The organism is Agrobacterium sp. LY4, assembly GCF_001526585.1.
GTDB lineage: Bacteria > Pseudomonadota > Alphaproteobacteria > Rhizobiales > Rhizobiaceae > Agrobacterium > Agrobacterium leguminum.
Map to the genome: position 1 here is coordinate 57,672 of NZ_ASYA01000008.1, position 112,425 is coordinate 170,096.

Annotated in this window: 90 protein-coding genes, 5 pseudogenes and 1 riboswitch (1 of these 96 cut by a window edge); of the genes and pseudogenes, 50 read left to right on the forward strand and 45 right to left on the reverse strand. The window is 60.7% G+C overall.

Going from position 1 to position 112,425, the window contains the following annotated elements:
• The 4 genes in view from L904_RS09150 to L904_RS09165 are tightly spaced (at most 18 nt apart) and all read left to right on the forward strand, a layout consistent with a single transcriptional unit that may run on beyond the window.
• On the forward strand, positions 1–275 hold the final stretch of the coding sequence (locus L904_RS09150; RefSeq protein ID WP_020809450.1) for a sugar ABC transporter ATP-binding protein. The gene continues 1,249 nt to the left of window position 1, outside the view; the window shows 275 of its 1,524 coding nt (coding positions 1,250–1,524); its start codon lies beyond the left edge, outside the window; it ends in the stop codon at positions 273–275.
• On the forward strand, positions 275–1,318 hold the full coding sequence (locus L904_RS09155) for an ABC transporter permease (protein WP_031233613.1): 1,044 nt from the start codon (positions 275–277) through the stop codon (positions 1,316–1,318). Before L904_RS09150 ends, L904_RS09155 begins: the two co-directional genes overlap by 1 nt.
• A complete protein-coding gene (gene yjfF / locus L904_RS09160; protein WP_020809452.1) occupies positions 1,315–2,295 on the forward strand; it encodes a galactofuranose ABC transporter, permease protein YjfF in 981 nt (326 codons plus the stop codon). Before L904_RS09155 ends, yjfF begins: the two co-directional genes overlap by 4 nt.
• A gap of 18 nt (positions 2,296–2,313) precedes the next feature.
• The gene (locus L904_RS09165; RefSeq protein ID WP_003523755.1) at positions 2,314–3,048 is read left to right on the forward strand and encodes a FadR/GntR family transcriptional regulator; all 735 of its coding nucleotides are present in this window, start codon (positions 2,314–2,316) and stop codon (positions 3,046–3,048) included.
• A gap of 46 nt (positions 3,049–3,094) precedes the next feature.
• On the opposite strand, the gene L904_RS09170 is transcribed toward L904_RS09165, so the two are convergent.
• On the reverse strand, positions 3,095–4,312 hold the full coding sequence (locus tag L904_RS09170; RefSeq protein WP_031233615.1) for an MFS transporter: 1,218 nt from the start codon (positions 4,310–4,312) through the stop codon (positions 3,095–3,097).
• 182 nt (positions 4,313–4,494) lie between these two features.
• Here L904_RS09170 and L904_RS09175 point away from each other — a divergent pair, with 182 nt between their 5' ends.
• The gene (locus L904_RS09175) at positions 4,495–5,433 is read left to right on the forward strand and encodes an AraC family transcriptional regulator (RefSeq protein ID WP_020809454.1); all 939 of its coding nucleotides are present in this window, start codon (positions 4,495–4,497) and stop codon (positions 5,431–5,433) included.
• Between the two features lie 83 nt (positions 5,434–5,516).
• Complete coding sequence (locus L904_RS09180; protein ID WP_020809455.1) at positions 5,517–6,155, forward strand: bifunctional 2-polyprenyl-6-hydroxyphenol methylase/3-demethylubiquinol 3-O-methyltransferase UbiG; 639 nt, start codon at positions 5,517–5,519, stop codon at positions 6,153–6,155.
• Positions 6,156–6,169: 14 nt separating this feature from the next.
• Here the strand turns inward: L904_RS09180 and L904_RS28590 are convergent, their stop codons facing one another.
• On the reverse strand, positions 6,170–7,843 hold the full coding sequence (locus L904_RS28590; RefSeq protein ID WP_371259689.1) for an OB-fold nucleic acid binding domain-containing protein: 1,674 nt from the start codon (positions 7,841–7,843) through the stop codon (positions 6,170–6,172).
• On the reverse strand, positions 7,840–8,778 hold the full coding sequence (locus tag L904_RS28595) for a hypothetical protein (RefSeq protein ID WP_371259690.1): 939 nt from the start codon (positions 8,776–8,778) through the stop codon (positions 7,840–7,842). Before L904_RS28595 ends, L904_RS28590 begins: the two co-directional genes overlap by 4 nt.
• Between L904_RS28595 and L904_RS28600 the strand changes: the two genes are divergently transcribed.
• The gene (locus tag L904_RS28600; protein WP_371259429.1) at positions 8,755–8,928 is read left to right on the forward strand and encodes a hypothetical protein; all 174 of its coding nucleotides are present in this window, start codon (positions 8,755–8,757) and stop codon (positions 8,926–8,928) included. The two genes, L904_RS28595 and L904_RS28600, sit on opposite strands and share 24 nt — an antisense overlap.
• A 177-nt stretch (positions 8,929–9,105) precedes the next feature.
• Here L904_RS28600 and L904_RS28605 read toward each other — a convergent pair.
• The 3 genes and pseudogenes from L904_RS28605 to L904_RS09195 all read right to left on the reverse strand — a co-directional run.
• A pseudogene (locus L904_RS28605) lies at positions 9,106–9,444 on the reverse strand (PHP domain-containing protein); the annotation flags it as partial.
• Entirely contained in the window at positions 9,441–10,958 is a 1,518-nt protein-coding gene (locus tag L904_RS09190; RefSeq protein WP_020809457.1) for a DNA polymerase Y family protein, read from the reverse strand. The pseudogene L904_RS28605 and the gene L904_RS09190, both read right to left, overlap by 4 nt.
• Positions 10,873–11,637 carry an ImuA family protein gene (locus tag L904_RS09195; RefSeq protein ID WP_020809458.1) on the reverse strand — a complete coding sequence of 255 codons (765 nt, stop codon included), beginning with the start codon at positions 11,635–11,637 and terminating at the stop codon, positions 10,873–10,875. The genes L904_RS09190 and L904_RS09195 overlap by 86 nt, the downstream gene beginning before the upstream one ends.
• A gap of 233 nt (positions 11,638–11,870) precedes the next feature.
• Between L904_RS09195 and L904_RS09200 the strand changes: the two genes are divergently transcribed.
• The 3 genes from L904_RS09200 (at position 11,871) to L904_RS09210 (ending at position 13,867) form a co-directional block, all read left to right on the forward strand.
• The gene (locus L904_RS09200; protein WP_020809459.1) at positions 11,871–12,224 is read left to right on the forward strand and encodes a DUF1304 domain-containing protein; all 354 of its coding nucleotides are present in this window, start codon (positions 11,871–11,873) and stop codon (positions 12,222–12,224) included.
• A 4-nt stretch (positions 12,225–12,228) separates the two neighbouring features.
• Positions 12,229–13,500: a glycerate kinase gene (locus L904_RS09205; protein WP_020809460.1), complete on the forward strand. Its 1,272-nt coding sequence runs from the start codon at positions 12,229–12,231 to the stop codon at positions 13,498–13,500.
• Between the two features lie 118 nt (positions 13,501–13,618).
• Positions 13,619–13,867 carry a hypothetical protein gene (locus L904_RS09210; protein WP_020809461.1) on the forward strand — a complete coding sequence of 83 codons (249 nt, stop codon included), beginning with the start codon at positions 13,619–13,621 and terminating at the stop codon, positions 13,865–13,867.
• 264 nt (positions 13,868–14,131) lie between these two features.
• Here the strand turns inward: L904_RS09210 and L904_RS09215 are convergent, their stop codons facing one another.
• The 6 genes from L904_RS09215 to L904_RS09240 all read right to left on the reverse strand — a co-directional run bounded on the left by L904_RS09215 (position 14,132) and on the right by L904_RS09240 (position 20,778).
• The gene (locus tag L904_RS09215; RefSeq protein ID WP_020809462.1) at positions 14,132–15,319 is read right to left on the reverse strand and encodes a Gfo/Idh/MocA family protein; all 1,188 of its coding nucleotides are present in this window, start codon (positions 15,317–15,319) and stop codon (positions 14,132–14,134) included.
• 21 nt (positions 15,320–15,340) lie between these two features.
• Positions 15,341–16,393, reverse strand: a complete 1,053-nt coding sequence (locus L904_RS09220; RefSeq protein ID WP_031233616.1) for a sugar phosphate isomerase/epimerase — start codon at positions 16,391–16,393, stop codon at positions 15,341–15,343.
• 144 nt (positions 16,394–16,537) lie between these two features.
• On the reverse strand, positions 16,538–17,611 hold the full coding sequence (locus L904_RS09225; RefSeq protein ID WP_020809464.1) for an ABC transporter ATP-binding protein: 1,074 nt from the start codon (positions 17,609–17,611) through the stop codon (positions 16,538–16,540).
• Positions 17,612–17,628: 17 nt separating this feature from the next.
• Positions 17,629–18,477: a carbohydrate ABC transporter permease gene (locus tag L904_RS09230; protein ID WP_020809465.1), complete on the reverse strand. Its 849-nt coding sequence runs from the start codon at positions 18,475–18,477 to the stop codon at positions 17,629–17,631.
• Positions 18,470–19,408, reverse strand: coding sequence for a carbohydrate ABC transporter permease (locus L904_RS09235; RefSeq protein ID WP_020809466.1), 939 nt, complete (start codon positions 19,406–19,408; stop codon positions 18,470–18,472). The genes L904_RS09230 and L904_RS09235 overlap by 8 nt, the downstream gene beginning before the upstream one ends.
• 68 nt (positions 19,409–19,476) lie before the next feature.
• Positions 19,477–20,778, reverse strand: a complete 1,302-nt coding sequence (locus L904_RS09240; protein WP_020809467.1) for an ABC transporter substrate-binding protein — start codon at positions 20,776–20,778, stop codon at positions 19,477–19,479.
• 195 nt (positions 20,779–20,973) lie between these two features.
• Here L904_RS09240 and L904_RS09245 point away from each other — a divergent pair, with 195 nt between their 5' ends.
• Genes L904_RS09245 through L904_RS09255 form a run of 3 tightly spaced genes read left to right on the forward strand, consistent with a single transcriptional unit; the run spans position 20,974 to position 24,002 of the window.
• The gene (locus tag L904_RS09245; RefSeq protein WP_020809468.1) at positions 20,974–22,173 is read left to right on the forward strand and encodes an ROK family transcriptional regulator; all 1,200 of its coding nucleotides are present in this window, start codon (positions 20,974–20,976) and stop codon (positions 22,171–22,173) included.
• A 53-nt stretch (positions 22,174–22,226) separates the two neighbouring features.
• Entirely contained in the window at positions 22,227–23,327 is a 1,101-nt protein-coding gene (locus L904_RS09250; protein WP_020809469.1) for a Gfo/Idh/MocA family protein, read from the forward strand.
• Between the two features lie 33 nt (positions 23,328–23,360).
• Positions 23,361–24,002, forward strand: a complete 642-nt coding sequence (locus L904_RS09255) for a ThuA domain-containing protein (RefSeq protein ID WP_003500892.1) — start codon at positions 23,361–23,363, stop codon at positions 24,000–24,002.
• 173 nt (positions 24,003–24,175) lie between these two features.
• Here L904_RS09255 and L904_RS09260 read toward each other — a convergent pair whose 3' ends face one another.
• Positions 24,176–25,534 carry an amidase gene (locus L904_RS09260; protein ID WP_020809470.1) on the reverse strand — a complete coding sequence of 453 codons (1,359 nt, stop codon included), beginning with the start codon at positions 25,532–25,534 and terminating at the stop codon, positions 24,176–24,178.
• A gap of 343 nt (positions 25,535–25,877) precedes the next feature.
• Between L904_RS09260 and L904_RS09265 the strand changes: the two genes are divergently transcribed.
• The 3 genes from L904_RS09265 (at position 25,878) to L904_RS09275 (ending at position 30,094) form a co-directional block, all read left to right on the forward strand.
• Entirely contained in the window at positions 25,878–28,196 is a 2,319-nt protein-coding gene (locus L904_RS09265; RefSeq protein ID WP_020809471.1) for an EAL domain-containing protein, read from the forward strand.
• Between the two features lie 30 nt (positions 28,197–28,226).
• Positions 28,227–29,120, forward strand: a complete 894-nt coding sequence (locus L904_RS09270) for an amino acid ABC transporter substrate-binding protein (protein WP_020809472.1) — start codon at positions 28,227–28,229, stop codon at positions 29,118–29,120.
• A 71-nt stretch (positions 29,121–29,191) separates the two neighbouring features.
• Positions 29,192–30,094: an amino acid ABC transporter substrate-binding protein gene (locus L904_RS09275; protein WP_020809473.1), complete on the forward strand. Its 903-nt coding sequence runs from the start codon at positions 29,192–29,194 to the stop codon at positions 30,092–30,094.
• Between the two features lie 41 nt (positions 30,095–30,135).
• Here L904_RS09275 and minE read toward each other — a convergent pair whose 3' ends face one another.
• From minE to minC, 3 genes are read right to left on the reverse strand one after another with little or no spacing between them, the layout of a single operon-like run.
• A complete protein-coding gene (minE, locus tag L904_RS09280; protein ID WP_020809474.1) occupies positions 30,136–30,396 on the reverse strand; it encodes a cell division topological specificity factor MinE in 261 nt (86 codons plus the stop codon).
• Positions 30,393–31,208, reverse strand: coding sequence for a septum site-determining protein MinD (gene minD, locus L904_RS09285; protein WP_003506498.1), 816 nt, complete (start codon positions 31,206–31,208; stop codon positions 30,393–30,395). Before minD ends, minE begins: the two co-directional genes overlap by 4 nt.
• Before the next feature lie 34 nt (positions 31,209–31,242).
• Positions 31,243–31,971 carry a septum site-determining protein MinC gene (gene minC, locus L904_RS09290; protein ID WP_003506496.1) on the reverse strand — a complete coding sequence of 243 codons (729 nt, stop codon included), beginning with the start codon at positions 31,969–31,971 and terminating at the stop codon, positions 31,243–31,245.
• 407 nt (positions 31,972–32,378) lie between these two features.
• On the opposite strand from minC, the gene L904_RS09295 reads away from it, so the two are divergent.
• The 7 genes from L904_RS09295 (at position 32,379) to uxuA (ending at position 39,503) form a co-directional block, all read left to right on the forward strand.
• Positions 32,379–33,065 (forward strand): HAD-IA family hydrolase, encoded by a 687-nt coding sequence (locus L904_RS09295; RefSeq protein WP_031233618.1) that lies wholly within the window; start codon positions 32,379–32,381, stop codon positions 33,063–33,065.
• A gap of 298 nt (positions 33,066–33,363) precedes the next feature.
• Complete coding sequence (locus L904_RS09300; RefSeq protein WP_020809475.1) at positions 33,364–34,080, forward strand: FadR/GntR family transcriptional regulator; 717 nt, start codon at positions 33,364–33,366, stop codon at positions 34,078–34,080.
• 62 nt (positions 34,081–34,142) lie between these two features.
• Positions 34,143–35,117 carry a sialic acid TRAP transporter substrate-binding protein SiaP gene (locus L904_RS09305; RefSeq protein ID WP_003519848.1) on the forward strand — a complete coding sequence of 325 codons (975 nt, stop codon included), beginning with the start codon at positions 34,143–34,145 and terminating at the stop codon, positions 35,115–35,117.
• 60 nt (positions 35,118–35,177) lie between these two features.
• Positions 35,178–35,750: a TRAP transporter small permease gene (locus L904_RS09310; protein ID WP_020809476.1), complete on the forward strand. Its 573-nt coding sequence runs from the start codon at positions 35,178–35,180 to the stop codon at positions 35,748–35,750.
• Positions 35,751–35,754: 4 nt separating this feature from the next.
• Positions 35,755–37,161, forward strand: a complete 1,407-nt coding sequence (locus L904_RS09315) for a TRAP transporter large permease (RefSeq protein WP_020809477.1) — start codon at positions 35,755–35,757, stop codon at positions 37,159–37,161.
• 70 nt (positions 37,162–37,231) lie between these two features.
• Entirely contained in the window at positions 37,232–38,278 is a 1,047-nt protein-coding gene (locus tag L904_RS09320) for an L-idonate 5-dehydrogenase (RefSeq protein WP_020809478.1), read from the forward strand.
• Positions 38,279–38,294: 16 nt separating this feature from the next.
• Positions 38,295–39,503 carry a mannonate dehydratase gene (gene uxuA / locus L904_RS09325; RefSeq protein WP_020809479.1) on the forward strand — a complete coding sequence of 403 codons (1,209 nt, stop codon included), beginning with the start codon at positions 38,295–38,297 and terminating at the stop codon, positions 39,501–39,503.
• Between the two features lie 154 nt (positions 39,504–39,657).
• Here the strand turns inward: uxuA and L904_RS09330 are convergent.
• Positions 39,658–40,008, reverse strand: a pseudogene (locus L904_RS09330) (antibiotic resistance protein VanZ); the annotation flags it as partial.
• A 244-nt stretch (positions 40,009–40,252) separates the two neighbouring features.
• Here L904_RS09330 and L904_RS09335 point away from each other — a divergent pair.
• Positions 40,253–41,763 (forward strand): annotated as a pseudogene (locus L904_RS09335) (aldehyde dehydrogenase (NADP(+))).
• A gap of 278 nt (positions 41,764–42,041) precedes the next feature.
• Positions 42,042–43,292: a zinc metallochaperone AztD gene (gene aztD, locus L904_RS09340; protein WP_020808551.1), complete on the forward strand. Its 1,251-nt coding sequence runs from the start codon at positions 42,042–42,044 to the stop codon at positions 43,290–43,292.
• Between the two features lie 67 nt (positions 43,293–43,359).
• Here the strand turns inward: aztD and L904_RS09345 are convergent, their stop codons facing one another.
• From L904_RS09345 to L904_RS09360, 4 genes are read right to left on the reverse strand one after another with little or no spacing between them, the layout of a single operon-like run.
• Positions 43,360–44,358, reverse strand: a complete 999-nt coding sequence (locus L904_RS09345; protein ID WP_020808550.1) for a TRAP transporter substrate-binding protein — start codon at positions 44,356–44,358, stop codon at positions 43,360–43,362.
• A gap of 16 nt (positions 44,359–44,374) precedes the next feature.
• Entirely contained in the window at positions 44,375–46,207 is a 1,833-nt protein-coding gene (locus L904_RS09350; protein ID WP_020808549.1) for a TRAP transporter large permease subunit, read from the reverse strand.
• A gap of 28 nt (positions 46,208–46,235) precedes the next feature.
• Positions 46,236–47,363, reverse strand: coding sequence for an LLM class flavin-dependent oxidoreductase (locus L904_RS09355; protein ID WP_020808548.1), 1,128 nt, complete (start codon positions 47,361–47,363; stop codon positions 46,236–46,238).
• Positions 47,360–48,211 (reverse strand): ABC transporter substrate-binding protein, encoded by an 852-nt coding sequence (locus L904_RS09360; protein ID WP_020808547.1) that lies wholly within the window; start codon positions 48,209–48,211, stop codon positions 47,360–47,362. Before L904_RS09360 ends, L904_RS09355 begins: the two co-directional genes overlap by 4 nt.
• 211 nt (positions 48,212–48,422) lie before the next feature.
• On the opposite strand from L904_RS09360, the gene L904_RS09365 reads away from it, so the two are divergent.
• The gene (locus L904_RS09365) at positions 48,423–48,788 is read left to right on the forward strand and encodes a helix-turn-helix transcriptional regulator (protein ID WP_020808546.1); all 366 of its coding nucleotides are present in this window, start codon (positions 48,423–48,425) and stop codon (positions 48,786–48,788) included.
• A 1-nt stretch (position 48,789) separates the two neighbouring features.
• Positions 48,790–49,419: a glutathione S-transferase family protein gene (locus L904_RS09370; protein WP_031233348.1), complete on the forward strand. Its 630-nt coding sequence runs from the start codon at positions 48,790–48,792 to the stop codon at positions 49,417–49,419.
• Here the strand turns inward: L904_RS09370 and L904_RS09375 are convergent.
• Both L904_RS09375 and L904_RS09380 read right to left on the reverse strand, forming a co-directional pair.
• Positions 49,416–51,251 (reverse strand): ABC transporter ATP-binding protein, encoded by a 1,836-nt coding sequence (locus tag L904_RS09375; RefSeq protein ID WP_031233347.1) that lies wholly within the window; start codon positions 51,249–51,251, stop codon positions 49,416–49,418. The genes L904_RS09370 and L904_RS09375 overlap by 4 nt on opposite strands.
• Before the next feature lie 100 nt (positions 51,252–51,351).
• Positions 51,352–52,548 (reverse strand): aminotransferase class V-fold PLP-dependent enzyme, encoded by a 1,197-nt coding sequence (locus tag L904_RS09380; protein ID WP_020808543.1) that lies wholly within the window; start codon positions 52,546–52,548, stop codon positions 51,352–51,354.
• 88 nt (positions 52,549–52,636) lie between these two features.
• On the opposite strand from L904_RS09380, the gene L904_RS09385 reads away from it, so the two are divergent.
• The gene (locus L904_RS09385) at positions 52,637–53,473 is read left to right on the forward strand and encodes an IclR family transcriptional regulator (protein ID WP_020808542.1); all 837 of its coding nucleotides are present in this window, start codon (positions 52,637–52,639) and stop codon (positions 53,471–53,473) included.
• Between the two features lie 6 nt (positions 53,474–53,479).
• Here L904_RS09385 and L904_RS09390 read toward each other — a convergent pair whose 3' ends face one another.
• The 5 genes from L904_RS09390 to L904_RS09410 form a co-directional block, all read right to left on the reverse strand.
• Positions 53,480–53,974 carry a RidA family protein gene (locus tag L904_RS09390; RefSeq protein ID WP_003519868.1) on the reverse strand — a complete coding sequence of 165 codons (495 nt, stop codon included), beginning with the start codon at positions 53,972–53,974 and terminating at the stop codon, positions 53,480–53,482.
• A gap of 88 nt (positions 53,975–54,062) precedes the next feature.
• A complete protein-coding gene (locus L904_RS09395) occupies positions 54,063–55,286 on the reverse strand; it encodes an amidohydrolase/deacetylase family metallohydrolase (protein WP_020808541.1) in 1,224 nt (407 codons plus the stop codon).
• A 1-nt stretch (position 55,287) separates the two neighbouring features.
• Positions 55,288–56,163: an ABC transporter permease gene (locus tag L904_RS09400; RefSeq protein ID WP_020808540.1), complete on the reverse strand. Its 876-nt coding sequence runs from the start codon at positions 56,161–56,163 to the stop codon at positions 55,288–55,290.
• Complete coding sequence (locus L904_RS09405; protein ID WP_020808539.1) at positions 56,163–57,104, reverse strand: ABC transporter permease; 942 nt, start codon at positions 57,102–57,104, stop codon at positions 56,163–56,165. The genes L904_RS09400 and L904_RS09405 overlap by 1 nt, the downstream gene beginning before the upstream one ends.
• Before the next feature lie 208 nt (positions 57,105–57,312).
• Positions 57,313–58,839 carry an ABC transporter substrate-binding protein gene (locus L904_RS09410; RefSeq protein WP_020808538.1) on the reverse strand — a complete coding sequence of 509 codons (1,527 nt, stop codon included), beginning with the start codon at positions 58,837–58,839 and terminating at the stop codon, positions 57,313–57,315.
• 503 nt (positions 58,840–59,342) lie between these two features.
• Between L904_RS09410 and L904_RS09415 the strand changes: the two genes are divergently transcribed.
• The 4 genes from L904_RS09415 to L904_RS09430 all read left to right on the forward strand — a co-directional run bounded on the left by L904_RS09415 (position 59,343) and on the right by L904_RS09430 (position 66,782).
• Positions 59,343–60,467 carry a glycosyltransferase family 4 protein gene (locus L904_RS09415; RefSeq protein WP_003519874.1) on the forward strand — a complete coding sequence of 375 codons (1,125 nt, stop codon included), beginning with the start codon at positions 59,343–59,345 and terminating at the stop codon, positions 60,465–60,467.
• A gap of 414 nt (positions 60,468–60,881) precedes the next feature.
• The gene (locus tag L904_RS09420; protein ID WP_003519875.1) at positions 60,882–62,078 is read left to right on the forward strand and encodes a polysaccharide biosynthesis/export family protein; all 1,197 of its coding nucleotides are present in this window, start codon (positions 60,882–60,884) and stop codon (positions 62,076–62,078) included.
• Between the two features lie 289 nt (positions 62,079–62,367).
• Positions 62,368–63,645 carry an efflux RND transporter periplasmic adaptor subunit gene (locus L904_RS09425; protein ID WP_035263644.1) on the forward strand — a complete coding sequence of 426 codons (1,278 nt, stop codon included), beginning with the start codon at positions 62,368–62,370 and terminating at the stop codon, positions 63,643–63,645.
• Positions 63,642–66,782, forward strand: coding sequence for an efflux RND transporter permease subunit (locus L904_RS09430; protein WP_020810534.1), 3,141 nt, complete (start codon positions 63,642–63,644; stop codon positions 66,780–66,782). The genes L904_RS09425 and L904_RS09430 overlap by 4 nt, the downstream gene beginning before the upstream one ends.
• Here L904_RS09430 and L904_RS09435 read toward each other — a convergent pair.
• The 5 genes and pseudogenes from L904_RS09435 to L904_RS09455 form a co-directional block, all read right to left on the reverse strand.
• Positions 66,779–67,339: an invasion associated locus B family protein gene (locus L904_RS09435; RefSeq protein WP_020810533.1), complete on the reverse strand. Its 561-nt coding sequence runs from the start codon at positions 67,337–67,339 to the stop codon at positions 66,779–66,781. The genes L904_RS09430 and L904_RS09435 overlap by 4 nt on opposite strands.
• The gene (locus L904_RS09440) at positions 67,339–71,232 is read right to left on the reverse strand and encodes an autotransporter domain-containing protein (RefSeq protein ID WP_245267317.1); all 3,894 of its coding nucleotides are present in this window, start codon (positions 71,230–71,232) and stop codon (positions 67,339–67,341) included. Before L904_RS09440 ends, L904_RS09435 begins: the two co-directional genes overlap by 1 nt.
• Positions 71,233–71,707: 475 nt before the next feature.
• On the reverse strand, positions 71,708–72,232 hold the full coding sequence (locus L904_RS09445) for a flavin reductase family protein (RefSeq protein WP_020810531.1): 525 nt from the start codon (positions 72,230–72,232) through the stop codon (positions 71,708–71,710).
• The gene (locus L904_RS09450; RefSeq protein ID WP_020810530.1) at positions 72,232–73,125 is read right to left on the reverse strand and encodes an aldo/keto reductase family oxidoreductase; all 894 of its coding nucleotides are present in this window, start codon (positions 73,123–73,125) and stop codon (positions 72,232–72,234) included. Before L904_RS09450 ends, L904_RS09445 begins: the two co-directional genes overlap by 1 nt.
• Positions 73,125–74,281, reverse strand: a pseudogene (locus L904_RS09455) (LLM class flavin-dependent oxidoreductase). The gene L904_RS09450 and the pseudogene L904_RS09455 overlap by 1 nt, the downstream one beginning before the upstream one ends.
• A 100-nt stretch (positions 74,282–74,381) precedes the next feature.
• Here L904_RS09455 and L904_RS09460 point away from each other — a divergent pair.
• The 6 genes from L904_RS09460 to L904_RS09485 all read left to right on the forward strand — a co-directional run bounded on the left by L904_RS09460 (position 74,382) and on the right by L904_RS09485 (position 81,752).
• On the forward strand, positions 74,382–75,086 hold the full coding sequence (locus L904_RS09460) for a GntR family transcriptional regulator (protein WP_020810528.1): 705 nt from the start codon (positions 74,382–74,384) through the stop codon (positions 75,084–75,086).
• A gap of 335 nt (positions 75,087–75,421) precedes the next feature.
• Complete coding sequence (locus tag L904_RS09465) at positions 75,422–76,498, forward strand: ABC transporter ATP-binding protein (RefSeq protein WP_031233950.1); 1,077 nt, start codon at positions 75,422–75,424, stop codon at positions 76,496–76,498.
• Between the two features lie 52 nt (positions 76,499–76,550).
• Positions 76,551–77,801 (forward strand): ABC transporter substrate-binding protein, encoded by a 1,251-nt coding sequence (locus L904_RS09470; protein WP_020810526.1) that lies wholly within the window; start codon positions 76,551–76,553, stop codon positions 77,799–77,801.
• 174 nt (positions 77,802–77,975) lie between these two features.
• Positions 77,976–78,887 carry a carbohydrate ABC transporter permease gene (locus tag L904_RS09475; RefSeq protein ID WP_020810525.1) on the forward strand — a complete coding sequence of 304 codons (912 nt, stop codon included), beginning with the start codon at positions 77,976–77,978 and terminating at the stop codon, positions 78,885–78,887.
• Positions 78,888–78,891: 4 nt separating this feature from the next.
• Positions 78,892–79,746: a carbohydrate ABC transporter permease gene (locus L904_RS09480; RefSeq protein WP_003519886.1), complete on the forward strand. Its 855-nt coding sequence runs from the start codon at positions 78,892–78,894 to the stop codon at positions 79,744–79,746.
• An 11-nt stretch (positions 79,747–79,757) separates the two neighbouring features.
• Positions 79,758–81,752, forward strand: coding sequence for an alpha-glucosidase (locus tag L904_RS09485; protein ID WP_035263640.1), 1,995 nt, complete (start codon positions 79,758–79,760; stop codon positions 81,750–81,752).
• 22 nt (positions 81,753–81,774) lie between these two features.
• Here L904_RS09485 and L904_RS09490 read toward each other — a convergent pair whose 3' ends face one another.
• Positions 81,775–83,064 (reverse strand): pilus assembly protein TadG-related protein, encoded by a 1,290-nt coding sequence (locus tag L904_RS09490; protein WP_020810524.1) that lies wholly within the window; start codon positions 83,062–83,064, stop codon positions 81,775–81,777.
• A 219-nt stretch (positions 83,065–83,283) separates the two neighbouring features.
• A riboswitch (TPP riboswitch) is annotated at positions 83,284–83,386 on the forward strand.
• 124 nt (positions 83,387–83,510) lie between these two features.
• Between L904_RS09490 and L904_RS09495 the strand changes: the two genes are divergently transcribed.
• From L904_RS09495 to thiD, 5 genes are read left to right on the forward strand one after another with little or no spacing between them, the layout of a single operon-like run.
• Positions 83,511–84,296, forward strand: a complete 786-nt coding sequence (locus L904_RS09495) for an ABC transporter permease (protein WP_020810523.1) — start codon at positions 83,511–83,513, stop codon at positions 84,294–84,296.
• Positions 84,293–85,243, forward strand: a complete 951-nt coding sequence (locus L904_RS09500) for an ABC transporter substrate-binding protein (protein ID WP_020810522.1) — start codon at positions 84,293–84,295, stop codon at positions 85,241–85,243. Before L904_RS09495 ends, L904_RS09500 begins: the two co-directional genes overlap by 4 nt.
• A complete protein-coding gene (locus L904_RS09505) occupies positions 85,240–85,980 on the forward strand; it encodes a hydroxyethylthiazole kinase (RefSeq protein WP_020810521.1) in 741 nt (246 codons plus the stop codon). The genes L904_RS09500 and L904_RS09505 overlap by 4 nt, the downstream gene beginning before the upstream one ends.
• Entirely contained in the window at positions 85,967–86,629 is a 663-nt protein-coding gene (gene thiE / locus L904_RS09510; protein WP_020810520.1) for a thiamine phosphate synthase, read from the forward strand. The genes L904_RS09505 and thiE overlap by 14 nt, the downstream gene beginning before the upstream one ends.
• Positions 86,626–87,423 (forward strand): bifunctional hydroxymethylpyrimidine kinase/phosphomethylpyrimidine kinase, encoded by a 798-nt coding sequence (thiD, locus tag L904_RS09515; RefSeq protein ID WP_020810519.1) that lies wholly within the window; start codon positions 86,626–86,628, stop codon positions 87,421–87,423. Before thiE ends, thiD begins: the two co-directional genes overlap by 4 nt.
• A gap of 232 nt (positions 87,424–87,655) precedes the next feature.
• Here thiD and L904_RS09520 read toward each other — a convergent pair whose 3' ends face one another.
• Complete coding sequence (locus tag L904_RS09520; protein ID WP_003500727.1) at positions 87,656–88,114, reverse strand: Lrp/AsnC family transcriptional regulator; 459 nt, start codon at positions 88,112–88,114, stop codon at positions 87,656–87,658.
• 127 nt (positions 88,115–88,241) lie between these two features.
• Here L904_RS09520 and alr point away from each other — a divergent pair, with 127 nt between their 5' ends.
• Together alr and L904_RS09530 are read left to right on the forward strand one after the other, a co-directional pair.
• Entirely contained in the window at positions 88,242–89,408 is a 1,167-nt protein-coding gene (alr, locus tag L904_RS09525; protein ID WP_020810518.1) for an alanine racemase, read from the forward strand.
• 7 nt (positions 89,409–89,415) lie between these two features.
• Entirely contained in the window at positions 89,416–90,672 is a 1,257-nt protein-coding gene (locus L904_RS09530; RefSeq protein ID WP_020810517.1) for a D-amino acid dehydrogenase, read from the forward strand.
• A 47-nt stretch (positions 90,673–90,719) separates the two neighbouring features.
• Here L904_RS09530 and L904_RS09535 read toward each other — a convergent pair whose 3' ends face one another.
• Entirely contained in the window at positions 90,720–91,430 is a 711-nt protein-coding gene (locus L904_RS09535; protein WP_003519916.1) for a GntR family transcriptional regulator, read from the reverse strand.
• A 179-nt stretch (positions 91,431–91,609) separates the two neighbouring features.
• Here L904_RS09535 and L904_RS09540 point away from each other — a divergent pair, with 179 nt between their 5' ends.
• Positions 91,610–92,086, forward strand: a complete 477-nt coding sequence (locus L904_RS09540; protein WP_020810516.1) for a BA14K family protein — start codon at positions 91,610–91,612, stop codon at positions 92,084–92,086.
• Between the two features lie 89 nt (positions 92,087–92,175).
• Here L904_RS09540 and L904_RS09545 read toward each other — a convergent pair whose 3' ends face one another.
• Both L904_RS09545 and L904_RS09550 read right to left on the reverse strand, forming a co-directional pair.
• Positions 92,176–93,540: a sigma-54 dependent transcriptional regulator gene (locus tag L904_RS09545; protein WP_020810515.1), complete on the reverse strand. Its 1,365-nt coding sequence runs from the start codon at positions 93,538–93,540 to the stop codon at positions 92,176–92,178.
• A gap of 1 nt (position 93,541) precedes the next feature.
• A complete protein-coding gene (locus tag L904_RS09550) occupies positions 93,542–95,383 on the reverse strand; it encodes a sensor histidine kinase (RefSeq protein ID WP_031233949.1) in 1,842 nt (613 codons plus the stop codon).
• 236 nt (positions 95,384–95,619) lie between these two features.
• Here L904_RS09550 and L904_RS09555 point away from each other — a divergent pair, with 236 nt between their 5' ends.
• Positions 95,620–96,966: a dicarboxylate/amino acid:cation symporter gene (locus L904_RS09555; RefSeq protein WP_003519920.1), complete on the forward strand. Its 1,347-nt coding sequence runs from the start codon at positions 95,620–95,622 to the stop codon at positions 96,964–96,966.
• 182 nt (positions 96,967–97,148) lie between these two features.
• Complete coding sequence (locus tag L904_RS09560) at positions 97,149–97,586, forward strand: EamA family transporter (protein ID WP_031233948.1); 438 nt, start codon at positions 97,149–97,151, stop codon at positions 97,584–97,586.
• Positions 97,587–97,624: 38 nt separating this feature from the next.
• Here L904_RS09560 and L904_RS09565 read toward each other — a convergent pair whose 3' ends face one another.
• Together L904_RS09565 and L904_RS09570 are read right to left on the reverse strand one after the other, a co-directional pair.
• Positions 97,625–98,977 (reverse strand): aspartate aminotransferase family protein, encoded by a 1,353-nt coding sequence (locus tag L904_RS09565; RefSeq protein ID WP_020810512.1) that lies wholly within the window; start codon positions 98,975–98,977, stop codon positions 97,625–97,627.
• A gap of 36 nt (positions 98,978–99,013) precedes the next feature.
• Positions 99,014–99,748 (reverse strand): SDR family NAD(P)-dependent oxidoreductase, encoded by a 735-nt coding sequence (locus L904_RS09570; protein WP_003524050.1) that lies wholly within the window; start codon positions 99,746–99,748, stop codon positions 99,014–99,016.
• Between the two features lie 234 nt (positions 99,749–99,982).
• Here L904_RS09570 and L904_RS09575 point away from each other — a divergent pair, with 234 nt between their 5' ends.
• Positions 99,983–101,629: a GNAT family N-acetyltransferase gene (locus L904_RS09575; protein ID WP_020810511.1), complete on the forward strand. Its 1,647-nt coding sequence runs from the start codon at positions 99,983–99,985 to the stop codon at positions 101,627–101,629.
• A 59-nt stretch (positions 101,630–101,688) separates the two neighbouring features.
• A complete protein-coding gene (locus L904_RS09580) occupies positions 101,689–102,843 on the forward strand; it encodes an amidohydrolase (RefSeq protein WP_020810510.1) in 1,155 nt (384 codons plus the stop codon).
• Positions 102,844–102,880: 37 nt separating this feature from the next.
• Here the strand turns inward: L904_RS09580 and L904_RS09585 are convergent, their stop codons facing one another.
• From L904_RS09585 to bcsN, 5 genes and pseudogenes are all read right to left on the reverse strand, one after another.
• Complete coding sequence (locus tag L904_RS09585) at positions 102,881–105,214, reverse strand: cellulose synthesis protein (RefSeq protein ID WP_020810509.1); 2,334 nt, start codon at positions 105,212–105,214, stop codon at positions 102,881–102,883.
• Positions 105,205–106,259 (reverse strand): annotated as a pseudogene (locus tag L904_RS09590) (glycosyl hydrolase family 8). The gene L904_RS09585 and the pseudogene L904_RS09590 overlap by 10 nt, the downstream one beginning before the upstream one ends.
• The gene (locus L904_RS09595; protein ID WP_035261287.1) at positions 106,256–108,769 is read right to left on the reverse strand and encodes a cellulose biosynthesis cyclic di-GMP-binding regulatory protein BcsB; all 2,514 of its coding nucleotides are present in this window, start codon (positions 108,767–108,769) and stop codon (positions 106,256–106,258) included. The pseudogene L904_RS09590 and the gene L904_RS09595 overlap by 4 nt, the downstream one beginning before the upstream one ends.
• Positions 108,766–110,955 (reverse strand): UDP-forming cellulose synthase catalytic subunit, encoded by a 2,190-nt coding sequence (bcsA, locus tag L904_RS09600; RefSeq protein WP_020810506.1) that lies wholly within the window; start codon positions 110,953–110,955, stop codon positions 108,766–108,768. Before bcsA ends, L904_RS09595 begins: the two co-directional genes overlap by 4 nt.
• Positions 110,956–111,049: 94 nt before the next feature.
• Positions 111,050–111,952 carry a cellulose biosynthesis protein BcsN gene (bcsN, locus tag L904_RS09605; RefSeq protein ID WP_049832305.1) on the reverse strand — a complete coding sequence of 301 codons (903 nt, stop codon included), beginning with the start codon at positions 111,950–111,952 and terminating at the stop codon, positions 111,050–111,052.
• Positions 111,953–112,425 lie beyond the last annotated feature (473 nt).

Consider the following 112,425-nt stretch of genomic DNA (forward strand, 5'->3'; position numbering starts at 1 on the left):
TCGCCACCCAGCCCCGGCTGCTGATCCTCGACGAGCCGACACGCGGCATCGATATCGGCGCGCATGCGGAAATCCTGAAAATGATCGAAAAACTCTGCAGCGAGGGCATGTCGCTTGTCGTCATCTCCTCCGAACTGGAAGAGCTTACCGCCGTCGCCCATCGTGTCGTCGTGCTCTCCGACCGCCGCCATGTCAGCGAATTGAAGGGCGGCGAGGTGACCGCCGACAACATCATGCGGGCGATTGCCGATGCGGCGAAAACGGAGGCGGCGTGATGACAGCAATGACACGACGCTTCAAAAGGCTTGCTCCCCAGCTTGCCGCGCTCTTCATCATTCTGGCAGCGATTACAATCCTTTCGCCGGGTTTCCTGCATGTCTCGTTCCAGAACGGCCGGCTCTATGGCAGTCTGGTGGATATTCTCGTGCGCGCCGCACCGGTCGCGCTGTTGACCATCGGCATGACGCTGGTCATCGCCACCAAGGGCATTGATCTTTCCATCGGCGCGGTCATTGCCATCTGCGGCGCGGTCGCTGCCACGCTCATCAGCAACGGCCATTCCATTCCTTCGGTCATTGTCATCTCGCTTGCGGTGGGCATTGCCTGCGGTCTGTGGAACGGCGTGCTGGTCGCCCTGCTCGACATACAGCCGATCATCGCCACCTTGATCCTGATGGTGGCGGGGCGCGGCATCGCCCAGCTCATCACCGAAGGCGTCATTCTCACCTTCAACAATGACAGCTTTGCCGCCATCGGTTCCGGCGCATTCGCTGGCATTCCGCTGCCCGTCATCATCTGGGTGGCGGCCGCACTGCTGATCGGCCTTCTGGTGCGCAAGAGCGCGCTCGGTTTCCTGATCGAGGCGACCGGCATCAATCGCCGCGCCGCAGCGCTTGCCGGTGTGCGGGCGCGCTTCCTGCTGTTTTTCGTCTATGCCGTCTCCGGCCTCTGCGCGGCCATCGCCGGCATGATCGTGACCGCCGACATTCGCGGCGCGGATGCCAACAATGCCGGGCTTTGGCTGGAGCTGGACGCCATCCTCGCCGTTGTCATCGGCGGCACCTCGCTGAATGGCGGGCGCTTCTCCATCACCGCCTCGCTGATCGGCGCGCTCATCATCCAGACCATCAATACTGGCATTCTCGTCTCGGGCTTTCCGCCGGAATTCAACCTCATCATCAAGGCCGGCATCATCATGGTGGTGCTGACGCTGCAATCGCCGGCGATCATGACGGTGCTGGGCTTCGTGAAAGCGCCCAAGCCACACGCCAAACCGGCCGCCGCCAATGGCATGACCAAGGAAGGAACCGCGCGATGATCCACAGCCGCAACCTGCCCTTCCTCACCACGCTGACGATCTTCGTCATCGCCTATCTCCTCTGCGTGCTGCAATATCCGGCGATCTTTTCCACGCGGGTGATCGGCAATCTTCTCACCGACAACGCCTTTCTCGGCATTGCGGCGGTCGGCATGACCTTCGTCATCCTGTCTGGCGGCATCGATCTCTCCATCGGTTCGGTCATTGCGTTTACCAGCGTCTTCGTGGCCGTGATGGTCGGCACCTATAATGTGCATCCGCTGCTCGCCTTCGCCATCGTGCTGGTTGTCTCGACATTGTTCGGCTGCCTGATGGGGGCGATGATCCGCTTCCTCGCCATCCCGCCCTTCGTGGTAACGCTGGCGGGCATGTTTCTGGCGCGCGGCGCGGCTTACCTCATCTCCACCCAGTCCGTGCCGATCTCGCATCCCTTCATCGATGCGATACAGGGTTTTTATTACCGCTTCCCCGGTGGCGGCAGGCTGACGGCGCTCGCCATGCTGATGCTTCTCGTCTTTGCCGCAGGCATGCTGATCGCCAGCCGCACCCGCTTTGGCGCCAATGTCTATGCGCTCGGTGGCAACCCGCAATCGGCCGAGCTGATGGGCGTGCCGATCGGGGCGACGACCATCGGCATCTATGCGCTTTCCGGCTTTCTCTCCGGCCTCGCCGGCATCGTCTATACGCTCTACACTTCGTCAGGTTATTCGCTGGCGACGGTGGGCGTGGAACTCGACGCCATCGCCGCCGTCGTCATTGGCGGCACGCTTTTGACCGGCGGCACGGGGCTGGTGGCGGGAACCTTCATCGGCCTTCTGATACAGGGCTTGATCCAGACCTACATCGTTTTTGACGGGACGCTTTCCTCCTGGTGGACGAAAATCGTCATCGGTGTGCTGCTTTTCATCTTCATCGTGTTGCAGCGCGCAATCATCTGGTATTCAAACAGGAGACTGGCCGGACCGCATCCGGCATAATTGCCAAGGGAGGCTTGCTTGGGGCTGCTCGAAACGACGATAAGCGGGCGAAAACGCCGGAACAGCCACGCCCATGTGGTCTCCGAACTCGGCAGCGCCATCGTCTCGGGCAGAATTGCGGAAGGCTCCCTGCTGCCCAATGACGCGGAACTCTCCATGCGCTTCGGCGTCTCGCGCACCGTGCTGCGCGAAACCATGAAGACGCTGGCGGCCAAGCGGCTGGTGGAGCCCAAGGCGAAGGTCGGCACCCGCGTTCTCGACCGCTCAAGCTGGAACTTCTTCGATCCGGATGTGCTGGGCTGGCGCTGCGAGGCCGGCATAGACCAGGAATTCGTCACGCATCTGGCGGAGATCCGCCTGGCGCTGGAACCGGCGGCGGCGGCGGCAGCGGCCCTGCAGGCCTCCAATGACGATATCGTTTCGCTTTACGTCATCGCCGCCAAATTCGACAATCCGAAACATACGCCCGAAAGCATCGCCAAGGTCGATCTCGAATTCCACCTTGCCGTGGCGCATATGTCCGGCAATCCCTTCATGCGCTCGGCAAGCGGGCTGATCGAAGCAGCACTTGCCATTTCCTTCCAGCTCTCGTCGCCGGCCGCTTCGCCTGGCACCATCGCCGAAATCGCGTCCAATCATCTGCGTATCGTGCATGCGATTGCGGCGCGTGACGCGGATGCGGCGGTGAAAGCCATGCGCCACGTGATCGAGGTCGGTAAAGACCGGACGCAGAAGGCGATCAAGACGGTTTGAGGAGGAGTAGGACCCGCAGGAATGCGGGTCCGGTTTCTTCGACCAATTACCCCTGCGATGCCTCGACCTGCGGCACCACGCCACGGCGCGACGCCATCAGCGATGCGCCGAGAAGGGCGGCAATCGCCACGAAGACGAAAACCATCGTCGCCCCCTGAAGATCGATCAGCAGGCCGCCCAGAACCGCACCGCTGGAAATGGCGATCTGGAACGTGGTGAGCAGCAGCGCACCGGCGCTTTCCGCCTCATCGGAAGCGGCCCGCGTGATGAAGCTCTGCACACTGACCGGAAGCGCACCGAAGGCAAAGCCCCAGGAGGCAATGGCAAGGCCGGCAATCAGGGGCGACGCACCCGCAACGACCAGAACGGAAGCCGATGCCGCGATGAGAGTCGCGGCGAACGTCACTGCCCATGCCGTGTTTTTCTCGGAGAGGAAACCGCCGAAAAGATTACCGAAAAAACCGCCGACACCATAAACCAGAAGGACGAGGGAAATCGCCTCGACGCCAAGAAGCGTCACATCTTCCAGGAACGGACGGACATAGGTGAAGCCGGCAAAGTGACCCGCAACGATGAACAGCGTCGTCAGAAGGCCGATCCGGACCTGCGGCCGCTGCAACAGGCGGAACATGGTGGAAAGACCGGGTGCGCCAGCCGGCGGTAGCGACGGAACGGTGAGCAATTGCACGAGAAGTGCGATGACACCGAGCGCACCCGCAACGACAAAGGCCGAGCGCCAGCCAAGCGTCGCGCCGATCCACGCGCCCACCGGCGCTGCACAGACGGTGGCAACCGAAACCCCTGTCAGGATGATGGCCATGGCGCGCGGCATCTTTTCAAGCGGCACGAGCCTCAGCGCCAGCGCCGCCGACATGGCCCAGAAGCCGCCAAGGCCGATGCCGAGCAGGACACGCGAGGCGAACAGCATGAAAAGACCGTTGGCGAAGGCGGCCAGCGTGCTGGAAATGATCAGCAGCGTGGTCAGCCCAAGCAATGTCCAGCGACGGTCGATGCTGCGTGTGCCGATGACGACGCCGGGGCCGGCGACCGCCGCGACCAGCGCCGTAACGGTGATGGATTGACCGGCAATGCCGGAGCTGACGGCGAGATCGGCCGAAAGCGGCGTGAGAAGGCTGACCGGCAGGAATTCCGCCGTCACCAGCCCAAAAACGCCGAGCGAAAGCGAAACCACGGCCGCCCATTTCGCATCCGGCTCTGTCTTGCGCGGCACATATTCAAGCTCGTTTATGGTCCGGTTGTTCATGAAAATCTCCTGATGCGCATTCCCGGAATGCGTCCTGAAACGGAAAGGCGAAATGGTGAAACCGGTGGGAGTCCGGTTCAACAACCGCAAATCGATGCACATAAGCTATGCGTGACATCCCGGCGTTTCCATGCTAGAAAATCCATATTCCTTAACCAAACATCCGAATTTGCGAGAGCGCCATGAATGATGCCCTGACCGAAATGTTGCGTGGCCTGAGGCTCGATGGTGTCGAATACGGCCGGTGCCGCATGGCCACACCCTGGGCGACGGCCTTTCCCGAACAGGAAGCCGCGCGGTTTCATTTCATCGGCGTCGGTCAGGCGAAATTGCAGAAACCTTCCGGCGAATGGCTGACGCTGACCTGCGGTGACGCCGTGCTTCTGCCGCGAGGGCACGCCCATGTGCTGGGCAGCGGCGAGGATGTGAAACCCACCCTTTTCGACCGCTTCGGCAAGAAGGAAGTCTGCCAGGGCATCTTCGACATGGAATGCGCGAGCGCCGGCGGCGATACCGTCGCCTTTACCGCCTCGATGCGTTTCAACATGGACAATCTGCACCCGCTGCTGCAGCTGATGCCGGATGTGATGCTGACCAGCGATCTGGCCAAAAGCGACCCGGCTATCCCCCATCTGCTGGAAGCCATGACGCGCGAGGTGGAACTGAACCGCGTGGGCGCGGGCGGCATTCTGGCACGGCTTGCCGATGTGCTGACCGCGACGTTGATCCGCACATGGGTGGAATATGGCTGCGGCGATTCCAGCGGCTGGCTGGCCGCCGTGCGCAATCCCGAACTCGGGCGGGTATTGGCCGCCATCCACCTCAACCCCGAAAAGGACTGGAGCGTGGAGGAGCTTGCCTCGCTGATGGGCGCATCCCGCTCCAGTTTCGCGGAACGTTTCACCCGCATAGTGGGCGAAAGCCCGGCCCGTTATGTGGTGCGCGTGCGCATGCATCAGGCGCGGCTGTGGCTGCGCGAAGGCATGCGCGTAACGCTGGCGGCGGAAAAGCTCGGTTACGATTCCGAAGCCTCCTTCAGCCGCGCCTTCAAACGCGTGCTCGGCGCGCCGCCCAGCCAGTTCCGCAGGAAGGACACGGCCGGGCTGGAGGATGCGGCTTAAAAACTTCAAATAAAACGGATATGGATACGGGGTGAAATCAGATCCGCTTGACGCGAAAGCGTGAGGTTCGGGGAGCATCCACCATGAGCATTGCCGACGACGCCCGTTTCTGGAACCGGTCTGCCCGGAAATATGCCGGGGGCAAGATTTCGGACGAAACCGGATATGCGCGCACGCTGGAACGGACCCACGCCCTGCTGAAACCGGATGACAGGGTACTGGAACTGGGCTGCGGCACCGGGACAACGGCAATCCGGCTGGCAGGCGGGGTCAAAAACTATCTTGCGACGGATATTTCCGCCGACATGATTGCGATTGCCGAGGAAAGAAAACACGCCGCCGGCTCTCTCACCAACCTCGTTTTCAGCATGGCTACCGTGGAAACGCTTGTGCCCGACCCCGCGCAGTTTAACGCGGTTCTGGGTTTCAATTACCTTCATCTGGTCCGCGATCTGCCCGGCACATTGCGGCGCATCCATTCCCTGCTCACCGCGCAGGGGCTTCTCATTACCAAGACACCCTGCGTCGGCGATATGAACCCACTCATCCGCCTTGTGTTGCCAGCCATGCGCGCAATCGGCAAGGCGCCCTATGCCGGCATCTTCACCGCCACCGAGTTGAGCCGACATATAACAGCCGGAGGCTTCGACATTCTGGCCACGGAATTCCACGCGACAAAGGGCAATGACAAGCGGCCTTATATCGTGGCGCATAAAAGATAATCTGAACCGCCTTTTCAATGAAAATTGCGGGAAATGACCTTTATCCGCTCCACATCATCTTCATCATCGACTGTAGCCGGCGGGTGTTTCCTAATAGTGCGATGATCCTCCGGCGGCATGCCGTGGTGGAACTCATCGCCACGCCCATGCGGCAGGGGAAAGGCACGGTTGCGCTCGCCCACACTTGCCAGCGCTTCCGACAGATCGGCCAACCGGTGGGCGACCAGATGCACCACCTCGCCTTCCCGCTGGATCTTGCCGTAAATGCCGACCATGCCGGCAGACAGCACCACACGCCGGTATTTTTCGAAGGTATTGACCCAAAGGACAGCGTTGGCAATGCCCGTCTCATCCTCCAGCGTCATGAAAATCACGCCCTTGGCCGAGCCGGGGCGCTGGCGCACCAGCACCAGACCCGCCGTTTCCAGCCATGTGCCATCCCGCACACGCACCGCCTCCGCACAGGTAACGATGCGACGGCGGGAAAGATCGCGCCGCAGGAAGGTCATGGGATGTTCGCGCAGGGTGAGCCCCACATGACCGTAATCCTGCACCACCTCGCCGCCATCCGTCATGGGCCTGAGCGCGACGGCGGGTTCCTGAAGCTCGTCCACGACAGCATTTTCCCGGCTGGCGGCGGCGGCAAAAAGCGGCAGCGGCTCGTCCCGCAAAGCCTTGATGGCCCAGAGCGCTTCACGTCTGGCAAGCGAAAGCGACGGCAGAAAGGCATCGGCTTCGGCCAGACAGACGAGGGCAGCGGCAGGAGCGCCGGCCCTGCGCCAGAGATCATCCACCGAGGCAAAAGCCCGGTCCTGCCGGCCGGCGACGATATCGGCAGCGTGTTTGTTGGAAAGTCCCTTCACCAGACGCATACCTAGCCGCACGGCATAACGCTCTCTGCCATTGGTGTCCCTCTTGCCGGTCGGTTCCAGCGTGCAGTCGAAGCGGCTATTATTGACGCAGACCGGGCGCACCTCCACGCCATGATCACGCGCATCGCGCACGATCTGCGCCGGGGCGTAAAACCCCATGGGTTGCGAATTGAGAAGCGCCGTGCAGAAAATATCAGGATGGTGGCACTTCAGCCATGAGGAAGCATAAGCAATCAGCGCGAAGGAAGCCGCATGGCTTTCGGGGAAACCATAGCTGCCGAAACCTTCGAGCTGTTTGAAGATACGTTCGGCGAATTCCTGCTCATAACCGCGCGCGACCATGCCATCGATCAGGTCTTGCCTGAATTTGGAGATGGTGCCGACATTCTTGAAGGTTGCCATGGCACGGCGCAACTGATCCGCCTTGCCGGGGGAGAAACCCGCGCATTCGATGGCGACGCGCATGGCCTGCTCCTGAAACAGCGGAACGCCGAGCGTCTTGCCCAGCACTCCTCTCAATTCCTCCTTCGGATAATGTTCATCCTCTTTCTTGTCACGGCGTCGCAAATATGGGTGCACCATATCACCCTGAATGGGGCCAGGACGAACAATGGCGACCTGAATGACGAGGTCGTAGAATTTTGCCGGCTTCAGACGCGGCAGCATCGACATCTGCGCCCGGCTTTCAATCTGGAAGGTGCCGAGCGTATCGGCCTTCTGGATCATCTCATAGGTGGGATCGTCATCCTGCGGCACGGTAGCGAGATCGTACTTATCACCAGTACGTTCTTCCAGCATGTTGAAGCCGCGCTTCATGCAGAGAGCATGCCGAGCGCCAGACAGTCCATTTTCATGAACCTCATGATATCGACATCGTCCTTGTCCCATTCGATGATCTGCCGCTTGTCCATGGCAGCGGGTTCGATCGGGACCAGTTCATCCAGCCGGTCATGGGTCAAGACGAAGCCCCCCGGATGCTGGCTGTGGTGACGCGGCGTGCCTACAAGCTGGTTGGCCAGTTCAAGGGCAAGCTTCAGACGACGATCCTCCATATTGAGGTTCAGCTCCTTCACCTGCTTCTCGTCTACCTCTTCGCTCCAGCCCCAGACCTGTGAGGATAGAAGTTTCGTCAAATCTTCGGGCAGGCCCAGAACCTTGCCGACATCGCGCAAGGCCCCGCGCCCGCGATAACGGGTGACGACCGAGCACAGTGCGGCCTTGTCGCGACCATAGGTATCATAGACCCACTGGATGACCTCCTCGCGCCGCTGATGTTCGAAATCCACATCGATATCAGGCGGTTCGCGCCGCTCCTCAGAAACGAAACGTTCAAACAGGAGATCGACCTTGACGGGATCGATGGCGGTAATGCCAAGCACGTAACACACCACCGAATTGGCGGCCGAGCCACGTCCCTGACAGAGAATATCCAGCGAGCGTGCATGGCGAACGATAGCATTCACCGTCAGGAAATAGGGAGCGTATTCCAGTCTGCCGATCAGGCCAAGTTCGTGATGCAAAGCCTTTTCAACCTTCTCCGGCAAACCATGCGGATAACGCCCCGGCACCGCCTCCCAGACCAGCTTTTCCAGCGCCTGCTGCGCCGTTAGCCCTGGCAGGGTGCGCTCCTCGGGATATTGATAGACCAGTTCCTTCAGCGAAAATTTGCAGCGCTTCGCGATTTCAAGGCTGCGGGCCAGCGCTTCGGGATAGCGGGCAAACAGCCGGTGCATTTCTTCCGACGGCTTCATATAGCGGTCGGCATGGCGTTCGCGCCGGAAACCCGCCTCATCGATGGTGCAATTGTGCCTGATGCAGGTGACGACATCCTGCAGCATGCGCCGCTCGGGCACATGAAACAGCACGTCATTGGTCACCACGGTCGGGACATCTGCGGCTAGCGCCATGTTCGACAGTTCGAAAAGACGCATCTGGTCGTTGGGCCGTCTTCGGAGGCTAAGCGCCATATAGGCCCGGTCCGCAAAGGCTGTCTTCAGCCGGCGCAGGCGAAGCGCGCAGAGATCGTCTGCCAGATCGGCGAGCAGCACCACGATCAGGCCTTCGCCATAGGTAACGAGGTCATCCCATGTCAGCCGGCATTTGCCCTTGCCCCCCCTTTTCTTGCCAACGGAAAGCAGCCGGCAAAGCCGGCCATAAGCCGCGCGATCCATGGGATAGGCAAGCACGGAGATATCATCATCCAGATCGAGCCGGCAGCCGATGACGAGGCGGATGCCATGATTATTGGCGGCTTCGTAAGCGCGGGGAATGCCCGCAAGGCTGTTGCGATCCACGATGCCCAGCGTCTCGATGCCAAGATTTTTGGCCTGTTCGAACAGCTCCTCACAGGAGCTTGCACCGCGCAGGAAGGAGAAATGCGTGGTCACCTGAAGTTCGGCATAAAGCGGCGTATTCATGCGAAAACCCCGTGGATGAACCAGCCCTGCGAGCCGGTCTCGGCATGTTCGCCGTCACCGGAACGGAAAATCCAGAAGCGCTCGCCGCTTTCATTTTCCACCGTGAAATAATCGCGCACAGCGGCCTTTTCCCGGTCGCGTTTCCACCATTCGCCGAACACCCGCTCCGGCCCATCGGCGCGGCGCACATTGTGGCGAATGCCCTTCCAGAGGAAATAACGCGGCGGATGGTCCGGCAGCAGCGCCAGCGTCTCGATGGCTTCCGGCCTTGCAAAAAGCCTGACCGGACGCGGCCAGTGACCGGGCCAGCCGAGCGTATCCTCAGGCGCAAGCGCCGCAACGGGGGCAACGGAGCGCTCCGGCACATCGCTCGCCACCGCCGCATAACGATAGACCCTGTGACCGCGGTTGAGGATAACATCGACCGTATCGGCGATGTCCACGCGTCCCTCCTCCAGAAGCGAGGAACGGGCCTGCGCGGCGACAAGCGGCTCGGCATGGGTGGCGGTCAGCACCATCATCTCGATGCCGAAACCGGGATCGATGGTGTCGATACGGTCGGTCAGAAGCCGGACAAGCTGCTTGACATCGCGCACCGGTCTGGAGGTGCCGGCCCGCACCGCCTGCAGGCCGCTATCCACCCGGTGCAGCACCAGATCGACACGGCGGGCGCCGAGGCCGCGCTTTTCCAGTGCGACACAAAGCTCCGCAACCAGCTTTTGCGTGTAACGGGCAATCGTTTCCGCCGCCGCAATCGGCTCGGGAAAGGCGCGGCGCACCTCCACCAGCTCGGCCACGCGCACCGGTTCTATGGGTTCGCCGATCTCTCCGAAAGCCTGGGAAAGACGGCGCACGAGCTCGGGGCCGAAACGCAGGGTCAGCGGCGCGCGCGGGGCTTCGGCAAGCTCGCCGATGCTGCGGAAACCGAGCACCTTCAGCCCGGAAACGATACGCTCTTCCAGCCTGAGCGCAGAAAGCGGCAAGCCGCTGATCGCCACCCGCTGCCCGCCCGGCGGCACGATGCCGATCTCCTCGCGGCCAAAGCGCGCCAGCGCATGGGCAGCCCCCCAGCTATCGGCAATGGCGGCGCGGGCGGCAAAACCGGCGGCATGCAGGCGGTTGACCATGCCGCTCAGCATCAGCGCCTCATTGCCATGCAGATGGTCCGCACCCGCTGTGTCCAGCACCAGCCCGTCCGGCGGGTCGGCGGCGACAATGGGGGCATAGATGCGCAGGAAATGAAAGGCCAGCTGCTGCAGCGCGCGGGCATCACCAGCCGTATCCATATCTTCCACGATAAGGCCCGGCACCAGCGCCTGCGCCTTGCTGACCGGCGTGCTGGGCCGGATGCCGGCCGCCTTTGCCGCCTTGTCGAGCGCCAGCACCAGCCGGCGGCTGCCCTGGCGGCCGATCATGACCAGCGGCTTTTCAACCGGCGGCGCGTCCTTGCCCGAAAGACGCCGGAAACGATCCGTCGGCCATGTCGGCAGGTAGAGCGAGACGACCCTTTGCATCACAGGCTTCCACTTCAAATTCGGCACTTTCGCCGCCACGACATCGCAAAAGTTCCAGAAACCAGCGCGGTCTGCCCACCCCCGGCACCGGCAAGGGGGATGAGGGCCGGACGGAGATGCGCCAGCGGGTCACCGCCGCCGTCGGCTCTCCGAACAGCGCCGCATCGGCCGCACGCCGGAAACGGCGGATGGCAACGCCTGTAACACCGGAGGTTTCCGCCGCCAGTTGCAGCCGCCGCGAGGCGTTCATCGGCAGTTTTGCCACTTCGCCCATCACCGCGCCGAAGCCGTTGCAGCGCAAACCCTCCTCGAAACAGTCGAGCACACCTTTCTCATCACGGCATTCAACGATGATGACCCGGTTCTGCGACAGGCCCGCCTGCGTCAGCCCCGGCATGAACAGATCCCGGCGGGTGACACACCATAAAACCTTGCCGGAAAGCCGTGCTGCCACACCGGCCGCAAAAAGGGCGGCCGCCGCGCCATCGGCAGCGCCATTGCCGCCGCCGCTCACCTCATGCAGACAACCGAGCTTCAGCCCGCCTCCCGGCAGGTGGTGGTCGATGGCATCCACGCCGAAAGGCAAGGTCTCGTGCAGGCGCGGAGCGCCGTTACCGATCCTTTCCAGCCTTTCACGCAGCTCTTCCACAACGAGCAACTGATCCGCGCGCTTTTGCATGGCATGACAGGTTTCAATTCCGGATTTTCAATTCTATTGTTCCTGTTTTGTTCTTATTTCAGCAAAGAGTCAAGCAATGCAGTGCCGCTCTTCAACAGTTTGCACGGGAAGAGCGGGATTATGGCCTTGCGGCCATACGTGCCGCCGCTAAAACGGAATTGTCCGGCCGGCCGTCTGTTTTCGCATGAAGACGACCGAGGCAGGACCTCAAGGTTTTTGGAGGAAAGCCGCCCATGATCGCCAGCATTCTGATTGCCGTGGTTGCGGCCATCCACATCTACATCGTCATTCTGGAAATGCTGCTGTGGGAAAAGCCCGCTGGCCGCAAAGCCTTCGGCCTTTCTGCGGATTTTGCCCGGCAGACAAAAGTGCTGGCCGCCAATCAGGGCCTTTATAACGGGTTTCTGGCGGCGGGGCTGATCTATGGGCTGATGCAGGGCGATGAAGGGCTGAGTTTCAAGGTGTTCTTCCTCGCCTGCGTTCTGGTGGCCGGTATTTTCGGCGCCATGACAGCCAATATGAAGATCCTGTTCATTCAGGCATTGCCGGCATTGTTCGCGCTCGGCTTCCTCTGGATCGGAGTATGAACCGATGAGCGCATGGAACGACACGTCCGCAAGAGACGCTCTCAACCGCATATTCATGGCCGCCGTCGCGAGCGCCGATCCCGCAAAGGTGCTGCAACACCATCTTCCTTCCCCGCCCAAGGGCAGATGTGTGGTGGTGGGCGCTGGCAAGGCTTCGGCCGCCATGGCCGCTGCGCTTGAAGCGGCATGGCCGCATGTCGATCTCTCCGGTGTGGTGGTGACACGTTACGGCCATGCCGCCCCGACCACACGCATCGAGATCATCGAGGCCTCGCACCCCGTGCCCGACGATAAAAGCGCGGAAGCGGCAAAACGCATTCTTGCCGCCGTTGAGGGGCTGACGGCGGACGACATGGTGATCGCGCTGATTTCCGGCGGCGGTTCGGCGCTGATGGTGGCGCCTGCCGAAGGCATGACGCTTGCCGACAAGATGGCCGTCAATCGTGCCCTTTTGGCCAGCGGTGCGACGATTTCCGAAATGAACGCGGTGCGCAAACATCTCTCCCGCATCAAGGGCGGACGGCTGGCGCTGGCCGCCAAGCCGGCCAAGGTTGTTTCTCTGCTGATTTCGGATGTGCCGGGTGACGATCCGTCCGAAATCGCCTCCGGCCCGACGGTTGCAGATCCGAGCGATATTGAAACCGTGCGGGAAATCGTCTCCCGTTATGCGCTCGATCTTCCCGAAACGGTGCGCAGGGTGCTGGAAAAGGGTGAGGAAACACCGAAAGCGGGCGATATTGAAGAGGATATCCGGCTGATCGCAGCCCCCTCGCTCGCCCTGCAGGCAGCGGCGGATGAGGCCGTAAAGCTCGGGCTTACGCCGCTTATCCTCGGGGATTCGCTGGAGGGCGAGTCAAAAGATGTCGGCGCTGTCATGGCCGGTATCGCTCTTTCCGCCAGCCGCAAGGGCCTGCCGGTCAAGGGCCCGGCCGTACTGCTTTCCGGCGGCGAAACCACAGTGACGATCGGCAAGGGGCCGGCCGGCAAGGGCGGCCGCAACACGGAATTCCTGCTGAGCCTTGCGCTGACGCTCAAAGGTGCGGAAGGCATCTGGGCCATTGCCGGCGATAGCGACGGCATAGACGGCGTGGAGGATGCGGCGGGTGCGGTGGTGACACCGGACACGCTTGCCCGCATGCGCAAAGCCGGTGTCGATCCGCGTCAGTCGCTCATGAGCCACGACAGCTACACCGCTTTCAAGGCAGCAGGAGACCTTGTCGTGACGGGGCCGACGCTGACGAATGTGAATGATATCCGCGCGATCTTGATCGGATGATAGCGGAGAAGTTAGCAGCGATTACGGGCTTTCCCGCGCGTGGATCGCGGAGGGAAGACGTTTTGACTATGCCCTCGGACAGGAGTAATCTGGCAGGATATCCTTTGGAGCCTCAGCCATGCGTCCTGGAGTGCTCATACTTGGCCTGATCATGGCCCTTATTCCGACTTTGGCGGATGCCCACAATTGCAAATGCCGAAATCGCGGCGTCATGTTCCAGCTCGGCCAGACATCCTGCCTGAAGGTCGATGGCGGCTCTTATCTCGCGCGCTGCGAGATGAAGCTCAACGTTTCGTCCTGGACCAAGCTTCAGGACGGTTGCCCCATAACGGAAAGGGTGCAGACGCAGACGACACGCGTTAATTGATAACGTCGTCAGATGGGGCAGACCAAGCTCCACATCCCGGCCACCCTACAGCCGTCAACTTCTGCCGTTAACCGATAGTCCTGAGCCCAAAGAGCTGCGCGATGACGCAAGCGCGCGCCGCTTGTTTCTTCTCCCCGTCGGGGAGAAGGTCGCGGCAGCGGGATGAGGGGGCACCGGTAGAGATAAACCGAGAGCTTGCCCCCTCATCCGACCCTTCGGGCCACCTTCTCCCCGGCGGGGAGAAGAAATACGCCGCGCACAATCTTACAGCTTCACCCAGCCGCCATTCTTCTTGGCGGACTCGATGCAGGCCGTGACGAAAGCGACACCTTTAACCCCGTCATCCACGGTCGGGTAAATCACCGCCTTGTCGAGCGCCGAGCCGGTGCGGCGGGCTTCGATGGCATGCGCCGCCTCGGTGTAGATGGTGGCGAAGGCTTCGAGATAACCTTCAGGGTGGCCGGACGGAATGCGGGTGACGCGCGCTGCGGCAGCCCCTGCCCCGGCGCCGCCACGGGTGATCAACTGCTTGGGCTCGCCAAGCTTCGTGAACCAGAGATAGTTCGGGTCGGCCTGCGTCCACTCGATGCCGGCCTTGTCGCCATAAACACGAACCTTCAGCCCGTTTTCGTGGCCGACCGCAACCTGGCTGCACCAGAGCAGCCCCTTGGCCGCCTGCTTGCCGCCCTTCGGCTTGAAGCGCAGCATCACATGCGCATTGTCGTCAAGCCGGCGGCCTTCGACAAAGGTGTGCACATCCGCCGCCAGCTCATCCGCTTCCAGACCGGAAATGAAGCAGCCGAGATTATAGGCGTGGGTGCCGATATCGCCGGTGGAGCCGCCGACGCCCGATTGCGCCGGATCGGTACGCCAGACAGCCTGTTTCGCACCGGTCTGTTCCACCGCCTCCGTCAGCCAGTCCTGCGGATATTCCATCTGCACCAGACGGATATTGCCGAGTTCACCGGCCTCCACGATTTCCCGCGCGTGCCGCACCATGGGATAGCCGGTATAATTATGCGTCAGGATGAACAGCGCATCGGCCTTGTCGGCCACCTGCTTCAGCTTTTTGGCGTCCTCCAGATTGGAGGTCAGCGGCTTGTCGCAGATGACATGGATGCCGCGCTCCAGAAACGCCTTGGCGGCCGGATAATGCACATGGTTGGGCGTGACGATCGCCACCGCCTCTATGCCATCCTCGCGCAGCGCTTCCTTTTCGGCCATTTCCTCGAACGAACCGTAGCAGCGCTCGGGATCGAGCCCCAGCTCACGGCCGGAAGCGAGGGATTTTTCCGGCGTCGAGGACAGGGCCCCCGCCACGAGATCGAAGCGATTGTCGAGCCGCGCGGCCATGCGGTGAACGCCGCCGATAAATGCACCCGAACCGCCCCCCACCATGCCAAGGCGAATCCGCCTGTTCGCCTTGTCGGTTGTCTTTCCTTCAATAGCCATAATATCTCCCCTGAAATGCTCTCAAAGCCCAAGCATACGGCGGTTGGCCGCGTCGTCCGTGCCGCTCGATGCGAAATCGTCAAAGGCTTTTTCCGTGACACGGATGATATGCGCCTTGACGAATTCGGCTCCTTCCCGAGCACCGTCTTCAGGGTGCTTCAGCGCGCATTCCCATTCGACTACGGCCCAGCCATCGAAATCATTGGCCGCCATTTTCGAGAAAACCGCACCGAAATCCACCTGCCCGTCGCCCAGCGAACGGAACCGGCCAGCCCGCTCCACCCAGCCCTGATAACCGCCATAAACGCCTTGCCGCCCGGTCGGATTGAACTCCGCATCCTTGACGTGGAACATCTTGATACGGTCTTTGTAGATGTCGATATTGTCGAGATAATCGAGGCATTGCAGAATGTAATGCGAGGGATCGTAGAGCATGTTGGCGCGCTTGTGGTTCTTCACCCGCTCCAGGAACATCTCAAACGTCACGCCATCATGCAGGTCTTCGCCCGGATGGATTTCGTAGCAGACATCCACACCCTGCTCATCGGCGTAATCGAGGATCGGCGTCCAGCGTTTCGCCAGTTCGTCGAAGGCCGTTTCCACCAGACCAGCCGGGCGCTGCGGCCACGGGTAGACGAAGGGCCAGGCAAGCGCTCCGGAGAATGTGGCGTGGGCCTTGATGCCAAGGTTTTTCGACGCCTTCAGCGCCAGCTTCACCTGCTCCACCGCCCATTGCTGACGCGCCTTGGGGTTGCCGCGCACTTCCGGTGCGGCAAAACCGTCAAAGGCCTCGTCATAGGCGGGATGAACGGCGACAAGCTGGCCCTGCAGATGGGTGGAAAGCTCGGTCACTTCCACGCCGTTCTGGCGTGCGACACCGGCGAACTCGTCGCAATAATCTTTCGATTCCGCTGCTTTTTTGAGATCGATCAGCTGCCCGGCCCAGGTCGGCACCTGCACGCCGAGGTAGCCTTTTTCCGCCGCCCATTTGGTAATGCCGTCCCAGCTGTTGAAGGGTGCGGCATCGCCGGCAAACTGGCCGAGAAAAAGACCCGGCCCCTTGATCGTTCTCATAAAAATCTCCTCCTGCATCGATACAGTTTCGCGGTAATCCGCTTTTTTCCCAAGCGCCAAGCTAACCGCTCGTGATTTTCAAACAAGCCCCAAAAGCGGAGGGACGAGAGAATTTCCGCATTTCGTTGAAAATGCGGAAGGCGCTTAAAGCGCCAGTCCGCTCGCCCTGTCGAAGACATGCACACGCTCATGGTGCACGGTGGCGGCAAAGGGAGTGTTGACCTTGACCGGCTGCTCGCCATCCACCACCGCCGTCACATGATCGCCCGCCAGTTCGAAGATCACATGGGTCTGCGCACCTGTCGGCTCCACCAGCAGCGTCCGGCCGGAGAGCGACACATCGCCGCCGATGGCTGAGCCGATATGTTCCGGCCTCAAGCCAATCGTCACCGGCTGGCCGCGTTTGACCTTTCGGGAGGCGGCAATGCGGATCGCGGTTCCGTCCTTCAGCCGGGCCGCCGGCTGGTCTCCCTCGCCATCGACCACGCATTCGATGAGGTTCATGGCCGGCGAGCCGATGAAGGCCGCGACGAAGAGATTGGCGGGCGTCTTGTAGAGCTCGAGCGGCGTGCCCTGCTGTTCGATACGACCGTGATTGAGCACCACGACCCGGTCCGCCAATGTCATCGCCTCGATCTGGTCGTGGGTGACATAGATGGAGGTGGTGCCGACTTTCTGATGAAGCGCCTTGATTTCGCTGCGCATCTGCACGCGAAGCTTGGCGTCCAGATTGGAGAGCGGCTCATCGAACAGGAACACGGCCGGATTGCGCACGACGGCGCGGCCCATGGCGACGCGCTGGCGCTGGCCACCGGAAAGCTGCGAGGGCTTGCGATCCAGAAGCTTGCCAAGATCGAGCATGCGGGCGGCCTCCGCCACGCGCTCCTCGATGACGTTTTTCGGCTGGCCGGCAAGCTTCAGGTTGAAGCCCATGTTTTCGGCCACCGTCATATGCGGATAAAGCGCATAGGACTGGAACACCATGGCGATGTTGCGCTCGCGCGGGGTCATGCCGTTGACGACGGTGCCGCCGATGAGGATATCCCCATCGGTGATTTCCTCCAGCCCGGCGATCATGCGCAGAAGCGTGGACTTGCCGCAGCCGGAAGGGCCGACCAGCGCGATGAATTCGCCATCCGTAATATCAAGCGAGATGCCGTGAATGACATCGAGCGCGGCGTAGGACTTGGCGATATCCCTGAGTTCGACGGAAGCCATGTTTTGCTCCTTTCAAGTCACGATTTGACGGCACCGGCCGTCAGGCCCGCGATGATGTGTTTCTGTGCAAGGAAGAAGACGATGACGGTCGGCAGAATCGTCAGCGTGATGAAGGCGAGAACGAGTTGCCATTCCGTGCCGAATTCGCCGCGATACACCATGATGCCGAGCGGCCAGGGATATTTCGATTCCGAATTCAGCATGATCAGCGGCAGGATATAGCTGTTCCAGCTGCCGACGAAGGAAACGATGCCGACGGTCGCCACGATCGGCCGCGAAAGCGGCATGGAAATGTGCCAGAAGAACCGCAGATAGCCGCAGCCATCCACGAAGGCGGCCTGAAACAGCTCCTCCGGCAGATTGCGGAAATAATTGCGGAACAGGAGAATGCTCATGCCCAGCCCGAAGGCCACCTGCGGCAACACCACACCCCAATAGGTATCGAGGAGGCCCAGATCGCGAATACGGATGAACAGCGGCAGGATGGCGGTGGCCGCCGGGAACATCAGCCCCAGCAGGAAATAATTCAGCAGGAAGGACGAGCCGAAGAACTTCACATGCGCGAAGGTGAAGGCGGCCATGGCCGAGACGGTCAGCGTCAGGAACACCGTCAACAGCGCGATGACAAGCGAGTTGAAGATTTGCAGCCAGTAGCGTTTGCCGAAAAGGATATCGCCATAATTGGCCCATTGCCATTCGGCCGGAATGCCGAACGGGTTGACGCGCAGGTCTCCCAGCGTCTTGAAGCCGCCAAGCGCGGTGGTGAGCAACGGGATGAGCACGATGGCCGCGATCAGGCTCAGCGATATGTAAAGATAAAGCTTGGTTTGCAGCGGCATACGGACGGAGGTGGATGTGTCAGTCATGGCGCATGAAAATCCTTTTGTAACCGAAGGCGAGCGTCACGCAGATGATGAAGAGAACGACGCCGACCGCGCTGCCAAGCCCCACCTGCATGCGCATGACGCCATAGGTGTAGAGAAAGGTGACCATGGTCTGCGTGGAGTTGGACGGCCCGCCGCCGGTGAGCGGCATGATCATGTCGAAGAGCTGTAGCGAGCCGATCACCGCGAAGAAGACGGAAAGGCGAACGGTGGAGCCGAGCATCGGCAAGGTGACGTAACGGAACTTCTGCCAGCCGGAAGCGCCGTCGATTTCGGCTGCTTCCAGCACATTCTTGTCGACGGATTGAAGGCCGGCGATGAACAGCATCATGTGAAAGCCGAAATATTTCCAGACGATGACGCCGAGCACGGCATAGATCGCCACATCCTTGTCGGCCAGCACGTAAGGATTGGCAAAGCCGAAGAAATTTGAGATGGCGGCGAACAGACCGTAATCGCCGTCATAAACGAAACGCCAGATCAGACCGGCTGCGACATCCGCCAGCACATAGGGCAGGAAGAAAACCAGCCGGAAGGCGACGACGCCGGGAATACGGTGCGCCAGCATCATGGCCAGCCAGATCGCCAGCGGGATCTGGATCAGAACCGAGATCAGGATGATGAGGCCGTTATTGAGCAGGGCCTGCGAGAAGGCGGCATTGCCGAACAGGACCTGAAAATTCCGCAGGCCCACGAAATCGGTCGGCGTGCCATAGCCGTTCCAGCGGTAAAGGCTGTACCATGCCGCCTCGCCCATGGGCAGGATGACGAACAGGGTAAAGAGCAGCAGGGCGGGTGGCAGGAAGACCAGAAGGGTCAACGCCCGGTCATGCGCGACCGAACTTTGCTTGCGCTTTGTCTTCGCCGCGCCGCGCGCCGGTATCGACGCAGAAGTCATGGAAATATCCGTCATCTCTATCCGCTTTCATGGAGGCAGATATTGCGGCGCCGCGTCCCGCGCAGCGCCGTCATGGAACACAATCAGCGAAGCTCGAAAGCGTCCTGAATTTGCTTGGCGCCCTCTTCCGCGCTCATCTGGCCGGAAACGATCTCGACGGAGACATCATTAACGACGCGGCCAACGGCAGCGCCCAGCGTCTGATCGAAGAAGTTCTGGTGCCAGGTGGAGCCGGCAAGCTGCTTCGCCGAATCCGCCAGCAGCGGGTTCTTCACCGCGCCGTCCGCCCCGCTCGCAACCGGCAGAATCATGCCGGCAGCCGCCATCTTTTCTTCGCTCTCCTTGCTGGTCAGGAAGGCCGCGAAATCGATTGCTTCCTTGGACGCGTTTTTCGTGACCGCCCAGCCGTTCAGGCCGCCCAGCGTATCTGTGGCCTTGCCCGCGCCGCCCTCGACGACGGGGAAGGCGAAGCGACCGATATTGTCGGCGGCCAGCCCCTTGCCGTCACCGGCATTCTTGCGCTGATTGGCTTCCGTATTGTCGAAGCCAAGAATAATCGCCGCCTTGCCGTCGCCGAAGACGCCAAGCGCCTGTGGCCAGGTGGAGCCGAGATAACCGGGCTGGAAGGGTTCGAGCTTGCCGAACTCCGCCAGCTGTTCACCCGCCTTGATGATCGCCGGATCCATAAAACCTTCGCCCTCGCCCTTGCGAGCGGCATCGAACACGGCCTGCCCGCCATTGCGCATGACGAGATAGCTCCAGTAGAAATGGATCGGCCATTTCTCACCGCCGCCGCCGGCAATCGGGACGATGCCCGCTTCCTTGATCTTCTTGACCGTGGCGCTGAAATCGTCCCAGGTCTTGATGTCCTCGGCCTTCACACCGGCCTTGGCAAACAGCTCCTTGTTGTAAAAGAAGCTGACGAGGCTGACCTTGTAGGGCACGGCCCAGACCTTGCCATCGAAAGACAGGCCGTCGATTGCGGATGCATTATAGGCCTGACGCAACTTGCCGCCATCGGCGTCGAAAACCTCGGTCAGATCCTTCAGCGCACCGGTCTTGGACTGCTCCTCGAGAACGCCGCCACCCCAGCTATAGAAGAAATCCGGCACGTCATTGGATTGCAGCAGCGTCGGCAATTTTGCCTTGAAAGCCTCGTTTTCGAGGAACTGCAGCTGAATATCGACATCGGGATGCTTGGCCTCGTATTCCTTGGCAATCTCCTCCCAGACAGCCACGGATTTCGGGTCCAATTCCACATGCATCCATTTAACGACGGTCGCCGCCGAGGCGCTGGCCGCGCCGAGCATCAGGGCTATGCTTGTCGTTGCGGCAAAGGCGATCCGCCTGCCGCTCAGGCTTGCGCCTGCGTGCCAATAGGTCATGTTCGTGATCCTCCCTGGGGTTCCTCACCATTTATTCCCCAATGCGGATTAATTCACCCCACACCCTGCCCAATGTCAAGGCGGGTTGCTGATTTTTTACCCTGATGGCTTGACACACCCCTCCCGGCAGACGTTATTTAATCCGCAATCCGATATAAATTCGTTTTAGATCGAACCCGATCGCAGCAGGACCCCATGAAGACCGCAGACCCCGAATTAATGCGCGCGATCAACAGGCTGAGCGTGCTGGACAGCATCCGCCGCCATGGGCCGATCTCGCGGGTGGAAATCAGCGAAAGAACGCAGCTCTCCACCACCACCGTTTCGGCGATCACCGCCTCGCTGCTCGATGACGGGCTTATCCTCACCCGTCATATCGGCGATATCCGCACCGAAGGCGCACGCGGCAGGCCCCGCGTGATGCTGGAGCTGAACCCGGATGCCGCCCGCGTGGTGGGCGCGAAGATCGCCGCAAGCCGCATGGTCTTCGTCGTCACCGATTTCTGCGGCAACGTGCTTTCGACGCTTGCCCTGCCGATCCGTGTCGACCGTCAGCCCATCGGCGTCATCGCCGATCTGGTGGAGGACGGGGTGCGGCGCTGCGTCGTCGATGCCGGTCTTTCGCTTGAGGATGTGGACATGGTCTGCCTCGGCCTGCCCGGCGTTATCGAGCATCGCACCGGGAAAATTCGCAGCAGCCCCATATTGCGGGAAGTGAACGTCAATTTCGCCGAGGAAATGACGGCGCGGCTGAATTCGCCGACGATTATCGAAAGCGACGCCCACGCTATCACGCTCGCCCACCACTGGTTCGGCCATGCGCGCGATCTGGAAGACATGGTGCTGATTTCGCTCGAACAGACGCTCGGGCTTGGCGTGCTGCACCAGAACCAGCTGTTTCGCGGCGCTGGCGGTCTCAGCCACAATCTCGGCGATCTCGTCATCGGCCTTGCCAATGAAGGCACGGTGCGGCTGGCGAGCCAGGCGGGCGAAAACGCCATTCTGGGCTCCCGCCCGGCGGATGGGCGCTTTGCCGAGGCGATCCGGCTCGGCCGTGGCATGCAGCATGCCCATGCGTTGATTGCGGCGGAAGACCACGATCTCATCGCGGCAGCCTTGCGCGCCGGCGCAGCGCTCGGCCTGACGCTTGCCAATATCGTCACGCTGTTTGCGCCGCCGCGAGTCATCATTACCGGCTCCAGCCTCGAGCTCGGCGAACCCTTCATCGCCAGTATTCGCGACAGCTACAACGCCGCCGTGCCGCCTTCGCTGGCCGGCGTCGCCGAGCTGGTTTTCGACATTGCGAGCGACGAATTATGGGCGCAGGGGGCTGCGGCCGTCGCACTTTACGAGCTTTACGAATCGCCATGGAACACCACGGGACCGGCACTCTGACCAGCAAGGTTGAGCACGGGCTTCGGCATTTCTGATTTACGGGAGGAAATCACATGAACAGGGTCGGTATCGGCATCATCGGCTGCGGCAACATCTCCAGCGCCTATCTCAAGGCCATGGCGTCGTTTCCCATTCTCGACATTCGCGGTCTTGCGGATATGAACGAGGAGGCTGCGAAGGCCCGCGCCAATGAATTCGGCCTCCAGGCAAAAAGCATTGACGCGCTTCTCTCCGATCCTTCCGTGGAGATCATCGTCAACCTGACCATTCCCAAGGCGCATGTGGAGGTTGGCCTGCGCGCGCTTGACGCGGGTAAACACGCCTATTCCGAAAAACCGCTCGGCATCAATTTCACTGAGGGCAAACGGCTTGCGGATGCGGCAAAGGCAAAGGGCCTTCGCATCGGCTCGGCCCCGGATACCTTTCTTGGCGGCGGGCACCAGACCGCACGCCGGCTGATCGATGAGGGCGTGCTGGGCCGGCCGGTCGGCGGAACCGCCACATTCATGTGCCCCGGCCATGAGCGCTGGCACCCCAACCCGGCCTTTTATTACGAGATCGGCGGCGGGCCGATGCTGGATATGGGGCCCTATTACATCACCGATCTCGTCAACCTGTTCGGCCCGGTCGCCAAGGTTGCGGGTTTCGCCATCGCCCCGCGTAATGAACGCCTCATCACCAGCGAACCGAAGAACGGCGAAAAAATCCCTGTCCATGTCGCCACACATGTGTCCGGCGTGCTGGCTTTTGAGAATGGCGCCGTGGTGCAGGTGGGCATGAGCTTCGATGTGGCAGGCCACAAACATGTGCCGCTGGAACTCTATGGCACTGAAGGCACGCTAATCGTGCCCGATCCCAACCATTTCGGCGGCGAGGTGCAATTGCTGAAGAAGGGCGGCCAGTTCGAGCCGCAGGCCCTGTCATCCCCCTATGCGGACGGCAATTACCGCTCGATAGGCGTCGCCGACATGGCCCATGCGATCCGCGAAAACCGCCCGCACCGCGCCAATGGCGATCTTGCCCTGCATGTGCTGGAGGTGATGGAAGCCTTCCAGACCGCATCGGACACCGGCGCCGCCGTTTCCATCACCACCAAGGCGGAGCGCCCTGCTCCGCTTGAAACATCGCTGGTCGACGGCCAGCTCGGCAAATAATCAAGTCATTCAATAATCCGGAGGAGGAAATAAATGCGCGAAGCACTCATCGTCTGGGGCGGCTGGAGCGGCCACGAACCGCAGGAATGCGCCACCATCGTCAAGGACATGCTGGAGGAGGATGGTTTCAAGGTCTATGTCGAGCACAGCACGGAGGCCTTCGCCGATCCTTCGGTGCATGATCTGAGCCTCGTCGTACCCATCGTCACCATGTCGAAGATCGAAAAGGAAGAGATCAAGAACCTGACGGCCGCCGTGGAAAACGGCGTCGGCATTGCCGGCTTTCATGGCGGTGCGGGCGATAGTTTCCGCGAATGCGTCGAATATCAGTTCATGATTGGCGGCCAGTGGGTTGCCCATCCCGGCAATATCATCGACTACCATGTCAACATCACTCGCCCCGACGACCCGCTGATGGAGGGGATTGCCGATTTCCCCTACACGTCGGAGCAATATTACATGCATGTCGACCCCTCCAACGAGGTTCTCGCGACGACAAAGTTTACAGGCGACCATGCCTGGTGGATTGACGGCGTGGTGATGCCGGTTGTCTGGAAACGCAAATACGGCAAGGGCCGGGTCTTCTATTCGGCGCTCGGCCATCAGGCCAAGGAGTTCTCCGTGCCGCAGATGAAAACCATGTTCCGCCGCGGCGCCAACTGGGCGGCGCGGTGAGGCTATGGGAGGAGGCGGCCAAGTACTCTCTCCGTCATGCCGGACTTGATTCGGCATCCAGCAGCCGCGCGTCTGCGCGGCGTCAGGAGTCTTTCACGATCAAGGACTTGATCGCGCTGGACCCCGGATCAAATCCGGGGTGACGGAGAATGGCTGTGTGAACCGCCCTCTCCTCAACCCCGAACGATTTCTTCCGCCGCCATCGCCACGCTGAGAACATGATCGTCCGTGCCGTGCCGGCCGGAAAGCAGCAGGCCGACCGGCATGCCCGCATCGCCCGTTCCACAGGGGATCGAAACACCGCAGAGATCGAAAAAATTGCCGATCTGGGTGTTGCGCAGTGTCTTCGCATTCATGGCGAAAAAGGCATCGTCACTCTCGAGAAGCGGCGCGACCTTGGCCGCGACATGCGGCAATGTCGGCGACACCAGCAGCTCTTGCCTGCCAATCATGCCGGAAAACGCCGCCGTCATCCGTTCGCGCGCCTCGATGATGGCGATATAGTCCGGCATGGAAATATTCGCGCCGAGCCTCGCTCTGGCCACCACGCGCGGGTCCATGCGGGCGGCGGCGGCACCTTCCAGCCGGGTCTTGTGCAGGGCGAAGGCTTCCGCCGTCACCAACGCACCCTTTTCCCTGATAAGATCGAACAATTCCGAAAAAATCGGGAATGCCTGCCGCCGCACCGAGGCGCCGGCGCGGACGAGACGTTCCACCGCCTGCTCGAAAGCGGCTGCGACGCCATCCTCGATGCCATCGAAAAAGACCGTTTCCGGCACCACCAGCGACAGGCCGGAAAGAGGCGCGCGCGTGAAATCGGCAGCCGCCTTGCCGCGCATGGCGGCATCCACCCAGACGGCGTCCTTCACGGTATGCGTGAGCGGGCCGAGCGAATCGAGGCTTTTCGCCAAGGGATAAACCCCGCGCATCGAATAACGGCCACGGCTTGCCTTGTAACCCACCACACCGTTGAAGGCGGCGGGAATACGCACCGATCCGCCGGTATCTGTGCCTATCGCCACCGGCACCAGACCGGCAGCCACGGCGACGCCCGCACCCGACGAAGAGCCACCCGGCAGGCGGTGAGCATCCGTAGAAGCAGGATTGCGGGGCGTACCGTAGTGCGGATTGATGCCGAGACCGGAGAACGCGAACTCGCTCATATTGGTGCGGCCGATGCAGATCATGCCCGCCTGTTTCAGCGCCGTCACCACATCCGCGTCGCGCGATGCAGGCTTATCGTTCGCAAGCACCGTCGATCCCGCCGTGGTCACCATGCCTTCAAGGTCAAACAGGTCCTTCCAGGCCACCGGAATACCATCGAGCACACCACAGGAACGGCCCTCACCAAGGCGTTTTGCCGCGGCTTCCGCCTCCGACATCGCCCGCGCTGCCGTCAACTCGACAAAAATCGCCTGATCGTCCTCTCCGCCGATCGCATCCAGCGTTTCTTCCACCAGGGCACGCGGATCGAGATGGCCGCTCTGGAGGAGAACGGAAAGCTGCGCGATGCTTTTGCCTTTATGAGCCATGATATCTTCCCTGAAAGCGGCATGTTGCGCACAACATGCCGTTTATCGGCCAGTTGGCAAGGCCAATCGCCGCGCTATCGATGAGAGACATACCGGATCGGGAAACATGGCGGAGACCGCAGAATTTTGGAGTTTATCCTTGACGATTCATTTCTAACCTCCGATTTTTTCAACCTGAGGTGCAGGAACGCCATCTCTTATATAAGCTACGACTATAAAAAGACGGATTAATTCTTAATCGCATCTAAACTTTGTTGAATTATTTAGCAGACAGCATTGAAATGCATGCCCTATAAAATTCCATAAAACAATTATAACGCGACATCGCGGGGGACTATCGCGAATGGAAGAGACTGCCTATCGCGGGACAGATAGACAGGTTGAACCGGGCCACACGCTTCGCTCGCCAACGCAGCCGGAAACAGGCCGGTTTTCGCGACGGCGTTCGCTCGCCAGCAAGATAACCCTGATATTCCTCGGCGGCGTGATCTTTTCCTACAGCATCGGCGCACTTGTCGGCTGGTATATGTTCGTCGCCGCCGCCAGCGAGCAATGGCTCAACCAGGCCCGCGTCAATTCGCAGATCGCCAGCGCCACGCTTCGCAGCATCTACACCTATGTCAGCGTCACCGCCGATGCCGACGGGCAGGTCAACGGCATATTGACCGACAAGCCCATCGGCGACGACGAATCCATTCTCGTCACCGGCTTCAACCCCAGCGACGTTCTCGCGCTTATCGGCGCACAGACCAAGAATGCCGTCTGGCTTTTCCGTTATGACGAGGCGGATTCCGGCTTCCGGCAGATCGCGGCGGCTTTCGACAACGCCACCGATGACGATGAAAAGCCGCTCGCCACCGATCCCATCTTTTCCCGGGATGCGGTCGCCGCGCGTTTTTCCACCGGTTTTGCGAATATCGGCGAATCCAGCCATTATATCGGCCTGCTGCCGATCATCAGTACGGAAACGAAGAAACCCATCGGCGCGGTCGCCGTCAGCATCGGCGGCTCGGACGCGCTTTATGGCGCGCAGCGCAAACTCATCTATAATTCGCTCGCCGCGCTGATCGTGGTCTTGACCGTCACCGGCGTGCTTGTGACCGTCATCGCACGGCATTTCCTGAAACCGGTCCCGGCGCTGGTGCAGGCAACGCTTCGGATCGCCCGCGAGGAAACGGATGTCGCCACGCCGTTTCAGGAGCGGCGGGACGAGATCGGCGACATGGCCACCGCCATCGAGACGTTGCGCGAGGCGGTTCTGGAACGCGGACGCCTGCGGCAGATTCGCGATATGGCGCAGCAGCTGGAACATATGGCCCATCACGATGCGCTGACCGGACTTCCAAACCGCGTGCTGCTGATGAAGACGCTGGAAAACCGTCTCGACCAGCTTGCCGCGTCAGACCAGCCGTTCAATGTCATGCTGCTCGATCTGGATCGCTTCAAGGCCGTCAATGATACACTCGGACACGCCGCCGGCGATGCCCTGCTGGTGGCGGTGGCCTCGCGGATTTCCGCCGTGCTGGGTGAAAACGACATGGTGAGCCGTCTCGGCGGCGACGAATTCGCGATCATACAATCGGCAAACGGCGACTGCGAGAGCGATGCGGCGATGCTGGCCGCGCGGGTGGTCCATGCCGTCTCGCGCAGTTTCAGTCTCGAAGGCAGCGATATCAGCATCGATACCAGCATCGGCATCGCCTGCGCGCCGGGCCACGGCACATCCGCAACGCAGCTTCTGCAACATGCCGATCTCGGCCTTTACCGGGCGAAATCCATGGGCTGCGGCTATTTCGTCTTTTATGAGCCCGGCATGGACATGGCGGCGCAACACAAGCATGCGCTGGAAATAGACATGAAATCCGCGCTCGAAAACCAGGAATTCGAGCTGCACTACCAGCCGGTTGTCAATCTGCAGAGCGGTCGCATCGTCGCTTATGAAGCGCTGGCCCGCTGGCGGCACAGCAAGCTTGGCCTCATTGCACCGGACCGCTTCATCGCGCTTGCCGAAGAAAACAACTTCATCAAGCCGTTGGGCGAGTGGGTTCTGGCACAGGCCTGCAGAGATGCGATGACATGGCCGAAGGATATCAGGCTCGCCGTCAATCTATCCGCCGTTCAGCTCAGCAATGACGACATCGTACCGATAGTGGACCGGGCGCTTGAAACATCCGGCTTCCCGGCGGAACGGCTTGAACTGGAAGTGACGGAAACGGTGATGCTGGAGCGCGACAACAGCGCCCGAGCCCTGAAACTGCTGAAGGAAAGGGGCGTTCGCCTCGCACTTGACGATTTCGGCACCGGCTATGCGGGGCTCAGCACGCTCACCCATGTCGCCTTCGACAAGATCAAGATCGACCGGGAATTCGTCTCCGGCCTGCCGTCCAATCCCATGTGTTCCGCCATCGTCAACACCGTCATCGACATGGCAGAACAGATCGGCCTGAAGGTCACCGCCGAGGGCGTTGAAAACAGGGAGCAGGTCGAAGCGCTCAAGCTTTCCGGCTGCGACGAAGCGCAGGGCTATTATTTTGCCGAGCCCGCGCCGCTTGCCCGCATTCTCAAGAACCGCGCCGTCATCGCTCCAATTGCGAAGGATGAATTCGGCGATATCGGTCGACCGACACAGGAAACCTATTGCCCGCCACAAAAAGCCATTTGAGAAACCGGCCGCCGGCCCAGAGGACATAAAATGCGTCTTTCAGTATTTTGCCTTTTCCTCACATGCCTTGCTCCCATCACGCCTCTCCAGGCTGCCGGCGAAGGCGATACGCTTCAGCAGATCGCCAAAACCGCAAAGATCCGCATCGGCTATCGCGAAGCCGAACCGCCCTTTTCCTATCAATTGCCGAATGGGGAGGTCACCGGTTTCTCGACCGATCTTTGTCGGGCGATCAGCGAAGATATTCGCAGGAAGCTGAAGCTCGACAGGATCGAACTCGAATATGTCAAGGCGACGCCCGCGACCCGTTTCATCCTTGTCCGCGGCGGCCAGATCGACATTGAATGCGCGGCCACGACCAACAATAGCGAACGCCGCAAGATCGTGGATTTCTCCTATCCCAACTTCATGACCGCAACGCAGTTTCTCTCCCGCAAGCAGGACAATCTGAAAAGCCTTGCCGATCTCGCTGGGCGGTCCGTCACATCCGCCTCCGGCACCGTCAATATCGAGCAGCTCAATGCCGTGAACCGGGCGAAGAACCTCAATATCTCGGTGATGCCGACGAAAACCAATGAGGAGGCCTTCGAACTCGTGGTCTCCGGCAAGGCCTCCGCCTTTGTCATGGATGGCATATTGCTCGCGGCGCTGGCGGCAACCTCAGAGAATCCGGACCTCTATGCGCTTTCTGAGGAAACGCTGAGCGCCCCCGAGCCTTATGGCCTGGTTTTCCGGCGTAACGATCCGGGTTTCAAGGCGGCGGTCAATGAGAGCCTTCGGCATATTTTCACCGGGCCGGTCATTCATGGCCTTTATGAAAAGTGGTTCACCAAGCCCATTCCCCCAAACGGCATGAACCTGAACCTGCCGATGGCAGCCTCTCTGAAACAGGCATACGAACATCCGAGCGAATACCAGGACTGAGAGCGCAAGGCGTCCACCCGTATCGATTTTCATGAAGATGTTTGACGGATTATTTTGGCTGGAGATGCGCGATGCAGAGATCGACATTATGGCTTATGCTCGTTTTTTCAAGTCTTCTTCCCGCCCAGGCGGTGAGCGAGGATGCCCAACCGCCGACACTTGAAACCATTGCCAGAACCGGCACCATCAAGCTCGGTTATGCCGATCGCAATATTCCCTTTTCCTATCTCGGCGCCGGGCCGGAACCTATCGGCTACAGCATCGAGCTATGCCTGAGAGTGGCGGATTCCATCAAGAAAAAGCTCGGCCTGCCGGAACTGAAGATCGAGTTCGTCAAGCGCACGCCCAGCAACCGCATCATGCTTCTCAATGACGGCACGATGGACATGGAATGCGTGGCGAGCACGAATACCGAGGAGCGGCGCAAGGCCGTGTGGTTCTCCTACAGCCACTTCATCACCGGCACCCGTTATGTGGCGCTGAAATCGAGCGGTCTGAACACCGTCGCCGATCTCGCCGGGCGAACGGTGGTGGTGACGACGGGAACCATCAACATCACCCAACTTAACGTGCTTAATCGCAAACTGGGGCTGAACGTGGCGGTTCTGCAGAATGACAGCACCGAGGGCAGTTTCGACATGGTGACGGAAAACCGCGCCTCGGCCTTCGTCATGGACGATATACTTCTGCGATCCTTCGTTGCCGAGACCGGCAAGCCGGAAGACTACGTCATCTCCGATGAATATCTCGCTCCGCCGCAGCCCTATGGCCTGATGCTCCGCCACGGCGATACCGGCTTCCGCGACGCCGTCAACGAGGCGCTCGGCCAAATCTATGAGAGCGGCGAAATCGAGAAAATCTACGACAAATGGTTCAACGCGCCGATCCCGCCTAACGGCATCAACCTGAAGCGCCCGCTGCCCGGCGATCTGGCCGAGGCATTTCGAAAACCCGTCGATACGACGGCGGAATAAAAACGCCGCCCGGTGGCGGGCGGCGTTTTTCGACACGTATCTTACGCGGCGCGCAGATCGGCACCCAGAGGAATCTCAACATCGATCTCCAGAATGGAGACATGCTCGTCGCGATCCATCTTCACATGCACCCGATCATTGTCGATCTGCACATGTTTGGCGATGACGCCGAGAATTTCTTCCCTGAGGATGGCGACCAGATCGGAGCCGGAGGATGCCCTTTCGTGGGCGAGCAGCACCTGCAGGCGTTCACGCGCAAGCGGTGCCGACTTCTGTTTGCGGAAAAGACTGAAGATGCTCATGCAGCCCTCCTTGCGAAGATCTTGGAGAAGATGCCACGCTTCTCGCCCGGAATGACCACCGGAATATCCTCACCGGACAGGCGGCGGGCGGCGTCGAAATAGGCCATGGCCGGCGCGCAGCGGGCATCCGCCAGCGTAACAGGCGCACCGACGTTCGAGGCCCGCAGCACATCCGTGCTTTCCGGAATGATGCCGAGCAGCGGAATGGAAAGGATTTCCAGAACGTCGTCGACCTTCAGCATGTCGCCACGCTCGGCGCGGGAAGCGTCGTAACGCGTCAGAAGCAGGTGCTTCTCCATGCGCTCGCCGCGTTCCGCCTTCAGCGTCTTGGAATCCAGCAGACCGATGATGCGGTCGCTGTCGCGCACCGAGGAGACTTCCGGATTGGTGACGACGACGGCCACATCCGCATGGCGCATGGCCAGCGTCGCACCGCGTTCGATGCCGGCGGGGCTGTCGCAGATCACCCAGTCGAAATGTTTCTTCAGCTCGTTGATGACCCATTCGACACCTTCCGGCGTCAGATTGTCCTTGTCGCGCGTCTGCGAGGCAGGCAGGAGGAACAGCGTCTCGAGGCGCTTGTCGCGGATCAGCGCCTGCGTCAGCTTGGCGTCGCCCTGGATGACGTTGACGAGATCGTAAACCACGCGGCGTTCAGCCCCCATGACGAGATCGAGGTTGCGCAGGCCGACATCGAAATCGACGACCACGACCTTCTCCTTGTTCTGCGCCAGTGCGGCGCCAAGCGCTGCGGTCGAGGTGGTCTTTCCCACCCCGCCCTTGCCGGAAGTTACAACGACTACCTTCCCCATATGGCTCTCCTGTTCCTGTGTTGTTTCTCTGTTATCAGCCGAGCTTTGCGGCCTTGATCGTATCGTTTTCCAGCCAGAGCTGAACGGGCTGGCCGCGCAGCTTGTCGTCAATGTCCTCGGCCACCTTGTAGACGCCGTCGATGGCCAGAAGCTCCGCTTCGAGCTTGCGGCAGAAGATGCGCGCCGAAACATTGCCGAGCGAACCGGCCATGGCGCGACCGCGCAGGGCGCCGTAAATATGCACCGAACCGCCGGCGATGATTTCCGCCCCCGAGGCGACAGAGCCGATGACGGTCACGTCACCCTCAGGAAACATGATCGACTGGCCGGAGCGAACCGGCTCGTTGATGACCAGCGACGGCACCACGGCCCTGACCTCGCCGGCAGCGCGCGGCTTTTCCTCCGGCAGTTCGGCGGCGATGGCGACCGGCTCAACCTCGACATCGGAAGCGGGCTTTCCGCCCTTCAGCGACGGCGGCATGCCCGGCTCGATCATCGAGGGGCGAACGCCCTCTATACCCATGATGCCGACATTGCGCTCCGTCAGCGCCGCCAGCAGCTCCTTCAGCCCCGCCTTGTCGAGCGATAGCTCCGACACATCCAGAACCACCGGACGCGACAGGAAGAAGCCCGCCGAACGGGCGGCAAGATCATCGAGCCTTTCCAGCCATTGATCGACCGGAGATTCGGGAGACAGGACGACTGCGAGGAAGGAGCGGCCTTTGATACGGATCGAACGCTGGTCTGTTAGCACTTTGGTCATCTTGGTAAACAAATCGTTGACAATTAGGTACCTCGAATATGGTTAACAAATGGTTAACGCCGCCCCTGAAGCGGCGGATTCGTTAAGAAAATTCCGCCCCGAAAAACCTCATGCGAAACATTCAAAATCCCTCGTTACCTTTTGATTTAGCGTGTTTCCGGTACTTGTGAAAACTCACGATAGCAGCTCATCCTTGCTGCAACCTGACGCCCAGCATCGTGAGATGGGCACGCCATGTCCCCTACCCCAACCCGGCGAGTCGCGGAACACGCGAACGTCCGATTCCGGAACAATATCCGCCTTCGGCCAGATGACCGCATTATGCCTTGAAGGTGGAAAAGCGATTCCGTTATGTCCGCCGATGCTGTAGAGACAGGCGGTCCCGACAGCTTCAACGGAAGAATGAGATGCACAGCAAAGTCCCGCCGCAGAACCAGATATTTTCGCAAGACTATGCGGCCTTCCTGTTCGACATGGATGGAACGTTGCTCAACTCGATTGCGGTGGTGGAGCGGGTCTGGCGCGAATGGGCCGTGGACAACGGCATAGAGCCGAACGCTTTCCTGCAGCGCATCCATGGCATGCGTGCGTCTGAAGTGGTGCGCCGCGAGGCCGTTCCCGGCCTCGATGTCGCGGAACAGGCGGCGATGCTGCTGCAGAAGGAAATGGACGATGTCGACGGCATCCTCCAGATTCCCGAGGCTGCGGCATTTCTCGAAAAATTGCCGGCCGGCAAATGGGCCATCGTCACCTCCGCCGCCCGCGCGCTCGCCGAACGCCGGCTGGCGGCCGCAGGCCTCACCCCGCCTGCGGTGATGATCTGCGCCGAGGACGTGGTGAACGGCAAGCCTGATCCGGAAGGATATAAAAAGGCGGCGGAAAAGCTCGGCGTCGCGCCTGAAAACTGTGTCGTCTTCGAGGACGCCCCCGCCGGCATTCAGGCCGGGGAAAGCATGGGCGCAACCGTGGTCGTCATCAACGCCACCCACTCCCATCTCATCGAAACGCCGCATCTTTCTATAGGCGGATATGGTGAGCTGGATGTTGTCATCGGTGAGAACGGCGCTCTGAGGCTCGCGGGCAATAGAGGCTGAAGAAGGCTGCTTGCGTTTAAGGCCTCGGCACTATTTTCAACCTTACAGGGGTAAGTCAGTCGCTTCAGACTGTCCGGCGCAACCTTTTCCCGTCATTCCGGCTCAAGGCCGGAATGACGGAAGTGGTAAAAGCCCCGGAATAAGACAACGCCCGACCTGCTGAACCGCCTCAAACTCCTCCCCACACTTTTCCACCAGCGGCCAATTGACAGCACCGCATAAATGCGTCCTAATAAAATTGGTAAGACCATCTTACCGCTTGCGCGATCGGGGGAGACTTTCGCGCTGGGAGGATATCATGTTTGTGGCTCTGGAGCCGCGCCGCCTTTACCGGCTGGTCGCGGAACAAATTCGTTTGCTCATCGAAAGCGGGGAACTGACCGAAGGCCAGCGCCTGCCGGCGGAACGGGATCTTGCCGAACGCTTCGGCGTATCACGCCCGACGGTTCGCGAAGCGCTGATCGTTCTGGAAGTGGAAGGCCATATCCATATCCGCATGGGTTCGGGCGTCTATGTCAGCGCAGCCGGCAAGCAGGCCAAGGAAAAGCCACCGGTGCCGGATGCACATGGGCCATTCGAAATCCTGCAGGCGCGCTGCATCATCGAAAGCGCGATTGCGGAGGAAGCCGCTCGGCTTGCCACGCCGGAATGCATCGCCAAGCTCGATGATATCATCGAACGCATGGCCGGCGCGCTCGACAGCTCGCCACAGGCGCTCAATTTCGACCGGGCCTTCCACACCGCGATTGCCGATATCATCGGCAATTCGGCGCTGAACCGCTTTACCGGCCTGATTTATGACGAGCGCAGCCTGTCACCCTTTTTCGAAAAGCTCGCCAGCTATTTCGAGGGTCCGCATACATGGAACCTTGCCGTTCAGGAACACCGCGCAATCCGCGACGCCATTGCCGCCAACGACCCGGAAGGCGCACGCGAGGCGATGCGGCAGCATCTGACGCTGTCGCAAAAGAGATTTTCCGAAAGTTTCGGGGAGGAAACGATCGGGGAAGAGTGACCGCGCCGCAACCGGCGACGGGAAAAATGAGAAATCTGGCTTTAATTCGGGAGGAGTTAAGAATGAAAATCAGATTGTCGACTTTGATGGGCGCAACAGCCGCCATCCTGCTTTCCGCCCTGGCGGCGCAGGCGCAGACCACGCTGAAATGGGCGCATGTCTACGAGACCTCCGAACCTTTCCATACGGATTCGGTCTGGGCTGCGGAAGAAATCGCCAAGCGCACCGATGGCCGTTACAAGGTGGATGTTTTCCCCGCCTCGCAGCTCGGCAAGGAAGCCGATATCAACCAGGGCCTGAAGATCGGCACCGTCGATATCATCATTTCCGGCTCCAGCTTTGCCGCGCGTGACTTCAAGCCGATCGGCGTCACCTATTTCCCTTACATCTTCCGCGATCCGAGCCATCTGATCGCCTATACCAAGAGCGATATCTTCAAGCGTCTCGCCAAGGGTTATGAAGACAAGACCGGCAACCACATCGCCGCCGTCAGCTATTACGGCACGCGTCACACCACGTCGAACAAGCCGATTGCCGCCTGCGCCGACATGGCGGGGCTGAAGATGCGCGTTCCCGACGTTCCGGCCTATCTCGCCATGCCGCGCGCCTGCGGCGCCAACACGACCCCGATTGCCTTTGCGGAAGTCTATCTGGCGCTCCAGAACGGCACGGTCGACGCACAGGAAAACCCGCTGACCACCATCGAGGCGAAAAAGTTCTTCGAAGTGCAGAAGAACATCGTCCTGACCGGCCATATCGTCGACCACCTCAACACGGTGATCTCCAAGAACCTGTGGTCGCAGCTCTCCGATGAAGACAAGAAAATCTTCACCGAAGTCATGCAGCAGGCCGCCGAGCGCACCACCAAGACCATCGAAGGCCGCGAAAAGAGCCTCGTCGAAGACTTCAAGAAGCGCGGCCTGACCGTCGCCGAGGTCGACAAGGCCGACTTCGAGAAGAACGTCCTCGAAAAAGTGAAGTTCGAGGACTTCGGTTACGACAAGGCCGACTGGGAAGCCATTCGCGCCGTCAAGTGAGCCAAGATCCGGTGCGGCCCCGTTGCCGCACCGCCCTTTCTCTCCAGACGGGATATCTCAATGTCGCAGGAAATCCATACTCAGGTCACGCCTGAGGAACTCGCCCATACGTTCGACGAGGCGCCGCCGGAGGTCGATCTCAAGGTCTATTCATTCGAGGACTGGGTCACGCTCGGCCTCTTCTGGCTGATGACGGGCTGCGTGTTCCTTCAGTTCTTCACCCGCTACGTGCTCAATAACAGCTACGCCTGGACGGAAGAAATCGCCGTCAACTGCCTGATCGGCGTCGTCTTTTTAGGTTCGGTCATGTGCGTGCGCATGTCGCGCCACATCCAGGTGGATGTGCTTTATCACTATGTGCCGCCGCAGGTGGCCCGCGCCATGTCGATCCTCGTCGACGTGCTGCGCATCCTGTTCTTCGCCTACACCTCCTGGCTGATGTGGCGTTATCTGGAAATCGTTGCCGATGAGGAGATGGTCACCGTGGCGCTGCCGCGCAACATCGTTTTCTACACGGTTCTGGCCGCTTTCGTTCTGATGTTCTTCCGGTCGGTGCAGGTCTTCATCGCCAATATGCAGCGTGGCTACTCCGTTCTGGAACGGCCCGAAGAATTCCAGAGCGCGGGGGATTGATCACATGCTGCTTCTTATCGGCTCTTTTCTTCTCCTGATGGTAATCGGCCTGCCGGTCGCCATTTCCATGGCCTCGGCCTCATTGCTCTACATCGTGTTTTACAACGTCGCGCCTGACATCATCGCGGCGCAGCGCCTGATCGCGGGTGTGGAAAGCTTCCCGCTTCTCGCCGTTCCCTTCTTCATCCTTGCTGGCAATCTGATGAATACGGCAGGGGTGACGGGACGCATCTATTCCTTCGCCGTCGCGCTGGTCGGCTGGATGAAGGGCGGCCTTGCACAGGTCAACATCATCGGCTCGGTGATCTTTTCCGGCATGTCCGGCACCGCGCTTGCCGATGCGGCCGGTATCGGCACCATCGAAATCAAGGCCATGAAGGATCACGGTTATCCGGTCGAAGCGGCCGTCGGCGTCACCGCCGCCTCCGCAACGCTCGGGCCGATCTTTCCGCCGTCGCTGCCCTTCGTCATCTACGGCATGATGGCGAATGTCTCGATTGGCGCGCTGTTCATGGCCGGCATCGTTCCGGGCGTCGTCATGACGCTTCTGATGATGATCACGGTTGCTGTCTTCGCCTATATCAAGGGCTGGGGCTCGGATACGCCGTTCAGCCTCAGAACCATCTTCGGCGCCTCAATCGAGGTCTTCGTGGTGATGATGGTGCCGCTCGGCATCTATATCCTCACGGCATTCGGCCTGTCGCTCAACCTGTCGATCCTGATCGTGCTGGTCATACTGCTCGCCTGCGACTGGTATTTCGACTTCTCCGCCGTGATGGCGCTGATGACACCGGTGATCCTGATCGGCGGCATGACCATGGGCTGGTTCACGCCAACGGAAGCCGCCGTTGCGGCCGTCCTCTGGTCGCTGTTCCTCGGGCTCGTCCGTTACCGGACGATGACTTTCAAGACGCTGGCGAAATCGACCTTCGATACGATTGAGACGACCGCTTCGGTGCTCTTCATCGTCGCGGCGGCATCGGTCTTCGCATGGCTGCTCACGGTCAGCCAGGCGGCACAGCTTCTGTCGGCGGCGATCCTGACGATCACCGACAGCAAGTGGATTTTCCTCGTGCTGGTCAATCTCCTGATGCTATTCGTCGGCTGCTTCCTCGATACCATCGCAGCCATCACCATCCTCGTGCCGATCCTGCTGCCGCTGGTGCTGCAGTTCCATATCGACCCGGTGCATTTCGGCCTCATCATCACGCTCAACCTGATGATAGGGCTGCTGCACCCGCCGCTCGGCATGGTGCTGTTCGTGCTCTCACGCGTGGCGAAACTCTCCGTCGAACGCACGACGATGGCCATCCTGCCATGGCTGGTGCCGTTGTTCGTGGCGCTGCTGCTGATCACCTTCGTTCCGGCCATCACGCTGTGGCTGCCGACCGAAATGGGCCTGATCCGCTAACGCCAACATCATCGCCCGCGCGGTTTCCCGCGCGGGCTTCTTCATCCCATACACATATGAGGGCATCGTCATGCAGACACGCGTGGCACGTCTATACGGCCAGAAGGACATTCGCGTCGAAACGCAGGACCTTCCCGCACCGGGACCCGGCGAAGTGCTGCTTGCCATGGCGGCGGGCGGCATCTGCGGCTCCGATCTGCATTATTATCAGGATGGCGGTTTCGGCCCGGTCCGGGTGCGTGAGCCGATCATCTGCGGGCATGAGGCATCCGGCCATGTGCGGGCGCTGGGAGAGGGTGTCAGCGGGCTTGCCATCGGCCAGCTTGTCGCCGTCAATCCCTCCCAGCCCTGCGGCCATTGCCATTTCTGCCTGAAGGGCCAGCCGATCCATTGCCTTGAAATGCGCTTCATGGGCAGCGCCATGCGCCTGCCGCATGAACAGGGCATGTTCCGCGACCGGCTGGTGGTTCCCGCCAAACAATGCGCGACATTTTCAGAGGATACCTCACCCGCCGAAGCCGCCTGCACCGAGCCGCTCGCCGTCTGCCTGCATGCGGTTACCCAGGCCGGCGACCTGAAAGGGGCAAACGTGCTCGTGACGGGCGCAGGTCCCATCGGCCTCCTGACCATCGCCGCCGCCCGCCATGCCGGTGCGGCCACCATTGTCGCCACCGACCTCACCGATGCCGCACTTGAACGCGCGCCCGCCATGGGCGCCGACCGCACGATCAATGTCGCGAAAGACGCCGAGGCGCTTTTGCCCTATCAGGACAATAAGGGTTATTTCGACGTCATTTTCGATTGCTCCGCAGCCGGTCCAGCACTTCGAACCGCCTTTGCCTGCGCGCGCCCGCGCGGCACCATCGTGCAGGTCGGCGTCACCGGCGACATCACCATTCCGCTCAACGCGCTGGTCGGAAAGGAAATCCTCTGGCGCGGCTCGCAGCGCTTTCATGAAGAATTCGCCGTCGCCGCCGGGCTGATCTCCACCCGCAGGATCGATGTACGGCCAATCATTTCCCACAGCTTCCCGCTCGGCGAGGCGAAAGCGGCATTCGAACAGGCCGGGGACCGCTCTGCCGCCTGCAAGGTGCAACTAACATTTTCCGCAGAATGATATTTGAGGATTTAAGATGAGACATACATGGCGCTGGTTCGGCCCGGTCGACAAGGTCACGGTTCAGGATGCGGCTCAGGCGGGCGCGGAAGGCATCGTCAGCGCGCTGCACCACATCGCCACCGGCGATGTCTGGCCGGTGGATGAAATCGCCAAACGGCATGAGGCCATCAAGGCCGGCGGTCTATATTGGGACGTGGTGGAAAGCGTGCCGGTCTCCGAGGATATCAAGACCCAGACCGGTGACTGGAAAAATCACATCGCCAACTGGCAGGAAACCCTACGCCGCCTCTCCGCCTCCGGCATCCGCACCGTCTGTTACAATTTCATGCCCGTGCTGGACTGGACCCGCACCGATCTGCGCTGGGAAACCAGACACGGCGCCAAGGCGATGCGTTTCGACCTTCCCGATTTCGCCGCCTTCGACATCCACATCCTGAAACGCCCCGAGGCAAAGGCCGATTATCCGGACTGGCTGGCGGAGGAAGCGGCAAAACGCTTCGCCGACATGCCGGACACGAAAATCGCCGCCCTCGGGCGCAATATCGGCGCGGGTCTGCCCGGCTCGGCGGATGGTTATTCGCTCACCCAGCTTCTGGAAAAACTGCGTTCCTATCACGGCATCGACCGCGAAAGGCTGCAACAGAACCTCATCGACTTCCTCTGCGAGGTGACGCCGGTTGCTGAAGAGGTGGGTATCAACATCTGCGCCCATGGCGACGACCCGCCATGGCCGCTGCTCGGCCTGCCGCGTATTCTCTCAACGGAAGCGGACTACGCCCATATGCTCTCAAAGGTCGATAGCCGCGCCAATGGCGTGACACTCTGCACCGGCTCCCTCGGCGCGCGGGCGGACAATGACCTGCCCTTCATCGCCAGCCGTTTTGCAGATCGCATCCATTTCGTACATCTGCGCAACGTGACGCGCGACACAGACACCGTGCCCTGCTCCTTCTTCGAGGATGAACATCTGGAAGGCGGAACCGACATGGTCGCCGTCATCGCAGCACTCCTCACCGAAGAGGCGCGCCGCCGGGCGGAGGGCCGCGAAGACCACACCATTCCAATGCGGCCCGATCACGGCCAGGAAATCCTCGACGACCTGACGCGCGGCGCACAACCCGGTTACCCCGCCATCGGCCGGCTGAAGGGATTGGCTGAGCTGCGCGGCATCGAACGCACGTTATCGCACAGCCGTTTCGGGCTGGCGAAGGGTGATCGCTGAGCGAAAGCGGCGCGTTTGATCGGCTTCCTATCCGTCATTCCGGCCTTGGGCCGGAATCCAGCCGACGCGCGTCCGCGCGGCGAAAAGACTCCTTTCAGCCCAAGGACTTGGGCTGGCTGGATTCCGGCTCAAGGCCGGAATGACGGATGAGAGAACCTGCAGTCAATCGCGCCTTGAACTGAAGCCAGGAAAAAGCCCCTAGCCCGCCGGCGATGACGCCGGCGGCTTTCACGGCGGCGTCCATCAGATGCGGATGGCGGGTGGGCGACAGGAATTGCAGCGCCTCGATGCCGAAAGCCGCCGCAATGCCTGCCACGATGATCGCCAGCCAGTAACGCGGATAGGCGAGCACGAAGGCGGCCGAGCAGAAGGCGAAGGCCGCGGCGCGGTCCAGGCCCACCGTCGTCAGCGTGTGCGGACGAAAGCCGATAGGGCAAACTGTAACGATCACGATCAGCAGAAAAACCGACCAGGCGGCATATTTCGGAAGTCTATTTGTCATCATGGCGTCACAATAGAGCGCCGTGCGCGTAAACGGAAGCGGGTCTTTTTCACGCCTCGCCCAATTAATCACACTTTTCGGTCAGATAGTTGAAAAACCGGCTTTCGCTCAGGCCCCACACGGGCTAAGGCAGAAGGCAACCGGGCGAGGATCGCGGCTGATGGCGTTTGCGCTGTCGCCTTTCGGTTCGGTGTCGCGGTGTCGGGTGGATTTTCCACACAGGATCAGATTTTCAGGGAAGAGCACAATGAGTTTCAAGCCGCATGGCAAACATCTGGTTGCAGGAGAATGGGTCGCAACGGAAGCAAAATTCCGCAGCGAGCCTGCACATGGCGAAGCTTTCGATTTTTCGGTCGGCACCGTCGATCTGGTGAATGCAGCCTGTGAAGCAGCCGAAGACGCCTTCTGGAGCTACGGTTACACCACCCGCGAAGAGCGCGCCGCATTCCTCGACACCATTGCCGAGGAGATCGAAGCCCGCGCCGACGCCATCACCGAAATCGGCTCCTCCGAGACCGGCCTGCCCGCAGGACGCCTGCAGGGCGAACGCGGCCGCACCGTTGGCCAGCTGCGCCTTTTCGCCTCGCATATCCGCAAGGGCACTATCTCGACCGCCGCCACGATGAGGCGCTGCCGGACCGCCAGCCCCTGCCGCGCCCGGATATCCGCCTGATGCAGCGTCCGATCGGTCCCGTCGCGGTCTTCGGCGCCTCCAACTTCCCGCTCGCCTTCTCCACGGCCGGCGGTGATACCGCCGCGGCTCTGGCAGCCGGCTGCCCGGTCGTCGTCAAGGGCCATTCCGCCCATCCCGGCACCGGCGAAATCGTTGCCGAAGCGGTTCTCGCCGCCGTCAAGAAGCACAATCTGCATCCCGGCGTCTTCTCGCTGATCCAGGGCGGCCGCCGCGATGTCGGTTCCGCTCTCGTGCAGCATCCGCGCATCAAGGCGGTCGGCTTCACCGGTTCGCTCGCCGGCGGCCGCGCGCTGTTCGATCTCTGCGCCCAGCGCCCCGAGCCGATCCCCTTCTTCGGCGAACTCGGTTCAGTCAACCCGATGTTCCTGCTGCCGGAAGCCGTTGCGGCTCGCGGCGAAGCCATTGCCAAGGGCTGGGCCGGTTCGCTCACCATGGGCGCGGGCCAGTTCTGCACCAATCCCGGCATCGCCGTCATTCTCGCCTCGCAGGCGGATGCCGTTGCTGAGACCGCCCGTGCAGCCCTGTCGGAAGTCGGCCCGCAGGTCATGCTGACCGACGGCATCGCTGCCGCCTATCGCGACGGCCGCGACCGCATCGCCGCCGGTAATGGCGTGCGTGACGTGCTGACCACCACCTGCAACCTGCGCAACGCCACGCCTTATCTCTACCGCGTTTCCGGCAAGGACTGGATTGCGAACCACGCGCTTGCCGAAGAGGTCTTCGGACCGCTCGGCCTCATCGTGACGGTCGAGAGCCCGGAAGAGATGATCGCGGTTGCGAAAAGCTTCGAAGGCCAGCTGACCGCCACCCTGCATCTCGATGCCGGCGACGCCGAACTCGGCCGCAAGCTGCTGCCGATCCTCGAGCGCAAGGCCGGCCGCGTTCTCGCCAACGGTTTCCCGACCGGCGTCGAAGTCTGCGACGCCATGGTTCACGGCGGCCCCTACCCGGCCTCCACGAACTTCGGCGCAACTTCGGTCGGCACCATGTCCATCCGCCGCTTCACGCGCCCGGTTTCCTACCAGAACATCCCTTCGGACGTTCTGCCGGAAGACATTCGCTAAATTGAACGACGGCAGGCGCGGCAACGCGCCTGCCACTCTTTCAGCCGGCCTTTAAAGAGGGCTATCGGCCTTTCGAGAGATGCGGTTCAACGCCGGCGCGTCATCTGCTTCTTCCAGCCTCTTCCAGATTTTCCACATCGCGACGTCCTGCTCGGTTGACATCGACCCTGCACGTAATGCTAATACGTAACTCGTAACGTAATAACATTACAATCATCCTCAAAAGACCGCCATCGGTTCAACTCCGCAAGAGGATGACAACGTCTGGAAGGAACACCATGAGATTTTCCCTTCATCACCATCTCGGCATGAGCACGCTTGCAACATGCCTTACCCTCGCCACGCCCCTTGGCCCAGGCATGGCGCTGGCCGAAGAAAGCGGCGACAGCGTCAAGGAATGGCGGCTGTTCGTCGCCGATCACAGCCAGCCGGTGGTGCGCGCAATCGATTTCGAAACCGGCAAGGAACTAGGACGCTACGATCTCAAGGGCTATGCGGCGCTGACCGCCAGCGCCTCCGGCAAGACGGTCTTCGCGACGCAATCGGATGCCGACATGGTGCATGTGATCAAGACCGGCATCGTTTTCTCCGATCATGGCGAACATCGCGATCTGGATGTGGAAGACGCGGCGCTTTTGCCCGTCACCTTCGAAGGCAAGCGCCCTTTCCACGTCGTGCCGCATGACGATCATGCGATCCTTTTCTATGACCGTGGCGGCAAGGCGGAGATCATCGACGAGGCGGCCCTGCTGGACGGCAAGGCCAAGGTCCGCACCGTCGACACAATTGCGCCGCACCATGGCGTGGCGGTGACGATGGGGCGTTACGTTCTGGTTTCCGTGCCGAACACCGAGGTCGAAACGAAACCCGATACGCTGCCGCCACGCATCGGGCTGCGCGTTCTCGACAGGGAAGGCAAGCAGGTCGGCGAACAGGCGGCATGCACCGATCTGCATGGCGAGGCGACATCCGCGCGGCTTGCCGCTTTCGGCTGCAAGGAAGGCATTCTCGTTGCCCGCCCCGGCGGCACGGATGGCCCGAAGCTTGAAATGCTGACCTATCCGGAAGATTTCCCGAAAGCCTATACCGGCACGCTGCTCGGCGGCAAATCCATGCAGTTCTTCCTCGGCAATTACGGTGAGGACAAGGTCGTCCTGATCGATCCGGACAGCAAGGACGCCTTCCGTCTGGTGGAACTGCCGACCCGGCGTGTCGACTTCATTCTCGATCCCGCCAATCCGCGCAACGCCTACATCCTGACGGAAGACGGTGACCTGCATGTGCTTGACGTGCTGGAAGGCGCCATCACCCGCAAGGCGAAGGTCACCGAACCCTATAGCAAGGATGGCCATTGGCGCGATCCGCGCCCACGTCTCGCCGTTGCCGATGGGCAGGTCGCGATCTCCGATCCGCGCCATTCCCTGATCCGCATGGTGGATGCGGAAAGCCTGAAGGAAACCCGCACGGTTGCGGTGGAAGGCCAGCCCTTCTCCATCGTCGCCGTCGGCGGTTCCGGCGCTTCGCATTGATCCTGAACAAAGAAAACCCCGTGCGCCGACTGGTGCACGGGGTTCTTCAATTTCAAAGACCCTATCCTCAAGCGGACTGGATCGCCTCGATCTTGTCGATGCCGCCGACGATGCCGGCAAAATCCTGCCAGACACCCTGAGCACCCTTGCGCCATTCATCCAGCGCTTCCGGCTGCAGCACCTTGCCGCCCTTGGAGAGCGCAAGCTCAACGGACTTCGTTTCGTCTTCGACGATCAGCTGGTTGAAATAGTGTGCACCCTCGCTGGAAGCCTCCGAAAGAACCTTCTTTTCTTCGTCGTCCAACTGGTTCCAGAAGGTCGCGCCGTAATAGACGACGCCCGATGCCCAGATATGGCCAGTCTCGGTCATATAGGGCACGACCTCGTAAAGCTTGAAGCCGGCATAGGCGGACTTGGTAAGGTCCATGGCGTCGGCCACGCCGGTCGCCAGCGCATTATAGGTCTCTGTGATCGGAATGCCGACCGGCGTGGTGCCGAAGGCGCTCCACAGCTTGGTGTGCAGCGGGCTCTGGATGACGCGGATCTTCTTGCCTTCCAACTGCTCCGGCCGGGTAACAGGCTCCTTGGTCAGAAGATGGCGAGCGCCGTAATTGATGAAATCGGCGGCGACGAATTGCTGCGCACCGAGTTTCGTCTTCAGGTCGTTGCCCGTCTCGCCCGTCACCACCTTGCGCACATGCTCGGCATCGCGGAACAGGAAGGGCAGATCCAGTATCTGCAGTTCCGGCACCCAGCCGGAAAGCGAGGAGACGGTGGAGAGGCTCGCCTGAACCGATCCCAGACGGATATTTTCCGCCACCTCCTTTTCGCCGCCCAGCGCGCCGCTCTTGACGATGTTGAAGCGGAAACGGCCGGGCAGCTTTGCCTCCACCAGCTCGCTGATCTTCACCCAGATTTTCGTCTCCGGCTTGTCGTCGGCGAAAAGCGACGCGACGGTTAGGTTGCGCGTTCTGGCATGTGCCGTCCGCACGAAGGCGGGTGCGGCAAGCGTTGCCGCGCCAATGGCGGAGAGTTTCAGAAGATTGCGGCGATCGATAATAGTCATGAATGAAACCCCGGATTTAGAAGAAAATGGCCCAGGCGCACAGAATGGCGAGGGAAACGAGAAGAGAGACGAGATAGGGAACGACCGCCCGGAAAAGCGCGGTTGCCGGAATGCGAGTGACGCCGCTGACCACGAAGATCAGCATGCCGAGCGGCGGCGTCAGGCCATGGATCATCAGATTGACCACGAGGATGACGCCGAAATGGATCGGATCGATGCCGGCGGCCACGGCCGCGGGCAGCAAGATCGGCCCGAACAGCAGGATGGCCGCACCAATATCCAGCACCAGGCCGACCACGAGCAGGATAAGGTTGGAGAGCAGCAGTACCGCGATCTTGCTGCCGCCGAGCAACGTCACGAAATCCGTGACGAGGCCCGAGACATTATCGACCGCCAGCAGGAAGGCGAAAGGCCCCGCCGTGCCGATCAGAAGACCGATGGCCGCCGCTTCACCCGCCGATTGCCGGAAGGTAGCAAAAATGCGGCCCGCGCCCAGCCGATAACCGAAGCCGAGAAGCAGCGTGTAAAGCGCCGCAAGCGCTGCGGCTTCCGTGGTGGTGACGATGCCGATGCGGATGCCGACCACCACAATGACGCCAAGACCGAAGGCCGGTATGGCGGCGATGGCCGAGCGCCAGCGCTCCGCACCCGTGGCGCGAGGCAAGGTATCGACGCTGCGCACGCTGAAATGGATTGCCACAGCAAGGCAGACCGCCATCAGCCCGCCGGCAAAGAAACCGCCGACCAGCAGCGAGCCGACCGAAAGGTTGGTGGCCGTCGCAAGGATAAGAAATGCGATGGAAGGTGGGATGACATTGTCCAGCACGGAGGTGGCCGCAATGATCGCGCCCGCCTGCGCTGGCGGATAGCCGTGTTTCACCAGTTCCGGCTGGAAGGTGGAGGCGCCGAAGGCGGCATTGGCGACCGATGAGCCGGATGCTCCGGAAAACAGCACGCTGGTCAGAAGCGTCGTCTGCGCCAACCCTGCCCGCCGGTGGCCGACCATGGAGGCGGCGAAACGAACCAGCTGGTTGGCGACGCCCGATTCCGTCAGCAGGCTTCCGGCCAGCAGGAAGAAGGGAATGGCGAGCAGCAGGAATTTCGACATGCCGGTCACGGTTGACGAAACGATGGCCGGTTCCGGCAAGGTGCTGCCGAAGGCGATCGCCACATAGGCGGCGGCAAGGAAGGCATGGGCAAGCGGCGCGGCGAGCACCAGCCCCACTGCCGCCGTCAGCGCCAGAAACAGACTCGGGGGCAAGCTCGTATCGACGAAAACTTCCGGCAAACCAATATAGGCCACGACTGCGATGGCGAGAGATGCGAGAACGGCAAACAGCTTGCCTTCACTGACACGCTGAAGTGCCAGATAAAGAAGGATAAGCGCACCGCCTGCACCCAGAAAGCCGAAACGCACCCATTCCGGCAGGCCAAGCGTTGGAGACGTGCCGCCGAGCATCGCCGCGATCTCCACCCCGCCGAAGGCGAGGATGAGTGCTGCGACGAAGGAGAAGGCATCGGCCAGAATTTCGGTCGCCGCGTGAAATCGTTGCGGAAGGAACCGCACAAAGACATCGAGTCGCATGGCGAGCGCGCTTTTGAGACTGAGCGGCGCACCGACCGCGATCATGGCCACATGCAGCCAGATGCCGAGGTCTTCCGCGCCGATAAAGCCGGTATGGAACAGGTAACGCAGGGTGACGTTGACCAGCACCACCACGAGAAGCGTTGCAAGGATCGCGGCGGCGACTGCGCCGAGCGCCTTGTCGAGAATGGCAAGCGCCCGCTCCGCTGCGAGCTGCGGGCCGATGCGCCGTTGCGCGATTGTTGTTGCCGGACTTGCCGTCATGTCTTGTCTCTCCACTCCCGCACCATGCTCAGGAGGCCTTGGCCGAGAGGTCGCGATCGAACAGGGTCGACCAGGTGAATTGTTTTGCCGTCGAGACCTCACGCGATACGTCAAGACGCGGCAGAACCTTTTCGCCGAAGCGGAAAGCCTCTTCCAGCAATGGCATGCCGGAAAGGATGAAGGTATTCACGCCCGCCTTCTTATAGGCCTCCAGCGTGCGGATGACAGTATCCGGCGAACCGACAATCGCGGTTCCCGGCCCCGGCCGCACGAGGCCGATGCCCGCCCAGAGGTTGGGCGCGATTTCAAGATCGCGCAGGTTCTCCGGTTTCTGCCCGCCATGCATCGCCGTCATGCGCTGCTGGCCGACGGAATCGGTCCTGCCGACGAAACGCTGATTGGCGGCAATGGCACGCTCATCCATGCGCCCGTAGAGATCGGCGGCGGCGGACCAGGCCTCTTCATCCGTATCGCGTACGATGACATAAAGGCGAATGCCGTATTCCAGTTCGCGACCGAGCTTCTCCGCCCGCGCCTTGACGAGATCGACCTTCGCGCCGATCTGATCCGGCGTTTCCCCCCAGGAAAGATAGGTCTCGACATGTTTGGCGGCAACGTCGATGGCCTTGTTCGAGGAACCGCCGAACCACAAAGGCGGCGGCTCTATGCCCTGCCCCACCGGCAGCGCCAGCTTTGCGCCCTCCGTCTGGAAATGCCGGCCCTTGAAATCGACCGTTTCGCCGGCAAAAAGACGGTGCCAGATTTGCAGATATTCATCCGCCATATCATAGCGCTCATCATGCGGCATGGTCATGCCGTATGCGCCGAGCATCTTGGCATCGCCCGAGACGACATTGATCAGCAGGCGCCCGCGCGAAAACTCCTGAAGCGTTGCCGCCATCTTGGCGAGCAGCGTCGGCGCGACCAGGCCCGGATGAATGGCGACCAGAAACTTCAGCCGCTCGGTATAGGAAAGCAGCGCGCCCGCCAGAACCCAGACGTCATGCGCGCCGGTGGCAAACAGCGCACCGGTGTAACCCAGCTGGTCGTAAGCGAGCGCCAGCTGTTTGTAATAACCGAGATCCACCTTGCGGGACCCTTCCGGCTGCCAGGGATAGGCGCCGTCGGGCGCGCACATGTACCAGAAAACATTCATCTGCCGCCTCCCGTGCTGGCTGATTGCCCGGTCAGAACCGGTAAAGAGAAATGACCGTGCCTGTAAAGCGTATCGGCCTCCTCCTGCTGTTCGGCAAGGATATTTTCGGCAGCGGCCACGACCGAAAGGTCTCGCGACCTCAGCACCTTGGCCCAGGACTGTGCATCACCTTCGCTGCCCGGTTCCGCGGCGAGAAGGGCGGCGGCTTTGTCGATATCCGCCATCACGGCCCGGCCGACGCGATCCAGCTCAGCCGCAATCGCCAGCCTCGCGTCAGCCGCTATGGCGTGACGGGCAAGCGTCCAGAACAGCGAGCGGTTGGGAATGGTGGAACCGCAACGGACAAGAAGGCTGATCTCCTCATGGGTCAGAGCCTTTTCCAGCCGCGGCGACATCGTCACCCAGGCATCGACGCGGCCTTCCACGAGATCGCTCAGGCTATCGCTGTCGCCGCTTTCGATACGGGTCACATCTGAAAGGCCAAGCCCCGCCCCTTCGAGGCTGCGCGCCAGAAGATAAGTGTGAAACGATCCATCGATTAGCGATATGCGCTTTGCCGCAAGATCGGCGGCGGAGCAGATCGAGCTATCGCGCCGCACGAGGATCGCGCCATTTGCGGGCCGTGGTGCGGAAGCAGCGATATAGACCGCTGAAAGCCCGCGTGCATCCGCCTCGATGGGCGGCGTCGAACCCGTACCGCCGAAATGGATTTCGCCCTTTTCCAGAAGCGCCGCCGTATCTCGGCCTTCACGATAGGCCACGAATTCCGGATCGAATTCTTCAAAGGCGCCGGGCCAGAGCCGGGCGAGACGTAAATGCAGATTGTTGGGATGGACCCCGATTTTCATGTCGACACCTCATTTCGCAATCAATCTACTTTTTTATAGAATGTTTTCGAGGAACGTTTTGGCGATCCTCGGCCGGAAAGCGAAAGAGAAATCTACCAATCCTGTAGATTTTGAAAAATGCTTGATCGGGTCGAACTAGCTTTCATCAAGCCATTGAAATTTATCGTCATACATTCTACTTTTTTGTAGTTTGAAAAATGGGCCTGTAGTCGTGACGAAACCGGTTTCCAATCTCATCTGCCGCAGCGTGGTGGAAGCGAGCGAGCTTTTGAAGCTTGTCGCCAACGCCAATCGTCTGGCCATCGTCTGTTATCTCATGGAAACGGAAGCTTCCGTTTCCGCACTGGAATATGAACTCGGCATCCAGCAGCCAACGCTTTCGCAGCAGCTCGCCGAATTGCGCGACGCCGGTGTGATCGAAGGCTCGCGGGAAGGCAAAGCGGTGATCTATCGTGTCACCGATCCGCGCATCGTCCAGCTGGTTCTGACATTGCGCGGTCTTTACACGGACCTTTCCGATGTGACCGGCAAGAAAGACAGACGGGCATTGCCGCTGGATGAGGCAATGTTCGACTAGCATGATCGACCTTTATACCTGGATCACGCCCAACGGCCTTAAAATCTCGATTGCGCTGGAAGAACTTGGCCTGCCCTATGCCGGCCATGCCATCGACATCGAAAAAGGCGAGCAATTTGCCGCCGATTACGTCCGCATCAATCCCGGCTCGAAAATCCCTGCGATTGTCGACAATGAGAACGGTACCGTCCTGACGGAATCGAACGCGATCCTGATCTATCTTGCCGAAAAGGCGGGCCGGCTTCTGCCCGCCTCCGCGACCGAGCGACTGGTCGTCACCGAATGGCTGATGTGGCAGGCCGCCAATTTCGGCCCGACACTCGGTTATGCCCATTATTTCCTGACCTACCATGCCGGACAGGCCCCCTTTGCCGAGACGCGTTTCGCGGCGGATGTGGAGCGGCTCTACCGGACATTGAACGACCGTTTAACGAGGCGGGAATATGTGGCGGGAGATTTGTCCATCGCCGATATCGCCATCTGGCCATGGGTTTCGCGTTTCGCGCGTCACAAAATCAATCTCGATGATTTTCCGGCGGTACAGCGATGGTATCGCCAGCTTGGACAGCGGGAAAGTTTTAAGCGCGGTTATCGCGTGCCCTTCGCAACATCGGACGTACCGGGACTTTAACAGGCAACGAGGTGGCCAGGCGAAACCTCACGATATTCACGCGGCTTGACGACATAATCGACGGCGCGGATCGGGCTTTTCAGCTCGTCATTCGCAGCACCTCGCCTCGTGTTGCGGCGATCCGGGTCCGGCACCGGCACGGCCGCCATCAGCTTGCGGGTATAGTCATGCTGCGGATTGCCGAAGACAGCCGCACGCGGACCGATTTCGACGATCTCGCCGAGATACATCACCGCCACCCGGTGGCTGACACGTTCCACCACCGCCATGTCATGGCTGATAAACAGAAAGGCAAGGTCGAGGCTCTGTTGCAGATCCAGCATCAGGTTGATGACCTGCGCCTTGATGGAAACATCCAGCGCCGAAACGCTTTCGTCCGCGACAATCACCTTGGGCTGAAGCGCCAAGGCACGGGCGATGCAGATGCGCTGGCGCTGACCACCGGAAAATTCATGCGGGTAACGCGACGCCATGTCCGGTGAGAGGCCGACCTTTTTGAGCATGTCGGCCACCACATCCTTCGCCTCGCGGGCGCTTCCCATGCGGTGTTCCAGAAAAGGTTCGGCAATCGCCGCGCCCACCGTCATACGCGGATTGAGCGAGGCGAAAGGGTCCTGAAAGATCATCTGAACCGTCTTGCGCATGTCCCGCATGCCCGTCTTGTCGAGTGCGAGAATGTTTTCGCCGTTGACCACGACCGAACCGGCATCCGGCTCGATCAGCCGCATGATGGCGCGTCCGGTGGTGGATTTGCCGCAGCCACTTTCGCCCACCAATGACAATGTTTCACCGGCCCTGAGATCGAAGGACACGTTTTCCACCGCATGCACCCGGCCACTGAGGCGCCCCAGAAGACCGGAGTGGATATCGAAACGCTTGGTCAGTCCCTCCACCTTGAGCACGGGCCGTGCGGCGGCGTCGACTGTATCGGCCGGACGCGCCGGCTCCTGCGTTTCACCCGTGGTGGTATTGACGATGGGAAAACGGAGCGGTCTTTCCTCGCCTTTCATCGACCCCAGAACCGGAACGGCGGACAAAAGTGCGCGCGTATAGGGATGTTTACCGCGGTGGAAGATATCCGCAGTCGCACCGACTTCCACCTGCTCGCCGCGATACATGACGACCGTGCGGTCGGCGATTTCGGCCACCACACCCATGTCATGGGTGATGAACAGGACTGAGGTGCCCTCCTCTTCCTGCAGCGTCTTGATGAGGTCGAGAATCTGGCCCTGAATGGTCACATCAAGCGCCGTCGTCGGCTCGTCGGCGATCAGGAGCTTCGGCCGGGAAGCGAGCGCCATGGCGATCATCACGCGCTGGCGCATGCCGCCGGAAAAGCGATGCGGATATTCATCGAAGCGCGAGGCGGCGGAGGGTATACGGACCTTTTCCAGCAGGCGGATCGTCTCTGCCCGCGCATCAGCTTTCGACATCGGCTGATGGCACAACAGAGCCTCGGAAATCTGGTCGCCGATGGTGAAGAGCGGATTGAGGCTGGTCATCGGCTCCTGAAAGATCATGGCGACCTCATTGCCCCGCACCCGCCGCATGGCGTCTTCAGAAAGGGAGAGCAGGTTGCGACCTCCGAGCAGGATTTCACCCTGCACCCTGCTGCTTTCCCGATCCAGCAGCCGCATGATGGAAAGCGAGGTAACGCTTTTGCCGGAACCGCTTTCACCCACGATCGCAACAGTCTCGCCCGGCCCGACATCGAAGGAAATATCACGCACCACCGGTTTCCAGCCGCCATCCACGTGAAAGGACGTGGTGAGATTGCGGACGGAAAGCACGGCATCTTCGGCACCGAGCGGTGCTGCCTGCGGCATGGTCATGATCGTTCCCTTCTTTTTATGTTTCAACTCAGGCACGGCGTTGCGGCAAATCTCTTCTCCCTCTCGGGGAGAAGAAATACGCGGCACCCGCTCGCTTCACTTAGTCCGGCCAGCGCAGCATGCTGTCGAAACGGTGGCGGCTGCGGTCCTCGAACGGTGTTGCAATCACCTCGTTGGAGGCGCGCGCCTTGTCCAGCTCCTCGGCCAGCCGGGAAGCCACAATGGTTTCCTGGCCGGGATGCAGGTTGCAGGGGTCGAGATAGAAATAGCGGTGCTCCACCTCGTGGTCGCGGACAATGATCGGCGGGCTGCCTTTGGCGAGCGCCGTCGTCAGGTCCCAGGCGGTGATATGCGCTTCCTCGGCATCGATGATGACACGCAGACGGTCGAGCGGGTTGTTGGTCGGGTCGGGCTCGATCAGCGCCGTCACGCCCGGGCGTCCGTCCAACTTCTTTTTCCAGAGGTTGAGGTAGCCGGTTTCACGCTCGCGAATGCCGGCATGGTCGCGCTTTTCCCAGGCCTCCAGCGCAGCCATGACGCCATAGATGCTTTCCTTGCCGACCTTCATGCCGCGGCCGACGCCCATATTCTGCAGGAAGGCGCTGCGCACCAGCTCCTTTTTGCCGGCGACGATGCCGGAAGTCGGGCCACCGAGGAACTTGTGGCCGGAATAAAGCACCACATCCGCGCCCGTTGCCAGAAACAGCTTCAGATCATATTCGGAAGCCGCATCCACGATGACAGGCACGCCCCTGGCATGGGCGATCTCGACGAATTCGGAAAGATGCAGCAGGCCGTAATCCACCACATGGTGCGAGACGACATAGACCGCTGCAGCCGTCTTTTCGGTGATGGCGTTTTCCATGTGGAAACGATGGGCCGATGTCGCCTGCCCGATCAGCACCACCTTGCCGCCGCCGAGGCGGATCGCCTGATCCACCGGCGCGCCATAGCTCACCACATGGCCCATCTGCACCAGAACCTCGTTCTTTTCCGGGGTCACATCGGGCAGCTTTTCGATGGCCAGCAGATTATTGCCGGTAATGGCGCCCGCCACCGCAAGGCTTATGCCCGAGGAGCAGGAGGCCGTGACGAAACCGGCCTCGCCGCCCGTCAGCCTCGATATCACCGCGCTTGCCTTGCGTTGCAGATCGTTGATCTCGACGAATTGCGGCAGGATGGCCGCCATGGCCTCGACCGCTTCCGGAACGACGATAGAAGCGCCGAGCGAGGTCATGGTGCCCGAGACGTTGATGACCGGGCGAAGGCCGATCCTGCTTCTGATATCCTCGGTCATGTCTTTCTCCTGTCTTTGCGATGCGATGGGCATCGACATATATGCCATAATAATGTAATAGCTTCTCAAAATTCATGAGGAGCCAAAATTGGACGCCCATATACTGAACGAAACGCCTTCAACCGCCCTGTCCGAGGCCGCCGAAAACGCGGACGCGAAGGCGGCCAAGCGCTCGCGCGTCAGCGGCATCGACCGCGCCCTTCAGGTTATTGATTATCTTTACGAAACCGGATCGCCGGCTGGCGCCTACGCCATCGCCAAGGCGATCAAGGCGCCGCTTTCCACCGTCTATGTGATCGTCGACGATCTCGTCGAAAAGAACATGCTGGCGCGCAATGCCGATGGCAATATCTGGCTCGGCGCGCGGCTTTACCATTATGGTCTTGCCTATGCCCGCTCGCTGGATTTCATGGGTGTCGCCACCCACGAAATGCACGATCTGTGCCGCCACGCGGGCGAGACCGTGCAGCTTTGCGGCCGCGACGGCGACCATATGCTGGTGCTGGCCATGGCGGATGGTCCGAGCCATTTTCAGGTCGCCTCGCGCGTCGGCACCCGCGTTCCCTTGAACTGGACGGCATCCGGCCGCCTGCTGGTCGGGCATCTTCCGGAGACCGAACGCGTCGAGCTTTTCCGGCGCTGCGCCCGCACGTCTCCCACGGGCCGTGCGGAAATCAACCCGGAGACCCTGTCGCAATCGGCAGGCGCCGCCTTCCATGACCGGCTGTCGATACAGGTCGCCGAATCCGACTACGCCGTCGCCTGCATCGCCTCGCCGATCTGCGACAACAGGGGCGAATGCGTGGCGACGATTTCCATCGTGCTGCCGGAGCAGAAGGTGCTGGCGGACGAGAACCATTATACCGAACAGGTCAGGGTCTCGGCGGAACGGATCGAGAAGCTGATGGGCTGGCGCAACCATTGAACGGCCTCAGTCCTTGAGTGCGACGATGGCTTCTATCTCAACGGTGATGTTGCCCGGCAGTGAGCCGAAACCAACGGCGGAGCGGGCATGTTGTCCCGCATCGCCGAACACATCGATGAAGAGATCGGAACAGCCATTGATGACGCTCGGGTGATCGCGGAAATCGCTCACCGCATTGACCATGCCGAGCAGCTTGACCACTTTTTTCACCCGCGACAGATCACCCAGCGCCTCATGCATGACGGCGAGGAGATTGATGCCGGTGAGACGCGCATGGTTATAGGCCTCTTCCAGCCCGATTTCCGCGCCCACCTTGCCGGCGTAAAGATGGCCGTTTTCCTCCCGGGGCCCCTGCCCCGAAAGATAAAGCATGTTGCCTTCCACCACATGGGTGACGAAATTGGCGATCGGCGGCGGCGGCGGCGGCAGGGAGATGCCGAGCGCGGCGAGCCGGTCATAGGGCGAATGGCGTCCCTCTGCCTCAAGCGAAGACTGTTTCACGCGAATTCCTCATAATATAGGGACGGGTATCCCTTAATCTCTGCGGAAGACGGAGGGGATTGCCCTCCTCCGCCTTGTCCATTTGGGTTCAGCGCCAGGAATAACCATGGCTGTGGCGCACCAGCTTGCGCGCCCTTGGAATGTAACGGCTGGCAGCAATCGCTTCCGCGCCGATGACCGCGTAACGCGGCTCGAACAGACGCGTCAGGCGCGCCACATCGCCGTTGGAATCGGTCGCTTCCAGATCGGAATCCACTAGATCGAAAATGGTGAAGTCGGCGCGCTGGCCAACATCGAGACGGTTTTCCATATCGAGGCGGATGACGGAGGCCGGATTGCGGGTAACGGCCTCGACGACATTTTCGAAGGGCATGTCAACCGACAGCAGCTTCGACATGGTGGTCGCCAGATCCCACACGGGGAAATTCATCGAATGCCCGTGCAAATCCGTCGAAATCGAGAACGGTAACAGGCCGCGCGCAATCGCCGCTTCCGCCACCTTGAAGGAGAAGGATGCGCCGCCGTGGCCGATATCCAGCCGGATGCCTTCGCCAGCGCAGCGTTCGGCAAGGTTGAACAGGTCCTCGTCTTCCATGATGCTGGAGCCTGACTTGCCGTTGAAGCAATGGGTCACGACATCGCCGGGGCCGAGAATTTCCAGCACCTCATCATAAAGTGCCGGCGGTTCGCCCACATGCACCATCATCGGCACTTTCAGGATCTTGGCGATCTTCTTGCCGAGCTTGACCGGTGTGACGCCCCAGGAGCCGGTGATGACATGGCTCGCCCGCACCTTCAGGCCGACAATATGTTCGCTGTTTTCGGCGTAACATTCGAGGATACGATCGAGATCGATATCCTTGATATCCCGCAGTTCCGGCACGCGGTTACAGGCGACGAGCCCGATGGAGCCGAGATTGAGGAAGGCCTTGATGCGCTCCCTCGAGGGCTCGATGATATATTCGCGGAAACCGTGGAAATTCGCCTCGCCCGCCGAACCGGCATCCACCAGCGTCGTCACGCCGCGTTCCGCCCCGCATTCGGAGGGGCGAATGGAGATATCGGTGCCGCCGTGCCAGATATGCACATGCAGATCGACCCAGCCGGGCGAGACGAAGGCACCCTTGGCATCAATGCGCTGCGCATCCGCAGGCGCCTGAATGGCAGGCCCAACCGCAGCGATCTTGCCATCGCCGCCGATCAGAATATCGGTCGAGGCTTGGGATGCCCCCTTTCCGAAACCGACAGGTTTGACATTGGTGAGAAGAATGGGAGCTTGAAGAGGCGTTTTCGCCTGTTCACCGGACGTCATATTACAAATCCCTTCGCAGTCTTGGGTCGAGCATGTCCCGCAGCCCGTCACCGACCATTTGCAGCGACAGCACGGAAAGAATGATGGCAAAGCCGGGGAAATAGGTCATCCAGTCCGCCTGGCCGATATATTGGCGGCCGGCGGAGATCATGGTTCCCCAGGTGGGTATTTCGGGGCTGACACCGAGCCCCAGAAACGACAGGCCGGCCTCGGCCAGCATGGCGCTGGCGAAAAGGAAGGTGCATTGCACGAGGATCGGCGAGACCAGATTGCGCAGCACATGCCGCGTCATGATGTGGAAGGTGGAGATGCCGAGCGCCTTCGCCGCCTCCACATAGGGTAATTCGCGGATCACCAGCGTCGAGGCGCGCACGATGCGGGCAAGGCGCGGCGAATAGACAACGGCAAGCGCGATGATGACAGTCGCCAGCGACGGGCCGAGCGCCGCTACCAGCGCAATCGCCAGCAGAATATCCGGAAAGGCCATCATCGCATCGATCAGGCGGGCAATCGGCGTATCCAGCTTCTGGAAGAAACCGGCAAGCAGGCCGAGCGTGATGCCGATCAGCGCCGAAAGCGCCACCACGGCGGCACCGACCAGAAGCGACAGCCTTCCGGCATAAATGGTGCGCGAGAAGACGTCGCGACCGAACTCGTCGGTGCCGAACCAGTAAAGCTCGCTTGGCGGCTTCAGGCGGTTCACAATCGACAGTTTCGATGGCGAATACGGCGCAATCATCGGCGCGAAAACCGCGAGAAGCACGAAGACCAGCAGCACGATGAGACCGGCAGCGACCGTCTTGCGCTTCAGGAGGCGCCGGATGAACAGGACGGTCGGGTTGCGTGCCGGCGGGGCGGTGGAAACGATATCGGCCATCAGTAACGAACCCTCGGATCGACCAGCAGATAGAGCATGTCGATTGCAAAATTGATGAGCACGTAAAGCCCGGCGATGACGAGAAGCGCGCCCTGAATGACCGGATAATCCCGCCGGAGAACGGCCGAGACGACGAGATTGCCGACGCCCGGCAGACCGAAAACGGTTTCCGTGACGACTGCGCCGGAAATCAGCACGGCGGCGGTAAGTCCGAGCACGGTCAGGATGGGAATAAGCGCGTTTTTCAGCGCATGTTTCATCACCACGCGGCGCTCCTTGACGCCCTTGGCACGGGCGGTGCGGACATAGTCGTCACCTAAAACATCCAGCATCGAGGCGCGGGTGAAGCGCAGGATGAGGGCGGAGGAAACGAGGCCGAGCGCGATGGCCGGCAGCGTCAGGTGATACATGCGCTCAAGGAAGCTCGCGCCCGGACCGCCATAACCCGATACCGGGAACATATCGAGCCGGACGGCGAAGACCTGCATGAGAATGAGGCCAAGCCAGAAGCTCGGAATGCTCGCCGCCAGCATTGCAATGGTGGTGGCTGCCTGATCCACGAAGGAACCGCGCCGGTAAGCGGCGTAAATGCCGATGGGAAGGGCTATGATGCTGGCGATCAACAGCGAAAAAATCGTCAGGAAGAAGGTCGGTTCGGCCCGGTCCAGCAGCGCTGAACCGACCGGCATGTTAAGAAAGATCGACTGGCCGAGATCGCCCTTCAGCAATTGCCCGATATAATAGACATATTGCACGCCAAGCGACTGGTCGAGGCCGAGCCGGCTGCGCAACTCCGCAATGTCCTGCGCCGAGGCATCCGGCCCCAGCATCACGGCCGCCGGGTCTCCGGGTGTTACGCGCAGGATGACGAAGACGATGGTGACGACAAGGAACATCACCACGATCATTCCCGCAAGTCTCTGGAAAATATACCGTATCACGTATAATAGCTCCGAAGCGCGTGATTGCCGCTATCAGGCGACGGTTGAAACGGGTTGCTTAAAGATCGACTGCTCACTTCCGTCATGCCGGACTTGATCCGGCATCCAGCCACCACGCGTTCGCGTGGTGAAAAGGTCTCTTGCGATCAAGGACTTGATCGCGCTGGACCCCGGCTCAAGGCCGGGGTGACGGCGTGCGGTGCCGGCCTTATTTCGTAACCGAAGCATTCCAGAAATAAGGCCATGGAGCCGGATCGACGCCTTCCAGCTTATTGGACTTGGCCGCCACGGCATTGAAGTCGCCGATCTTGATGAGCGGCAGCTCGGCATAGATCGTTTTCTGCACATTGGCCCAGAGCGCGATACGCTTGTCCGGATCGGCTTCGGAAGTGAAGGCGTCAACCGCCGCCTTGCGCGCCGGCGTATCCCACCAGCCCGGCGAGCCGGTGGAGAGCGCGCCGATCAGCGCCGGCTCCGGCAGGAAGGGGCTATGAGTGATGTAGATATCCCAGAGCTTCGGGTCGGCGCGGCGCTGCGTCAGCGTCGCCCAGTCCACCACCTGCATATCCACCTTGAAACCGGCAAGCTTCAGATATTCCGCCGCGACCTGCGCCATCTTGTAATGGAACTCATATTGCCGGCTGGTGAGGATGCGCAGCGGCTCGCCGTTGTAACCGGCCGCCTTCAGCTTTTCGGCGGCGGCTTCCGGATTGCCGAGATTATAATTGCCTTCGACGCCCTCTTCCGAATGCCAGGAGAAATTATCGGGATAATAGGCGCCATCGAGCGCATAAAAATCCGTGCTGCCGAAAGCGGCCGCCAGCATATCCTCCATGTTCAGCGCTTCGGTCACCGCCTTGCGGACCTCCAGCTTGGAAGAAAGCCCCTCCTTCGTGTTGAACACGAAGACCGGATAACCGAAAGGCTTCAGCATCAAAGGCTGCGAGGCAGACGACGACTTCACCTTGTCGAAGGATTCCACCGGAATGGAATCGACATAATCATATTGCCCGGAAACGGCGGCTTCGACGCGGGTATTCGGATCGGGCACCGGAACGAAGCGGATTTCATCGAGATACTGATGGCGTGCACCGCCATAACCATCGCTTTCGCCGTCGCGGGACTTGTAGCCATCGAAACGGACGAGCTGGATATACTGGTCGGCCTTGCGTTCCTTCAGCATATAGGGGCCGGTGCCGATGAATTCGGCCATCGGCTCCGCCTGCTTTTCGGCCGGCAGGATGATGGCTGCGGAATTGTTGAAGGCGAGCAGCGAAGCGAGCGGCGCATAGGGCTGCTTGAGGGCAATCGTGACCGTTCCGGCATCCGGCGCGGAGATATTCTCGATAAAGCCGGCTGCCTGCTTGCCGCGCGAGGCGATCTTCATCCAGCGGCCGAGCGAGGCGACGACATCTTCGGACGTCATGTTGCTGCCGTCATGGAACTTGATGCCCTGCCTGAGCTTGATTGTGTAAGTTTTGCCGTCCGCACTGATCTCGGGCAGGCTTTCCGCCAGAAGCGGTGTCACCTTCCAGCCCTTGTCGAAGGTATAGAGCGTTTCGAAAATATGCTGCGTGACGATGCCGACGAGATCGGCAGTAGACGCCATGGGGTCGAGGGTCGGCGGTTCGCCGATCGTGGCGACATTGATGACGCCACCCTTCTCCGCAGCCATCATTACACCCGGCGCAAGCAGCAAAGCGGCGGTGGCGAGAAATGCAAGTTTACGTCTCATGGTCAAGCTCCCAGCTCTTATGTGTTCCATTATTATGTTATATGCATCTTTATAACAGAATATCTCGATAAGACGCCTTGTCAATGACAATGCGGCACGATGATGGGTTTCCATGATCGGCGAAACGCAGGACAGGTATTTGCGAAAGAAGGCGGCATCGTTTAAGGCGATGAAAAAACGGGAGTTTCGCCAAAAATACGGCGTGCCGTGATAACCATCTCTTCCGGCTGGGAGAGAGGGAATGACGACCGGCGTTTGACTGCAAAGGAAGAAAGGGAATTAAGAAGGTTGGATATTTCGCATTTGCGAACAAAGTGCTATTAAAGAGCGGACTAACGCTAGGCCACCACAGACATACCGGCATATTCTTATTAATCGTTACGCTATTTGACGCCGCCAGCCGTATTTTCAAGGGCTGCAGACAGACCTGATATTCTACACCGCCAAACTTTATTCCATGGCGGAACATTAATTTTTATTACGTTGAAATTATTGAGGAAATTATGAAGACGGCAATCGTGCATGACTGGCTCACCGACAGAGGCGGGGCCGAAAAAGTGCTTCACAACCTTCTTGAAATTTACCCTCACGCGGATCTGTACTGCCTTGTCGATTTCATGAGCGAGCGCGACCGGGGGTTTCTCGGCGGCCGTCCCGTCAACACTTCCTTCATCCAGAAGCTGCCTTTCGCCCGGAAAAAATACCGCTCCTATCTGCCGCTGATGCCGCTCGCCATCGAACAGTTCGATCTGAGCGGCTACGATCTGGTGATTTCCTCGAGCTATGCGGTTGCCAAGGGCGTCATCACCGGCCCGGGCCAGTTTCACGTCTCCTATATCCATAGCCCCATCCGCTACGCCTGGGACCTCCAGCACCAGTATCTCAAGGAAACCAGACTGACGCGCGGCTTCACCTCATGGATCGCGCGCGCCATTCTGCACTATATCCGCATGTGGGACATCCGCACCGCCAACGGTGTCGACCTGATGACGGTCAACTCCAAATTCATCCGTAACCGGGTGCGCAAGTGTTATGGCCGCGATTCCACCGTGATCTATCCGCCGGTGGACACCTCCCATCTTTCCCCGTCCGAGCTTAAGGGTGACTATTTCGTCACAGCATCGCGGCTGGTGCCCTACAAGAAGGTGCACCTGATCGTGGAAGCCTTTGCAAAGATGCCCGACAAACGGCTGGTCGTCATCGGCGACGGGCCGGACATGAAACGCATCCGCGAAATCGCCACGCCGAATGTCGAAATTCTAGGTTTCGTCGGCAATGACGAGCTTCACAAATACATGGCCGAGGCCAAGGCCTTCGTCTTTGCGGCAGAAGACGATTTCGGCATCGTGCCGGTCGAATCCCAGGCGCTCGGCACACCGGTCATCGCCTATGGCAAGGGCGGCGTGCTGGAAACCGTCGTTCCGCTCGGCGCCTCCAACCATCCGACCGGCCTTTATTTCGGTGAGCAGACACCGGAGGCGATCTGCGCCGCCGTACAGGAGTTCGTCGACAATTCCGACCGCTTCGACAAGAACGCCTGCATCAACAATGCCGCCCGCTTCTCACGCGAGCGTTTCCTGCGGGAATTCGCGGATACCGTGAATTTCGCACTGGCTGAGCGGGCATGACAGGCACATAAAAACATTTACAAAACAATTAATTAGTCTTCACGTCAGTCAACAGCAAAAGAAACCGCGCAAGCGTGACAAAACTGCACTAGCGCAATGCAGCAATCAAAGAGATTATGGCATCCGACTGAATATTGAAGCGCAACAATACTGACACCATCAGGGGATTCGAACATCGTGCCTCGCCCGGAATTTTTCGGCGCAGTTGAGCGATGATGAACTTGAAGCATCGTCTGAAATTGGGCATATGCCTGATAGGAGACGTAAACATCCTGGGATGCGATTCCGCTGAACGGATGTAATGCCGGTTTGGATTTCCTTTACCGGTGTCATTTATGAAGTGCTTATTTTTAAAAACTTATACGATGTCCGGATTATTTCTGCTTTTCGGACGACATTCATTTCGAGGACCAAATGCGTTTATTGAATGTTTCGATTCTGCTTGCCTCTGCAGCACTGGCGGGTTGCACGGTTACTGCGGCCTCCGGCCCCGATGCAGCCTCGATCGAATCTAACGCTTCTGTGAAATTCGCCTCCAAGGACAAGCAGAAAACCGCCGGTGTCGACTACGCGCTGCTCGACATCAACAGCTCCGTCCTCAACTACGTCGGCGACACCACAACCACCACCCTGCTCGGCAGTTTCGGCGGCGGCAAGGGCGGCGTTCCGGCGCTGCCGATGGGCGTCGGCGACGTGGTGCAGGTCGCGATCTTTGAAAGCCAGGCCGGCGGCCTCTTCATTCCGAACGACGCGGGCAGCCGTCCCGGCAACTTCATCAGCCTGCCGAACCAGACCGTGGACCGGGAAGGCAATATCAGCGTTCCCTATGCGGGCAAGATTCGCGCCACCGGCCGCAATGTCGAGGATGTGCAGAGCGAAATCGAGGAACGGCTCGCCAACCGCGCCATCGAGCCGCAGGTTCTCATCACCAAGATTTCCAGCCGCTCCGCACAGGCCTCCGTGCTGGGCGACGTCAAGGAACCGACGAAAGTTCAGCTTTCGGAAGCGGGCGATCGGGTTCTCGACGTCATCTCCTATGCAAAGGGCCTCAGCGCCCCGAATATCGAATCCTATGTCACGCTGATCCGCCGCGGCAAGACCGCCCGCGTCAATTACAACCACCTCGTCAGCACGCCGTCCGAAAATATCTATGTGGTTCCGGGCGACACGATCATGGTGGAACGTGAACGCCGCACCTACCTTGCCTTCGGCGCTTCGGGCCTCAACGGACGTTTCGAGTTCGAGGATGCCGATCTCAAGCTTTCGGATGCACTCGGCAAAGCGGGCGGACTGCTCGATTCCCGTGCTGACCCGGCTCAGGTCTATGTCTATCGTATCGTCAAGCGCGATCTTCTCGTGAAGCTCGGCATCAATACGTCGAAGTTCCCCGGACAGGACGTTCCGGTCATCTTCCGCGCCAATCTGCGCGATCCGTCGACCTTCTTCGCCGCCACGAAGTTCCCGATGCAGGATCGCGACATCATCTATGTCACCAACTCGCAGGCCACCGAACTTTACAAGTTCCTGGATCTCGTCGGCTCCGTACCGGCAACGACGGGCAATGTCGCCGAGGACGTGCTTGCGACCCGCAACGCCATCCGGGCCTTCTAATCGGAGGCTTTTCACCATCCATGCCAGAGCCGCCCCGGAAACGAGGCGGCTTTTTCTTTGGCCGGAACCAGTGGCGAAAGGGAACATGGTCAAGCATTGCATGGGGCAGGAACCGAAAACGTCAGTTCCCCAAAAGACAGGGCATATAGCGACGGTCATTGTCGCCGCCATTACAAAAGTTTAAGGTGATTTCGCAGCGCATTGGGTGTCTTGTGGGGGAAAGCTGCTCCCAAGGCTTACCGCACATGTTCGGGAAACATGTATCGCTCTCATTACGCGGAATCGTCAGATGAAACGTTTCTGGACCGCTCTCAGCGTTCTTGCCATCGCAGCCGCCGGTGCCTGGTATTTCAAGGATCGCCTGCCGCTCGATCAAGTCCCCTATCTCAAGCAATTTGCCAGCGTGTCCCCCAGGGCCGACGCCGAAACGGCGGCGAAGTCCTCCCAAAGCGGCCAACCAGCCCGGCAGCAGGGACAAAGACAGGGCGGAGGACGGCGCAATGGCGGGCCACCCACCGTCAGCACCATCGCCGTCGGCAAGGCGACGCTGCCGATGGATGCAACGGCGACGGGCTGGGCGGTTGCGGCCGACATCACCAATATCGCGCCGCTTCAGGCCGGCCTTGTCATGGAAATCGAGGCGAAGGACGGTCAGCATATCAAGGCGGGCGACCTTATCCTCAAGATGGATGACCGCATCGCCCGCGCCGCTGTCGACAAGGACAAGGCCAATATCGCCGCCGATCAGGCAACGCTGGAGCAGACGGAGGCCGCCTTCCAGCGCGCCGCCAACCTCGTCAAGCAGAGCGCGGAATCCCAGCAGGTGCTGGATCAGGCAAGGGCGGCGCGGGATAGCGCCAGCGCCAAGATCGATGCCGACAAGGCAACGCTTGCCTCCGACCAGGTGACGCTCGAGCACATGGAAATCCGTGCCCCTTTCGATGGGCGGCTCGGTGATATCAGCGTCAGCCCCGGCGCCTATCTCAGCGCCGGCGTCAATATCGTGACGATCACCAAATACGATCCGATTTCGGTCAGTTTCCGGCTCTCACAGCGCTATCTACCGCAATTGCGCGAAGGCGTGGCGAAGGATACCGCAGTCGATGTCGACCCCGCGGCGACGGGGGGCGAACCGATGAGCGGCGTACTGCGGTTCTACGACAATACGGTGGATCAGACCTCCGGTACGGTGCTGGCCAAGGCGGAATTCAAGAACGATCGCGGTCTTTTATGGCCCGGCCAGTCCGTCAATGTCACCGCGCACTTCGTTTCGGACGATGAAATGATCGTTGTGCCGACGGTCGCCGTGCGGCCGGGGCCGAAGGGCAATTTCGTCTATACCGTCGATAGCGAGCATCATGCCCATATGACGCCGGTGGAAGTCGCCCGCTCGAATGGCGATCTTACCGCCATCGCAAGCGGCCTCAATGATGGCGAGCATGTGATTATCGAGGGTCAATCCGAACTTGCCGACGGCCAGTTCGTGGTCGAGCAATTTTCCGACAAGGGCGGCGCGGCCGGCAATCTGGCCGCCAATATTCCGCAGGAAAAGGTTGGCGACCAATGATCCCGAATTTCTGCATCAACCGGCCCGTCGCCACTACGCTTCTCGCCATCGGCCTGGTGCTGGCCGGGCTTGCCGGCTTCCGCCTGCTGCCCGTCGCCGCCCTGCCGAAGGTGGATTTCCCGACGATCAACGTTTCCTCGTCGCTTTCCGGCGCTTCGCCACAAACCATGGCCACATCGGTCACCACACCGCTGGTCAAGCAGTTCGAGACCATTCCCGGCGTCAGCGAAATCAGCGCCACCAATACGCTCGGCAACAGCTCGATCGTGCTGCAGTTCGATCTCAACCGCGATATCGATGCAGCGGCAGCCGATGTGCAGGCCGCGATTTCCCGCGCGCAGCGGCAATTGCCGAGCAACATGACGACGACGCCGAGCTATCGCAAGACCAATCCGGCCGATGCGCCGGTGCTGCTGCTGGCCGTCAATAGCAAGGAGATGCCGACCAGCAAGGTGGACGAAATCGCCGAGAACATCATCTCGCCGCTTCTTTCCACCATATCGGGCGTCGCGCAGGTGAGCATCTATGGCGCGCAGACCTATGCCGTGCGTATCGGCCTCGATCCGGCCCAGCTTCAGGCAAGAGGGCTCGGCGTCGACACCGTCACCACCGCCATCGCCCAGGCGAATAATCAGGTGCCCGTCGGGGCGTTGCAGAACGACAATCAGCGCCTGACGATCGAGGCCGATACCCAGCGCACCAATGCGGCCGCCTTCCGCTCGCTGGTCGTCTCGACGAATAATGGCGCGCCGATCCATCTCGGCGATATCGCCAATGTCACCGACAGCATCGACAACACCAATGCCGGCAGCTGGTTCGACGGCGAACAGGCCATCGTTCTTGCCGTGCAGCGCCAGCCGGACGCCAATACGGTCGATGTAGTGGACGCCATCAAGGCCAAGCTGCCGGCGCTTCACCAGCAGTTGCCGCCTTCGGTCAATATCAACGTCATGAATGACGCCTCGACCGCCATCAAGGACGCGATTTCGGACGTTCAGTTCACGCTGTTTCTTACCATCGGACTGGTGGTTGCGGTTATCTATCTCTTCACCGGGCACCTGACGGCGACCATCATTCCGGGCCTTGCCGTGCCTCTGTCTCTCATCACCGCCTTCGGCATGATGTATGTTCTGGGCTACAGCATCGACAATATCTCGCTGCTCGGCCTGACACTTTCGGTGGGGCTGGTGGTGGACGACGCCATCGTCATGCTGGAAAACATCCTGCGCCTGCATGAAAAAGGCCTGCCCATGCGCGAAGCGGCCCTTCAGGGCGCGGCGGAAGTCAGCAGCACCATTCTCTCCATGTCCGTCTCGCTGGTTGCGGTCTTCATTCCCATCCTGTTGATGGGCGGCGTCATCGGCAGACTCTTCAACGAATTCGGCATGGTCGTCACGCTCGCGATCATGGCCTCGGCACTGGTCTCGCTGACGGTGACGCCGATGCTCGCTTCGCGCCTCTCCGGCCACTCCTCCAGACCACCGGCGATCATCCGCTGGTTCGATGCGGGTTTCGAACGGACGCTACGCGCCTATGGCCGCGCCGTCGGCTGGTGCCTCACCCATCGCCGCATCGTTTTGGCATCGTTTCTTGCTTCGGTCGCGGCATCGCTCTATCTCTTCGAAACCCTGCCCTCCAGCTTCTTTCCCCAGGAAGATATTGGTCGTCTTTCGGTTTCGACACAGGCGCGTGAGGATATTTCCTATACGGCGATGCGCGATCTCCAGGCTCAGGTCGCCGATCAGATCCGCAAGAATCCGGCCGTGGTGCACGTCACCTCCATTGTCGGCGGCAATTCACGCAATCCGCTGAACAACGGCTCGATGTTCGTGGAGCTGAAGCCCAAGGAAGAGCGCGCGCCGCTGAGCCAGGTGCTGACGGAACTGGGGCAGGCCACATCGAAAGTGGCGGGCATCCGCACCTATATCAATCCGCAGCAGAGCCTGCGTTTCGGCGGGCGCAGCTCCGCCAGCCAATACCAGCTCGTCGTTCAGGGCCTGAATGCCGACACGACCAATGAATGGTCGAACAAGCTGATGGAAGCGATGCGCCGCGACCACACCTTCACCTCCGTCACGTCAGATGCCCAGAACGGCGCGATCGCCGCGACGATTTCCGTCGATCCGGAAAAGGCCGCCGCCTTCGGCATCACCAATGACCAGTTGCGCAAGACGCTGGAAATGTCCTTTGGCGGTTATACGGCGGCACAGATCCAGTCCACCGGCGACAGCTACGACGTGATTGTGGAATTCGACAGCTCGAAACCGTGGAATGATGATTTCCTCAGCGATATCAACATTCTTTCGGCGAAATCGGGCGTTCTGGTTCCGCTTTCAAACTTCGCCACGCTCACCCGCACACAGGCGCCTGTCACCATCAACCAGACGGGCCAGCTCGTCTCCACCACCATCTCCTTCAACCTGCCGGATGGCGTGGCGCTTTCCGATGCCACAAGCCGGATCGATCAGATCAAGAGCACGATAGGCCTGCCGCAGGATGTCTTCACCAGTTATGGCGGCACGGCGGCGATCTTCCAGCAGAGCCAGGGCAATACCGGCATCCTCATTCTGGCGGCGGTGCTGACCATCTATGTGGTTCTCGGCGTGCTTTACGAGAGCTTCATCCACCCGCTGACTATCCTCTCCGGCCTGCCGGCGGCGGCCTTCGGCGCACTGGTGGCGCTGAAGGTGATGGGCATGGATTTCTCGATCATCGCGCTGATCGGCCTGCTGATGCTGATCGGCATCGTCAAGAAAAACGCGATCATGATGATCGATGTCGCGGTGGAACTGATGCGGGAAAAGGCCGAACCGCCCGCAACCGCCATTCACGAGGCCTGCGTGCGCCGGTTCCGGCCGATCATGATGACGACCTTCTGCGCGCTGCTTGGGGCGCTTCCCATCGCGCTCGGCTCGGGCGCGAGTTCGGAACTGCGCCAGCCGCTCGGCATCGCCGTGGTCGGCGGCCTCATCGTCTCGCAATTGCTGACGCTGTTCATCACGCCTGTCATCTTCGTGGAAATGGACCGGTTCGGCCATTTCCTCACCGGGCTGTTTTCCCGCCGGAAAAAGGCGGAAAAACACGCCGAGCCGCAAAAGCCGGAAGGGACCGGCGAACCGGACTCCGTTGCCGCTTAACGCAGATTTTCGAGGCGCTTCAGCGCCTCGGCAAATCCCTTGCCCTGCAACTGGAACGAAATGATGCGCCCCTCGAGATCAGGGGCCTCAATCGTCAAGGTCTGCTCCGCCTTCAAGGCCGACGCGAGTTCCACGAATGGCGTGAAGGAAACAATGCAACCCACCGGCAGACAGGTGCTGACCTGCACTTCCTGCAGCCGGATATTTCCGGATTTCACCGAAAAAAGCTTCGTGACAGCCAGACCGAAAGGCATCACCAATACGCCGGAAAGCCTGTCCGGCCTTGCCGCATCGTCCAGCCGGAATTCGGCGGACATGGCCAGCTTGCGCGTTTTTTCCTCGAGCTGTATCTGGGCGATGGCGCAGAGCGGTTTTACGGCTGCAACGGCATCCCCTGTTTTCGCAAGCGCTGCACAGGCGACCTGCCAGCTGCCATAAACCTCATGCAAGGGCGCAACCGTCTTCGCAGCCTCCTGCGCAGGCGAACCATTCGCCCCACCGGTGACGGCGAAAATAAGCAGGAATGCTTTCCAGAGCCGGTTTAGAGTGCACGTCATCAGAAACGAACTCCCAGCTCGGCAAAGGCGGATTGCTCCACCACCCCCGCTCCGAAAACTGCACCATAACGGAATGTCAAAGTGGCGAAGGGATTGAGATCATAGCTCAGGCCGACATTCAGCAATGCCACATTACGCGCCGTCGCAGCACTTGCGACGGAAAAGCCGCTGCCGCCATCATAAAATAATCTGCTCTCCAGAGCCCTATCGCCATAGCCATGTCGCCACGCCACGTCGAACATCGCCCGCCCAAGCCCACCCTCAACGGCGAAATCGCGACTGATGCGCGCGCCGAGCGTGGTATAGAGCTGGCCGTGGTTTGCCGGGCCGGACGAAACGGCGGCAATGCCGCCAATCTCCTGAAAAGCATCCGTATGGGTGTTCACGTAGCTGATATTGGCATAGGGCTCGACATGGGTCGGGTCGAAATCGAAACGCCAGGCCGCTTCAGCAAAGGCCTGCGTGGTGGAGGCATCGTAACCGGCAGCGAGTTCCCCCTTCAGTGTCGAAAACGAAATCGCCCGTTGGGTTTCCACATTCTGAAAGGCGTGAATTGCGCCGAAGTTCAGGGAAGTGGGTCCAATCGCCGTGCCCGCATAGGCGGCGAGATAATAGCTGTCCACATTCGCCGACGCGGCGAGGTCGATCTGGCTGACGGTGTCGCGACCGTAACCGGCGGCCAGACCCGTGCGCCAGCCGTTGTCCCAATCTCCATCGACACCGAAAAGAACGCCGCCACCATTGGTCTCGACAGAAAAACCATGACCATCGCCACCGAGACGACTGCGCGAGCCAAAACCACTGGACCAGAAAGTGAGGTGGTCTTCGCCGATATTCTCTGGTTGCTTTCCGCCTGAACCGGCAATGGGCAGGATCGGTCGCGCATCGATACCGTTAAAGGCGCTGCGCATCCTGTCGAGAATAACGTCGCGCGTCAGCTGGCTACGGCTTATCAACGCCATTGCAAGCGAAGGCTGGAGCGCGCCCGCAAGCTGCGAGAAGGCGGATTGGGCTTCTCCCTGCTGAAGAAACACGGCTGCTTGATAAAGCGGTGCAGCCTCCCCCAGCGCCTCGACAGCATTCGCCGCGCCCGCATTTTCCGTCGACGTCGCGGAGGCAAGGAGCCCTGCCTCAAGCGATGTCCGGGTGAAGGAGAGATAGGCGGTACCGCTATCGGTGCTCTTCGTTACGCTTGCGATCAAATAGGCGAAATTTTCATCTATGCTGGAAAAAACGCCGGTAACGCCGCCGGTCGCCGTCAAGATGGTGTATCTTGTGCGGAGACTATAGGCCGAATGGCTCGAAAGCGTCGTGACGACGAGATTGACATTGTTGCCGATGGTGATCGTGCCATTGACATCGAGCCTGTCGGAATTGCCGGACGCATCGATTTCGACCGAATAGACCGAGCCGCTGGCGAATGTCACATCGCCGGTGGAGGTGAGCGTGCCGATGGAATTGCCAGGCGAAAGCGTGCCGCCGGAAGCAACGGTCAGGCCGCCAATGGTGCCGGAACCGCCAAGCGTCGCCCCGTCATCTACGAAAACGGTGCTGACAAGCGAGCCGTTGACGCTGAGCTTGCCGGACGAAACCTCGGTAATGCCAGTATATGTGCTGTCGCCGCTAAGAACCAGATTGCCATCGCCCGTCTTCTCAAAAGCGCCGGTGCCGCTGACGGCATTCGAAAAAATTCCCGCACCTTCCACGACAAGTTGCGAATTATTGATGATTTCTCCCGAACCGAAGCCTGTCGCCCCTCCCGTCAATGTGCCGGCCGCAATCGTGGTGCCGCCGGAATAGCTGTTGTTACCGGTAAGAACCAGATTGCCGCTGCCCGTCTTCTCAATGGCGCCGGAACCGCTGATGACATTCGAAAGCGTACCCGCCCCATCCACGACAAGCTGCGCATCGTTGGCGATCCTGCCCGAACCGAAACTCGTGGCGCTTCCCTTCAGCGTTCCGGCAGAGACACTGGTACCACCGGAATAGGTGTTCTGGCCGCTGAGCGTCGTCACGCCGTTTTCCGCATCGACATGGCCTGCGCCGAAAATATCGGCCGACAAGGTATAATTCGTCTCGGAATGGTTGAACACGATGCGGCCGTTGCCGGCACCGAACACGATCGCCTCCGCCTCGACTTCCCCGGCGGAACGTTCCGTCTGCCCGGCAGCGGCGCCAATATTCAGCACACCGGTCGATCCCGCTTCGGATGCAATGATGAGGATTGTCGCAGCAAGCGAAGCACCGCCCGTCACCTCCACCGCACCGCTGCCGGCGTGGCCTATAGTAAGGGCATTCTCGGTTTCGACGCGCGATCCTACGCCGCTCACCCGCAATATCCCGCTCGAACCCGCCCTCGTGCCCAATAAAAGCCGATAGGCATCGAGCGAACCGCCATCGGACACTATAGCCCTGCCGAAACCACCGTATCCGATATCCATATAGCCGGAATAGGCAAGATTATTGTCGACCCGCACGGTTACACTCGAGTCGGCCCCGTCTATTGTCATCGTGCCGGAAGAGCCAGCAAAATAGCCCAGCTTGACCTCGCCTGCCCGAATATCACCGCCAGTAGTGACCGCAACCTCTCCTTCCGCACCTCGCTGATCGCCGACGATCAGGGCCCTGGCCAGCGTCCAGCTCGATCCGCCGCCAGAGACGATCACGGAGGACTTCGAACCGGCGAGCGTCGCGACATATCCATTATCGCTGGTGACAGTGCCGCCCGCCCAGACATGCAGGGACGCCTCGCCGGCGCCGCCCACATAGAGGTCGCCGTCATTACGCAGGGTGGTTCCGGAACCGGAAACAGCGGCGGAGCCGGTGCTGCCAGCGTTTGCAGCAAGAACGGTGCGGGCGGAACCGACGATCCCCCCACCGGTTATGGCCAGCTCGCCGGCGCCGTCAACGCCCACGCCAAGGCCGCCGCTTCCAGCCGTCCAGGCAGAACCGCCGCCGTCCACAGTCACGTGACCCGTAGAGCCGGCAACAATGCCGAGGCGCCCGGAGACGCTTTCCACCGTACCGCCCGTCTCGACGGTAAGCCTGCCACTCCCGGCATTTCCGATGGGATCAGAAGCATCGCCACCGATCAGCAAGCCGCCTGTCATCCATTTGGTGCCGCCACCTTTTATAGTAACAATACCTACCGAATGGCGGCCGATAACTACGGTTCCGCTGTCAACGGTCGCCGCCGTGCCGACCGACATGGTGGCGGCACCCAAATTACCGACGACCAGAGTACCTTCTGTTTCCAGCAGAGAACCTGCGCCATTTATTGTGAGCGCACTCGAATCCGACGACTCCAAATCGCCAATCACGGTCGTGCCCCGGCTCGCAACCACCCCACCGCCGGCAATGGTGAAAACTCCAGTACCGCCACCGCCGACAACCATTCCGTCGGAAACGCTCAGGCTGCTGCCCTGTCCTTCCACGGATACTGTTCCGAGCATGCCGTCCCCGTTGGCCACGACCAGCCCGCCAGTTTCCAGACGGCTTGCGCCCAGTACCTCCAGCAGATTGACGCCACCGCCGTAGCCCACGAAAATCGTGCCGGAATTCTCGAAACTGGATGAATCGTCCAGCACGAAGGTGCCCTGTCCCGTCTGATCCTTGCCAACGTAGATATTTCCGCCGGAAACCGCCTGACTGCCTCCAATGAGGCGGAGTTCGCCGAGACCGCTTTCACCCACCGACACATCGCGGTCGTTCGACCATGTTCCTCCAGAAAAATTCAGGGTGCCGGAGACGCCAAAGGAATTTCCGAGACGGGTATAGGCTGTCGACAGGCCACCTTCGACCGACATGGTGCCATCCGCCGTGATCCCTACAAACAAATCGTAGGCTTTGGCCTCTTTGCCGTCGGCGATCGTCGGCCCATCACCATTGATCATGGCCGCATCATCCGGCCCGGGCACCCATAGGTAAGAAGGCCAATTGGAAGTGGAAAACCAGTCGTCCGTCGCGGAGCCCTGCCAGACTATCGTCTCGGCTAAGGCAGGGTGAGATATTGCAACGGAAAACAACAAAATGAGGAAGCTCGCCGGTGTCTGCCGGGAACGCCCGGGCGAAACTATCGCCCTTAAGCCAGTCTTTCGCGGCTTCCCCGTTTGACGGTAGAAACAACCGGACATCCAACCTCCCATACCGGCGCTTCGCTCCGCCCTCTCCCGATCCGGCGAATCATCCTCATATTCAACTCAATTAGCCCATTTGGAAAAATAATTGCCATAAATCATAATAGAACTCATATTTATTGATGATTTAAAAATAAAAAATGGAGTGCAACGAGTGCACCCCATGAAGAAATTGAAATATTTATGTAATAATTCGCTTTTAAGCACTCAAAGAAATACTAATGGACATTTCCTATTGCCGCGAAAACCGGCCAAATGCTCCGCCCGAAAAGCAAAGCGGGTCCCCGTCGCGATGGGCGGCGCGCAGCACCTCGCCGACGATGATAGTGTGGTCGCCCGCATCGTGGGACGCCGCCTGACGGCATTCGAACCGGGCAAGCGTTCCGGGAATGACGGGAACGCCCTCGTCGTTCATTTCCCAGTCGAGGTCGTCGAAAGCGCGGCCGTTACGGGTGAAGCGGGCGCTCAGCACATCCTGATCGGCGCTCAGCACGTGGATGGCGAAATGGGTTGCACCGCTGAAGGCCTGATAACGCGACGAGCTTTTGGCCGGTGACCAGAGTACCAACGGCGGATCGAGCGACACGGATGCGAAGCTGTTGACCGTCATGCCGATCGGCCCTTCCGGCGTCGAGGCGGTCACCACCGTCACGCCTGTCGTGAAAGCGCCGAGCGCATTGCGGAAGCTGCGGCTGTTTTCGCCGCCGGGAACGAATACATGCTCATTGGGCATTTTGATCGCCTCTGCCACTGTCATCACGGCACCTCTTTTCCAAGCGCAAGGGTGTAGAGTTCGAACCACGTCTGGCGGTCCATCGTCACGCGAAGCGCATCGGCCGCCGTTCTGATACGCTCGATATTGTTGGTGCCGAGCACAGGCACGATCTTGGCCGGATGCCGCAAAAGCCAGGCGATCGCCACTGCCGTGGCATCCACGCCCTGCTCCTTGCCGATACGCTGCAGAGCGGCCATGGTGCCGCCATGGGCACCGGAGAACAGCGAGCCGCCGCCAAGCGGCGACCATGCCATCGGAGAAACGCGCTTTTCCTGCAGGAAGGCCAGATCGCCATTGGTAAAACTATCCGTCGCGAGAAGGCTCATTTCGATCTGGTTGGTCACGAGCCGGTTGCTCATCGCCGATTGCAGCAGGGAGAAATCCCAGGGGCGGAAGTTGGAGACGCCGACGGCCTTGACCTTGCCGGATGCCACCAGCGCATCGAGCGCCTTGCCGGTTTCTTCCGCATCGATCAACGGATCGGGACGGTGAATGAGCAGCAGGTCGACGTGATCCGTCCCCATGTCGCGAAGCGATGCCTCGACCGAGGCGTTGATGTGGCCGGCCGTCGTGTCGTAATGTTTGACACGGGCGGCGGCGTGACGTCCGGCAGGTGCAACGATGCCGCATTTGGTGACGATTTCTATTCTGTCACGCAGCCCCGGCGCGGCTTTCAGGCCGGCACCCAGAATGGCTTCCGCCGTGTATCCGCCGTAAATATCGGCCTGATCCATGGTCGTGATGCCCTGCGCGAGGCAAGCCTCGATCTTGGCCTGCACGTGGGCGGGCGAGGTATCGGCATCGTCGCCGATGCGCCACATGCCGTAGACGATGCGGCTGAGTTCGAGTTTGTCGGAAAGAGCGATACGTTCCATCAGTGGCGTTCCCCGTTGCCGAGCGGCGTGGCCGGCGTTTCAGAAGGCACCCGGCCATAGGCATGCGGCAGGGAGCAGGTTTTCATCTGCGGCAGAACCTTGGTGCCGAAGTGCTCCGCCTCATCCAGATGCGGATAACCGGAAAGGATGAAGGCGCGAATGCCCATCTTCTGGTATTCCTCCAGCGCCGAAAGCACCTTGTCAGTGGAACCGACCAGCGCCGCACCGCAGCCAGAACGCCCCGGCCGATGCCGGTCCACAGATTGGGTTCGACATAACCGAACTTGTCGGCGAGTTCGCGGGCACGCGCCTGATGCGACACGCCGAGCGAGCCGCTGTCATGCGCGCGGTTGCGGATCAGTTGCCCATATTCGTCATCGAGCTTCGAAACAAGATGTTCGGCATATTCGCGGGCTTCCTGTTCGGTATCGCGCACCACCATATGAACGCGCAGGCCGTAATCCAGCGTGCGGCCATGGGCGGCGGCGCGCTCATTTGCGGCACGCATGCGGTCCGCAAGCTGGTCCTTCGTTTCCGGCCACATCAGATAGACGTCGCATTGCGCGCCGCAGAGTTCCAGCGCATCCGGCGAGTAGCCACCGAAATAAAGGAGCGGTCCGCCATTCTGCTGATAGGGTCTTGCCGGCTCGGTGGAGACGCCCTTGAACTGGTAGATTTCACCGTCATGGTCGATGGTGTCGCGCGTCCAGGCCTGGCGCAGAATCTCAACCACCTCATGGCTGCGCTTGTAGCGAAAGGCGCTATCGGCCACTTCGCCGGGGAAATCGGAGCTGATGACGTTAAGCGTCAGGCGGCCCTTCATCATGTGGTCGAGCGTCGCCACCGTGCGCGCCAGCATGATCGGCTGCATTTCACCGCAACGGATAGCAGCAAGAAAATTGATGCGGTCGCTGATCGGCGCGCAGCCGGCGACGAAGCTCAGCGTATCCTGCCCGACCTGATAGGATGAGGGGCAGAGAATGTTGCGGAAGCCGAGTTCTTCGGCCTTTTTGACGATATCGGAACAATGCTCGAAACTGGAGCGCAGGCTGCCATCCGGCACGCCAAGATAGGCGTAGTCATCGGAACACAAAGCGGAAAACCAGGAGACCTCGGCAGCATCGAGATCAGCGGATGTAACGGGTACGACGGTCATGCAATTCCTCCTCAGGGCCGCTCTCGTTTTTCTTGCATAACATCAAGAAATATGTAAATCAATGATGTATCAATTTTTGTTTCGGGGGAGGAAACGGCATATGAAACACACTGGCGGCAGCCTGCCAATGTATATGCAGATCGCGGAAATGCTGGTGCGCGAGGTGGCGGCGGGCCGGCTGATCGATGGCGAGAAACTCGCGCCGGAGCGCGATATGGCGGCCGATCTCGGCATCGCCGTTGGCACGCTTCGCAAGTCGCTCGCCGAATTGCAGGAGCGCGGCCTGCTGGAGCGCGTGCAGGGTTCGGGCAATTACATTCGCGCCGTCAGCGACCCGCAAAGCGTCTACGCCTTCTTCCGGCTTGAACTGATCGAGGGCGGCGGCCTGCCGACGGCGGAAGTTCTGGATGTGGCGCGTCTTGCCAAGCCCGCCGACCTGCCCGCCTTCGGCACATCGGCCGAAGGACACAGGATTCGCCGCCTGCGGCGCATTGCCGGCAAACCGGCGGCCATCGAAGAAATCTGGCTGGACGGTTCTTACGTCGACACCATCGCCATCGAGAACATGTCGGAATCGCTCTATCTCTATTATCGCACCCGCCTCAACCTCTGGATATCGAAGGCGGAGGATCGCATCGATCTCGGTGAAGTACCGGAATGGACGCCCGAGGTCTTCGGTCAAAAATCAGGCGCGCTGGTGCCGCGGGTGTTGCGTCTCAGCCAGGCGCAGGATGGTGCGGTGGCCGAAGTTTCATGGACCTGGTTCGATCATACCGTTGCACGATACGTTTCTCGCATACGTTGAGACTGCGCAAAATTCGCGTGATGCAGATGAATGGAGAAATTTGACGGGAGGCAAGCAAGCAGCGGCCTGCCCTGCAGGCAGTTTTGCGACTATATTTCTTTAAATCAATGGCTTAATAGTTTTTGATTTCTGTCAGAAATAAAATTGATACACTATTGATTTCCTTTTTCTGAAAGGTAATATCACGCCCTCAGGGAGACAGGCGTTTCGCCATCCCACGATATCGCCAGACAATCGGGATCGATTTTCGACGATGCGATGCGTGGAACTTGAAGGTTGATACCGGCAATGGCGTCCATCCGAATTCTGGACGCGCCGGTCGTGAGGAGGAAAATATGGCTTCGGTCAGCCTGCGCAAGCTGGACAAGAGTTACGGTGCGCTGCGCATCGTCAAGGGCATAGACCTTGAAATCAACGATGGCGAATTCGTCGTGTTCGTCGGCCCTTCCGGCTGCGGCAAATCGACAACGTTGCGCATGGTCGCCGGGCTTGAAAGCATTACCGGCGGCGAAGTGAAGATCGGCGACCGCGTCGTCAACCGGCTGCCGCCGCGCGAGCGCGACATCGCCATGGTGTTTCAGGACTATGCGCTTTATCCGCACAAGACGGTGCGCGAAAACATGGGTTTCAGCCTGAAGGTTCGCGGTGTCAGCGCATCGCAGGCGAATGCCAGCATCGATGAAGCGGCAAAGATGCTCGGCATCGAGCACCTCCTCGACCGTCGGCCCGGCCAGCTTTCCGGCGGCCAGCGCCAGCGCGTGGCCATGGGCCGCGCCATCGTGCGCCGCCCGCAGGTGTTTCTGTTCGATGAGCCGCTTTCCAACCTCGACGCCAAGCTGCGCGGACAGGTGCGCACGGAAATCAAACGGCTGCACCAGCAGCTCGGCACGACCATCATCTACGTTACCCATGACCAGGTGGAGGCCATGACGCTGGCGGACCGCATCGTCATCCTGCGCGGCGGCGATATCGAGCAGGTCGGCACACCGGACGAGGTCTATAACCGCCCGGAAAGCGTCTTCGTCGGCGGTTTCGTTGGCGCTCCGGCGATGAATTTCGCCCGCGCAAAGGTGAGCGGCGACCGGCTGATATTTTCCGACGGCAATTCCCTGCCGATGGCAGCCATCCGGCCATCCCGCGAAACGGGGCTCGACGGGCGCGAAGTCATCGTCGGCATTCGCCCGGAACATTTCGGCCCTGTCGAGGGCTTCGACACGCAGCTTGCGGTCAAAGTGCAGGTGGTGGAACCGCTGGGCTCGGACACGCTCGTCCATTTCAGCCTCGGCGATGCGGCGCTGACCGCACGCATGCCGCCGCATCTGCGACCTGCGCCAAATGAGGAACTGAAGATCGGCGTCGATCCGTCCAAGGTCCATCTTTTCGATGCCGCGACGGAACGCTCGATTCACTGATTGCCGGGCGAAGAGACGCTGCGGCCAACAGGTTTAATAATGGGAGGAACACATGACATTTAAAACCATCAAGGGCAAAGCCCTCATGGGTGCCGCGCTCTGCGCAACCATGCTCGCCTTTTCGGGACAGGCCTTTGCCGACGCCGAACTGAAAATCTTCGTTTCCAGCCAGCATCAGCCGGATGTGTGGCGCAAGGCGCTGGATCAATATGAGGCCAAGACGCCCGGCGTGAAGGTGGTTATCGAGACCGGCGGCAACACCTCGGAAATGCAGGCGCAATATCTCAACACAGTGATGTCGGCCAAGGATTCGAGTCTTGACGTGCTGATGCTCGACGTCATCCGCCCCGCGCAATTCGCCACCGCCGGCTGGACCAGCGATTTCTCCGGCAAGGATATGTCCGCCTATCTGCCGACCTATGCCGAAGCCAACACCGTGGACGGCAAGATCGTGGCGCTGCCCGCTTTTGCCGACTCCATGTTCCTCTATTACCGCAAGGACCTGCTCGACAAATACGGCATCAAGCCGCCGACCACCTGGGACGAGCTGAAGGAAGCCTCCAAGAAGGTCATGGAAGGCGAAAAGAACCCTGAGCTTCAGGGCCTGTCCTTCCAGGGCAAGGCGATCGAGGGTGCGGTCTGCACCTTCCTCCTGCCCTATTGGAGCGAGGGCAAGTCGCTGGTTGAGAACGGCAAGCTGAATTTCGACAATAAGGCTGCTGTGGATTCGCTGAAGCTGTGGAAGAGCTTTGTCGACGAAGGCATTTCCAAGAAGAATATTTCGGAAGTGGCGACCGACGACACCCGCAAGGAATTCCAGGCCGGCAAGGTTCTCTTCGCCGTCAACTGGTCCTACGCCTGGACCCATTTCCAGGGCAAGGAATCGCAGGTGAACGACAAGGTCGGTGTCGCCCGCCTGCCGGCCGTCAAGGGCGGCGAGCAGACGACCTGCCTCGGCGGCTGGGAGTTCGGTGTTTCCGCCTATTCCAAGCAGCAGGAGGAAGCCAAGAAGCTGGTGGAATATCTTTCCGGTCAGGATGTTTCGAAGTTCATGGCGATCAACGCCGCGCTTCTGCCCACCTATGCCGCGCTCTACAAGGATGCGGATGTGACCAAGGCGATCCCGTGGTTCGCGGATGCCCTGCCCGTCGTCGAGACCGCAAAGGCCCGCCCCGTGACACCGCGTTACAACGAGGTCAGCGAGACGATCCGCACCACCGTCAACGGTGTGCTCGCCGGCGTGATGACGCCGGAGGATGGCGCAAAGCAGATGGAAAGCCGTCTGCGGCGCGTTCTGCGCTAAGCTTTGGGCCGGAAAGCGGCATGCTTGCCATGCCCTTTCCGGCCGCTTCGACTGACGGGAATAAAGCCGCCTGAAGGGCGCGATAAACGGGCCGGATAAGAACCGGTCCGATCGGGAGACGACGACGTGAATCCAGTTGCGGGAGTGGCAGACGTGACAATGCCGGAAAGAACCATGGTTCGGGTGGACGAGAAACCGCAGCCGCGCTGGACGCGGTGGCTCGATCTCGGCGACCGGCCGTTGGCCGTGCTTCTGCTAGCGCCGGCGGCGATCCTGCTGTCGCTCATCATCGTCTATCCGGTGGCGCGGCTCGTCTATACCTCGTTTTTCAGCCTGTCGCTGACATCGGGCCTGCCGGCGGAATTCATCGGCTTTGAAAACTATACGGCGATGTTCGACGACCCGATCTTCTGGGAAACGACCTGGAATACGGTGCTGATCACGCTGATCACCGTGCCCGGCGCGCTCATCATGGGCCTTGGCCTCGCACTGCTCGCCAACCTGCCTTTTTCCATGCAGTGGCCGATGCGGCTTTCGCTGCTGATCCCGTGGGCGCTGCCGCTGTCCTTCGCCGGCCTCATCTTCGCATGGTTCTTCCATTACGAATATGGCGTCGTCAACGATGTGCTCAACCGTTTCGGCTTCGAAGGGATCATCTGGTTCAATTCGCCGAACTGGGCCTTTGCGGCCATCTGCCTGACGATCATCTGGAAGACATCCTCCTTCATGGCGCTGATGATCCTTGCCGGCCTGCAGACCATTCCGCGTTCGCTCTACGAGGCGGCGGATGTGGATGGCGCCGGCAAAATCCGGCAGTTCTTCGAAATCACCCTGCCGCTTCTCAAACCCTCGATCGTCGTCGCCCTCATCTTCCGCACGATCACGGCGCTGCAGACCTTTGATATTCCTTACATGATGACCGGCGGCGGTCCCGGCACATCCACCACGACGCTTGCCATGTATATCCACCAGAACACCGTCTCCTTCCTCGATCTCGGTTACGGTTCGGCCCTGGCGGTCATGATGTTTGCGCTCTCCATGTGCGTCACCGCCGTTTATCTCCGCATCATCAGGACGAAGGACTGATCCCATGAGCACCGTTGCGAATTCCGGTCTGTCCTCCTTCTTTTCCGGCAAGCCGCTGCGCTTCATCGCGGCCTCCATTCTTCTGGTCAACGGCCTGTTTCCGGCGATCTGGATCCTCTTCACCTCGCTGAAGACGGAAGCGGAACTGACGGTCAAGCCGATCACCTGGTTTCCGCATGCACCGACGCTGGCCAATTACATGCAGGCCTTTTCCGACCAGCCGCTGCATCTCTTCCTGTTCAACAGCTTCATGGTGGCGTTGCTTTCGACCGCACTCACCATCCTGATTTCAGTGCTGGCCGCTTACGCGCTGGCGCGGCTGAACCTCAAATATCGCGCGCTGATCCTCTCACTCATCATCGCCGTTTCCACATTCCCGCTGGTGACGCTGCTGGTGCCGCTGTTCGAAATCATGCGCGCCTTGAACCTGCTCAACAGCTGGACGGCGCTGATCCTGCCTTACACGGTGCTTTCGCTGCCGGTCTGCACGCTGATGCTGGTCTCCTTCTTCGAAAGTATTCCGCGCGATCTCGAAAACGCCGCCATGATCGATGGCTGCACCCGCATCGGCGCGCTGTTCAAGGTCGTCGTGCCGCTCTGCGCGCCGGGCGTTTTCACCGCCGGCATCCTTGCCTTCGTGAATGCCTGGGATGAGTTCCTGCTGGCGCTGTCCTTCAATTCCAATCCGGCGCTCCGCACGCTTCCCGTTGGCATCCAGCTTTATCAGGGTGAATTCGCCTTCCCCTGGCCGGTCATTTCGGCGGCGCTGGTGGTGGGTATCGTGCCGGTCGCTATCCTGATCGTCATCTTTCAGGAACGGGTCGTGTCGGGTCTCACCGCCGGTGGTCTCAAGGGCTAAAAGGTAAAGTCATGCATTTCGAAACGACCAAAGACGGCTTCGCGCTCACCATCGGCAACCGCACCATACTTTCTCATTCATACGAGAATCCAACTTTCTTCGCCGGTTTCGGCAAGGAGCGAATGGATATGTATCGCGGCAATTTCGATATAGAGGACTACGTTATCGAACGAACCGCCCTGCGCCACGCCGAGGTCAGCGGCGACAGCGTCACGCTCTCATCCGCACCGGGACAGGCCCCTCGCCTTCGCCTGACGCTCGACGGCAACGCGATGCGGCTAACGGCGCTGGATGACACCATCAACCGCCTCTGGCTACGCGTCGCTGCGGAAACGGATGAGCACGTCTGGGGCGGCGGCGAGCAAATGTCCTATTTCGACATGCGCGGCCGGCGTTTCCCGCTGTGGACTTCCGAGCCGGGGGTCGGCCGCGACAAGACCACCGAAATCACCTTCAAGTCCGATGTCAGCGGCAAGGCGGGCGGTGATTATTACAACACCAACTACCCGCAGCCGACTTACCTGTCGTCGCGCAGATACGCCCTCCATGTGGAGACAAGCGCCTATTCGGTCTTCGATTTCCGCAACGGCGATTTCCATGAGATCGAAATCTGGGCCATCCCCGAAAAGATCGAATTCTTCGCCGGCGATCATTTCACCGATATCGTTTCCGCCCTGTCGCTGCGGTTCGGACGTCAGCCGCAACTGCCGGAATGGATCTATGGCGGCGCGATCATCGGGTTAAAGGACGGCGTCAACTCCTTTGCGCGGCTGGAGAAAATCCGTGCGGCAGGCACCAGGGTTTCAGGCCTCTGGTGCGAAGACTGGGTGGGTCTTCGCCAGACATCCTTCGGCGCGCGCCTGTTCTGGGACTGGCAGGCGAATGATACGCGTTATCCGCATCTGCGCCAGAAGATCGCCGAGTTGGCCGATCAGGAAATCCGCTTCCTGGGTTATGTGAACCCCTATCTCTGCGTCGATGGCCCGCTGTTCCCGGTTGCCGAAAAAGCCGGTTATTTCGCCACCGACGCCGAGGGCAGGACGGCGTTGGTGGATTTCGGCGAGTTCGATTGCGGCGTGGTCGATTTCACCAATCCGGCTGCGGCCGACTGGTTTGCCGAAGAGATCATCGGCAGGAATGTGCTCGATTTCGGCCTTTCCGGCTGGATGGCCGATTTCGGTGAATATCTACCCATCGACATCACGCTTTCCAATGGCGTCGACGCCAAGCTGATGCACAATGCCTGGCCAACGCTCTGGGCCGAGATCAACGCCAAGGCCGTCGAAAGTCGCGGCAAGACCGGCGAAGCGCTGTTCTTCATGCGCGCCGGCTTCACCGGTGTGCAGGCCCATTGCCCGCTCATCTGGGGCGGCGACCAGTCGGTCGACTTCTCCCGTCACGACGGTCTGGTCACCGTCATCTGCGGGGCGCTCTCCTCCGGCCTTATGGGCAATGCCTATCACCATTCCGATATTGGCGGTTACACCAGCCTGTTCGGCAATGTCAGAACCGCAGAGCTCATCATGCGCTGGACGGAGATGGCGGCTTTCACGCCGGTCATGCGTACCCATGAGGGCAACCGGCCGCGCGACAATCTCCAGATCGATCAGGATGAGGCGGTTCTTGCCCATTTCGCCCGCATGACATCCATCTATGTCGCGCTGGCCCCCTATCTGAAATCGCTCTCGGCGGAAGCGGCCAGGACGGGCCTGCCGGTGCAGCGTCCGCTCTTCCTGCACTACGAGAATGACCGGCAGACCTATACCATTCAGGACTGCTATCTCTACGGGGCGGACATGCTTGTCGCACCGGTCTGGAAAGCGGGCGAAACGCAACGCTCGCTCTATCTTCCGGGCGACGGTGAATGGGTGCACCTGTGGAGCGGCGCGCATTATCCCGGCGGACAGGACGTCACCGTCGAAGCGCCGCTCGGCAAGCCGGCGGTGTTCTATCGTGCCGATAGCAGCCATCGTTCGCTGTTTAAACAGCTTCGCACCATCGGCTGAACTAGTGGGTTCGTCCCTGCCATCACCCCGTCAGGCGGGGTGATGTGATGGCCTTTTTGAAAAGGGCGGTCATCGCATCGCTGATACCCTGCGACGGGCTGACTTCGAAGAACAGGCCCGGCGAAGCGCATTGCTGCATGCGTGCGCCGATTTCCGGCTGAAAGGGCGCGATCCAGCTATTATACCAGCCATTGGTCGGCAGCGGCAGATAGGTGGTATAAAGCACGGCGATGCGAAAACCCTTTTCCTTCAGCTTCGTGCAATATTTGATATCGATCGGTTCCTGACAGCGGCCGCTGGTCGTTTTTTTGGTACAGGAGGATGGCTTGTAGCTGTCGCCGACGCCGTCTGACACGAAGAAAACGATCTTCTCCGGGCTCGCCGAACTCGCACCGGTGCCCGAAGAGCCGATCCTGTCTCCAATCTGGGTCAGCGCCCGGTCGAAGTCGGTCTGCTGGTCGTTATTATAACCCTGATAGGGAATGGACATCAGATCGATTTCGCTCGCTTTTTTCTTCGCGGTCGCCAGATCAGAGGTCAGGGGAACGACTTCGAGCAGCTTCGTATCTTCCGCCTTCTCTCCGAAAGTATAGACCGCCATGCGATATTGATTGCTGCTTTTCCGCGTGGACTTTGCCGTATCCATCAGGCTTGCCGTGGCCTGCGCCACCACATTGATGCGCGTCGTGACCCCGAGGCTTTTGGCTTTGTAGTAGTAGCTGTTTGTATCCACCACCCCGTTTTTCACGATGTGACAGGCGAAAGCACATTTGTCGCTCGTATTCGCAACCATGGTCGCAACGTCGGTCGGCGTCGCGCCGACACCCATCGAGGGGGTGTTATCCAGAAGAACATAGAAGTCGCTGAATGTTTCCGTCTCGTATTTGGCGGTCGCCTTGCCCGAAACGGTAATGAGATCCTCTCCGAGTATCCGTGAAAGCGTCGTGCCGACCGATGCCTTGAAGCTGACCGAGGATTCGATCGCGTTACCCCGCTTGATCACCGACACATCAAGAGACAGGAGCTTATAATCGGGATTGGCCCGCTCATTGCTTTCAAAGAATGCGGACGCTTCATCAGTGCCAAGCGAAATGACACCGTCGCTCGACATTTCCTTTGCCTTGTGAACGCTCGACGACGTATCGGCAACCACAGCAAGCGCCGCAGCATCCGCCGCCATCTGCAGGTCCGATTTGACGGCCATGCCATGCGTCACATCAAGGGCCACGCCGGCCGCCCCGATCAGCGGCACCATCAACAGGGCGCTGAGAATGCCGAAATTTCCCGATTTATCCTGCCAGATGTTCTTCAAATTCGCCCCCGGAACTTTTCCCCGGAGCGAAAGTTAGCCGAATAATATTGAAAGGCAGTTTCAAGAGATAACTAATTTTCGATAAATCTAATTTCCTCAATAACTAATACGCCAATTGGAGATGCGCATCAGCGCAAACCCGTTCAGGCATTCACGATCACGCCTGACGACGGATCGCCGGCGGGACGTTGACATTTATGAAACTTGACCTACAAAACAAACTCTTCCGAGGGGAGCACCGTACGGTGCTGAGATGGCGATGAGCCGGACCCTTGAACCTGATCCGGGTCATGCCGGCGTAGGAACGGAACTGTCGCGCCAAGAGGCGCTGCCCTTTCTCTTCTCCGCTTTGCCTGATCTCCGGGATTGTCATATCTGGAGACGAATGATGATGCTGAAACCTTCCGCCCTTCGCACACGGTGCGTCTGCGTCTGAGGTCCGGCTCATGCGTGCCACCCATGCGCTGAACGGTGTCGGTCTTCTGCTGGTTTTCTGGCAGGCGGGAACGTGGCTGTTTTCGCCGCCCCGCTACATCCTGCCGTCGCCCGCCGATGTTGCCGGTGCTTTCTGGCGCCAGCCCGGCTTCCTGTTCGGGCAGGCACTGGTAACGCTCGGTGAAATGGCGCTCGGGCTTGCGGCGGGCATCGCCGCCGGCATTCTCGTCGCTTTCACAATCGCCGCCATCCCGCGCCTCGGCCGCCTCGTCTGGCCCATGGTTCTGGTGTTGCAGGCCTTCCCGGTCTTCGTGCTCGCCCCCATCCTCGTCCTCTGGTTCGGTTTCGGCATGGCTTCGAAAGTGGTCATGACGGCGATCATCATCTTCTTCCCCGTTGCCTCCGCTTTCACGGATGGCCTCAACCGCACCGATCGCGCCATCCTCGACGCCGCCTCGCTGACTGAGGCGAGCCACTGGCAGATCCTCACCCGGTTGCGTGTGCCGCTAGCGCTGCCATCGCTCATTTCCGGCCTGAGGGTGGCGGCGCCGCTTGCCCCGCTCGGCGCCGTCATCGGCGAATGGGTGGGCGCATCGGCGGGGCTCGGGTTTGTGATGATCCAGTCCAATGCCCGCATGCAGACCGACACCATGTTCGCCGCCATGGCCATTCTCGCCATCATGGCGGTGCTGCTGCGGCTCATCGTCGACTTCTCGACCGCCAATCTGGCCCCCTGGGCCAAGGAAACAGAACACACCATTCCTTTCAGATCTTTACGGAGACTTTCGGCACCATGAAACGAACTCTTCTTTCCCTCGTCGTCGCGGCAGCAAGCGTGCTTTCACCCATGCAATCGCATGCGGCCGACAAGCTGACCGTGTTGCTCGAGTGGTTCGTGAACCCCGATCATGCGCCGATGGTGATCGCGAAAGAACGCGGCCTGTTTGCCGATGCGGGGCTGGAGGTGGAACTGGTTCCGCCCGCAGACCCCTCCGCCGTGCCGCGCCTCGTCTCGGCCAAACAGGCCGATATCGGCGTGCACTACCAACCGAACCTCTATCTCGATCACGATGCCGGCCTGCCGCTCGTGCGTTTCGGCACGCTGGTCGAGACGCCCCTCAACACCGTCACCGTTCTGGCCGATGGGCCGATCAAGAGCCTGAAAGACCTGAAGGGCAAGAAGGTCGGCTTTTCCGTTTCCGGCTTCGAGGATGCGATGCTGAAGCGCATGCTGGAAAAGGACGGCCTGACGAAGGACGATATCGAACTCATCAACGTCAACTTCTCGCTCTCGCCGTCGCTGATCGCCGGCAAGGTGGATGCCACGCTTGGCGGCTTCCGCAATTTCGAGCTGACGCAGATGAAGCTAGAGGGACATGAAGGCCGCTCCTTCTTCCCGGAGGAACACGGCGTGCCGGCCTATGACGAGCTGATCTTCGTCACGCACCGGGATCTCGCAAAAGACAACCGCCTGCCGCGTTTCCTCTCCGCCGTGGAACAGGCCGCGATCTTCATCACCAACCATCCGCAGGAATCCTGGCAGCTTTTCATCAAGGCCTATCCGAACCTTGACGATGCGCTGAACAAGCAGGCTTTCTTCGACACGCTGCCGCGCTTCGCCAAGCGCCCGGCTGCACTCGACCGCGCGCGCTACGCCCGTTTCGGCGCCTTCATGCAGGAGATGCAGCTGATCAAGCAGGCACCGGCGGCGGACGACATCGCCGTGGAGCTGCAGCAGCCATGACCGCGACTTTTCCGACAGCGGCAAAGGCCGCCGAGATTCTGGAGCGGGTGCGGCAGACACGCCCGCGCGTGCATTGCCTGATGAACACCGTGGTGCAGAAATTCACCGCAGATGGCATCACCGTCGTCGGCGGAATTCCCTCCATGACCACCTCGCTCGAGGAAATCGAGAGTTTTGTCACCAAGGCGGATGCGCTGACCGTCAATCTCGGCACACTGGATGCCGAGCGGCGCAAGGTCATCCGGCTGGCGATCGAAATCGCCAATGCATCCGGCAAGCCGTGGATCGTCGACCCCGTGCATTGCGACTATTCGCCGTCGCGTCTGGAATTCGCGCGCGAACTCATCGCACTTTCCCCGACGATCGTGCGTGGCAATCACGCCGAGATGAGCCTGATCGGCGATGTGCCTGGCGTGGTGAGGATCGAGACCGGGCCTGTGGATCATCTCAGCGACACGACCCGCAGCATCAGGATCGTCAACGGTCATCCGTGGATGGCGAAGGTGACGGGAACGGGGTGCCTTTCAGGCGGCGTCATCGCCGCCTTCATGGCAGTGGAAAAGGACGCCCTGACTGCGGCGGCCTCCGCCCTTGCCGTCACCGGCGTTTCCGCCGAACTCGCAGCAAAACACACCAGAGGCCCCGGCACCTTCGAACCGGCGTTTCTGGATGCGCTTTCCGAAATTTCCGGTGAGGACATCACAAATCACGCGAGGATAGAGCATGAACAAGGTTGATTACCGCCTCAACGCGCTGGTTGATGCGAGCCTCAGTGACGTTGCGCCGCTGCAGGAGCTTGCTCTGGCGGCCGCACTGAACGGCGCGACCATTCTGCAATATCGCGACAAGCACGGCTCGACGCGCGAGATGATCGAAAACGCCCGCGCCATTCACGAGGCCATCGCCGGCACCGGCGTGCCGCTGGTCATCAACGATCGGGTGGATGTGGCGCTCGCCTCGGGCGCGGACGGGGTGCATCTCGGCGCCGACGACATGGACGCCAAAACCGCAAGGCGTATTCTCGGCGAAAAGGCGATCATCGGCCTCACCGTCAAGAACCGTCCCGATGCCGAACGAGCGGCCTCCATGCCCGTCGACTACGCCTGCATCGGCGGCGTGTTTGAAACCATTTCAAAGGTCAATCCGGACAAGCCGGTGGGTATCGACGGTTTTTCCATGCTGCGGGCCCTGCTGAAGGAGTGGAAGCCGGATATGCCGGTCGGCGCTATCGCCGGCATCGATCTTGCCCGTGTGCCACCCGTCATTGCCGCCGGCGCGGATGGTGTGGCGGTCATTTCCGCCATTTTCCGCGCGGGCGATATTGCCAGCGCAACCAAGGACTTCCGCTCCAGGATTGACGCGGCGCTGAAAGCGAGACAGCCATGACAGCCATTGCATTGACCATTGCCGGCTCCGACAGCGGCGGCGGCGCGGGTATTCAGGCGGATATCAAGACCTTCTCCGCGCTCGGCGCCTATGCCGCCAGCGTCATCACCGCCATAACCGCCCAGAACACCAAGGGCGTGACGGCGGTGGAGGATATTTCGGTCGCCACCATCGTCGCGCAGATGGATGCGGTATTCTCCGATCTCGCCGTCAATGCGGTGAAGATCGGCATGGTCTCGCGGATCGAAACCATCGCCGCCATCGCGGAACGGCTTCGGCGGCAATCGCAGCCGGTGGTGCTGGACCCGGTCATGGTGGCTACATCAGGCGACCGTCTGCTGCATGAAGACGCCATCGAGACATTGCGGCGCGACTTGCTGCCGCTCGCGACCATCGTTACGCCAAACCTGCCGGAAGCGGCGCTGCTGACCGGCTCTTCGATGGCGAAGACGGAGACGGAGATCGCCCGCCAGGCTGAGTTGATCCTGAAGGCGGGCGCGAAAGCCGTGCTCATCAAGGGCGGCCATGGCGACGGGCCTGAGAGCACGGATTATCTGTTTGCGGATGGCACCATGCAGGCGCTTTCCGCGCCGAGGGTCGAGACGAACAACGACCACGGCACCGGCTGCACATTGGCGGCGGCGATTACCGCTCATCTGGCGAGGGGTAGTGAGTTGCGGGAGGCGGTTGGGCTTGCGAAGGAGTATCTGAATGGGGCGCTCGATGCCGGGCGGGGCCTTGCCATCGGGCATGGGCGGGGGCCGGTGCATCATTTTTATCGATGGTGGGGTTAGCGATGAGAGGGCGGAGTTTGGGGTTTACCCCCCTCTGTCCTGCCGGACATCTCCCCCTCAAGGGGGGAGATCGGGTGGGGCTTTCGCTCGTTCCCTTGCAACCGTCTTACTATCGATAAACTGTCATACTGAATATGGCGAGCAAGCCGCTTGTCGATCTCCCCCCTTGAGGGGGAGATGTCCGGCAGGACAGAGGGGGGTGGCCGCATATTCTGCCGCTCGTAAAATACGACTACCGCGCCTTCGGCGTCGCCAGCACATTCCGGATCGCAAAACTCGAATGAATGCGCGAAACCCCCGGCAGCTTCGACAGAATTTCCTTGTGAATCCGCTCGAAATCGCCAGCACTTTCCGCCTCGCAGCGCAGAAAATAATCCGAACCGCCCGTCATCAGATAACATTCGCGGATCTCCGGATAGCGCCGCACCGCATTTTCAAAACGGTTGAGAAAATCCTCCGTCTGGCGATCCAGCGTGATCTGCACGATAACCGAAATCACCTCGCCGCCGGCAAGGCCGCTGGTCAGCGCTGTATAACCGCGGATAATCCCTTCCCGCTCGAGAATATCGACCCGGCGCAGGCAGGCGGATGCGGAAAGCCCGACTTCAGCCGCCAGTTTCGCATTGCTGATACGGGCATTGAGCCGAAGCAGGCGGATGATGTGGCGGTCGGTCGCATCGAGTGACGACATAGAAGATTCCAATCAGCAAAAGAAAATTGCGCCATTGTGAATTCTATCGCATTTTCTTCGAACAATCGCCAAGAAATTCGACAATCGTTGCAATACCCTCATGGGATAAAAATGAGGGTGAACGACCATGGACATGCAGATCAGCCGCCAGCAGGCCGCCGGTGGTGCAAGCGGTCATCTGACCATCGATCTCGGCGCATTGCGCGACAATTATCTGACCCTTGCGGCCATGGCGCCTGCGTCGCAGACGGCAGCGGTCGTCAAGGCCGATGCATACGGTCTCGGCGCGGATATCGTCTCGCAGGTCCTGTTCGACGCGGGTTGCCGCAATTTCTTCGTCGCCCATATCGATGAAGCGCTGGCGTTGCGACTGCGGCTTTCGGCAGAAGCGCGGATCTTTGTTCTCAACGGTCTTCAGCCCGGCAATGAGACCTCCTGCGCCGCCATGGCCGTTACCCCGGTTCTGAATTCGCTGGAGCAGATCGCCCAATGGTCGACGCACGCCAAGAAGCTTGGCAAGACGCTCACCGCCGCCGTGCAGATCGATACCGGCATGTGCCGTCTCGGCCTCTCGCCCGAAGAACTCGAAATCCTCGCCTCCCGGCCGCAATTGCTGGATGGCATCGACATCGCCTTCGTCATGAGCCACCTCGCCTGCGCCGATGAACCGGACCATGCCTCCAATGCCGCGCAGCTTGCAGTGATGCGTAAGGCCGCCATTGCCTTTCCTGAAGCGCCGGTCTGCTTTTCGAATTCCGGCGGCATCTTTCTGGGCAATGATTACCACAACCACCTGCTGCGCCCCGGCATCGCGCTTTATGGCGGCGCGCCCTCCGTTGCACGCCCCAACCCGATGAAGCCGATCGTTCGCCTCGATCTCGCCGTCATCCAGACCCGCACTGTGCCCGCCGGTTCGCTGGTCGGTTACGGCGGCTCCTTCGAAGCGGCCGGGCCCACGCGTCTGGCAACCATCGCCGCCGGTTACGCTGACGGCCTGCCGCGTTCGCTCAGCAATCGCGGCGCAGCGTGGTATAACGGCGTGCGCCTGCCGATTGCGGGACGCGTTTCGATGGACAGCATCATTCTCGACATATCCGCCCTGCCCGAGGGAACATTGACCCAGGGCAGCCTTGTGCAGATGATCGGGCCTGAGCAGACGCTGGAAGACATCGCCGAGGATGCGGACACGATCGCCTATGAAATCCTGACCGGCCTCGGACGCCGCTATCGACGCAATTATATTCAGCCGGGAGAAACCCCGGCAGCCGCTTCAACATCAGTCAATCACAAGTGAGACGATCATGAACGTCACTATCCTCGGAGCCGGCGTCGTCGGCGTGACATCCGCCTGGTATCTGGCCAAAGCCGGACACAAGGTGACGGTGATCGACCGCCAGCCGGCCGCGGCACTGGAAACCAGCTTCGCCAATGCCGGCGAGGTTTCGCCAGGCTATTCCTCGCCCTGGGCTGCGCCCGGCATTCCGGTCAAGGCGATGAAATGGCTGTTCATGAAACACGCGCCGCTGATCATTCGCCCGACGGCCGATCCGGCCGCATGGCGCTGGATGGGCCAGATGCTGCGCAACTGCACCTCGGCGCGTTACGCCATCAACAAGAGCCGCATGGTGCGTGTTGCCGAATATAGCCGCGATTGCCTGATGGCGCTGCGCGAAGAGACCGGCATCGAATATGACCAGCGCATGCAGGGCACGCTGGAGGTGTTCCGCACCCAGAAGCAGTTCGACGCCATCGGCAAGGATGTCGACGTGCTGACGGCGGGCGGCGTGCCTTTCGAGATTCTCGACCGCGACGGCTGCGCCGCTATCGAACCCGGTCTTTCTCCTTCGAAGGAGAAGATCGTCGGCGGCCTGCGCCTGCCGGGCGATGAAACCGGCGATTGCTTCATGTTCACCAGCGAACTTGCCCGTATGGCGGAAGAGGCGGGCGTCACCTTCCTCTACGATACCGGCATCATGCGCCCCATCGTCGAGGCAGGGCGCGTCAAGGCTGTGGAGACCACCCGCGGGCTGGTGGAGGCCGATATTTTCGTGGCGGCACTGGGCAGCTATTCGCCGCAGTTCGTGCGCCAGCTTGGCCTTACCCTGCCGGTTTACCCGGTCAAGGGTTACTCCATCACGGTTCCGATCGTGAAAGAGGAGCGCGCACCCGTTTCCACGGTCATGGACGAAACGTTCAAGGTGGCGATTACCCGCCTCGGCTCACGTATCCGCGCCGGCGGCATGGCGGAAATCGCCGGTTTCAGCAAGGATTTGCCGGCAGCGCGGCAGGAAACGCTGGCCCACTCGGTGGAAGACCTGTTCGGCGGCGCGGGCGACCAGACCCAGGCGAAATTCTGGTGCGGCCTGCGCCCGATGACGCCGGATGGCACGCCTGTCATCGGCGCCACGCGCTACAGCAATCTTTATCTCAATACAGGCCACGGCACGCTTGGCTGGACCATGTCCTGCGGCTCCGCCCGGGTGCTCGCCGATCTCATCAGCGGCAACAAGCCGGAGATCGACACGCACGATCTCGCGATCAGCCGTTACGCCGCCTGACGCGCAATCAACCCGCCATTCCCGTCCCGCGACGGGATGGCGGCCAATCAGAGCGCCAGCGCATCCTTCAGCGCCAGACCTTCCATCATGCGCAGGTCAAGATCGGCCTCGATGTGGTCGAGATGCTGCAACATCAGCGCGCGGGCCTTTGCCGTATCTTTCGCCTCAAGCGCGTCCAGGAGATCGGCATGATCATTGTGCCCGCAGCTTGAAACACCCGAGCGCCCGTAAAGCGCAATGACCAGCGACGAGCGGGCGACCAGCTCGTCCATGAATTTTTCCAGAATGGCATTGCCAGCAAGCGAGGCCAGCATCAGGTGGAAATCGCCCGATGCCTTGATTTCCGCGCGTCTGGCGCTCGGGCCGCGTTCATGCTGGTGGCGGCTTTCCTGCACCAGATGCTCACGCAGCCGCTTCACCGCCGCAGGCGTTATTTTTTCGATTGCGGCATCCACGACGCCGGGTTCGATCAACCGGCGCGACGCGAACACCTGCCGCGCTTCATCCGGTGTGGGATTGGAAACGAAGGCGCCCCGGTTGCGTTCGGCCTTCACCAATCCCTCGTAGGCCAGCATCTGAAGTGCGGCGCGCACCACCGTACGGCTGACATCGAACAGCGTTCCCACTTCCGATTCCGACAGCTTGGTTCCCGGCGCCAGCCGCCGGTCGACAATGGCGTCACGCAGCGTATCGCGAATGGCCTGGGCACGGTCTTCATGCGAGGTGTCGGAATTGACGGTTATCTGGGAAAGGCTCATCGGTGCGTCCTGTTTGTTCTTGAGTTCTAGCGCGAAGTGCGGCGCGCGCAAACAGGAATTGCGGGTCGCCGCCGGTCTGCCACAATTCATTCAGCGCCCGTTCAGCAGCCCGGCTGTATTTCCTTAACCATCGAATTTGCAACTGGCAGCGCCCTGCCACCTGTATGGAAGAACACACCATGTCGTCCTTTGCAGCTAAAACAGTTCTGACAATCGCTGTCGCCGCCGCCACCATTGTTCCCTTGAGCAGCGCATCCGCCGGCGACTGGGACCGCCGCGACCGTCGCGATGCTGCCATTCTGGGTGGCGTGCTCGGCCTTGCCGCCGGTGTCGCCGTCGGCTCCGCAATGTCGCGCCCGGCGCCAGCCTACGATGAGCGCGTTTATGTCGACGAGCCGAGCTATGTTTATGAAGAGCCGGATTACCGTTATTACCGCGCAGCACCGCAGCCGGTTTACCGCCCGGCACCGGTCTATCGCGCCCAGCCGGTTTACGATAGCCGCCCGGTCTACAACCAGCGCCGTACCTATCGCACCATCGAGCCCTGGACCAACGCCTGGTACGATTATTGCTCGCAGCGTTACCGCAGCTTCAACACCCGCACCGGCACCTATACGGATTATGACGGCCAGCGTCATTTCTGCGTTGCGGGTTGATCGGGAAGACCTTCAACACGGTTATTACCGTTAATGTCAGGCCGCGGACGGAAACGTCCGCGGCTTTTCCATGCGCGCTCCGCGCCAACTCACGCCGTGCCGCTCTTCACATAATCCGCCCGGTTGATGCCGTGGCGCTGCAGCTTGTCGTAAAAGGTCTTGCGGGCGATGCCGAGCGTGGCGATGGTTTCCGCCACGTCGCCATTCGATTGTTCCAGCGTTTCGCGGATGATACGCGCCTCGATCTCATCCATGCGTTCCGGCAGGGTTCCAGAAGCGGGGATTGTGGATTGTAACGCAGGCGCCTCCGCTGGTTCCGTCTCCAGCCCCAGAACCACCCTTTCGGCGAAATGGCCGAGTTCGCGCACATTGCCCGGCCAGTCGTGATCATTGAGGCGGCGGGAAATGCCGGCGCTGATCTGCGGCACCGCCATGTTGAAACGGTTGGCTGCCTTGGTGACGAAATGGGAAAACAAGAGCGGAATATCCGCCTTGCGCTCGCGCAGCGGTGGAATGGACAGCGTCACCACATTCAGCCGGTAATAGAGGTCTTCGCGAAACGTGCCGCGTTCGGCAGGATCGCCAAGATCGACCTTGGCCGCCGCGACCACGCGAATATCGACCGGCCGCTCCTCATTCGACCCGAGCGGCAAGACCTCGCGCATTTCCAGCACACGCAGCATCTTCACCTGCACCGCAAGCGGCATGCTCTCGATTTCGTCCAGAAACAGGGTGCCGCCGCTCGAATGTTCGATGCGGCCGACGCGCTTTTTCTGCGCGCCGGTGAAAGCCCCCGGCTCATGGCCGAAAAGCTCGCTTTCGATCACCGTTTCCGGCAGCGCACCGCAATTCAGCGCCACGAAATTGCCCTTTGAGCGTTTCTTGCTCCAGCGGTGAAGGGCCGTCGCCACCACTTCCTTGCCGCTGCCCGTCTCGCCCGCCACCAGCACATCCACATCCGTATCGGCAATGTGCCGCAGCGTGGTGCGCAGGCGTTCCATGGCAGGCGTCTGGCCGATCAGCGGCAGATCATCCTCCGCTTGGGCCCCCGCCCGGCGAAGCGACCGGTTTTCCAGCACGAGGCGGCGTTTTTCCAGCGCCCGACGGGCGCTTTCCACCATGCGTTCAGCGGGAAATGGCTTGGCGATGAAATCATAAGCTCCATTGTGAAGCGCATCGACCGCCATCGGCACATCGCCATGGCCGGTGATGAGAATGACCGGCAGATCGGCATCGATCTTGCGCACATGGTCGAAAAATTCGAGCCCGGTCATGCCGGGCATACGTACATCGGTGATGACGACGCCATCGAAATCCTCGTTCAAAGCCGCAAGCGCCTGTTCTGCGCGGGAAAACGACGTGACCGGCAATCCATCGAGTTCCAGCGTCTGCACCATCGCCTTGCGCAGCTGGGAGTCGTCGTCCACCAGGAATATGGTTCCGTCCACCGTCATGTCATGCTCGCTTCAGAAATACGGAAAAACATGTGCCCGCCTTGCTGCTCGCCACCTCGATACGCCCGCCATAGTCCGAAGCAATATCGTTGGAGATGACGAGACCGAGGCCGAGGCCGCTTTCCTTGGAGGTATTGAAGGGCGAAAAAAGCTGGGCGCGGATGGCTTCGGGAATGCCCGTGCCATTGTCGCTGACGGAAAGCACGACCATGTCGCCTTCCTCGCGCACCCGAACTTCGACACGGGCCGCCCCAGTCTCTTCAGTGGCTTCCAGCGCGTTTTGCAGAAGATTGATGAGGATCTGCTCCAGCCGGATACGGCTGCCGAGCACTTTCAGGTCCTGATCCGGCAACACGATATCCAGCGCATCCATCTGCCCGGAGAAGCGGCTGCGCAACAGCATGACCGCACCTTCGATAACCAGTCGTACACTGACAGGCTCGGCGGCGGTGCGGCCCTTGCGCGCCAATATCTTCAGGTCGCCGGTAATGGTGCCGATACGCTCGGTCAGCGCCGCGATGTTTTCTAGATTTTCGGTGGCCTCGGACATGCGGTCGCGTTTCAGCAGGGTGCGGGCATTGTCGGCAAAGGCGCGGATGGTCGCGACCGGCTGGTTGATTTCGTGCGCCACACCCGCCGCCACCTGCCCCAGAATGGAAAGGCGGTTGGCCTGCACCAGTTCGTGCTGCACATTGCGCAACTCGCCCGAGGTCTTTTCATGCAGGGCGATTTCGGCCTGTAGATGATCGCGAGTCTTCGTCAGATCGCGGGTCCGCTCCTGCACCTTCATCTCCAGCTCGGCGCGGGCGCGTTGCTCCTCTTCCTTTTCCTTAAGTGCCTTGTGCCTGCGCCAGAGCCACAGGGCCGAAAGCGCCATCAGCGGCATCAGCGTCGCCAGCGCCACCACCCTGCCCTCGCGGATGGCGGCGTTCAGCGCCGGCGCGACGGGTTGGAGATAATGCAGCGTCCATGAAGTGGTCGGCACCGGCACTTCCAGCCGCAGATAGTCGCCGCGTTCCCTCCCCGGCTCATCGACATGAATGAGCGGAACACCCTCGCTCGCGCGCCGCGCCGCCCGAAACGGCAGCGTTGAAAGCGCCTCATTGCCGAATTGCAGGCTTTCGGAAATGATTTTCCGCCGCGCCTCATCGATCGGCGCAACGGTCTTGAAGCGCCACTCCGGCACGCTGGTCATCAGCACGACGCCGTTTCTGTCGACCACATAGACCGGCTTGCCGCCAATGTTCCAATCTGTCTCCAGCCGGTTGAACTCGACCTTGGCAATGACGACGCCAAGCGGCCGCCCATCGGCGGCATCGATGCGGCGGGAGATATAAAGACCCGGCCGACGGCTGACATTGCCGAGAGCATAATGTTCGGACATGCCGGTCTTCATCGCCGCCTGGAAATATTCGCGGAAAGCATAGTTGGAGCCGACAAAGCTGTCGTCCTGCCGCCAGTTGCTCGACGCGATGGTCAATCCGGTCGGCCCGGTCACATAAATCACCGAGGATTGTGTGCCTTCAATCAGCCCCTCCAGCTTGCGGTTCAACCGGTCGAGGGCAGGAGCACCGCCGCCGTCCAGCGCGGCGGCAAGATCGGGATCTCCAGAGAGGACAAGCGGAATGGCGCGCGGCCGCTCCAGCGCGACATTCAGGAGCGCGATCTTCAGTTCGGCATCCGTGGCGGCTTCGGAACCGGCCATGCGCAGCGCCTGATTGCGGGCGAACTCATCGGCCACCAGCAGAACACCAAGGCTGACGAGCAGCCACAGGCCCGCCAGCGCCAGCCATTGCGCCCGCCGCTTCGCATGGGAATGAGATGCCTGATCCTGATAGGTCATGCGACAATTGTGCGGATTTACGCACAGACCGCAAGAGATTTTGTCCGGAATTCCGCACAAATGCATGTGGGCCAATGGAGCGCCAATAAAAACTACTTTTGAAATCAGCCAGTTACACCAAATAAGCAAGTCTGGCATGCGTATTGCACATGACTCCGCAATCGGCGCGAAGCCGTCAACGTCACGGCGAACCCGGGAGGCCAATAAAGGCAGGGTGAGGCCGAGGAGGAAAAAACATGATCGATACGACAGCCGTGGCCGCAGGCCACGCCAAGCAGCCATTCTACAAGCACCTGTATTTCCAGGTTCTGGTGGCCATCATCGCCGGTATCGCGCTCGGCCATTTCTATCCGGCCTTCGGCGAACAGCTGAAGCCGCTCGGCGACGGCTTCATCCGCCTCGTCAAGATGATCATCGCACCCGTCATCTTCCTCACCGTCGCAACCGGCATCGCCGGCATGAACGACATGAAGAAGGTGGGTCGCGTGGCCGGCAAGGCCATGATCTACTTCCTCGTATTCTCCACGCTCGCGCTCATCGTTGGCCTCATCGTCGCCAACACCGTGCAGCCGGGCGCCGGCATGAACATCGATCCCGCCACGCTGGATGCCAAGGCAGTCGCGACCTACGCCGACAAGGCCCATGAGCAGACCATCACCGGCTTCCTGATGAACATCATCCCGACCACTATCGTCGGCGCTTTCGCCAGCGGCGATATCCTGCAGGTGCTGTTCTTCTCGGTTCTGTTCGGTATCGCGCTTGGCATCGTCGGCGAAAAGGGCAAGCCCGTCACCGATTTCATGCACGCCCTGATGTATCCGATCTTCAAGCTGGTCGCGATCCTGATGAAGGCCGCCCCCATCGGCGCTTTCGGCGCCATGGCCTTCACCATCGGCAAATACGGCATCTCGTCCGTCACCAACCTCGCGATGCTGATCGGCACCTTCTACGTCACATCTTTCCTGTTCGTGTTCGTGGTTCTCGGTGCGGTATGCCGTTACAACGGCTTCTCCATCGTCGCGCTCATTCGCTATATCAAGGAAGAACTGCTTCTGGTTCTCGGCACGTCGTCTTCCGAAGCCGCCCTGCCGGGCCTGATGAGCAAGATGGAAAAGGCGGGCTGCAAGCGCTCCGTCGTCGGCCTCGTCATCCCCACCGGTTATTCCTTCAACCTTGACGGCACCAACATCTACATGACGCTGGCGGCCCTCTTCATCGCGCAGGCGACCGGCATTCACCTGTCCTTCGGCGAGCAGATCCTGCTGCTGCTCGTGGCCATGCTCTCCTCCAAGGGTGCCGCCGGCATCACCGGCGCGGGCTTCATCACGCTCGCGGCCACCCTCTCCGTTGTGCCTTCGGTTCCGGTTGCAGGCATGGCGCTGATCCTCGGCATCGACCGTTTCATGTCGGAGTGCCGCGCACTCACCAACTTCGTCGGCAATGCAGTCGCCACCATCGTCGTCGCCCGCTGGGAAGGCGAACTGGATCAGGACCAGCTTGCCCGCGTGCTGAGCGGCCAGGAAGAGTTCACCGGCATCGCCGATGTGGATCAGCTTCCGGCTTCGGTGCAGCCCGCCGAATAATAAGACCTCCCAAGGTCCGGCCTGTCCCGGTTTATCCGGGCAGGCACATATAGAAAGCCCGGCGCATCGACTGGATGCGCCGGGCTTTCATTGTTCAGGCTCTCCCCGTCAAACGGGGTTTTTATCGGCCGGAAGATGCGGTAGAGCCGAAGCGAAACGAATGCGATAAGCGGAGCGACGGCATGAAAAACCTGTTTCTGGCCTGGCAATTCTGGGCGCTGCTATCGGCGGCCTTTGCGGCGCTCACCGCCATCTTTGCGAAGATCGGCGTCGAAAATATCAATTCCGATTTCGCCACTCTCATCCGCACCGTCGTCATTCTCGCCGCCGCCGGCCTGATGGTTTACATCACCGGCAACTGGCAGCAGCCTTCCACCATCTCGGGTAAAACCTGGGTGTTCCTCGTGCTCTCCGGTCTGGCGACCGGCGCATCGTGGATATGTTATTTCCGGGCGCTGAAACTCGGCGACGCCGCCCGCGTCGCGCCCATCGACAAGCTGAGCGTCGTGTTTGTCGCCGTCTTTGCGGTGCTGTTTCTGGGGGAAAGGCTGTCTTTACCCAACTGGCTCGGCGTGCTGCTGATCGCCTGCGGCGCGGTGCTTGTGGCCTATCGGGGATAGGCCGGCCGGATAACCGGCCGGCATAATCGCTGGAGTCGTCAGCCTCGGGCAGCCGCAACCTTGTCGAGACCACGCTTCACACCGGCAAACAGCTCGTCCAGCTGTTCGGCCGTAATGATGAGCGGCGGGCAGAAGCAGATGGATTCGCCGATAGGTCGGGTGATGACACCCTCTTCCTCAATGGCGGCGGCAAGAGCGAGCGTCGTATCGCCCGGCTTCATGCCCTCCCACGGCTTCACCTCCAGCGCGCCGATCAGGCCGATACCGCGCGAGGAATGAATGAGCGGGTGATCGGCCAGCGCCTTCAGATGATCGAGAAATCTGCCCTCCAGCCGGGCGACATTACCGACCAGATCGCGCTCCTGAATGATCTTCAGGTTCTCCAGCCCCACAGCTGTTGCGACGGGATGGCCGGAGGCGGTGTAACCATGGCCGAAGGAGCCGATACGGTCGGATTCATCGGCGATAGGCTGGTAGAAATTGTCATTCATGATGATCGCCGAAAGTGGCATATAGGACGACGAAATCTGCTTGGAGACGACAAGCACATCCGGCTTGATGCCATAGGTCTCGCAGGCGAACATTTTGCCGGTTCGGCCGAAACCGCAGATCACCTCATCCACCACAAGCAGAATATCGTATTTCTTCAGGATCGCCTGAACGCCTTCCCAATAACCTTCCGGCGGCAAAAGAACGCCGCCGGCGCCCATTACCGGCTCGCCCCAGAAAGCCGCGATGGTTTCCGGGCCTTCGCGCAGGATCAGATCCTCCAGCTCCTTCAGGATACGCGCGGTGAAATCCGCCTCGCTTTCCCCTTCCTTTCCGAAATGCACATAGGAGGGGCAGGCCGTATGCAACATGCGGTCCAGCGGCAGGTCGAAGCTCTCATGGTTACGCGGCAGGCCGGTGATCGAGGCCGAGGCAATCGTCACACCATGATACCCCTTGATGCGGCCGATGATCTTCTTCTTGTCTCGTCTGCCCAGCGCATTGGAGCGATACCAGACCATCTTGGCGACCAGATCGTTGGCCTCGGAGCCGGAGGAGGTGAAATGCACCTTGGACATCGGCACCGGTGAAAGCTCGATCAGCAGCTCGGCGAGATCGACCGACGGACCGTGCGTCTTATAGGAAAAGGTGTGGTAATAGGGCAGCTTCTGCATCTGCTTCGTCGCCGCGTCCACCAGCCGCTGTTCACCGAAGCCGAGCGCCACCGACCACAAACCCGCCATCGCCTCGATATAGCGCTTGCCGCTGCTGTCGATGACATAGATGCCCTCGCCGCTCTCGATCACCAGACCGCCGGTCTTTTCGAATTTGCGCAGATTGACATTCGGATGCATCTGATAGGCGATATCGCGTGCCTCGACGGAATTCGGCAGGATGGTCATCGATGAAGGCTCCATTTTCGGTTGATGCTCGGCGTGTCAGACGTGCTGGCCGCCATTGATGTGAATTTCCGCGCCGTTGATGTAGCTCGACTGTTCCGAGCAGAGGAAATAGATGGTCTGCGCCACCTCGGCCGTGGTGCCGAGCCGCCCGAGCGGCACCTGGGCTTCCACCAGCTCCGCCGTTCCGGGGGAGAGGATGGCGGTGTTGATCTCGCCCGGCGCAATCGCATTGGCGCGCACGCCGCGCGGGCCGAACTCATGTGCCAGCTCGCGCGTCAGCGCCGCGAGCGCCGCCTTCGACGTGGCATAGGCCACGCCCGCAAAAGGATGCACCCGTGAGCCGACAATCGATGTAACATTGACGATGGAGCCTTTTGCCGCTTCCAGCTCAGGCAAAAGCGTGCGGGCAAGCAGCGCCGTCGAAACGAGATTGACGTTCAGCACCCGCGTCCAGATTTCCGCCGTCGTATCCATCACACCGAGACGGCTACCGCCCTCGCCCTTCGGCGAAATTCCGGCATTGTTGACAAGCGCCGCAAGCTTTCCCTCCGGCAAGCGTGAACGCACCTCATCCGCCAGATCGTCGATGCGGGACAGGTCCTCCAGATCGGCCTGAATATGGCTCTCCCGCGCCGACGGCCAACGGCATTCCTCGGAGAAAGGTTGCCGCGATACGGTGAGAATTCTCCAGCCCTTTTCCTGAAACAGCTTGACGGTGGCGTGCCCTATTCCGCGGCTTGCGCCGGTCAGAAGCATATAAGGAACAGCCATGTGAGAGCTCCTGTGCCATGCGGACCGTTGAGCCGGCCGCGCATTCAGCCCCGCATGTTAGAGCGCTGCCACCGGCTGACAAGGTCTTTTTTGTCGCGGCGCAGCGATGGCGGATCGGCGACGGGCTAATCCCATTTGATGCACGGCTTTCACCCGAAGGGAATATTTGAAGCCGACCGTTTACCCATAAAATGAAGCCTCCCGAATGTGTGATCAGTATTGGGAGGGGGACGAATGCGTATCGATATCATCGACACGGACGCCGGCTTCGAGGCGATCCGCGAAAACTGGGATGCGGTGTTCATGGCCGATCCCCATGCCCGGCATTTCCTCTCCTGGGGGTGGCTGAGGGACTATATGCCGCGCCGCAGGCGCTGGTTCATTCTTGCGCTGCGCGAACGGGCGGAAGGCTCGCCCTATGTGGCGTTTTTCCCGCTGCGCATCGTCACCGAACCGGACAAAAAAACCGGACGCTTCCACGACAGCATCGTCATGGCCGGCAATGCGGCGGCGGATTACACCGGTTTCATCACCCTGCCGGACTATGAAAATCACGCAGTCGCCGGTTTCTGTTCCTATATACGCCAGCAGAACTGGACCGAGTTGAAGCTCGATTATCTTTCCGGCCCGCCGGAACGCCGCGAGGCGATGATCCGCGCACTTCAGGGCCCGCTCGTCATGTTTCGCGACAACATGCCGACCAACCCCTACAACATCAACAATTGCATCTGCCCGGTGGTGGCCCTGCCGGAGACGTTCGACGGCTATCTCGACAGCCATATGAGCAGCCAGACCCGGCAGAAGCTCAGGCGTTTCCTGAGAAAAGTGGAGGGCGGCGACGAATATCGCATCACCTTTGCAACGAGGGAAACAATCAAGCGGGATATGGACATCCTGTTCGATTTCTGGCGCATCCGCTGGGCGCCGCACAAGGGCAAGGAACGCACGGAACTCCTGATCGGCGCGACACGGCAGATGCTGATAGATGTCTATATCCGTGGCGATCTGGAAGTGCCGGTGCTCTGGTTCGGCGACCAGCCGCTCGGGGCGCTCGCCAATATCATCGACCGCCAGAAGAAATCGGTGCTGTTCTACATTACCGGCCGCGACGAGAACTGGAAGACCCCTTCCCCCGGCCTCGTGCTGCATGGCCATTGTATTCGCAGGGCAATCGAGCAGGGTTTCAAAACCTATGACTTCCTGCGCGGCAACGAGCCTTACAAATATTTCTTCGGGCCGGAGGAGCAGAAGCTGAGCTGCACGCTGTTCCGCACCCGCTCGGGCGACAATCTCGGCGGCACGCTTCACCCGCGCAGCATCCGGTTTGTCTACGAACAGGCCCTCAAACTCTATAAGACCGGCCAGAAGGCAGCCGCCAATATTGCCTTCGCGCAGGTGCTGACTGCGGCACCGGACCATCTCGGCGCGCAATTCGGCCTCGCCAATCTGTTGTTCGACCGGGGCGAATTCCGGGAGGCCGAAATCGCCTTTCTCAGCCTTCTGGCCGCCGGGCAGGAACCCGTCGTCCTCTGGCTGCGTATCGGCGAGGCCCGGCTGGCGCAGCAGCACTACCACGAGGCATCCGAGGCCTTCCGCCAGGTGACCAATCGCGCGCCCTTCCACCGGGAGGCGCTTTACAAATGCGCCGTAGCGCTAATTGCCGCCGAAAGAACGATGGAAGGCGCGGAAATCCTCGACAGGCTGCAGCACTATCATTCGGACGATGCGGCGCATCTGGAATACGCGGAAAAGGCCCGTGCAGCCCTTGCCCGGCTGGAACTGGCAAAAGCCAAGGTTCCGCTGCCGGCCGATGTCGTCACGCTCGCCATCAAGCCGAAAGCGGCGGGCAAACGCTGGCACCCGCCAAAGGTTTTGCATTAAAGGCAACGCCCTGTAAGTTGCGGCGGGAAAACCGGCCGGACGACTTGCAAGGATTTTTGATGTTTCTGACCAACAAGGACATGCTCGATCTCATTGAGCTTCGCCATGATCTTCACCGTCACCCGGAAATTTCCGGCGAGGAGAAGGAAACGGCGCGGCGCATCCGCGCTTTCCTTGAGCAGGCGCAGCCCGACCAGCTTTTCGCTGATCTCGGCGGCCACGGCGTGGCTGCGGTCTATGACAGCGGCAAAAGCGGCCCGACGATCCTGATCCGTTCGGAACTCGATGCCCTGCCCATTCACGAAAAGAGTGACGCCGAACACCGCTCCGGCACCGACGGCAAGGGCCATCTTTGCGGCCACGACGGTCATTCCACCATTCTGACGGCGCTGGCGCTTGGCCTTTCCCGACAGCGACCCGCGACAGGCCGCGTCATCCTTCTGTACCAGCCGGCGGAAGAAACCGGCGCGGGCGCTGCCGCCGTCCTCGCCGACCCGCGCTTTGGGCAGATAAAGCCGGACTATTCCTTTTCGCTCCATAACCTGCCCGGCCTGCCTTTCGGCCATGTCAGCGTGGTGGAGGGACCGGTTAACTGCGCGTCGCGCGGGGTCAATATCCACCTTTCCGGCAAGACGGCGCATGCGTCTTCGCCCGAACACGGCATTTCCCCGATGCGGGCAATATCCCGGCTGATGCCGGCCTTGGCCGAACTGGGCTCCGGGTTCCCGCCCGAACCCGATTTTTCGATGGTGACGATCACCCACGCCGTGATGGGCGAAGCCGCCTTCGGCATTTCCCCGGCCGATGCTGAAATCTGGGCGACACTCCGGACACTGACCGACGACCGGATGGAAAAACTCTGCGAGGCTGCAGAAACGCTGGCCAAAAAGGTGGCGGACGAACAGCAGCTGACGCTCGACATCACCTATGACGATATTTTCCTGCATTGCGAAAATGCGCCTGACGCGGTCGGGCATATCCGGCGTGCGCTGGACGAGGAGAAAATCTCCCACGGTTCGGAGGGTCTGCCCATGCGGGCTTCCGAGGATTTCGGCCGCTTTCGCGCCGTTTCGTCATCGGCGATGTTCTTTCTCGGCGCAGGCCGGGATTATCCCAACCTGCACAATCCGGATTACGACTTTCCGGATGCGCTGATCGGCACCGGCGCGCGTATCTTCATGCGCATCATCCGCAACCTCACCGACGCGGGATAGCAGCGGCCGGCTATATCCAGCCGCGATAAGCCGCCCGTCAGCCGCCCTGGGGACCGTTGCTCGGCCGGGCGGCGCGCACCGCAGCCAGGCCCCGGATGCCATCCTTGTTTCCGATAGCCGTCAGGCTTTCGAAAATCTGGGCGGCCTCACCATAACGGCGCATGGCGAGGTAAGAATAACCGCGCAGCACCATCAGGTCCGTGCGCTCATCCGCCAGCCGCGCCCGCTGGTCCAGCAGAAGAAGCGTTTCGGCATATCGCTTCGACCCGAACGCGGAAACCGCTCGATCGGCAAGGATCGAGACCTGCAGCTCCGTCGCGCGTGGGCGATCCATACGCGATTTCGTCGCCGAGACGGCTGCATGGTCCGTCAAGCCCATGCGCAGATAGGCAAGGCTCTGGCCGTAGGCTGCGTCGCTTTTGACATTGGACTGACCGCTTTCAATCGCGGATTCGAAAGCTTTGAGAGCCTCCGCCGGCCGGTTCGTCTCCATCAGGCACCAGCCGAGATCGAGCGCCTGCTGTGGCGGCAGACGTTGCGGATCGGGATAGGCCGCGCAGGAACGCGGGCGCGATGCGGCGCTGGTTTCCCTTTGCACCTGCACGGGGCGGCGCACCTGCTTGCGCGAAGGTTCAAGCTGCTGAACGACAGGCGGGTCATACACCACCGCCGTCTCACCCTGCGGTGCACTGGTCTGCACGTGCGGCGCCGTTACCTGTGCGACAACCGGCGGCGCGGTTATGGGAGCAACCGCCTGCCCGGACTGGTCCACCATGCGCGCCGTTCCCACATCGGCTATACGTTGCGAACGGCTTCCCCATTGCTGCTGGATGCCACGCAGGCCGGCGAGATTGCGAAGATCGTGATAGCTGACCGCCATGCCGTAGGCTGACGGCTCATCATCGGGTTTCCAGCCAAGGGCCGTGCTGAACCATTGCAAAGCAAGCGGCGTCTGCCGGAACGCAAGCGAATACCAGCCGAATTGCTGCGCCGTCGCCGCATCCTTGCGCGCCACCGTTTCGGCGGCGATACGTTGCAGCACCTCCGGCGGCAGAACGACCGGCGGCTCCAGCGCGAGAAGATTGGCCGTTGCGGCGAGATAGGTCGCAAGCGCATCGTCGGATGCCTTGCGCCATTTATACATGACGTCCTCGGCCTCACGCGGCTCGTTACGGTCGATCAGCGCCAGCGCCAGCCCCTGCGAGGCCGATGCGCTGTCTTCCTCTTCCCGCGCCTTGCGGAACCATTTTTCCGCCTCCGTCATGTTCTTCTGCCGGATATTGTACCAGCCGAGCAGGAGGGCGTCGCTTGCAAGCTTGTCGGTCTCGGCAAGCCGCTGAAGCCGCATTATATAGGCCGAAGGAACGGCAACGCCCTCTTTCTCCCCTGCCTTGGCCACGAACTGACGGGCAAGATCGTTCTTGACCGGTTCGAATTCCAGCTGACCGTCGGCGCCCGGTTTTTCCTTGGCCAGCAGTTCGTCCATCATTTCCGCCGGCAAAAGCGCGGATGCCTTCTGCACGGTGGCGAGCCTGTCGCTGGCGACCGTGCAATTGTTGAGGATGTAGAGATAGGCGTCGCGCGCCCGTCCCATCCGGTCGGTATTGGCGAAGGCATCGGCAACCCGCCACAGCACATCGACCTCGCCGCAGGTCAGCAGGCCGGGATTATTCGCGGCCGTATCCACCACTGTCGCATATTGCTTGAGATCGGAAGCATTGACGAGCCGCTGGCGCGCTTCGGCAAGGGCAAGCATGCCCGTCAGATTGTCGGGCGGCTGCCAGCCGGGCTCCGCCTGCTGGCGGTCGGCAATCGCCTTCCTCACTTCGGCATAACGGCCGTCGGTATAAAGTTGCCACATGGCGTCGAGCCGAGGATCGCCGTTTTCGGGAATGGCGAGAGGATCGGCAGGCGGCGTCCAGTTGGGATAAAGCGTGCGCAGGCGCGCGATTTCGGCCTGAAGACGCTGCGTATCGCCCCTCGCCGCGAAATAGCGCAACGCACTCAGATCGACCTCGGGCATATCGGCCGATGCAGGCTGGGTAGCACGGGGGGCCGGCGTCTGCGCCGTCTGTGTTTGCGGCGCCTGCCCGCCAGCCTGTGTCACCGGCAAGGGGTCGGTCGCCGGCACAGTGACCGGCGGTGTCGCGGGCTGCGTTACCTGCGCCATTTCACGGCTCTTGACGAAAGCGTTGATCTGCGCCGGATTGGCCGCCGTCGGCAAAACACGCTGTACCGCCCGGTTGTCGCCGACCGCCGAGGTATGCACGTCCGACACCCGCCCGAGAATGCTGTCGCGCCAGTGAAAGGCGGCGAGCGCTATCAGAAGCAGAATGAGAGCCGAGGTCGACAGTGGCTTGTTCATCGGCATTCCCCGTTATTCCTTGCCAGAAACGACAATGCCAGAAGATGCAATGTGGAAGGATAATAAAGTGTTGGCTGGAAGTTTTTAAGTTCGGCGGAAACGGCCGGCCCGCCGCCGATACAGGCCGCAAGCGCCGGAATGATGCGATAACCGGGATCGGACAGGACATCCTTGACCGCTCCGTTCTTCAGATCGAAGATTCCGGCAGCGCCGCTTTCCAGCGTCATGCCGCCTTTCAGCCGGGCGAGCAGCTCCGGCGAGCCCATATTCGCCCTTGCGAGGTAAAGCGGTATGCGCACCGCATTATAGCCGAATTCCGGCGGGAAGCCCGATGCCGGCTGCGGCTTCGTCTTCACCGATACCCAGTCGGCCGGCAGTTTTCTATCGCTGAAAGCGAATGTGCCGATCTGCGCCACACCGTCATCGGCAAGCGCTTTCCAAAGCGGCGATGGCGCAACAAGATCGAGCACCGGAAAGGCCTCGAAAATCAGATAGGAAGGATTGACCACTGGCCCATCCTCCCGGTCATCCTCGTCGAAACCACTGGCCGCCGGCAGAAGCAGCGTTCGCCCGCCGCGTTGCACCACCGTCTTCTTGAGAATGGCGGATGCGATGGCCGCGGATGCTTCGGCATAATCCTGCCGGTTCCATTGCCCGGCCGCCAGCGCCAGCGCATAAGCGATCAGAATATCGCCATCCGTGGCGTTGTTGATATCGGTTACATGTGGTCTGGTGCGCGGATCCCATTTCCAGGCGGAAAGCCCGTCGTCACGCACCAAAAGTTCGGTGCGCGTGAAACTCCAGATCAGCTCGAAGTCGGACAGATTGTCGGCAAGCACGGCAAGCCACATGCCATAGCCCTGGCCTTCGCTGTGGCTGATATTGCCGTTGCCGGTATCGATGACGCGGCCGCCGGATCGAGAAACGCGCCTTTATAGGCAGACCACGCCTCCGGCGAAACCGAAGCGGCGCGGCTGACGGAAATACCTGCAATCACCGTCATCATGGACAGGAAGAAAATGCCGGCCAGTTTCGAGATCCCGCTCTTCATCGATGCCGTCCCATCATGCGCAACATCGTGAAAGTGGCGAGGCCGAGGAGAGACACGAAACCGATGAACGCCAGCGAATAGGAAAGAACGTTGGAAGACAGCCAGTTGGCGGCGACCAGCCTCCAGTTGGAAAGGGAAAACGCCCGCGTGACGTAAAAATACGGCCGTTCCACCTCCACCGTTTCAAGCTTTTCGGCAGCGGCATCGTAAGCGGCAACACGTCCCGTGACACCGCGCCAGCGGTTTTCCCGCGTCATCGCAGCCATGCCGTCAAGAAGTTCGGCGGACGTCGGCGCAGTGGCAAGCGTCCACACCCCTTCTCCGGAGGGACTAAGTCCCTGAGCAAGCATGAAGGAGACATTGCTTGGCGGCGCATAGAGCTGCTCGGCGGCTGGCAGGAAGCGCAGCGTATCCGAGCTCAGGTCGAAATTCCGCTTCATCCATTCCTCGAGAGAAGACACCTGCCCCTCCCAGACACCGCCGTCCACCCGCTCGCGCCAGTCATTGAAAAGGGTCTCGCTGCTCTGGGCGGGCGGCTGAACGCCGGTTCCCATTTTCCAGGATATCTGGCTGGAAGGAACGAGATTGAACTGGCCGATCAATGCCTGCGGGAATTGCGAAATCGTGCCGACGAACAGCGCGTCGCGATCGCCGATCACCAGCGGCGAGGCGACAGTCTCGATGTCGATGGGATGTCCCGCCACGCTTGCCAGCCGGCTGATCAGCGTGGCTGCCGCAGACATGGTATCGGTGTCGAAACGGTCGAGTGAGAGGGCAACAGGCGCTCCGCCGGTCCGATAGGGCTGTCCGGCCCCCGCCATCGCGGCAAGATCCGGCTTGCGGCCGATCTGCGCATAGTCCGGAATATGAAGTTCCGACGTGTCGAACAATGCAAAACGCGGCGTCGTGCTGGCGGGCGCGCCGGGCGCGCAGGCCTGATCCTGCGCCGTCATCAACACCGCCTCGATGGTGACCTTGTTCGGCCCGGGCTTGAAGTGACGCATCGTCACACTGATCGGCAGATGCCGGAAAATGCCGCCACCGTCGTTGGAAATCGGCACGGTCGAGGCGATCTGGTCATTGACGTAGATATCGACGTGGCTGCCCGGCAGTACCTGCGACGAATAGGCGGCATCGAGGAGAAGCGACGCCTCACCATAGGCGGACGCATAAAAATCGGCTGGCATGCCGACGTAAAATTCGTTGCGGAAACGCCGGCCACTAAATTCGGTACTTTCGAAACCAAGTTCGGAAAGCGCGATACGGCGATCCGACATGACGAGCGGCACATCCGGCGCATGCCAGCTTCGGGTCGAAAAAGTCGTTCTCTGCGCACCGGGTGTGCGCGATATCGACGAAAACAGCGTCTCGATTGCCGCCTGTACCGCCTGTGGAGTGGGGCCGCTGACAAAAAGCGGTGAAAGACCGCCGGGCGCGGCGGCGCCAAAGCCGGCGAAAGCGCCCGCCGAAGCCTCGGGGGGCAGCGTTCCGGCAATTCCGGCAATCTCGCGGGCGGTGCCGACGAAGACCGTCAGCGTGCCCGCCTTGCGCTCAGCGGAAGGAGCGGCCACGAAACGGATCGTCTGGTTCGGCATCTGGGTTCTGAGCGCCAGCGCCTGTGAAAGACGCAGGAGAGAATCCGCAAATGCCGGATTGGCGAGCGCCGGTGCGACAATCTCGATCGACGTCATCGCCTTGCCATCCGGCCCCGTCGCCTGAATATCGTCGATATTGGCAAAGCTTCCGGCGACATCCGCATTAAAGCCGATATAGGTATTGGCAGGGTCTATATCGGTCCACAGATCGTAGGTGGACTGGATCGTGCAATCGGTTCTGTGGCGCTGCTGCACGCCCAGTCTCACGACATTCGAGCCGACCTGCAAGACGCCGGGCGGAATCTTCAAGGAGACATTGCCCTCGCTGTCGGGCGCTTCGATACGCGCCGGATCCAGCGCGACATTGTTCAGGCTGACCTGAAAATTCGAGCTTTCCGGCGCGACCACGATGGCGTTCTGATACCCGATATTGAGCGAAACGGCGGCATTCACCTGCTCCGGCGTCAGATAGATGCTCCATTGCCGCCTGTCCATCTCCCCGGAAAGGCTGAGCTTTTCATAGGGCAGGATGTATCGGCGGCGACTGTCGGCGTTGAGCGACGGAGCCCTTGCTGGAAGAGGTCTTGCGCCTTCCTGACGCGGAGGAGCCGCAACCGGCGGCGGCAACGGAACGGCTGGGCGCTGTTGCGGCTGCGGCGCGGGCTGAACCGCAAATGGCGGCGGGGCGGATGGCTGAGACGGCGTCTGGACCGGACTTTGCGCCGGCATCCGGGCAGGTGGCTGTTGACGGGGCGCGGCAGGCGCAACGGCGGACGGCGGCACGGGTGTCGGAACCGTCTGGGCGGGCCGTTCCGGCGACATGTCGAAGGGGGAGGATTGCGCCATAGCGCCCGTGGCGACGGCTCCCCATATCAACATTGCCAGAGAATCCCGGATGGGTTTACGGCCGGTCATTTTACCGCTCCGACAGGTTTGGCGTCTCTGGGAGCAGGCCGAAGCGTTCGAACCAGATAATAAAGGCCGCGCTGCGTCTGGAAGAGCGATATGGCCAGGAAGATGGCCGTACCACGGATAAGGCCGGGGTTCTTGCGACGCACCCGCTGGAATTCGCTCCATTGTTCCGAATTGGCGAAGATCAGGTCCGCAATCAGGCGGTGATCGACGGCGCGTTGCGGCGAGAAGGTACAGCCGATCGAGACGAAACCCTCACCCTTCACCGTTCGCACGACGTTGACAGGCATGGTTTCCGGCACGCCCTCGCTATGCGGCTTGACCTTGACGATTGCCACCGCGCCTTTTTCGATGGTTGTCGCGCTGTCGAAGAGATTGATCAGCAGGCCATGCACCGACACGTTATCGATGGAAGCCGGCACCCAGGCGTCGCTACCCTCGAGCTTGACTTCGCAACGCCGTTTGACCGTGATGCGCCGCGACGCCGACTTGTCGCCACGCTCGGAAACAACACCGAGCGCACAGCCCGCGAAGATGAGATTGAGCAGGTTCCAGCCGCCGACCACGAGCGTGACATCCGCCTTGTAGGGCTCGCTGTAGATGCGCCAGGCGGCAAAGGCCATCGCCACCAGCAGCAGCGCGAAAATGACGAAGAACGGCCGACTGATTTCCGAAAGCCGCGCCTCGGCAATGGATTCATCCTTCGCCGTCACCTTGAAGGTGGGCTTGCCGGGATTAAAAATCACCGAAACGACGGCGGGCAGGAGGTGAACCGTCTGCACATATTCGTAAAGTTCCGAAATCCACGGCCAGCGGAAGCTGCCGTAGAGATAGTTCTGCATCATCAGGTTCACGAGCATATAGGCCGCCGTATAGGCCAAAAACTCACCGCCCGAGGCCACGAAAATCTGCAGGTCGAAGAACAGGTAGAACAGCGGCGCGAACAGGAAGATGGTGCGCGGGAACGGAAACAGCCAGAACAGCGTCGACGACATGTAGCAGAGGCGCTGCGTAAACGAGAGACCGCGCCGGAAAAGGGGCTGGCGGAAGATCAGGATCTGCATCATGCCCTGCGCCCAGCGGCTGCGCTGGCCGATGAAGCTTGCGAAGGTGGCCGGCTGCAGTCCGGCGATCAGCGGCTTGTCGACATAGATGCTGTTCCAGCCGCGCGAATGCAGCGCCAGCGCCGTTTCGCAATCTTCCGTGATGCTGACGCCGCTGAAACCTTCGGTGTCCTGCAGCGCCTCGCGCCGCAGCACGGCGGCCGAGCCGCAGAAGAAGGCACCGTTCCATTTGTCGAGACCGCGCTGGATGATGCCGTAGAACATCTCGTTTTCGCTCGGCATCGTCTCGAAGGTGCGCAGATTGCGCTCGATGGGATCGGGATTGACGAAGAAATGCGGCGTCTGCACCAGAAAGAGCCGCGGGTCCTCTTCGAAATAGCCAACCGTTTCCAGAAGGAAGTCGCGGGCGGGCGCGTGGTCGGCGTCGAACACGGTCACGAGCTCGCCGGTCGAATGGGCAAGCCCGTTATTGAGATTTCCGGCCTTGGCGTGGACGTTGCGCTCGCGTGTCAGATAACGCACGTCGAGGTCCTCGCAGAGCTTCTTCAACTCCTCGTGGCGGCGCTGCGCCGCCTGCGCCTCGACAATATTGCTGGCGTTGCGCTTCTGCACCGAGCCGCCATCGTCCAGCAGCCAGACGGTGAACCGGTCGGCCGGATAATCCATGTTCTTGGCCGCTGCGAGCGTATTGGCGAGAAGCTCAGCGTCCTCGTTATAGCTCGGCACGAAGACGTCGACCGTCGGCCGGTAATCGGGTGAACCGGGCCTCGTCTTGCGCGACGGCAGCGGCATCGACACGATGACGAGGCTGAGCGCCAGCATCACGACGCTGTACATTTCCGCCAGATAGAGCAGAAAGCCGGGAATGAAGTTCTCGAGCTGGTTGACGGGCGGCAACGTGCTGGTGGTGCGCCAGTAGACATAGCGCAGCACGATGGCCGTGCCGAAACCGAGCGCTACCAGACGCCAGGCCCCCTGCCCGTTGAAGCTCTTGATCGTCGCCAGCAGAATGAGCGAAATCGCCGTGGCGACCAGGTGCGTCTGCAGGCTGACCGGCATCGTGACGATGGCCAGAACGCAAAGCGACACAAGTAACCAGACAATGATTGTGATGGCCTTGCTCATCCAGAAACTTTCCGTTGTCTTCCCCACCCGGAATTTCGACCCGGAATTTTTGCGATCTGCGCCTTGGCGTGCTCTTTCCCGCTGGTTCCGGTGATCACCTGCATCCTGACGCCACCCCCGAACCGGACAGACATGCGGGCGACGGAATGGAGACCTGCGGGACCTGCGACGGTTGCCGGCCGCCATCCGCCGGCACACCGTCCAGGCGCCTGCCCGCCACCGTGGGCCTTGCAGGCTGGAGGGGTGCGCCAGCCGATGCGGGCGACGGGATACTGACTGCAGCAACGGGTGGAAGCGGCTGCGGTTCCGGCTGGGCGGGCGGTGCAACGGCAGCCGTGCGACGAACGGGCCGGGGCGGCACGCTGGCGGTCACCTCGCCGCCGGGCCGCATCGGCACCTCATCCGCCTTTATGGGATAGACCGGATGGCCCGGACGCCCGAGATTTTCATCCACCGCCTGCGGCGTGCCGTAAGGGTTCCAGCTGGGCGAGGCATAGGTGCCGGTGATCGTGTAATTATACATGACCGCCAGCAGCCGCTCGACGCTGGCGCCCGACTGGCAAAGGCGCAGCCGCACCTTGATGCGCCCGAGGTTGCGGAAATCCTGCCGCATGCTTTCCGGCGAGCGTATGTCCTGCCAGCCATAAAGGCAGGTATCGTCGCCACGGCCGCTGCCGGCGGCATAGGAGAACGCGCCATAACCGTTCTGCAGGTAATTTGCCGACATGGCGATGTTTTCGCCCGGAAACTCGGCGCGGATTTCCCGCGCGACGGAAGATGCCCTGAAACCGGAAAAAGCCAGGGCATCGCCACCGGTATCGCCGGCCTGTTGCGGACCGAAAAACTCGGCCTTGATGTAATTCTGCCCGGGCGTAGCGGCCTCGGAGCGCAAGATGACCTGCTGCGCCACGGCGTTGGAATAGGTGCGGTTGACCACGGTAACGATTTCGGGACCGCCAGGCGGCGGGAAAACCAGCGCCTCGGAAGGAGACAGCATCTGGGGTCCCCCGAAGGACCGGACGCCCGCGGGAGTATTGCAGCCCGACAGAACCGCAATGGAGAACAGCAATGAAGTATAGGCAGAAAAATTCACTGCCTTACGCCCCTTTATTTCCCCAACGCCGCCCAGGTTAAAAGGAGACCGAATCACTAATGACCAGACCATTGTTACGAAATACGTGAGGACTACGAATAAGCAATCTCAAATTTGCGTTGTAATTTCTGACACTTTATGGCTAGCGAATCACCATTGCCGTCCCATGTTCGCCATGGAAGAAGGTGGAACCAATCACGCTGCCGGGGGTTGGCTTCCTGTCAGGTCGATAATTTTACGGTTGCAGCGCAATATGTCCCATGGTCTACTTGCCTCCATAATGCAGTATTTTTATTGGTCCGCTTTTTATTCAACTGTAAAAACAGAGAGTTGACGCATGACATTGCCATTTCCGAGCATCGCGCAGACGCTTGCCG

Excerpts from the sequence above, each read along its gene's own strand:
- L904_RS09155 (WP_031233613.1), top strand. The coding sequence starts at position 275 with ATGACAGCAATGACACGACGCTTCAAAAGGCTTGCTCCCCAGCTTGCC.
- yjfF (WP_020809452.1), top strand. The coding sequence starts at position 1,315 with ATGATCCACAGCCGCAACCTGCCCTTCCTCACCACGCTGACGATCTTC.
- L904_RS09170 (WP_031233615.1), bottom strand. The coding sequence starts at position 4,312 with ATGAACAACCGGACCATAAACGAGCTTGAATATGTGCCGCGCAAGACA.
- L904_RS09175 (WP_020809454.1), top strand. The coding sequence starts at position 4,495 with ATGAATGATGCCCTGACCGAAATGTTGCGTGGCCTGAGGCTCGATGGT.
- L904_RS09180 (WP_020809455.1), top strand. The coding sequence starts at position 5,517 with ATGAGCATTGCCGACGACGCCCGTTTCTGGAACCGGTCTGCCCGGAAA.
- L904_RS28590 (WP_371259689.1), bottom strand. The coding sequence starts at position 7,843 with ATGAAGCGCGGCTTCAACATGCTGGAAGAACGTACTGGTGATAAGTAC.
- L904_RS28595 (WP_371259690.1), bottom strand. The coding sequence starts at position 8,778 with ATGAAGCCGTCGGAAGAAATGCACCGGCTGTTTGCCCGCTATCCCGAA.
- L904_RS09190 (WP_020809457.1), bottom strand. The coding sequence starts at position 10,958 with ATGCAAAGGGTCGTCTCGCTCTACCTGCCGACATGGCCGACGGATCGT.
- L904_RS09195 (WP_020809458.1), bottom strand. The coding sequence starts at position 11,637 with ATGCAAAAGCGCGCGGATCAGTTGCTCGTTGTGGAAGAGCTGCGTGAA.
- L904_RS09200 (WP_020809459.1), top strand. The coding sequence starts at position 11,871 with ATGATCGCCAGCATTCTGATTGCCGTGGTTGCGGCCATCCACATCTAC.
- L904_RS09205 (WP_020809460.1), top strand. The coding sequence starts at position 12,229 with ATGAGCGCATGGAACGACACGTCCGCAAGAGACGCTCTCAACCGCATA.
- L904_RS09210 (WP_020809461.1), top strand. The coding sequence starts at position 13,619 with ATGCGTCCTGGAGTGCTCATACTTGGCCTGATCATGGCCCTTATTCCG.
- L904_RS09215 (WP_020809462.1), bottom strand. The coding sequence starts at position 15,319 with ATGGCTATTGAAGGAAAGACAACCGACAAGGCGAACAGGCGGATTCGC.
- L904_RS09220 (WP_031233616.1), bottom strand. The coding sequence starts at position 16,393 with ATGAGAACGATCAAGGGGCCGGGTCTTTTTCTCGGCCAGTTTGCCGGC.
- L904_RS09225 (WP_020809464.1), bottom strand. The coding sequence starts at position 17,611 with ATGGCTTCCGTCGAACTCAGGGATATCGCCAAGTCCTACGCCGCGCTC.
- L904_RS09230 (WP_020809465.1), bottom strand. The coding sequence starts at position 18,477 with ATGACTGACACATCCACCTCCGTCCGTATGCCGCTGCAAACCAAGCTT.
- L904_RS09235 (WP_020809466.1), bottom strand. The coding sequence starts at position 19,408 with ATGACGGATATTTCCATGACTTCTGCGTCGATACCGGCGCGCGGCGCG.
- L904_RS09240 (WP_020809467.1), bottom strand. The coding sequence starts at position 20,778 with ATGACCTATTGGCACGCAGGCGCAAGCCTGAGCGGCAGGCGGATCGCC.
- L904_RS09245 (WP_020809468.1), top strand. The coding sequence starts at position 20,974 with ATGAAGACCGCAGACCCCGAATTAATGCGCGCGATCAACAGGCTGAGC.
- L904_RS09250 (WP_020809469.1), top strand. The coding sequence starts at position 22,227 with ATGAACAGGGTCGGTATCGGCATCATCGGCTGCGGCAACATCTCCAGC.
- L904_RS09255 (WP_003500892.1), top strand. The coding sequence starts at position 23,361 with ATGCGCGAAGCACTCATCGTCTGGGGCGGCTGGAGCGGCCACGAACCG.
- L904_RS09260 (WP_020809470.1), bottom strand. The coding sequence starts at position 25,534 with ATGGCTCATAAAGGCAAAAGCATCGCGCAGCTTTCCGTTCTCCTCCAG.
- L904_RS09265 (WP_020809471.1), top strand. The coding sequence starts at position 25,878 with ATGGAAGAGACTGCCTATCGCGGGACAGATAGACAGGTTGAACCGGGC.
- L904_RS09270 (WP_020809472.1), top strand. The coding sequence starts at position 28,227 with ATGCGTCTTTCAGTATTTTGCCTTTTCCTCACATGCCTTGCTCCCATC.
- L904_RS09275 (WP_020809473.1), top strand. The coding sequence starts at position 29,192 with ATGCAGAGATCGACATTATGGCTTATGCTCGTTTTTTCAAGTCTTCTT.
- minE (WP_020809474.1), bottom strand. The coding sequence starts at position 30,396 with ATGAGCATCTTCAGTCTTTTCCGCAAACAGAAGTCGGCACCGCTTGCG.
- minD (WP_003506498.1), bottom strand. The coding sequence starts at position 31,208 with ATGGGGAAGGTAGTCGTTGTAACTTCCGGCAAGGGCGGGGTGGGAAAG.
- minC (WP_003506496.1), bottom strand. The coding sequence starts at position 31,971 with ATGACCAAAGTGCTAACAGACCAGCGTTCGATCCGTATCAAAGGCCGC.
- L904_RS09295 (WP_031233618.1), top strand. The coding sequence starts at position 32,379 with ATGCACAGCAAAGTCCCGCCGCAGAACCAGATATTTTCGCAAGACTAT.
- L904_RS09300 (WP_020809475.1), top strand. The coding sequence starts at position 33,364 with ATGTTTGTGGCTCTGGAGCCGCGCCGCCTTTACCGGCTGGTCGCGGAA.
- L904_RS09305 (WP_003519848.1), top strand. The coding sequence starts at position 34,143 with ATGAAAATCAGATTGTCGACTTTGATGGGCGCAACAGCCGCCATCCTG.
- L904_RS09310 (WP_020809476.1), top strand. The coding sequence starts at position 35,178 with ATGTCGCAGGAAATCCATACTCAGGTCACGCCTGAGGAACTCGCCCAT.
- L904_RS09315 (WP_020809477.1), top strand. The coding sequence starts at position 35,755 with ATGCTGCTTCTTATCGGCTCTTTTCTTCTCCTGATGGTAATCGGCCTG.
- L904_RS09320 (WP_020809478.1), top strand. The coding sequence starts at position 37,232 with ATGCAGACACGCGTGGCACGTCTATACGGCCAGAAGGACATTCGCGTC.
- uxuA (WP_020809479.1), top strand. The coding sequence starts at position 38,295 with ATGAGACATACATGGCGCTGGTTCGGCCCGGTCGACAAGGTCACGGTT.
- aztD (WP_020808551.1), top strand. The coding sequence starts at position 42,042 with ATGAGATTTTCCCTTCATCACCATCTCGGCATGAGCACGCTTGCAACA.
- L904_RS09345 (WP_020808550.1), bottom strand. The coding sequence starts at position 44,358 with ATGACTATTATCGATCGCCGCAATCTTCTGAAACTCTCCGCCATTGGC.
- L904_RS09350 (WP_020808549.1), bottom strand. The coding sequence starts at position 46,207 with ATGACGGCAAGTCCGGCAACAACAATCGCGCAACGGCGCATCGGCCCG.
- L904_RS09355 (WP_020808548.1), bottom strand. The coding sequence starts at position 47,363 with ATGAATGTTTTCTGGTACATGTGCGCGCCCGACGGCGCCTATCCCTGG.
- L904_RS09360 (WP_020808547.1), bottom strand. The coding sequence starts at position 48,211 with ATGAAAATCGGGGTCCATCCCAACAATCTGCATTTACGTCTCGCCCGG.
- L904_RS09370 (WP_031233348.1), top strand. The coding sequence starts at position 48,790 with ATGATCGACCTTTATACCTGGATCACGCCCAACGGCCTTAAAATCTCG.
- L904_RS09375 (WP_031233347.1), bottom strand. The coding sequence starts at position 51,251 with ATGACCATGCCGCAGGCAGCACCGCTCGGTGCCGAAGATGCCGTGCTT.
- L904_RS09380 (WP_020808543.1), bottom strand. The coding sequence starts at position 52,548 with ATGACCGAGGATATCAGAAGCAGGATCGGCCTTCGCCCGGTCATCAAC.
- L904_RS09395 (WP_020808541.1), bottom strand. The coding sequence starts at position 55,286 with ATGACGTCCGGTGAACAGGCGAAAACGCCTCTTCAAGCTCCCATTCTT.
- L904_RS09400 (WP_020808540.1), bottom strand. The coding sequence starts at position 56,163 with ATGGCCGATATCGTTTCCACCGCCCCGCCGGCACGCAACCCGACCGTC.
- L904_RS09410 (WP_020808538.1), bottom strand. The coding sequence starts at position 58,839 with ATGAGACGTAAACTTGCATTTCTCGCCACCGCCGCTTTGCTGCTTGCG.
- L904_RS09415 (WP_003519874.1), top strand. The coding sequence starts at position 59,343 with ATGAAGACGGCAATCGTGCATGACTGGCTCACCGACAGAGGCGGGGCC.
- L904_RS09420 (WP_003519875.1), top strand. The coding sequence starts at position 60,882 with ATGCGTTTATTGAATGTTTCGATTCTGCTTGCCTCTGCAGCACTGGCG.
- L904_RS09425 (WP_035263644.1), top strand. The coding sequence starts at position 62,368 with ATGAAACGTTTCTGGACCGCTCTCAGCGTTCTTGCCATCGCAGCCGCC.
- L904_RS09430 (WP_020810534.1), top strand. The coding sequence starts at position 63,642 with ATGATCCCGAATTTCTGCATCAACCGGCCCGTCGCCACTACGCTTCTC.
- L904_RS09435 (WP_020810533.1), bottom strand. The coding sequence starts at position 67,339 with ATGACGTGCACTCTAAACCGGCTCTGGAAAGCATTCCTGCTTATTTTC.
- L904_RS09440 (WP_245267317.1), bottom strand. The coding sequence starts at position 71,232 with ATGATCAATGGTGATGGGCCGACGATCGCCGACGGCAAAGAGGCCAAA.
- L904_RS09445 (WP_020810531.1), bottom strand. The coding sequence starts at position 72,232 with ATGACAGTGGCAGAGGCGATCAAAATGCCCAATGAGCATGTATTCGTT.
- L904_RS09450 (WP_020810530.1), bottom strand. The coding sequence starts at position 73,125 with ATGGAACGTATCGCTCTTTCCGACAAACTCGAACTCAGCCGCATCGTC.
- L904_RS09460 (WP_020810528.1), top strand. The coding sequence starts at position 74,382 with ATGAAACACACTGGCGGCAGCCTGCCAATGTATATGCAGATCGCGGAA.
- L904_RS09465 (WP_031233950.1), top strand. The coding sequence starts at position 75,422 with ATGGCTTCGGTCAGCCTGCGCAAGCTGGACAAGAGTTACGGTGCGCTG.
- L904_RS09470 (WP_020810526.1), top strand. The coding sequence starts at position 76,551 with ATGACATTTAAAACCATCAAGGGCAAAGCCCTCATGGGTGCCGCGCTC.
- L904_RS09475 (WP_020810525.1), top strand. The coding sequence starts at position 77,976 with ATGGTTCGGGTGGACGAGAAACCGCAGCCGCGCTGGACGCGGTGGCTC.
- L904_RS09480 (WP_003519886.1), top strand. The coding sequence starts at position 78,892 with ATGAGCACCGTTGCGAATTCCGGTCTGTCCTCCTTCTTTTCCGGCAAG.
- L904_RS09485 (WP_035263640.1), top strand. The coding sequence starts at position 79,758 with ATGCATTTCGAAACGACCAAAGACGGCTTCGCGCTCACCATCGGCAAC.
- L904_RS09495 (WP_020810523.1), top strand. The coding sequence starts at position 83,511 with ATGCGTGCCACCCATGCGCTGAACGGTGTCGGTCTTCTGCTGGTTTTC.
- L904_RS09500 (WP_020810522.1), top strand. The coding sequence starts at position 84,293 with ATGAAACGAACTCTTCTTTCCCTCGTCGTCGCGGCAGCAAGCGTGCTT.
- L904_RS09505 (WP_020810521.1), top strand. The coding sequence starts at position 85,240 with ATGACCGCGACTTTTCCGACAGCGGCAAAGGCCGCCGAGATTCTGGAG.
- thiE (WP_020810520.1), top strand. The coding sequence starts at position 85,967 with ATGAACAAGGTTGATTACCGCCTCAACGCGCTGGTTGATGCGAGCCTC.
- thiD (WP_020810519.1), top strand. The coding sequence starts at position 86,626 with ATGACAGCCATTGCATTGACCATTGCCGGCTCCGACAGCGGCGGCGGC.
- L904_RS09520 (WP_003500727.1), bottom strand. The coding sequence starts at position 88,114 with ATGTCGTCACTCGATGCGACCGACCGCCACATCATCCGCCTGCTTCGG.
- alr (WP_020810518.1), top strand. The coding sequence starts at position 88,242 with ATGGACATGCAGATCAGCCGCCAGCAGGCCGCCGGTGGTGCAAGCGGT.
- L904_RS09530 (WP_020810517.1), top strand. The coding sequence starts at position 89,416 with ATGAACGTCACTATCCTCGGAGCCGGCGTCGTCGGCGTGACATCCGCC.
- L904_RS09535 (WP_003519916.1), bottom strand. The coding sequence starts at position 91,430 with ATGAGCCTTTCCCAGATAACCGTCAATTCCGACACCTCGCATGAAGAC.
- L904_RS09540 (WP_020810516.1), top strand. The coding sequence starts at position 91,610 with ATGTCGTCCTTTGCAGCTAAAACAGTTCTGACAATCGCTGTCGCCGCC.
- L904_RS09545 (WP_020810515.1), bottom strand. The coding sequence starts at position 93,540 with ATGACGGTGGACGGAACCATATTCCTGGTGGACGACGACTCCCAGCTG.
- L904_RS09550 (WP_031233949.1), bottom strand. The coding sequence starts at position 95,383 with ATGACCTATCAGGATCAGGCATCTCATTCCCATGCGAAGCGGCGGGCG.
- L904_RS09555 (WP_003519920.1), top strand. The coding sequence starts at position 95,620 with ATGATCGATACGACAGCCGTGGCCGCAGGCCACGCCAAGCAGCCATTC.
- L904_RS09560 (WP_031233948.1), top strand. The coding sequence starts at position 97,149 with ATGAAAAACCTGTTTCTGGCCTGGCAATTCTGGGCGCTGCTATCGGCG.
- L904_RS09565 (WP_020810512.1), bottom strand. The coding sequence starts at position 98,977 with ATGACCATCCTGCCGAATTCCGTCGAGGCACGCGATATCGCCTATCAG.
- L904_RS09570 (WP_003524050.1), bottom strand. The coding sequence starts at position 99,748 with ATGGCTGTTCCTTATATGCTTCTGACCGGCGCAAGCCGCGGAATAGGG.
- L904_RS09575 (WP_020810511.1), top strand. The coding sequence starts at position 99,983 with ATGCGTATCGATATCATCGACACGGACGCCGGCTTCGAGGCGATCCGC.
- L904_RS09580 (WP_020810510.1), top strand. The coding sequence starts at position 101,689 with ATGTTTCTGACCAACAAGGACATGCTCGATCTCATTGAGCTTCGCCAT.
- L904_RS09585 (WP_020810509.1), bottom strand. The coding sequence starts at position 105,214 with ATGCCGATGAACAAGCCACTGTCGACCTCGGCTCTCATTCTGCTTCTG.
- L904_RS09595 (WP_035261287.1), bottom strand. The coding sequence starts at position 108,769 with ATGACCGGCCGTAAACCCATCCGGGATTCTCTGGCAATGTTGATATGG.
- bcsA (WP_020810506.1), bottom strand. The coding sequence starts at position 110,955 with ATGAGCAAGGCCATCACAATCATTGTCTGGTTACTTGTGTCGCTTTGC.
- bcsN (WP_049832305.1), bottom strand. The coding sequence starts at position 111,952 with ATGCTGTCTCCTTCCGAGGCGCTGGTTTTCCCGCCGCCTGGCGGTCCC.